General features: G+C 45.1%; 104 protein-coding genes and 1 pseudogene (2 of these 105 running past the window's edge). 76 read left to right on the top strand and 29 right to left on the bottom strand.

The genetic code is table 11. The features are described from left to right. From E5331_RS02625 to E5331_RS02605, 5 genes are all read left to right on the top strand, one after another. Positions 1-634, top strand: partial view of an acyl-CoA carboxylase subunit beta gene (locus tag E5331_RS02625; protein WP_123482842.1) — the 3' portion only. 920 nt of this gene lie to the left of the window's left edge; only the last 634 of its 1,554 coding nucleotides appear in the window; its start codon lies beyond the left edge, outside the window; its stop codon occupies positions 632-634. A gap of 21 nt (positions 635-655) precedes the next feature. Then, complete coding sequence (locus E5331_RS02620; protein WP_123482844.1) at positions 656-1,249, top strand: OadG family protein; 594 nt, start codon at positions 656-658, stop codon at positions 1,247-1,249. A gap of 55 nt (positions 1,250-1,304) precedes the next feature. Beyond that, on the top strand, positions 1,305-1,754 hold the full coding sequence (locus E5331_RS02615; RefSeq protein ID WP_123482846.1) for a biotin/lipoyl-containing protein: 450 nt from the start codon (positions 1,305-1,307) through the stop codon (positions 1,752-1,754). A gap of 32 nt (positions 1,755-1,786) precedes the next feature. Continuing rightward, a complete protein-coding gene (locus tag E5331_RS02610) occupies positions 1,787-2,959 on the top strand; it encodes a sodium ion-translocating decarboxylase subunit beta (protein ID WP_123482848.1) in 1,173 nt (390 codons plus the stop codon). Positions 2,960-3,165: 206 nt separating this feature from the next. Then, positions 3,166-3,507, top strand: a complete 342-nt coding sequence (locus E5331_RS02605; RefSeq protein ID WP_123482850.1) for a hypothetical protein — start codon at positions 3,166-3,168, stop codon at positions 3,505-3,507. 178 nt (positions 3,508-3,685) lie between these two features. Here the strand turns inward: E5331_RS02605 and E5331_RS02600 are convergent, their stop codons facing one another. Next, the gene (locus E5331_RS02600; RefSeq protein ID WP_123482851.1) at positions 3,686-4,234 is read right to left on the bottom strand and encodes an IS1096 element passenger TnpR family protein; all 549 of its coding nucleotides are present in this window, start codon (positions 4,232-4,234) and stop codon (positions 3,686-3,688) included. 221 nt (positions 4,235-4,455) lie between these two features. Next, a complete protein-coding gene (gene spt / locus E5331_RS02595; RefSeq protein ID WP_123482853.1) occupies positions 4,456-5,643 on the bottom strand; it encodes a serine palmitoyltransferase in 1,188 nt (395 codons plus the stop codon). 419 nt (positions 5,644-6,062) lie between these two features. Here spt and dnaK point away from each other — a divergent pair, with 419 nt between their 5' ends. The 4 genes from dnaK to E5331_RS02575 all read left to right on the top strand — a co-directional run bounded on the left by dnaK (position 6,063) and on the right by E5331_RS02575 (position 9,898). Then, on the top strand, positions 6,063-7,958 hold the full coding sequence (dnaK, locus tag E5331_RS02590; protein WP_135985388.1) for a molecular chaperone DnaK: 1,896 nt from the start codon (positions 6,063-6,065) through the stop codon (positions 7,956-7,958). A 102-nt stretch (positions 7,959-8,060) separates the two neighbouring features. Further along, on the top strand, positions 8,061-8,303 hold the full coding sequence (locus E5331_RS02585) for a hypothetical protein (protein ID WP_123482857.1): 243 nt from the start codon (positions 8,061-8,063) through the stop codon (positions 8,301-8,303). Positions 8,304-8,390: 87 nt separating this feature from the next. After that, positions 8,391-8,669, top strand: a complete 279-nt coding sequence (locus tag E5331_RS02580; RefSeq protein WP_123482859.1) for a putative quinol monooxygenase — start codon at positions 8,391-8,393, stop codon at positions 8,667-8,669. A gap of 356 nt (positions 8,670-9,025) precedes the next feature. Next, positions 9,026-9,898 carry an aldose 1-epimerase family protein gene (locus tag E5331_RS02575; RefSeq protein ID WP_123482861.1) on the top strand — a complete coding sequence of 291 codons (873 nt, stop codon included), beginning with the start codon at positions 9,026-9,028 and terminating at the stop codon, positions 9,896-9,898. Positions 9,899-10,335: 437 nt separating this feature from the next. Here E5331_RS02575 and E5331_RS20590 read toward each other — a convergent pair whose 3' ends face one another. From E5331_RS20590 to E5331_RS02555, 4 genes and pseudogenes are all read right to left on the bottom strand, one after another. Continuing rightward, positions 10,336-11,844, bottom strand: a complete 1,509-nt coding sequence (locus E5331_RS20590) for a DNA cytosine methyltransferase (RefSeq protein WP_123482863.1) — start codon at positions 11,842-11,844, stop codon at positions 10,336-10,338. A 55-nt stretch (positions 11,845-11,899) separates the two neighbouring features. Beyond that, complete coding sequence (locus E5331_RS02565) at positions 11,900-12,913, bottom strand: DNA cytosine methyltransferase (protein WP_123482865.1); 1,014 nt, start codon at positions 12,911-12,913, stop codon at positions 11,900-11,902. A 15-nt stretch (positions 12,914-12,928) separates the two neighbouring features. Next, positions 12,929-13,882 (bottom strand): HaeIII family restriction endonuclease, encoded by a 954-nt coding sequence (locus E5331_RS02560; protein WP_135985390.1) that lies wholly within the window; start codon positions 13,880-13,882, stop codon positions 12,929-12,931. Positions 13,883-13,902: 20 nt separating this feature from the next. Then, positions 13,903-14,122, bottom strand: a pseudogene (locus tag E5331_RS02555) (helix-turn-helix transcriptional regulator). 183 nt (positions 14,123-14,305) lie between these two features. Between E5331_RS02555 and E5331_RS20925 the strand changes: the two are divergent. Beyond that, positions 14,306-14,542 (top strand): winged helix-turn-helix transcriptional regulator, encoded by a 237-nt coding sequence (locus E5331_RS20925; protein ID WP_135985400.1) that lies wholly within the window; start codon positions 14,306-14,308, stop codon positions 14,540-14,542. Between the two features lie 79 nt (positions 14,543-14,621). On the opposite strand, the gene E5331_RS02545 is transcribed toward E5331_RS20925, so the two are convergent. After that, a complete protein-coding gene (locus E5331_RS02545; RefSeq protein ID WP_135985392.1) occupies positions 14,622-15,134 on the bottom strand; it encodes a leucine-rich repeat protein in 513 nt (170 codons plus the stop codon). Between the two features lie 12 nt (positions 15,135-15,146). Beyond that, entirely contained in the window at positions 15,147-16,910 is a 1,764-nt protein-coding gene (locus E5331_RS02540) for a leucine-rich repeat protein (RefSeq protein ID WP_168355110.1), read from the bottom strand. 777 nt (positions 16,911-17,687) lie between these two features. Here E5331_RS02540 and E5331_RS02535 point away from each other — a divergent pair. From E5331_RS02535 to E5331_RS02475, 13 genes are all read left to right on the top strand, one after another. Next, positions 17,688-18,005, top strand: a complete 318-nt coding sequence (locus E5331_RS02535) for a DUF3861 family protein (RefSeq protein ID WP_123482873.1) — start codon at positions 17,688-17,690, stop codon at positions 18,003-18,005. A gap of 238 nt (positions 18,006-18,243) precedes the next feature. Then, complete coding sequence (locus E5331_RS02530; protein ID WP_123482875.1) at positions 18,244-18,546, top strand: urease subunit gamma; 303 nt, start codon at positions 18,244-18,246, stop codon at positions 18,544-18,546. A gap of 32 nt (positions 18,547-18,578) precedes the next feature. Then, entirely contained in the window at positions 18,579-19,118 is a 540-nt protein-coding gene (locus E5331_RS21045; RefSeq protein WP_135985396.1) for an urease subunit beta, read from the top strand. Positions 19,119-19,123: 5 nt separating this feature from the next. Beyond that, positions 19,124-20,842, top strand: a complete 1,719-nt coding sequence (locus tag E5331_RS02520; protein WP_123482879.1) for an urease subunit alpha — start codon at positions 19,124-19,126, stop codon at positions 20,840-20,842. Positions 20,843-20,961: 119 nt separating this feature from the next. Continuing rightward, positions 20,962-21,549: an urease accessory protein UreE gene (locus E5331_RS02515; RefSeq protein WP_123482881.1), complete on the top strand. Its 588-nt coding sequence runs from the start codon at positions 20,962-20,964 to the stop codon at positions 21,547-21,549. Then, positions 21,509-22,267 (top strand): urease accessory protein UreF, encoded by a 759-nt coding sequence (locus E5331_RS02510; protein WP_275441035.1) that lies wholly within the window; start codon positions 21,509-21,511, stop codon positions 22,265-22,267. Before E5331_RS02515 ends, E5331_RS02510 begins: the two co-directional genes overlap by 41 nt. Positions 22,268-22,304: 37 nt before the next feature. Further along, on the top strand, positions 22,305-22,925 hold the full coding sequence (gene ureG, locus E5331_RS02505; protein ID WP_123482885.1) for an urease accessory protein UreG: 621 nt from the start codon (positions 22,305-22,307) through the stop codon (positions 22,923-22,925). 42 nt (positions 22,926-22,967) lie between these two features. After that, positions 22,968-23,921, top strand: coding sequence for an urease accessory protein UreD (locus E5331_RS02500; protein WP_123482887.1), 954 nt, complete (start codon positions 22,968-22,970; stop codon positions 23,919-23,921). 57 nt (positions 23,922-23,978) lie between these two features. Further along, positions 23,979-25,064 carry an urea transporter gene (locus E5331_RS02495; protein ID WP_123482889.1) on the top strand — a complete coding sequence of 362 codons (1,086 nt, stop codon included), beginning with the start codon at positions 23,979-23,981 and terminating at the stop codon, positions 25,062-25,064. Positions 25,065-25,073: 9 nt separating this feature from the next. Then, entirely contained in the window at positions 25,074-26,441 is a 1,368-nt protein-coding gene (locus E5331_RS02490) for an MFS transporter (protein WP_123482891.1), read from the top strand. Between the two features lie 20 nt (positions 26,442-26,461). After that, a complete protein-coding gene (locus E5331_RS02485; RefSeq protein ID WP_275441034.1) occupies positions 26,462-27,406 on the top strand; it encodes an energy-coupling factor ABC transporter permease in 945 nt (314 codons plus the stop codon). Next, the gene (gene cbiQ / locus E5331_RS02480) at positions 27,403-28,200 is read left to right on the top strand and encodes a cobalt ECF transporter T component CbiQ (RefSeq protein ID WP_123482895.1); all 798 of its coding nucleotides are present in this window, start codon (positions 27,403-27,405) and stop codon (positions 28,198-28,200) included. Before E5331_RS02485 ends, cbiQ begins: the two co-directional genes overlap by 4 nt. Before the next feature lie 4 nt (positions 28,201-28,204). Further along, positions 28,205-28,960: an energy-coupling factor ABC transporter ATP-binding protein gene (locus tag E5331_RS02475; protein ID WP_123482896.1), complete on the top strand. Its 756-nt coding sequence runs from the start codon at positions 28,205-28,207 to the stop codon at positions 28,958-28,960. Between the two features lie 35 nt (positions 28,961-28,995). Here E5331_RS02475 and E5331_RS02470 read toward each other — a convergent pair whose 3' ends face one another. After that, the gene (locus tag E5331_RS02470) at positions 28,996-29,808 is read right to left on the bottom strand and encodes an ion transporter (protein ID WP_123482898.1); all 813 of its coding nucleotides are present in this window, start codon (positions 29,806-29,808) and stop codon (positions 28,996-28,998) included. A gap of 551 nt (positions 29,809-30,359) precedes the next feature. On the opposite strand from E5331_RS02470, the gene E5331_RS02465 reads away from it, so the two are divergent. Then, positions 30,360-31,388, top strand: a complete 1,029-nt coding sequence (locus E5331_RS02465) for a PDDEXK nuclease domain-containing protein (RefSeq protein WP_123482984.1) — start codon at positions 30,360-30,362, stop codon at positions 31,386-31,388. Between the two features lie 233 nt (positions 31,389-31,621). On the opposite strand, the gene E5331_RS02460 is transcribed toward E5331_RS02465, so the two are convergent. The 6 genes from E5331_RS02460 to E5331_RS20585 form a co-directional block, all read right to left on the bottom strand. Next, positions 31,622-32,227: a hypothetical protein gene (locus E5331_RS02460; protein WP_123482900.1), complete on the bottom strand. Its 606-nt coding sequence runs from the start codon at positions 32,225-32,227 to the stop codon at positions 31,622-31,624. A 21-nt stretch (positions 32,228-32,248) separates the two neighbouring features. Beyond that, positions 32,249-32,557, bottom strand: coding sequence for a hypothetical protein (locus E5331_RS02455; RefSeq protein ID WP_135985398.1), 309 nt, complete (start codon positions 32,555-32,557; stop codon positions 32,249-32,251). A 128-nt stretch (positions 32,558-32,685) separates the two neighbouring features. Then, positions 32,686-33,093 (bottom strand): hypothetical protein, encoded by a 408-nt coding sequence (locus tag E5331_RS02450; protein ID WP_123482903.1) that lies wholly within the window; start codon positions 33,091-33,093, stop codon positions 32,686-32,688. Beyond that, a complete protein-coding gene (locus E5331_RS02445) occupies positions 33,090-37,220 on the bottom strand; it encodes a DEAD/DEAH box helicase (RefSeq protein WP_123482905.1) in 4,131 nt (1,376 codons plus the stop codon). The genes E5331_RS02450 and E5331_RS02445 overlap by 4 nt, the downstream gene beginning before the upstream one ends. Before the next feature lies 1 nt (position 37,221). Further along, positions 37,222-38,298, bottom strand: coding sequence for a DUF1848 domain-containing protein (locus tag E5331_RS02440; RefSeq protein ID WP_123482907.1), 1,077 nt, complete (start codon positions 38,296-38,298; stop codon positions 37,222-37,224). Between the two features lie 68 nt (positions 38,299-38,366). After that, positions 38,367-40,328: an RNA-directed DNA polymerase gene (locus tag E5331_RS20585; RefSeq protein WP_275441033.1), complete on the bottom strand. Its 1,962-nt coding sequence runs from the start codon at positions 40,326-40,328 to the stop codon at positions 38,367-38,369. Positions 40,329-40,914: 586 nt separating this feature from the next. Between E5331_RS20585 and E5331_RS02430 the strand changes: the two genes are divergently transcribed. The 16 genes from E5331_RS02430 to E5331_RS02355 all read left to right on the top strand — a co-directional run bounded on the left by E5331_RS02430 (position 40,915) and on the right by E5331_RS02355 (position 54,029). Further along, positions 40,915-41,586, top strand: coding sequence for a TonB family protein (locus E5331_RS02430; protein WP_168355109.1), 672 nt, complete (start codon positions 40,915-40,917; stop codon positions 41,584-41,586). Between the two features lie 374 nt (positions 41,587-41,960). Further along, on the top strand, positions 41,961-42,227 hold the full coding sequence (locus E5331_RS02425; protein WP_123482911.1) for a helix-turn-helix domain-containing protein: 267 nt from the start codon (positions 41,961-41,963) through the stop codon (positions 42,225-42,227). 228 nt (positions 42,228-42,455) lie between these two features. After that, positions 42,456-42,932: a DUF3237 domain-containing protein gene (locus E5331_RS02420; protein WP_275441032.1), complete on the top strand. Its 477-nt coding sequence runs from the start codon at positions 42,456-42,458 to the stop codon at positions 42,930-42,932. A gap of 202 nt (positions 42,933-43,134) precedes the next feature. Next, entirely contained in the window at positions 43,135-44,265 is a 1,131-nt protein-coding gene (locus E5331_RS02415) for a site-specific integrase (RefSeq protein WP_123406177.1), read from the top strand. A gap of 33 nt (positions 44,266-44,298) precedes the next feature. Further along, complete coding sequence (locus tag E5331_RS02410) at positions 44,299-45,417, top strand: site-specific integrase (protein WP_275441031.1); 1,119 nt, start codon at positions 44,299-44,301, stop codon at positions 45,415-45,417. Between the two features lie 374 nt (positions 45,418-45,791). Further along, positions 45,792-46,073 (top strand): zinc ribbon domain-containing protein, encoded by a 282-nt coding sequence (locus E5331_RS02405; protein ID WP_123407916.1) that lies wholly within the window; start codon positions 45,792-45,794, stop codon positions 46,071-46,073. 86 nt (positions 46,074-46,159) lie between these two features. Next, positions 46,160-47,086: an AraC family transcriptional regulator gene (locus E5331_RS02400; RefSeq protein WP_123407914.1), complete on the top strand. Its 927-nt coding sequence runs from the start codon at positions 46,160-46,162 to the stop codon at positions 47,084-47,086. 9 nt (positions 47,087-47,095) lie between these two features. Next, positions 47,096-47,440, top strand: coding sequence for a DUF3795 domain-containing protein (locus E5331_RS02395; protein WP_123407912.1), 345 nt, complete (start codon positions 47,096-47,098; stop codon positions 47,438-47,440). A 2-nt stretch (positions 47,441-47,442) separates the two neighbouring features. Next, positions 47,443-47,922: an META domain-containing protein gene (locus E5331_RS02390; RefSeq protein WP_123407910.1), complete on the top strand. Its 480-nt coding sequence runs from the start codon at positions 47,443-47,445 to the stop codon at positions 47,920-47,922. Positions 47,923-48,259: 337 nt separating this feature from the next. Further along, on the top strand, positions 48,260-49,564 hold the full coding sequence (locus E5331_RS02385) for an MATE family efflux transporter (protein ID WP_123407906.1): 1,305 nt from the start codon (positions 48,260-48,262) through the stop codon (positions 49,562-49,564). Then, positions 49,561-50,178: a CatB-related O-acetyltransferase gene (locus tag E5331_RS02380; protein WP_123407904.1), complete on the top strand. Its 618-nt coding sequence runs from the start codon at positions 49,561-49,563 to the stop codon at positions 50,176-50,178. Before E5331_RS02385 ends, E5331_RS02380 begins: the two co-directional genes overlap by 4 nt. 164 nt (positions 50,179-50,342) lie before the next feature. Then, positions 50,343-51,071, top strand: coding sequence for a hypothetical protein (locus tag E5331_RS02375; RefSeq protein WP_135938645.1), 729 nt, complete (start codon positions 50,343-50,345; stop codon positions 51,069-51,071). A 161-nt stretch (positions 51,072-51,232) separates the two neighbouring features. Beyond that, the gene (locus E5331_RS02370) at positions 51,233-51,571 is read left to right on the top strand and encodes a helix-turn-helix domain-containing protein (RefSeq protein WP_123407900.1); all 339 of its coding nucleotides are present in this window, start codon (positions 51,233-51,235) and stop codon (positions 51,569-51,571) included. A gap of 15 nt (positions 51,572-51,586) precedes the next feature. Next, a complete protein-coding gene (locus tag E5331_RS02365) occupies positions 51,587-52,039 on the top strand; it encodes a helix-turn-helix domain-containing protein (RefSeq protein WP_160247610.1) in 453 nt (150 codons plus the stop codon). Then, entirely contained in the window at positions 52,036-53,139 is a 1,104-nt protein-coding gene (locus E5331_RS02360; RefSeq protein ID WP_123407895.1) for an AAA family ATPase, read from the top strand. The genes E5331_RS02365 and E5331_RS02360 overlap by 4 nt, the downstream gene beginning before the upstream one ends. 2 nt (positions 53,140-53,141) lie before the next feature. Next, on the top strand, positions 53,142-54,029 hold the full coding sequence (locus tag E5331_RS02355) for a toprim domain-containing protein (RefSeq protein WP_123407893.1): 888 nt from the start codon (positions 53,142-53,144) through the stop codon (positions 54,027-54,029). A 73-nt stretch (positions 54,030-54,102) separates the two neighbouring features. On the opposite strand, the gene E5331_RS02350 is transcribed toward E5331_RS02355, so the two are convergent. From E5331_RS02350 to E5331_RS02340, 3 genes are all read right to left on the bottom strand, one after another. After that, complete coding sequence (locus E5331_RS02350; protein WP_123482802.1) at positions 54,103-55,122, bottom strand: bacteriophage abortive infection AbiH family protein; 1,020 nt, start codon at positions 55,120-55,122, stop codon at positions 54,103-54,105. A gap of 155 nt (positions 55,123-55,277) precedes the next feature. Beyond that, a complete protein-coding gene (locus tag E5331_RS02345; protein ID WP_123407889.1) occupies positions 55,278-56,732 on the bottom strand; it encodes an ATP-binding protein in 1,455 nt (484 codons plus the stop codon). A gap of 14 nt (positions 56,733-56,746) precedes the next feature. Continuing rightward, entirely contained in the window at positions 56,747-57,502 is a 756-nt protein-coding gene (locus E5331_RS02340) for a type IV toxin-antitoxin system AbiEi family antitoxin (RefSeq protein WP_123407887.1), read from the bottom strand. Between the two features lie 420 nt (positions 57,503-57,922). On the opposite strand from E5331_RS02340, the gene E5331_RS02335 reads away from it, so the two are divergent. The 24 genes from E5331_RS02335 to E5331_RS02220 all read left to right on the top strand — a co-directional run bounded on the left by E5331_RS02335 (position 57,923) and on the right by E5331_RS02220 (position 80,449). After that, on the top strand, positions 57,923-58,345 hold the full coding sequence (locus tag E5331_RS02335) for a hypothetical protein (RefSeq protein ID WP_123407885.1): 423 nt from the start codon (positions 57,923-57,925) through the stop codon (positions 58,343-58,345). Further along, entirely contained in the window at positions 58,281-58,667 is a 387-nt protein-coding gene (locus E5331_RS02330) for a DUF4134 domain-containing protein (protein WP_123407883.1), read from the top strand. Before E5331_RS02335 ends, E5331_RS02330 begins: the two co-directional genes overlap by 65 nt. 62 nt (positions 58,668-58,729) lie before the next feature. Then, complete coding sequence (locus E5331_RS02325) at positions 58,730-59,098, top strand: DUF4134 domain-containing protein (RefSeq protein ID WP_094399120.1); 369 nt, start codon at positions 58,730-58,732, stop codon at positions 59,096-59,098. Between the two features lie 4 nt (positions 59,099-59,102). Beyond that, complete coding sequence (locus E5331_RS02320) at positions 59,103-59,402, top strand: DUF4133 domain-containing protein (protein WP_123482801.1); 300 nt, start codon at positions 59,103-59,105, stop codon at positions 59,400-59,402. 3 nt (positions 59,403-59,405) lie between these two features. Beyond that, the gene (locus tag E5331_RS02315; RefSeq protein ID WP_135984592.1) at positions 59,406-60,872 is read left to right on the top strand and encodes a hypothetical protein; all 1,467 of its coding nucleotides are present in this window, start codon (positions 59,406-59,408) and stop codon (positions 60,870-60,872) included. A gap of 5 nt (positions 60,873-60,877) precedes the next feature. Further along, positions 60,878-63,445 carry a TraG family conjugative transposon ATPase gene (locus tag E5331_RS02310; RefSeq protein ID WP_123482799.1) on the top strand — a complete coding sequence of 856 codons (2,568 nt, stop codon included), beginning with the start codon at positions 60,878-60,880 and terminating at the stop codon, positions 63,443-63,445. Positions 63,446-63,457: 12 nt separating this feature from the next. Continuing rightward, positions 63,458-63,760, top strand: coding sequence for a hypothetical protein (locus E5331_RS02305; protein WP_094399110.1), 303 nt, complete (start codon positions 63,458-63,460; stop codon positions 63,758-63,760). Positions 63,761-63,780: 20 nt separating this feature from the next. Then, positions 63,781-66,315 carry a hypothetical protein gene (locus E5331_RS02300; protein WP_123482798.1) on the top strand — a complete coding sequence of 845 codons (2,535 nt, stop codon included), beginning with the start codon at positions 63,781-63,783 and terminating at the stop codon, positions 66,313-66,315. Further along, positions 66,312-67,052, top strand: a complete 741-nt coding sequence (locus E5331_RS02295; RefSeq protein WP_123482797.1) for a hypothetical protein — start codon at positions 66,312-66,314, stop codon at positions 67,050-67,052. Before E5331_RS02300 ends, E5331_RS02295 begins: the two co-directional genes overlap by 4 nt. Continuing rightward, on the top strand, positions 67,049-67,780 hold the full coding sequence (locus E5331_RS02290) for a DUF5045 domain-containing protein (protein WP_123482796.1): 732 nt from the start codon (positions 67,049-67,051) through the stop codon (positions 67,778-67,780). The genes E5331_RS02295 and E5331_RS02290 overlap by 4 nt, the downstream gene beginning before the upstream one ends. 43 nt (positions 67,781-67,823) lie before the next feature. After that, positions 67,824-68,954, top strand: a complete 1,131-nt coding sequence (locus tag E5331_RS02285) for a hypothetical protein (protein WP_094399102.1) — start codon at positions 67,824-67,826, stop codon at positions 68,952-68,954. A gap of 41 nt (positions 68,955-68,995) precedes the next feature. After that, a complete protein-coding gene (gene traK / locus E5331_RS02280; RefSeq protein WP_094399101.1) occupies positions 68,996-69,610 on the top strand; it encodes a conjugative transposon protein TraK in 615 nt (204 codons plus the stop codon). A gap of 2 nt (positions 69,611-69,612) precedes the next feature. Next, positions 69,613-69,984: a hypothetical protein gene (locus E5331_RS02275; protein ID WP_094399100.1), complete on the top strand. Its 372-nt coding sequence runs from the start codon at positions 69,613-69,615 to the stop codon at positions 69,982-69,984. Next, complete coding sequence (gene traM, locus E5331_RS02270; protein WP_123482795.1) at positions 69,953-71,176, top strand: conjugative transposon protein TraM; 1,224 nt, start codon at positions 69,953-69,955, stop codon at positions 71,174-71,176. Before E5331_RS02275 ends, traM begins: the two co-directional genes overlap by 32 nt. A gap of 4 nt (positions 71,177-71,180) precedes the next feature. After that, positions 71,181-71,975 carry a DNA-methyltransferase gene (locus E5331_RS02265; RefSeq protein WP_123482817.1) on the top strand — a complete coding sequence of 265 codons (795 nt, stop codon included), beginning with the start codon at positions 71,181-71,183 and terminating at the stop codon, positions 71,973-71,975. 5 nt (positions 71,976-71,980) lie between these two features. Further along, a complete protein-coding gene (gene traN, locus E5331_RS02260; RefSeq protein ID WP_123482816.1) occupies positions 71,981-72,820 on the top strand; it encodes a conjugative transposon protein TraN in 840 nt (279 codons plus the stop codon). A gap of 18 nt (positions 72,821-72,838) precedes the next feature. After that, positions 72,839-73,330: a hypothetical protein gene (locus E5331_RS02255; RefSeq protein WP_260403742.1), complete on the top strand. Its 492-nt coding sequence runs from the start codon at positions 72,839-72,841 to the stop codon at positions 73,328-73,330. Positions 73,331-73,465: 135 nt separating this feature from the next. Next, on the top strand, positions 73,466-74,125 hold the full coding sequence (locus tag E5331_RS02250; RefSeq protein WP_123482815.1) for an Lcl C-terminal domain-containing protein: 660 nt from the start codon (positions 73,466-73,468) through the stop codon (positions 74,123-74,125). A 13-nt stretch (positions 74,126-74,138) separates the two neighbouring features. Beyond that, positions 74,139-74,912: a hypothetical protein gene (locus E5331_RS02245; RefSeq protein ID WP_135938659.1), complete on the top strand. Its 774-nt coding sequence runs from the start codon at positions 74,139-74,141 to the stop codon at positions 74,910-74,912. A gap of 3 nt (positions 74,913-74,915) precedes the next feature. Beyond that, a complete protein-coding gene (locus E5331_RS02240; RefSeq protein WP_123482792.1) occupies positions 74,916-77,102 on the top strand; it encodes a type IV secretory system conjugative DNA transfer family protein in 2,187 nt (728 codons plus the stop codon). Further along, positions 77,092-77,613 carry a glycoside hydrolase family protein gene (locus E5331_RS02235; protein ID WP_123482791.1) on the top strand — a complete coding sequence of 174 codons (522 nt, stop codon included), beginning with the start codon at positions 77,092-77,094 and terminating at the stop codon, positions 77,611-77,613. The genes E5331_RS02240 and E5331_RS02235 overlap by 11 nt, the downstream gene beginning before the upstream one ends. Positions 77,614-77,835: 222 nt before the next feature. Continuing rightward, positions 77,836-78,441, top strand: coding sequence for a TetR/AcrR family transcriptional regulator (locus tag E5331_RS02230; protein ID WP_123482790.1), 606 nt, complete (start codon positions 77,836-77,838; stop codon positions 78,439-78,441). Between the two features lie 79 nt (positions 78,442-78,520). After that, positions 78,521-79,657 carry a beta-ketoacyl-ACP synthase III gene (locus tag E5331_RS02225; RefSeq protein WP_123482789.1) on the top strand — a complete coding sequence of 379 codons (1,137 nt, stop codon included), beginning with the start codon at positions 78,521-78,523 and terminating at the stop codon, positions 79,655-79,657. Between the two features lie 219 nt (positions 79,658-79,876). After that, complete coding sequence (locus tag E5331_RS02220; RefSeq protein ID WP_135984591.1) at positions 79,877-80,449, top strand: TetR/AcrR family transcriptional regulator; 573 nt, start codon at positions 79,877-79,879, stop codon at positions 80,447-80,449. Between the two features lie 661 nt (positions 80,450-81,110). Here the strand turns inward: E5331_RS02220 and E5331_RS02210 are convergent. The 9 genes from E5331_RS02210 to E5331_RS02180 all read right to left on the bottom strand — a co-directional run bounded on the left by E5331_RS02210 (position 81,111) and on the right by E5331_RS02180 (position 92,409). Continuing rightward, positions 81,111-83,300: a peptidase domain-containing ABC transporter gene (locus tag E5331_RS02210; protein WP_123482786.1), complete on the bottom strand. Its 2,190-nt coding sequence runs from the start codon at positions 83,298-83,300 to the stop codon at positions 81,111-81,113. Further along, positions 83,297-85,612, bottom strand: a complete 2,316-nt coding sequence (locus tag E5331_RS02205; RefSeq protein WP_123482785.1) for a TonB-dependent receptor — start codon at positions 85,610-85,612, stop codon at positions 83,297-83,299. Before E5331_RS02205 ends, E5331_RS02210 begins: the two co-directional genes overlap by 4 nt. Positions 85,613-85,620: 8 nt before the next feature. Then, positions 85,621-86,928 (bottom strand): radical SAM/SPASM domain-containing protein, encoded by a 1,308-nt coding sequence (locus tag E5331_RS02200; RefSeq protein ID WP_123482784.1) that lies wholly within the window; start codon positions 86,926-86,928, stop codon positions 85,621-85,623. A gap of 67 nt (positions 86,929-86,995) precedes the next feature. After that, the gene (locus E5331_RS20220) at positions 86,996-87,157 is read right to left on the bottom strand and encodes a hypothetical protein (RefSeq protein ID WP_160246868.1); all 162 of its coding nucleotides are present in this window, start codon (positions 87,155-87,157) and stop codon (positions 86,996-86,998) included. Between the two features lie 17 nt (positions 87,158-87,174). Further along, the gene (locus tag E5331_RS20215; RefSeq protein WP_160246869.1) at positions 87,175-87,336 is read right to left on the bottom strand and encodes a hypothetical protein; all 162 of its coding nucleotides are present in this window, start codon (positions 87,334-87,336) and stop codon (positions 87,175-87,177) included. A gap of 463 nt (positions 87,337-87,799) precedes the next feature. Next, on the bottom strand, positions 87,800-89,113 hold the full coding sequence (locus tag E5331_RS02195) for a BSAP5b family pore-forming toxin (RefSeq protein ID WP_160246870.1): 1,314 nt from the start codon (positions 89,111-89,113) through the stop codon (positions 87,800-87,802). An 82-nt stretch (positions 89,114-89,195) separates the two neighbouring features. After that, positions 89,196-89,561, bottom strand: coding sequence for a hypothetical protein (locus E5331_RS02190; protein WP_123482781.1), 366 nt, complete (start codon positions 89,559-89,561; stop codon positions 89,196-89,198). Positions 89,562-90,289: 728 nt separating this feature from the next. After that, positions 90,290-91,033 (bottom strand): hypothetical protein, encoded by a 744-nt coding sequence (locus tag E5331_RS02185; protein WP_123482780.1) that lies wholly within the window; start codon positions 91,031-91,033, stop codon positions 90,290-90,292. A gap of 20 nt (positions 91,034-91,053) precedes the next feature. Continuing rightward, positions 91,054-92,409, bottom strand: coding sequence for a hypothetical protein (locus E5331_RS02180; protein ID WP_123482779.1), 1,356 nt, complete (start codon positions 92,407-92,409; stop codon positions 91,054-91,056). Between the two features lie 396 nt (positions 92,410-92,805). Between E5331_RS02180 and E5331_RS02175 the strand changes: the two genes are divergently transcribed. Genes E5331_RS02175 through E5331_RS02165 form a run of 3 tightly spaced genes read left to right on the top strand, consistent with a single transcriptional unit; the run spans position 92,806 to position 105,620 of the window. Beyond that, positions 92,806-95,781 (top strand): T9SS type A sorting domain-containing protein, encoded by a 2,976-nt coding sequence (locus tag E5331_RS02175; RefSeq protein ID WP_123482778.1) that lies wholly within the window; start codon positions 92,806-92,808, stop codon positions 95,779-95,781. Between the two features lie 34 nt (positions 95,782-95,815). Next, a complete protein-coding gene (locus E5331_RS02170) occupies positions 95,816-105,151 on the top strand; it encodes a SpvB/TcaC N-terminal domain-containing protein (protein ID WP_275441030.1) in 9,336 nt (3,111 codons plus the stop codon). 58 nt (positions 105,152-105,209) lie between these two features. Then, positions 105,210-105,620 carry a hypothetical protein gene (locus E5331_RS02165; protein WP_135947545.1) on the top strand — a complete coding sequence of 137 codons (411 nt, stop codon included), beginning with the start codon at positions 105,210-105,212 and terminating at the stop codon, positions 105,618-105,620. A gap of 465 nt (positions 105,621-106,085) precedes the next feature. Here E5331_RS02165 and E5331_RS02160 read toward each other — a convergent pair whose 3' ends face one another. Next, positions 106,086-106,979: an Abi family protein gene (locus tag E5331_RS02160; protein WP_123482776.1), complete on the bottom strand. Its 894-nt coding sequence runs from the start codon at positions 106,977-106,979 to the stop codon at positions 106,086-106,088. Positions 106,980-107,208: 229 nt separating this feature from the next. Between E5331_RS02160 and E5331_RS02155 the strand changes: the two genes are divergently transcribed. Continuing rightward, positions 107,209-108,360 carry an IS4 family transposase gene (locus tag E5331_RS02155; RefSeq protein ID WP_123407908.1) on the top strand — a complete coding sequence of 384 codons (1,152 nt, stop codon included), beginning with the start codon at positions 107,209-107,211 and terminating at the stop codon, positions 108,358-108,360. Positions 108,361-108,509: 149 nt separating this feature from the next. Here E5331_RS02155 and E5331_RS02150 read toward each other — a convergent pair whose 3' ends face one another. Further along, the gene (locus E5331_RS02150; RefSeq protein WP_123482774.1) at positions 108,510-109,157 is read right to left on the bottom strand and encodes a M23 family metallopeptidase; all 648 of its coding nucleotides are present in this window, start codon (positions 109,155-109,157) and stop codon (positions 108,510-108,512) included. 245 nt (positions 109,158-109,402) lie between these two features. On the opposite strand from E5331_RS02150, the gene E5331_RS02145 reads away from it, so the two are divergent. The 8 genes in view from E5331_RS02145 to E5331_RS02110 are tightly spaced (at most 26 nt apart) and all read left to right on the top strand, a layout consistent with a single transcriptional unit that may run on beyond the window. After that, on the top strand, positions 109,403-110,149 hold the full coding sequence (locus E5331_RS02145; protein WP_123482773.1) for a DUF4099 domain-containing protein: 747 nt from the start codon (positions 109,403-109,405) through the stop codon (positions 110,147-110,149). A gap of 12 nt (positions 110,150-110,161) precedes the next feature. Continuing rightward, a complete protein-coding gene (locus E5331_RS02140; RefSeq protein ID WP_123482772.1) occupies positions 110,162-110,380 on the top strand; it encodes a hypothetical protein in 219 nt (72 codons plus the stop codon). Between the two features lie 12 nt (positions 110,381-110,392). Beyond that, positions 110,393-112,015 (top strand): hypothetical protein, encoded by a 1,623-nt coding sequence (locus E5331_RS02135; RefSeq protein WP_123482771.1) that lies wholly within the window; start codon positions 110,393-110,395, stop codon positions 112,013-112,015. A 21-nt stretch (positions 112,016-112,036) separates the two neighbouring features. Next, positions 112,037-113,275: a toprim domain-containing protein gene (locus E5331_RS02130; RefSeq protein WP_123482770.1), complete on the top strand. Its 1,239-nt coding sequence runs from the start codon at positions 112,037-112,039 to the stop codon at positions 113,273-113,275. Beyond that, a complete protein-coding gene (locus E5331_RS02125; protein WP_123482769.1) occupies positions 113,272-113,772 on the top strand; it encodes a PH domain-containing protein in 501 nt (166 codons plus the stop codon). The genes E5331_RS02130 and E5331_RS02125 overlap by 4 nt, the downstream gene beginning before the upstream one ends. Next, entirely contained in the window at positions 113,753-114,445 is a 693-nt protein-coding gene (locus tag E5331_RS02120) for a hypothetical protein (RefSeq protein ID WP_123482814.1), read from the top strand. Before E5331_RS02125 ends, E5331_RS02120 begins: the two co-directional genes overlap by 20 nt. A 10-nt stretch (positions 114,446-114,455) precedes the next feature. After that, complete coding sequence (locus E5331_RS02115) at positions 114,456-115,142, top strand: hypothetical protein (RefSeq protein ID WP_123482768.1); 687 nt, start codon at positions 114,456-114,458, stop codon at positions 115,140-115,142. A gap of 26 nt (positions 115,143-115,168) precedes the next feature. After that, positions 115,169-115,343 carry the 5' end (the start) of a radical SAM protein gene (locus E5331_RS02110; protein ID WP_123482767.1) on the top strand. 752 nt of this gene lie beyond the right edge of the window, so 175 of the gene's 927 nt are visible here — the first part of the coding sequence; the start codon lies at positions 115,169-115,171; its stop codon lies beyond the right edge, outside the window.

Below are 115,343 nucleotides of genomic sequence, written 5' to 3'. Positions count from 1 at the left end.
GAAGAACATCATCATCGGATTCGCCCGCTTCAACGGACAGTCTGTCGGAATCGTGGCAAACCAGCCCAAGGTGCTTGCCGGCGTGCTCGACTCCAACGCTTCCCGCAAGGCTGCTCGCTTCGTGCGCTTCTGCGATGCGTTCAACATCCCTCTCGTCACTCTCGTCGACGTGCCCGGATTCCTTCCCGGCACAGGTCAGGAATACAATGGCGTCATCCTTCACGGTGCGAAACTTCTCTACGCTTACGGCGAGGCAACCGTGCCTAAAGTGACTGTAACCCTGCGCAAGAGCTACGGCGGCTCTCACATCGTGATGAGCTGCAAGCAGCTTCGTGGCGACGTCAACTATGCTTGGCCCACTTCCGAAATCGCTGTCATGGGTGCTGAGGGTGCCGTGGGCGTACTTTATGCTAAAGAGGCTAAGACTGCGGAGAACCCCGCCGAATTCATCAAGGAGAAGGAGGAGGAATACCGCAAACTCTTCGGCAACCCATATCAGGCAGCCAAATTCGGATATATCGACGATGTGATTGAACCGCGTAACACACGCTTCCGCATCATTCGTGCGCTTCAGATGCTCGCTACAAAGAAGCTGACGAACCCCGCGAAGAAACACGGAAACATTCCTCTTTAATCACATTGACATTTCCGCTATATGAAAAGATTCTTTTTATCTGCGGCAATCTTCCTAACCTTGTCAGGCGGCGCATTTGCGGCGCCTGACAAAGGGCAGGCGGAGGGGATGGAGACAGTAGTAGCCGTCGAGACCACTTCCGTATCAATGGAAGATAATGCCCTGACAGCTGTCGATGAGTATGACGAAATCGCCATGGCTCCGACCGCTAAGAAAATGACCCAGGCAGAAAAAGCCAGGAATGCAGCCATCAACGACCCCTGGGGTGGCGCTATCACGATAATCGCAATGGTAATCGTAATCTCTGCCCTTGTCGTCCTGTCTCTCCTTTTCCTCGGCTTCGGCAAAATTTCTGAGGCTATCATCCAGAAGAACAAACGCCAGACAGCAAAAGCCACTCCCGCAGGAATGACCGAGGAGGAGCATCATGCAGTAGACTCCGGTGAGGCTATCGCTGCTATCGTTGCCGCGCTTTCCGAGCACTTCGGAGAGGGTCATGACATTGAAGACACTATCCTGACGATCCGACGCATGAAGAGAGCTTACTCCCCATGGAACTCAAAGATCTACAATCTGCGTGTCATGCCGGAACTTCACCGCAATCCGCGACCTTAAATAATATAAGAGACATTGATTACTCTTATACTCATTTTGAACAGACAATACAGACATGAAACTTAAAGAATACAAATATAAAATCAACGGCACAAAATTTTCCGTAAAAATCGGGGAAGTTGTTGATAATGAAGTGCACGTTGAAGTGAATGGTGTGCCTTACACCGTTGAGCTTGACAAGGTTCCTAACAAGAAGACCTCAGTATCTCAACCCGTGAAAAGCCCCATGAAAGCTCCGAGAACTGAATCCGGCGAGAGAATCATCGCCACTCCCGCCAAGGCTCCCACATCCGGCTACGTAATCAAGGCTCCTCTCCCCGGAACAATCATGAGCTTCAACGTGAAAGAGGGCGACGTCATTGCCGATTCCGCTACTGTTTGCATCATTGAGGCAATGAAGATGGAGAACGACATTCATGCCGGAAAAGGTGGCACTGTCAAGAAGATTCTCGTGAATGTGGGCGATGCTGTGCCACAAGACGGCGACATCATGATTATAGAATAATTACAGCTGATTTCACAATAATTCCTGATATTATGATTTTAGCTGACACGACTTACTCCTTCGGCGAGTTCCTGAGCCAGACAATATCCACTTTTTGGCAGTTTACCGGATTCTACAACTGCGAGTGGGAAAATATCGTCATGCTCGCTGTCGGATGTTTCTTTGTATGGCTCGCGATAAAGAAGAATTTCGAACCGCTCCTGCTGGTGCCTATCGGCTTCGGTATGCTCATCGGCAATATCCCCTTCCAGTCGGGAATGGAGATAGGCATCTATGAGCCGGGATCGGTGTTGAACATACTCTACAACGGTGTGGAACGCGGATGGTATCCTCCCCTCATCTTCCTCGGCATCGGCGCAATGACCGACTTCTCCGCCCTTCTTGCCAACCCTAAGCTGATGATAATCGGTGCGTGTGCGCAGTTCGGTATATTCGGTGCATACATGCTCGCCCTGCTTTGCGGATTTGACCCGCTCTCCGCAGGATGTGTGGCTATCATCGGCGGTGCCGACGGTCCGACCGCAATCTTCACCACATCGAAGCTGAATCCCAATCTATTGGGTGCGGTGGCAGTATCCGCCTACTCCTACATGGCGTTGATTCCGCTCATCCAACCCCCGCTGATGCGACTATTCACCAACAAGGAGGAGCGTCTCATCAAGATGAAGCCTTCGCGCGTGGTAAGCCAGAACGAGAAGATAATATTCCCGATCGTAGGTCTGATGCTGACCTGCTTCGTGGTGCCCTCCGGCATCCCGTTGCTCGGTATGCTCTTCTTCGGAAATCTACTGCGTGAAAGCGGCGTGACCTCCCGCCTTGCCAAGACTGCAAGCAACGCCATGACCGACATCGTGACCATCCTTCTCGGTCTGACGGTGGGTGCATCCACTCAGGCCGACAAGTTCCTCACGTTCGACACGCTTAAGATCTTCGGTCTCGGCTTCCTTGCATTCATCATCGCATCTTCTGCCGGTGTCCTCTCCGTGAAGATTTTCAACTTATTCCTGAAGAAAGACAAGAAAATCAATCCGCTTATCGGAAATGCAGGTGTGTCGGCAGTGCCTATGGCTGCCCGCATCTCCAATAATCTCGGTCTTGAGTATGACCCGTCAAACTATCTGCTGATGCACGCCATGGGTCCCAACGTGGCCGGCGTTATCGGTTCGGCTGTGGCTGCAGGTGTCCTCCTGAGCTTCCTGGGATAACCCCGACAGCATTATAGAGAGAATGCACTACGGGCGGGAGGATATTTCCCATATCCTCCCGCTCTTTTTCTCAAATAGACTCATGTTCTTTAACATTTGGCGAACTTATTCATGCGTAAATTTGTTTACCAAATACACGGGCAGATTCTAACATCATGATCAATCGGGATCAGTGATGCTTAAGGCTGTCTATAAATATATGGACTATGATAACCGACAGCGTCATAAAGGAGATTTACAAGAAATTCAGCAAGCCTCACAAACGTCGTGAGGACTTGCAATTGGAGTATTTTATTCCAATGCTTCAACAACATCATTCCATATCTATTGATCAGACGGAAATAATCCTTGAAGATCTTGAAGAATTCAACCCATTCAGACGATTCCTTATAAGAAGTCTGAACGCCATTCTTGAGTTTGACAAGATGATTGCATTCGTGTTTCGCACTCATATTCTTTTCCTCGGAAAGGAAGACAACCAGATGAGGGTGCACATGCGTCCGGAGCCGAAAAAATCCCTGTTTGATAAGATCTTTGGAAGAGGCTAAGAAAAAATATAATTTTGGTATAACGATTGCATTCCAAATGCAATAAGAAGCGTCTTCGGATTGAATCCGAAGACGCTTCTTATTACAGGCAATCCAGCCACCTAATTCGGCAGATCATCCTCCTTTTATCGTTCCCTCTGCAGATGCTGTCGCATCCTATTCCCACTCATGCCTGATCTCAATTGAAATTCAGGTCGTCAAACCCGCTTCCCAATTCATCGTCATTAAACTGGGTGTCGCCATAGAGATCCTCTATATCGAGATCGTCTGACACCATCTTCTGGAGATTCTGGTCAATCTGCTTCTCAAACTCATCCATATCCACATTCTGCACCGGCGCCTTGCCTCGCTTCACTGTGCAGATCGGGTCGGCAAGCGTGCGTCCCGGAATAGACTCTTTCATCTCCATGAAGAATGAACGCTCCGTCAGATAGTCAAACACGAAGACGAGCTTCTGTCCATCCTCCTCTATAAGCTCATTGAGCGGGGTGTCTTCCATAAGCCACACGTCCTGGTCGCTCGATGTGCCCATATCCTCAAGAGTAATCTCCTCCTGACGCTGCCACTCCTCGTCACACAAGAAAAATGAATCAATGTCATCCTTTGAATAATCCACGCTGTCGAGTATGGCATTTCTCAACTGCAGGAAAGAAGCGCTCGCGTCAATCTCTATCTCACGTGAGAAATTGCTCACCTCATCGCTTACAAGTTTAAATTTATATACCATCTTATATAGTTTTTTATATTGCGATTTTTATATTGCGAAATTAATCTATTTCACAATTGATGCAAAATAATTTTTCAATTATTTTATGCAGTTTTGCCAACTTATGCAAAAAAAAGCAGGCGAAGACCTCTGTCTGTCGCCTGCTTTGCGATTTTTATCCATTATTCCGGCTAAAAAAAGCCGTCAGCCTGATGATGCAGGACCGATGCGGCGGAAACCGATCAGTGGATTATATCATACTTCTTAAATACCTTCTCTATTGCCTCGATCGAACGCGTCACCTGCTCCTTCGTGTGGGTAGCCATGAGTGAATAGCGGATCAGCGTGTCTTGCGGAGCCACTGCCGGAGTTACCACCGGATTGACAAACACTCCCTCCTCTAGAAGATCATGAGTGACGTGGAAGGTCTTGTAGTCGTCTCTTATGAACAAGGGGATGATAGGGGTCGAAGTGTTGCCTATCTCGCAGCCCATCGCGCGGAATTGCTCAAGGGCATAATTAGTGATGTCCCAAAGATGCGTCTGGCGTTCCGGCTCGGCTATCATGATGTCGAGCGCGGCATTCACTGCAGCTGTGGAGGCAGGCGTGATGCTTGCCGTGAAGATATAGGCGCGTGAATTGTGACGCAGATAGTTGGTCACCTCCTTGTCTGTGGCGATAAAGCCGCCCAGCGATGCAAACGACTTGCTGAACGTGCCCATGATCAGGTCTACATCATCAGTGACGCCGAAATGGTTGCACGTGCCACGTCCACCCTCTCCAAACACACCGATACCGTGTGCCTCATCTACCATGACCGAAGCATTATACTGCTTGGCAAGACGCACAATCTCCGGAAGATTCGCCACATCGCCCTCCATCGAGAAGACACCGTCTGTCACTATCAGTTTCACTTTGTCGGGATCGCATTTCTTAAGCTGAGTCTCAAGACTCGCCATATCGTTGTGGCGGTATTTCAGATAATTTGAGAAGGAAAGCCGACGGCCCTCTATTATAGAGGCATGATCCTGCTCGTCAAGTATAACGTAATCCTCTCTGCCTGTAAGCGTGGAGACAACGCCGAGGTTGACGCCGAAGCCTGTGCTGTAGAGCATACAGTCCTCCTTGCCGACATATTCCGCAAGGCGAGCCTCAAGCTGCTTGTGGATGTCAAGCGTGCCATTGAGGAATGGCGAACCGGCCATGCCTGTGCCATATTTTTTCGTTGCTGCTACAGCTGCCTCTATTACCTTCGGATGATTCGTGAGGCCCATATAACTGTTGGAACCGAACATGAGCACTTTTCTTCCGTTCATCAGCACTTCCGTGTTCTGCTCACTTGAAATTGGTCTGAAATAAGGGTAGATGCCCGCTGCCTTTGCACGTTGGGGCGCATCGTAGCGCGACAGTTTCTCTTGTAAAAGCTTCATATTTATTCAAGGTGTTTACTTGCTGACCTCCCCCGTGGACGTCTCATTCGTCGCCCCAATTCATGAGGTGGGGTATATTCAGGCTGCAAAGTTAACCATTTTTTGTGATATTCTATCATATTTTACTCATTTTATTGACTTTTTAGACCTCTATTATTAAACTCCCTGACAAAACTTTGATCGGCGAAATATGTATTTTGTCATTTTTGTCACATATTTGTCACGCCTCCACCATCCCAATCGTTATTTCTCAATTGCTGCAATATCATTATTTTACATAATTTAAATAAAAATTTTATCCCTGACCGAAACTTTTAGCACGAGATTTGTTTATATGTTGAGTGAGCGGATAAAAAAAGATTTTTTTAATCCGCGAGTTTTAATATCTGAATTTATAAACTAAAAATATAGAAATTATTATGGCTAAAATTATTGGTATTGACTTGGGCACCACCAACAGCTGCGTTGCTGTTCTTGAAGGTAAAGACCCTGTGGTAATTCCTAACAACGAAGGTCGCAACACCACTCCTTCCGTAGTGGCTTTTGTCGATGGTGGCGAACGTAAGGTCGGTGATCCCGCAAAACGTCAGGCAATAACCAACCCTACTCGCACCATCTACTCTATCAAGAGATTCATGGGCGAGACTTGCGATAAGGTTGAGGATGAGATCAAGCGCGTACCCTACAAGGTAGTATGCCAGAACAATATGCCGAAGGTTGACATCGACGGTCGCGACTACACCCCCCAGGAGATTTCCGCCATGATCCTTCAGAAAATGAAGAAGACTGCCGAGGATTATCTCGGTCAGGAGGTGACTGAGGCTGTCATCACAGTGCCGGCTTACTTCGACGATTCTCAGCGTCAGGCCACCAAGGAAGCCGGTGAGATTGCCGGTCTTAAAGTGCGCCGTATCGTCAACGAGCCTACTGCCGCTGCGCTTGCATACGGTCTTGACAAATCTGACAAGGAACAGAAAATCGCAGTATTCGACCTCGGTGGCGGTACTTTCGATATCTCTATCCTTGAGCTCGGCGACGGTGTGTTTGAAGTGAAATCCACAAATGGTGATACCCACCTCGGTGGTGATGACTTCGACCACGTGATCATCGACTGGCTTGCTGACGAGTTCAAGGCTGATGAGGGTGTTGACCTCCGTCAGGATCCTATGGCTATGCAGCGTCTTAAAGAGGCTGCCGAGAAAGCTAAGATCGAGCTTTCAAGCTCTACTTCTACTGAAATCAACCTCCCCTACATTACGGCTACTGCTTCCGGTCCGAAGCACCTCGTGAAGACTCTCACACGTGCTAAATTCGAACAGCTTGCTTCAAGCCTTATCGATGCTGTGGCAGAACCTTGCCGCAATGCTCTCAAGGATGCCGGATATTCCGCTTCTCAGATTGATGAGGTGATCCTCGTAGGTGGTTCTACTCGTATCCCTGCTATCCAGGCTAAGGTAAAAGAGATTTTCGGTAAGGAACCCAACAAGGGTGTTAACCCTGACGAAGTGGTTGCAATCGGTGCAGCTATCCAGGGTGGTGTGCTCAGCGGCGACGTGAAAGACGTGCTTCTTCTTGACGTTGTGCCCCTTTCAATCGGTATCGAGACTCTTGGTGGCGTGATGACCAAGCTTATTGAGGCTAACACCACTATCCCGACCCGTAAGAGCGAGACATTCTCCACTGCAGCCGACAACCAGCCGGAAGTGACCATCCGCGTGCTTCAGGGCGAACGTCCTATGGCAGCTGACGACAAACTTCTCGGTGAGTTCAACCTTTCAGGCATTAATCCCGCACCGCGTGGCGTGCCGCAGATTGAGGTGACTTTCGAAGTTGACGCCAACGGTATCCTCAACGTTTCAGCTAAGGATAAGGCTACAGGCAAAGAGCAGTCAATCCGTATCGAGGCATCAAGCGGTCTTAGCGACGCAGAGATCCAGCGTATGCGCGACGAGGCTAAAGCCAACGAGGAGGCTGATAAGAAGGCTAAGGAGAGAATCGACAAGCTCAACCGTGCTGACTCTGTGGTATTCCAGAGTGAGAAACAGCTCAACGAGCTCGGCGACAAGATCCCTGCCGACAAGAAGGCCAACATCCAGGCAGCCATCGACCGCCTGAAAGAGATCCACAAGGCTCAGCGCATTGATGAGATCGATTCCGCAGAGAAAGCCATCCAGGATGCATTCCAGGCAGCTGCACAGGATATCGCCAACGCTCAGCAGGCAGCAGCCGGACAGCAGGCAGGTCCTCAGCCCGGTGCTAATGACCAGCAGCAGAACGGTGGCGCAGAAGACGTAGAATTTGAGGAAGTGAAATAAGCCACTTCTAAAAAGATAATCAGATGCGGGATGCTACCCGACGGGGCATGCATCCCGCATCTTTTCTTATAGAATCATTTATAATCTTTAATTTTATCTACTATGGAAATCAATGAAATCATCAGTCAGCTGAAAGACAAGTTCGGCAACTCTATCAATGTGGAGCAGATCACAGAGAAACTGAAAGGATTCGACCATTCAAAAATGTCGTTTACTGAAATCATAGCAAAGCTAAAGGATGGCAACATCCTCGGCGACCTTGACGGCGACGGAAAAGTGGAATCCACAATCGACGAACTCAAAGGCAAGGCATCAAAGATGTTCGGCGGTATCTTCGGCAAATAACCTGAAAAGCTGTCTATCCAGCTTGCAGATGTAATAAACCAAGTTATCCGAACCTTATTACAACAAAAAAACTAAAGCAATAAAGATATGCTTAGATTAAATTGTTTCCTTGAAATTTCCGACAGCTCTCTCCGTCAGAAAGCCATTGATGCTGCTGTAGAACTCGTGGAGCTCTCCCTTCACGATGAAGGCTGCATCTCTTACGAGGCATTCTCAAGCCTCACATCCGACAATCATATAGAAATCATCGAGACATGGAAAGACGAGTCCTCACTCAAAGCTCACATGGACTCTGACCACTTCAGCCGACTCGTCCCCATCCTTGAATCATGCGGCACCCTCACCCTCGAAAAATTCAACTTCTAATCCCCTCCCCTCTCAATAGAATAAGCATGATTGCGAATTGAAATTCGCAATCATGCTTTTCCATTTTGTCTCCGACAGTTTTCCATCTCATACTGCAAGTTATTCAAATTTATTGTCTAATTGTGCAACCAAATGATTCTGATCTATGAAAAAACGCAAACTATTCTGCCAATTGATGTATGACACCTCTCACCTACCACTCTCTCCACCTTAAATCCCATCTCTCATAGAAATGGAATCTTAGACAACTTCAATAATCTATCCATAAAAAACACCATTTTTTATGATAGATATGAGGATTTTTTAATGGGATTATCTATCTTTGTAGACTAACCAACTGCATTAGAAAAAAGACTATGAGATATACTATCGAAAATGATGTGCTTCGAGTGGTGATTGACTCACTTGGAGCAGAGATTGTGTCAGTAACCGATCTGAGACACAACAGAGAATGTGTCTGGACCGGCAACGCTGAATGGTGGAAACGCCACACCCCAATTCTGTTCCCGATCGTCGGTGCCCTCTGGCATGGCACCATGCGCCATGAAGGGAAAGAATACAGGATGTCGCAACATGGGTTTGCCCGTGATATGGAATTCGAAGCCGTGGAAGTCAACGACAATTCAGCAGAATTCATTCTCCGGAGCAACCCTGACACAAAAGAGAAATATCCCTTTGACTTCGAATTAAGAATAAAGCACTCCCTTGACAAGGAAAGTCTGACAACCAAATGGACCGTAAGCAACATTGGAGCAGAAGAGATGCATTTCCAGATTGGGGGACATCCAGCCTATATGCTTCCAAATATTGACGATAACGAAGAAGTAGCCGGATATATCGACCTTATCGGAACAGACAGATACAACCTCACTCAGATTGAATCAGAAGGTTGTGTAGCTCCGGGCAACATCCCTTTCCAAGGAGACAGATTGATAATCACTCACGACACTTTCCGGAATGATGCCATAATATTCGAGCAGGTATGCCCCAAGGAAGTAGTGATGTGCGACCGCAACAATACACCGGTACTCACCTTCACCAGCGGATGCCCAGCACTCGGAATATGGGCACCCCACAAAGAGATTCACGCACCATTCGTATGCATCGAGCCATGGTGGGGACGCACCGACAGAACCGGCTATTCCGGTGAGTTCAAAGATAAGGAATACATGAATACTCTTCTCCCCGCCACATCCCAAAGCGGCGAATGGACAGTGACATTCCATTAATTCAGCATCATAAAAAAGGTTGCAATTCTTGTGATTGCAACCTTTTTTTAAACATTCAGCCAACACCAAAATTCCGCAAGATCCACACTAAAAATCACCATCCTTCAAAGCTTCAATCGGAAACATCAGATCCCAATTCTTCCCCCACACGATTGTACTCTCTGGAAAGCACTTCGACTCTCCGGACAATTTCCATGAAGCTCTACGGCATTTTTTGAGGATGATTTCTGTAATCATAAATCCGGTGTCAGTTCCTTACTGACGCTCAATTTTCAATCATTAAAAAATGCACATTTACTTTGTGCGTGAACTATAAGTTTTTCTTCTAATGTCCTTTTCATAAATAAACTGCCCTCAAAAAGTTTTTTGTCTAACTTTTTGAGGACAGTTCAAACTTACTCTTATCATCTATCATATTATTTCCGAGAATAGAGAATTTATATTTCGTCATCCATCTCATTCATCTTTACCAGTTTGTCAAGTGTTGTATCAGTAAATGTGTGCCAGATGTTCAAATGTATTGGTCGGTATTCGCTGAACAATTCCTTGATGTACTCAATCTCAAAGACCAAGCGGAAATCATTCTCATCACACTCAGGATGCACCTCATGCTTTGAACCAACACGCGCTATCTTTATCAGATACAAGTCCTTTACACCTTTGCCCTTAATGTGGGGCATGAAGTAGTACAAATTGTTGAGTGCAACGGTTGATGGGAAGTGCTTGCCAGTATAGTAGATGCGTGCTTCTTGACGAATGTAGTGCTCAATGTTGTCGAGCTTCACAAGGCTGATGAGTACGTTCTTTGTGAGATCAAGGTCGCTGACATCTGCAATTTGCACTTTGTTCATGACGATGTTCTGCGGATATTCCTCTTTAATCTTAGTTGCCACAACGCGCTTTGGGACAGATGCGGTATTGGCTTTCTGCATATCTTTGCGCTCTTTATCGCTCATGTTAAACTCTTCTGCAAAGGCGAGTTTCATCTGGACAGCCAAGAACCATGACAGACGAGGAGGCACAGCATTACCAACCATCTTATAGCCGTCTGTTACATGGTCGTAGATGAAATGGAAATTGTCCGGAAACGTCTGAATACGTGCGCACTCTCTTACGCTCAGTCGGCGGTATAGATGCTCATAGCCTTTTGCGAATTGACGCAGGTTTGAGTTTACAAAGGTCATCTTTGGTGCTTGCGGATGTAAAGGGGCATTCCGTGCCTGTGCTTGCATCGTAAACGAAACATCATCCCAACCGCGCACACGGTTGCGAGCCATGTACTTTGCATCAAACGCACCAATATAAACATCGTGATTCTTGCGCAACTGGTTGCCTTGTTGCATCTTTTCATCGCCAAAGAAACAAGGCTGCTCGACTATGTCACCAATAGCTTGTTTCAACGTAATAGGTATAACGGTGGCTGCATCTGGGAAGATGTACTCATTATTCAAATCTTTGCGGATACCAATGAAGAATACGCGGAATCTGTCTTGCGGAATCTTGTAGTCTGCCGCATTCAGCAACTCATAAGTAATGTTGTAGCCAGCCTCTTCAAGACTACTCATAAACATTGCAAGTGAATCCTTGTGCTTATCTTGCAAGATACCTTGGACATTCTCAATCAAGAAGAATTTAGGTTTCTTTTTCTTGACTATGCGAATGTAGTCAAGAAAAAGTTGACCGCGTGGATCTTCTATTCCTCGTTGTTTGCCACCTTCACTCCATGCCTGGCAAGGTGGACCGCCAATGATACCATCACAATCAGGCACATCCGCACCTGTTAGGGTACGAATATCCTGAATATTAAGTGTTGTCTTTGGATGATTGAGCCGATACGTTTCGTGAATGGTAGGGTCATTCTCATTTGCCCACACCACATCAAATCCAGCGTGCTCAAAGCCCCAATCCAAACCACCACATCCTGCAAAAAGTGATACTATTCTCATTTTGTACTTACAAGAATTTCTTGTGAGTTGCTACTTAGATGTAAACTTTTCCATATTAGTAATTTCTTATGTCAATGCCGTGACGGTCAAATGTTTCTATTATACTCATTGCCACATGGTATGCAAGATTTACAGGTACGGCATTACCAATCATCTTATAACCCATGTTGATGTCATCGTAAAGGAAGATGTAATCATCAGGAAAACTTTGCACACGAGCCACCTCACGTACAGTCATACGGCGATAAAGATGCTCCTGACCAGGCACAAAGCGCTGAAGGTTCTTCTCTATTTTCTCCATCTTTGGTGCTTGTGGGTGGAGCTGACATTGACGACCACTTGCCTGTACGGTAAAGCCAGGCTCGTCCCATCCGCGCACTCTGTTACGAGACATAAAGATTGGAGAATATGCACCAATGAAATATTCATTATTCGCCACTTGACAAGCATCGCCATTTGTATGATTCTTCTCACGAGCTGGTATCGCAGTTTCCTGCAAATCCCATATTGCTTCACGAAGAGTAGGCTTGTGCGCCTGTGGTGTCGGATATTCGTAATCATGGATATTCAAGTCCTTGCGGAAACCAATGTAAAACACACGGTCACGGTCTTCCGGCACATCAAAGTTGTTTGCGTTGAGCATCTTCAAATTTACGTCATAGCCAGCTTCATCAAAGAGAAGCATAAAGCCTTGAACTGCTTCTGCGTGACGCCGTGCAAGCATACCAGACACATTTTCTGCTACGAAGAACAATGGTTGCTTATCTCGAAGGATGCGAATGTATTCATAGAACAATTGTCCGCGAGCATCCTCAATACCCTTCAAAGAACCAGCCTCGCTCCATGATTGGCATGGTGGACCACCGATGATACCAGCAGGTCGATTCTCAAATCTCTCCGAAGGAATATCACGAATGTCTCCCTCGATCAAATCCACATCAGGAAAGTTTGCCCTAAACGTAGGGCAGATTTTTTTGTCGAACTCATTCGCGGTTACCGTGCGGAAACCTGCATTATGGAAGCCACGGTCAAGACCGCCAGCTCCAGAAAAAAGACTGATTAGTCGCATCTTAATATTGAATGATTACCATTTACAATTATACTTAATATTCACATCAGCAGGCATACCAACAATCTGAATATCAAACTTCAAAGAGGTGTTTACCTTATCCTCTGCATTATGAATACGGAAAGAGAATTGCCAGCCATTGTCAAAACTGAGGAGTACTGTTGTCTTGCTTGATTTCTTGAAACCAATAAACAGCAATTCTGTTGGCAAATTGATCACAGGAACAACAATTTCAGGCTGCTTGACCTTACTCGCCTGATTAAGCGTTCCATACATATTGAATGATTGTATACTAGTGATACGCTTACTATCTATGCTGATTACTTTGTAGAAGTCATACTTACTAAGCAGATATTCTACAAGTTTACGAGGAACTGAAGTATCTTTTTCAATGCTTGCTTTTACCTCTTTTACGAAAGCATTCAAAAGTGGAACATATACTTGATCCTCTTTTGAATCCATGTCACGAAAGTATGATCCCTTTGCTTTTTCTTTTGCCAGTAAGGAGAATACACCATTCACATCATTCCAGTATTGCTGTGAACAACTGACACCATACCACTTATCCCCAAAGTCAATATCTTTCGATAAACGGCTATGCTTAACTGCCATGTGGTTGTGTTTGATACTCAAGCCAATCTCCCACATAATATCCTTGCGTTCAATGATGATGTCACGCACATCGGCCTCTTCGCCATGTTTGTCTGTCTGAATGTAAAGCTTCAGTATGTCATCGCTTTGCTCCACAATATTTGGCTCCATCGCAAAGATAGTATCTATGGTTGACCTAGCACTTAGTGTATAAAGTGCCTGCTCGTTGGCATCCAATGTCTGCCAAGCATTTTCGGCAGCATCATAACTGCTGTTGTGTACGATTTCTGCAGGTCTGATAGTTTTTATTGCAGAATGAAGTGAATGCAAGCATATAAATTCGTATGCTCTTCCTTGATTGTTACTGTTTGCGCTCATTTGCAAAGATTTATTTTTTGTTATTTCTGTAAAGTAGTCTCAATCAAATCTTTTGCATCGACTTGAAGAACGTTTTTTGCAATTTCCACTAATTGTGATAATGATGGTTGCGCTTTGTTAGTGCTCCATCTTGATACAGTCATATCAGTTTTCCCCAAGCCTTTCAGCAAGCCAATGATTACTTAGTTGCTTTTCGGCAAGGATAACTCTAATTCTGTTTAGAATAGCTGGTTTATCCATAAAGTCATATATTTATTTGTACAAAAATAAACAAAATATGTATTATATCAAAATAGATTCTATTATCTTGACCTTCCCTGAAAAGTATGGTTCTTACTCACTTTAGTTGAATGTTCCATCTATAGTAATCATATTCTAATGTTTTTCAGATTGTTAGAACAAAAGAAATGAAATTTCTCGCCCATTCTGTGTTTACATACCGGTTTAGAGTGCAATTTAGAGTGCACCTTAGAGTGCATCAATAATAATCCCAATGCATCCTATACGGAATTGGCAGAAAAATTGGGAATTAAAAGGAGGACCTTAGCAAATCGGATTAAGCAGCTAAAGGAATTAGGGTTAATTCGTCGAGAAGGGTATGATAAGACCGGTTATTGGGTAGTTTCTTATAACATATCCCCGAAGGATTCATCACTCTGAAATCCTTCGGGTATATATATCAAACTTTCACAATTTATTTTTCATTATCTCTTAATGAATCCATACAGCGGATAAATTATTATTTCACCAACACCTTACTTACCCCATCTTCTGACACTTTTATGTTTATTCCTGAAACGGGAGTGGATGTTTTACGCCCGGATAGGTCGTAATACCCCATCGCTTCCGAACTATATGCCGAAGGTAAGAAATTTGATGCGTGATCATTACCTGCCACTATAAATGATTGGATCTCTGCATTCTCAAAGGCATTATCTCCTATATATACCACTGAGGTTGGAATAATGAGTGTCTTGAGACCTTTACATCCTTGGAATGCACTACGAGAAATACGAGTCACAGATTCAGGTATAGTATATTCTTCACGAGTGGCGCATGACGGATATTTCACAAGCACTAATGGCTGAGAGCCACTATATATGAACAAAACTCCATCCGATGAACCGAGATAATATGGCTGGTCCGACTTAATATATCCGGTAGGATAATTGGAAGTTATCTCAATATTTGCTTGCGCATAGACTGCACAAGCAAATATTGAGATAATGAATAGCAATATTGACCTTTTCATTACGAATGAAATTTATTTCACGTAGACTTTCTTTCCGTTTACGATATTAATGCCTCGTTGCAGACGGTTAAGCCTACGTCCATAAAGATCATAGATTACAGTCTCAGTCGGGCGGTCTATCATGACGTCGCCTATACCTGCCTCATCAGTAACAATCACCTTAACGGATGCCGACACATTGCTGCCGTCTGTTGCCGTAGCTGTAAGGAAAGCCTCGCCCTCCTCAAGTCCAATTATATCGCCTGAATACATGTCAACATAAAGCACTGACTCATCGCTTGAAATCCATTGTAGCTCTTTGTTGGAAGCATTAAGCGGATAAATAGCCACATTTGGCTTCTTCTGTTCCCCTATCTTGCAATAAATCGGATCCTCCGCAAAAACAATACTCTCGACACTGGCATTCTCAATATCAGCCACAATCTCTATACCGCATAAATAATCTGTACCTATGTCGTACCATCCTATTGTAGTTGTGTATAAATCATAAAGATCCTCATATACATGAACCACGACATGCCCGTCAATACCAGATTGATAGAAAACCTCCCGATTATAGATATTTTGTGGAGTCCGAGCTAAATTATACACACCCATGATATTGGGACAAAAAGCAAATGCCCTGTCAGATATATCATAGACTGAAGACGGAATAGTAACAAACTGAAGATTCTCACATTTGGCAAACACAAGACTACCTATAGTTTTAAGCGATTCAGGCAAATCTATATTTGTAATTGAAACACAGCCAAGGAATGCACTATCATATATAGCTTCCAATCCTAAACCAAAATTCACCTCTTGCAAATCAACACATTCTATGAATGAATACGCTCCTATTGTTGTAACGGAATTAGGAATATCTATTTTCCTTATGGCTGTCTGCTCAAATGTCCATCCTTCAATCTCCTTCAATGACTCTCCCAACTTGACATCTGAAAGAGATACGCAATATCTAAATGCGCCATATCCCATTTTAGTCACAGAATCAGGTATTTCAATACTGGGCAGATTCCAGCAGCCGCGAAATGCCTCATAGCCTATCTCCTTTAATGATTCAGGAAGCGACACATCTTCCAATGCAGTACACTGCAGAAACGCATCCGCTCCGATTATTTCTACTGATGAACCGATTGCAGCCCTCTTTATGTTGACACAATTCATAAAACATAATTCACCAATTGATTTGACTGAGTTCGGGATAATCAAATCCGATTCAAGATTTCCGCATCCTTTGAATGCAGCTTTTCCAATCGTTTCAAGAGAATTGCCCCACTTGATAGTCTTTAATGCCTCGCAATCCTCAAATGCGTACTCCCCTATCGTCTTCAATGAATTTGGAAGGTTGATATTGGAAAGATATCTACAACTCTTGAAAGCCTGAGCACCGATTTCCGTCAGGACTCCTGAACTGCTAAACGCAACTGTCTTTAGATTTGATGCACCAAGAAATGCCTTATATCCGATAAACTCCAGCGTCTTGGGAAATACAACCGACGTAAGTTCTACCTGCCCCCTAAACGCTTCATTGTCAATACCGACTACGGTATATGTCTTACCATCATATTCCACACTGGCAGGGATATTTACAAGTCCGGAATATTTGGAACCTGCATTTCTATGCTTCGTAACACTGACTGTCTGGTTGGCAATATCCTCTTCCACATAAGATATTCCATTTGATTCAAACGTTTTAGCTATCAAACCTGAATTTGCACTGAACACGCCCAATACACATAGCATTAACAATACCGACAAATGTCTAAGTCTCACCATACTTTTGAGTTTTTGTAGATTCTTTCCGATTGAATCCCGACTCGGATGATTGTTAGTGGTTAGTTCATGGCATATAAAACAGAAAACGTGGGATCCACTTTCCTTGCTCGTCCCACTCGTTGAGGCCTTGGCGTTGCCCGGTATAGGAGAACGAGCAACGCAGAAGCCCACGTATTGGAATATAGGTGTACCATGCACCCATAAGGGTACATGGCAGGCTATTACCATCCGTGAGCGACCTTGTTGCCTTTGTCTTGCCTATACATAAAACCGCCAAGTTTCAACGAGTCAAGAACAAAGCGCACAAAGACGCTCTATTTTAATATGTCTGCAAACCCTCCCACAGACCCTTCGGCCGCTTGGTTTTATACCTGTAGCGACTTTATCGGGCTTCTGCTTATAGGTTTGCGTGGTAAAATTACAAAGTTTTTTTTATATTTTCAATGTAATTGTAATTTTTTTTGTAAAATTCTTCAATTTTTATAACCTTCTTTATCATAGATGGTATCAATTTTATATCGTTATTCTCATCAATGGGGTCCCTCTATTATATTATTGATTCATCTGAATCACTTGAATCATCTGAATCACTGAATCACCTGAATCGCATGAATCACTTGAATCACTATTGCCCTTTCTGAACGCGAATGTTGCAGCATCTTTGGTATTCTCAAATTAGAAATCATTAACATTACGTAATCTAACTTTTATCAGCACCCATTGTTTTATAATTACTACAAGAGAAATTTCACTCTTGTCTTATAAATAAACACAGTTATGGATAAAGAAAAGAAATCTTACTATTTCAATGTGATTGAAGCCAAAGATGGGAAAATGAACGAAGTGATGAACTTCAATTTCGGCGGTCATCATGACCTTGCCGCAATGGTGGAAAATGCAAAGGCATCAGGCATCTTTGCAAAAGACAAGCACGCCAAGGAATTTGTGATTGGTATGCGCCTCCTCCACCATGCTCTCAAGAAAAACGCCGACTCACCTCTCTTTGCTGAGTTCATACCTCAGTTCAAAGCTTTCAAACAGAAAGTGCGTGAGCAACTCGGATGCAAGTGCAATGATTGCAACTGCGGGAAATAACATTTCCATCTTCAGATAAGGGATTGATGACGCCACCGTCATCAATCCCTTTATCCTTTTAACAACCCCTACGGACAAAATCAGAAAATAAGATTGCAAAAACTTATTTTTGTATGACGTTAAAAACTATTTAGCATCTCTTAACGTTATAACTCTGAACGTGCCATACATCCATAGGTGGACCGAGGACGCACGGCACCTCATGTCCGTATTGTTTCACTCTACTAAATAAAAGGTTATGCATCTTACCCCAAAAGAAGAAGACAAACTTAAGCTGCTGACTCTCGGCATGATTGCCGAACGCCGTCTGCAAAAAGGACTAAAGCTGAATTATCCTGAATCAGTCGCCTACATCACCTCCTGCGCACTTGAGGGTGCCCGCGAGGGGAAGACTGTGGAGGAAGTCATGCACGACGCCGCAAATGTGCTGACAAAGGATCAGGTGATGGAAGGTGTCGCCGATATGATCGGGCTCCTGCAGGTAGAAGCCGTATTCACCGATGGGTCCAGGCTCGTGTCAATCCACAAGCCTATCAAGTAACAGGTATAACAACGTAAAAAGATTTTATCATCATGGCTAATGACACTTACACGACTCCTAACGGAGTTTTCCAGGGTCAACCTGATATAGCATATCCCAAGACCCCGGGATTTGAACCGTCGACACCTGTACCCGTAGGCGGAGTCATCCTTGCCGAAGGCAACATCGAGTATAACACCGACCGCCGAACCGTCTCCCTGAAAGTGCGCAACACCGGCGACCGACCCATCCAGATCGGCAGCCACTTCCATTTCTTCGAGGTGAACCGATTCATGGAGTTTGACCGTGAGGCAGCATTCGGAATGCATCTCAACATACCGGCTACCACGGCTATACGCTTCGAGCCGGGTGAGGAGAAAGAGGTGGAGCTCGTAGAATTTGCCGGGAAGCACCGCATCATCGGCTTCAACGACCTCACCAATGGATATGCCGGATACGAAGACTCTCCTTCATACTATCCTTGTAAGATGGAGGCTTTCCGCAAGATGCAGGAATATGGCTTCAAGAATATCTCCGAGGAGGAGGCTGAAGCCGAGTTCACCACACCAACCCCATCCAACACTAAGAAATAAGCGCCATGGCTCAAATATCAAGACAAGAATATAACAATCTTTTCGGTCCTACCGTAGGCGATAAGATCAGGCTTGGCAACACCAACCTTTACGTTGAAATTGAAAAAGATCTCCGCGTCTACGGAGATGAGGTAGTTTACGGCGGCGGCAAAACAATACGCGACGGCATGGGCACCGCCAACACCGTCACTTCTGACAGCGGATCACTTGACCTCGTGATCACCAACGTCACTATCCTTGACCCGGTGCTCGGCGTGATAAAGGCCGACGTGGGCGTAAAGGATGGCAAGATCGCCGGCATCGGTAAGGCAGGCAACCCCAACATTATGAAGGGTGTCAGCCCTAACCTATGCACAGGTCCTTCGACTGATGCCATTTCCGGCGAGCATCTTATCCTTACTGCCGCCGGTATTGACGGACACGTACACTTCATCGCTCCGCAGCAAGCCTATAACTGCCTCAGCAACGGTATCACAACCCTTATCGGAGGCGGCATCGGTCCTACCGACGGCACTAATGGCACAACAATCACTTCCGGAATCTGGAATGTCCGCAAGATGTTTGAAGCTACCGAAGGACTCCCCATCAACATGGGTTTCCTCGGCAAGGGCAACTCTTCAGTGGCGGAGACTCTCTCCGAGCAGATCGTGGCGGGCGCCATGGGTTTCAAGGTGCATGAGGACTGGGGATCCACCCCGGCTGCAATACGCGCAGCCCTGACCGTGGCTGATCAATATGACGTGCAGGTGGCAATCCACACCGACACCCTCAACGAGGGGGGCTACGTGGAGGATTCAATTGCCGCTATGGACGGAAGGACAATCCACACATACCACACCGAGGGTGCAGGCGGCGGTCATGCCCCCGACCTCCTGAAGGTGGCGTCAATGGCAAACGTGCTACCCTCCTCCACCAACCCCACACTCCCATTCGGAATCAATTCAGAGGCTGAGCTTTTCGACATGATCATGGTCTGCCACAACCTCAACCCGAATATCCCCTCCGATGTGGCATTTGCCGAAAGCCGTGTGCGTCCCGAGACCCAGAGCGCGGAGAATATTCTCCACGATCTCGGCGTGCTCTCGATGGTTTCATCCGACTCCCAGGCTATGGGTCGCGTCGGCGAATCGTTCATGCGTACATTCCAGATGGCCTCCTACATGAAGGATGCCCGTGGTAAACTTCCCGAGGATTCCGACAAGAACGACAACTTCCGAGTGCTCCGTTATCTTGCGAAGATCACCCTCAACCCGGCTATCTGCTATGGCATAAACGATATCTTAGGCTCAATTGAAGTGGGCAAGATGGCGGATCTCGTGCTTTGGGAGCCGGCATTCTTCGCCACCAAGCCAAAGATGGTGATCAAAGGCGGACTAATCAACTGGGCACAGATGGGCGATCCCAACGCCTCACTCCCGACGCCGCAGCCGGTGATGATGCGTCCGATGTTCGGGGCCTTCGGCAAGGCTATGCCCCGCACTTGCGTCCGCTTCACGTCGAAGGCTGCCATAGAGAACGGTCTGAAGGATATAATCCGCACAGACAATATCCTTTACCCGGTGCACGGCGTGCGTCAGCTCGGAAAAGCCGACATGCTTCTCAACACTGCCACTCCACAGATCGAGGTCAATCCCGAAACCTTTGACGTATACGTAGACGGTAAGCTCGCCTACGTGCCGCCGGCCAAGGAACTGTCGCTCGGACAGCTTTACTGGTTCAGCTGATAAGTATTATTCCAATAGTGTGTCTTGGGAAACAGACCATCCGTGTGCCTGTTTCTCAAGACACATTTGAAAATACCCCTTATATTCCACACCCATAATCAATACTCAAGTCCTGAATTATGCAAATCTTCACTGAGATATTAGGCAATATCCACTCTCCCGAATGGGAGAAGAAAATAGATGGATTCCATGTGGAATCAATCATTCTTGACCAATGGACTGCGCAGAAGAGCCGTTTCCTCGCCAAGAGCGACCATGGCAACGAATATCCCGTGGCACTCAAGCGCCAGTCGCAGATTGTAGACGGCGACGTGGTCTACTATAATCCTGACGAGAAAAAGGTGATTGTGTTGCGTCTGAGTCTGAATCCCGTGCTTGAGATCGACCTCTCGAAGCTCGAGGGTAAGACTCCCGAAGAGATCATACGCATCTCGGTAGAACTCGGTCATGCTATCGGCAACCAGCATTGGCCCGCCGTGGTGAAAGGCACTAAGGTATACGTGCCGCTGACGGTCGACAGGAAGGTGATGCTGAGCGTTATGGAGACCCACAACATCGACGATATCGAATACACTTTCCATGAGGGCACAGAGGTGATCCCATATATGGCACCTCACGAGATTCGCCGCCTCTTCGGAGGGGCATCCCACGGCAACCACCATATTCATGGCGACGGCGAACATGCCCACGCCCACATCGCATACTAAGCACTATATTACGCAACCAAAATTCAATCAGAAGATGAACTCCCTGATGCACCTCCTGCAATTCACCGACTCGGCATTCCCCGTAGGCACATTCTCATTCTCCAACGGGCTCGAGACCGCTGCCCACATGGGCATTGTGCATGATGCCGACACTCTCGAGCAGTATGCCCGGTCTGTATCCCTACAGGCGGCATACAGCGACGGCGTGGCTTCACTCATGGCTCATCGCGCAGCTTCCACAAAAGATTATGACTCGATCGTGAAGATCGACCATGAGATAATGCTATTCAAGATGAACGATGAGGCAAGGCTGATGCTGAAACGCATGGGTAAGAAACTTGCGGAACTTGGGACGAAACTCTTCCCCGACGACGATTTGTTCCGGCGCTGGCTTGAAGATATCGACGCCGGGAAAACTCCGGGATCGTATCCCGTGGCACAAGGGATCGCCTTCGCCCTGGCGGGGCTTGATGAGAAATCGCTCTACGCAAGCCATCAGTATGGAGTAATCAACATGGTGCTCTCCGCGGCTCTACGTTGCGTCAGAGTATCGCATTACGACACTCAGAAGATACTCTTCAAACTCTCGGAAGAGACCATGACCCATTTCAAGCGGGCATCTGAGATGACCTTTGACGACATGAACTCGTTCGTGCCTGAAATGGATATCTTCGCATCGCTCCACGAACGCGGCATGATGCGTATGTTCATGAATTAATCCAAGTAAAAAAACGAATAAAAATCCATCATAAATTATGTCAACCTGCAGAATAGGCGTCGGAGGTCCGGTAGGCTCCGGCAAGACCGCACTTATCGAGGCCATCACTCCCCGACTCATGGAGAAAGGGATGAGCGTGCTTATCATCACCAACGACATTGTCACCACCGAAGATGCCAAACACGTGCGTAAGACACTGAAAGGCATCCTCATGGAAGACCGTATAATCGGCGTCGAGACAGGCGCCTGCCCCCACACCGCCGTGCGCGAGGACCCCTCTATGAATATCGCAGCCGTGGAGGAGATGGAGGCTAAGTTTCCGGATGCCGACGTGGTGCTTATAGAATCGGGAGGCGACAACCTCACCCTCACGTTCAGCCCCGCGCTGGTGGATTTCTTCATCTACGTGATTGACGTCGCCGCCGGCGACAAGATCCCGCGTAAGGATGGTCCCGGAATCTCGCAGAGCGATATTCTCGTCATCAACAAGATCGACCTTGCCCCCTACGTCAACGCCTCGCTTGAAGTGATGGATCATGATTCCAGGCTTATGCGTCCCGGCAAACCTTTTGTATTTACAAATTCAATGACCGGCGAAGGCATCGACGAGCTTGTCGACCTTATTTTCAAGATGGCTCTGTTTGACAAGGCGGAGTGACGCCATTAACTACAGGTCTTACCCATAACCAACCCCTTTGCTATGAAAGCTGTCAACCGACAATATTCTGACTCTCCCGAGGTAAACTTCGACTCAATGCCGGAAATGGCTCCCTATCTCCAGCAGCCCGACGCTATGTATGTGGGCTGCCCCGGCAAGCACGGCTATCTCAACCTGGGCTTCGTGCTCGACAAGAGCGGTAAGTCGATTCTCCGCGAACTCGACCGCCGTGCCCCTCTCATCGTGCAGCAGGAGCTTTATTTCGACGAGGAGTTGCCGGAGATGCCGTGCGTCTATATCCTTTCATCGGGTGGTCCGAACGTCGACGGCGACCGCTATGCCCAGAATTTCCGGGTTGGTGCCGGAGCAATGGCTTTCATCAGCACTGGTGCGGCTACGAAACTCGCGGAAATGAAGCGTAACTACTCCGGCATGATGCAGAATATCGTGCTGGAGGAGAACGCTTACCTCGAATATCTCCCCGAGCCGATAATTCCATGCCGACATACGCGGTTTATCTGCAACACTACCATGACAGTACACCCCTCCGCCACCGTCTTCTATTCCGAAATATACATGGGAGGAAGGAAATATTATGGCAACGGTGAATTGTTTGAATATGACATACTCTCCGTGTGTACACGCGGCAAACGTCCTGACGGCTCCGATCTCTTCCGCGAGAAGTTTATCATAGACCCTCACCGCAGCCATATACGCGATATCGGCATAATACATGGCTACGATGTCTTTGCCAACGTAATAGTGATGACGCCCGAGGAGTCTGCCAAGCAGATATATGAAGCCACTGAGCCGTTTATCGATCGCGAACGCAGGCTGGCGGCAGGCATCACCCACCTTCCGGGTGGCGCAGGACTACTCTTCAAGGTGCTCGGCATGGAGCCGGGACCGGTAAAGGCACTCGTGAGGGAATTCTGCTCGCGGGTGCGTATGGCGGTCAAAGGGAAACCGGTGCCTCCGGAATTCCCTTGGCGATAGCGGAAAGAGTCAATACGTGAGTTATCATAAAGTGTTAAACCATCAAAATCATTCGATATGGCAACAGCAGCATCCAATAAAGAGCCTTCACAAATGATGTTGTGTGTAAGGACAATGCTTAGGGGAGCAGGACAGGTGATGTTTCAATGTTCATCATGGACAGGCTTATTATTCCTCGCCGGAATCTTCTGGGGCGCGTATTCTGCAGCCACTCAGCAGGTGGCATGGGGCGCAGTCACCGGTCTTTGCGCATCCACATTGGCAGGCTACCTCCTGAAAGAGAAAAATTCCGATGGAGATGAGGGTCTATGGGGTTTCAACGGCATCCTCGTGGGATGCGCTTTCCCCACATTCTGTGCAAATACATGGCTTATGTGGGCATCCCTTATCTTCTTCTCAATGCTATCCACTTGGCTTCGGAAAGGGTTTAACAATATAATGGCTCCGTGGAAGATCAATTCCCTTACGTTCCCCTTCGTTTTCCTGACTTGGATGTTTCTCTTCGCCTCAAGGATATTCGACGGCATACAGCCTATCGGACTGTCGCACGCGGAATTGCCGGAAAGCTTCAGTTTTTCGCTCGACACATCGTTCCTCTCTCTGGTAGAATATTGGCTTAAAGGCATCTCTCAAGTCTTCCTGATAAATTCATGGGTGACGGGCATCCTATTCCTCGTCGGGCTCGCTATCTGCAATTGTTGGGCGGCACTCTGGGCTGCCGTAGGATCGGCACTCTCCCTCGCACTTGCCATACTCTTCAAGGCTAACCCTTCCGACATTGCCAACGGACTCTTCGGATTCAGCCCCGTGCTTACCGGCATTGCAATAGGAATGACATTCTATGAGGTGAATTGGAAGACGGCTCTATGGGCAATAGCCGGAATCATTGCCACATTCTTCATCCAGGCGGGTATGGACGTGATGATGGAGCCTTGGGGATTACCAACATTGACCGGTCCTTTCTGCGTGGCCACCTGGATTTTCCTTCTCCCCCTATATAAATTCGGGAAGGGTGAACAAGACTTCAGCCGTTGGCGTTCAAGAATAAAGGAGGTCCAGCAGCGAGTGGACACTGATCTCACCGATGCGATTGACAACATCACAGAAAAGGATAAAGGCATTACAGACAACCAAAAGAAATAGCATACCATAATGGCTGGCAATAAAACAAAAAGTATCTCAATAGCATCCATGCCGCTCACGCGACGTGGATGCTACATTGTCGCCGTAAGCTCCATGGAGCAGATTATTGGCGCAGGACTGTCGACCGTCATAGGGATAATGTTGCCTATGATACAATTGGTGACTCAGCCTCAAATGCCATCCGCTCTTCAGGGATTTATAGGAGCCACCGGACTGATAGGCATAGCTGTAGGCTCCATGATCATCGGTAAACTGAGCGACCGGCAGGGCTATCTGAAATGGTTCAGGATATGCCCCATTCTGATTATGGTTGGCGCTTTGATAAGCTATTTCCTCACCGACACCCCATGCCTCATAGCCGGATTGCTGATTGCCGGCATCGGAGTAGGCGGAGGATATTCACTTGATTCAGCATATATCTCGGAACTCTTGCCGGAAAAATGGCGGCAGATAATGGTAGGCGTTGCAAAGGCATCATGCTCTCTCGGATTTATTGTCGTGGCTCTCTTATGCTGGCTTATACTCAGTAAAGATCCCAACCCGAAAATTTGGAACAGGCTGATGCTGATAATTGCTGCCTCCGGACTGCTGACATTGCTGCTGAGGATAAACTGGGCGGAAAGTCCGCGTTGGCTGCTATCGAAAGGGAAGACTGCTATGGCTCAAGCCGCCTTGGAAAAATTCTATGGACCCGGTGTCGCGATAGCCCCTCAGCCTCTACTGCCTCAGGCTAAATCTAATGTGGGCATAGCTCAGATGTTTCATGGAGAGAATTTCAAACGCGTAATCTTCAGTGGTATACCATGGGCGTGCGAAGGTCTCGGTGTATATGGGTTCGGAGTGTTTCTTCCGGTGCTCGTAATGGCATTGGGCATAGAGAGTTCATCAGTCGAAGGGATGCCCAAAATAATCGATTCGGTGAAAGTCACAACACTCGTGAATTTCTTCATCCTTCCCGGATTCATCATCGGTCTTCTATTAATGAATCGCCTGAATCATGTCAGACTCCTTTCATTAGGGTTCATCGGAAGTGCTGTTGGACTCGGTATCCTGTATGCAGGCTACGTCTTCCACATGCCGGACCTGGTCATGATCATAGGATTCATAATTTTTGAAATCACACTTAATGCGGGACCCCACCTCATCACCTACATTATACCCTCCAGGATATATCCCGTGGAAGACCGTGGTACAGGCACAGGCATCGCCGCCATGATCGGCAAGGTCGGTGCAGTGACCGGGGTGATTATCATGCCTATCTTGCTTGAGGCAGGAGGCGCAAAGCTCGTGCTTATTGTCTCCTTCTTTGTGATGATAGCAGGGGCGGCTATCTCCTTGATATATGGGAAAGCCCTTAATCTGATTAATAATAATTAAAAAAGAATACCACGATGCACATGTCAGACGCATTGCTCTCTCCCCCCGTCGCCTTGTCAGCCGGAATCGTATCGGCACTCCTGATTGGAGTGTCGGCTTCACGCATAAAGCATGAGGATCGGGATGGGGACGCCCCTTTGATGGGAGTGCTGGGAGCATTTGTTTTCGCAGCTCAGATGATCAACTTCACCATACCGGGCACAGGCTCAAGCGGACACATAATCGGAGGGCTACTGCTGGCAGCTCTCCTTGGACCCTGGCGTGGTTTCATCACGCTATGCTCGGTGCTTATCGTGCAATGCCTCGTATTTGCCGACGGCGGACTCCTGGCATTAGGCTGCAATATCATCAATATGGCAGCCATGAGTTGCCTTGTGGCCTATCCTCTCGTGTTTAAGCCGCTGTTGGGACAGAATCTGAACAAGAGCAGGATAATGCTTGCATCTGTAGTTGCAAGTGTAGTCGGTCTTGAATTGGGAGCATTCATGGTGAGTGTGGAGACCGTATTGTCAGGAATCTCCGCTCTTCCGATGAACCGGTTCATTCTTTTCATGCTGCCGATACATCTCGCCATAGGTATATGCGAAGGGATAGCAACAGGATTGGTACTCGTGTTTGTATCCCAGCGTGCGCCGGCTATGATGATGTGGAATGTGCCGGAAAACTCAGCCGCCACGCGAAAGAGCCGACGCAGCATGGTAGTCATCTTCGCGGTGGCAGCACTGATTCTTGCTGTCGCTTTTGCATGGATTGCTTCCGAAAATCCTGATGGTCTTGAATGGGCGATCATGAAACTCACCGGCTCGACCGAACTGGCACCGTCGGCCACCCCTTCCACCGCCTTTATGCCGGACTATGAATCTCATCTGTCGGGCATCGTCGGAGGCATTATCGTGATGATGATATTATGGGCGGTGTCGATGATGATATTCAGGCGTAAACCACAGCAAAAGCCACGACAGTGAACGGTCTTGAAAAAGCTCTTCAGACATTACACGGCTACGGCTCAAGGCATTCAGCAATCGACACGGGCATTCAGCTCTTCGTCACGCTAGGATTTATCGTGGCGGTGGTAAGCGTCCCTACGGTTGATCCCGCCCGTCTTATATGGTTCTTTGCATTTCCTGTGATAATGGCGGAAGCTCTCAGAATCGGATACGCCCACGTGTTCTGCCGATCCCTATGGTTGTTGCCTTTTATAATCCTTATCGGAATCTTCAATCCAATCATTGATCGCCAACCAGCTTGGGAAATAGGCAATATCGTGATAAGCAAAGGATGGATAAGCTTTATATCCGTAGTTCTCCGAGGTTTACTGTCGGTGCAGGCTCTTCTGATACTTGTGGATTCATGCGGATTCAACAATATCTGCCGCGTTCTTCATGGAGTGGGTGTTCCCTCTGTGCTCGTGACACAGCTTCAGATGCTCTACCGTTTTATGGGTGTGCTCATGGAGGAAGCATTGATCATGCATCGCGCCCGGCAATCACGGGGATTCGGACGCAAAAGCTACCCACTGAAGATGTGGGCTACGTTTGCCGGGCAACTTCTTATGAGGTCGCTTGACCGCGCGTCACGCATAAATCGCGCAATGCTTGCAAGAGTATATGACAGCAAACGTATTCATAAAGCGAAACGACCCAAGCTTACGAGAAATGACTGGATCTATCTCGCGGCATGGACGACAATAATATTATTCATACGTTTCATCGATATCTCAGCCATTATCGACAAGTGGCTATCAACTCATCTTACATAAAGATATGAGCCATCATTATTTGCAATTCACCGATGTGCATTATCGCTACCCCGGCAGTAATGCAGATGCCCTTAAAGGGGTCTCCTTCCGCATAGTCCACGGCGAGCGCGTGGCACTCCTCGGACTTAACGGTTCGGGCAAATCCACATTATTGCTCCATACCAATGGCTTGTGTATACCGGATTCGGGAAGCGTCAATGTGGGAGGTATACCTGTAACTAAGAAAACAGCCCCTTTGGTACGCCAGACAGTTGGGATGGTGTTTCAGAATGCCGATGACCAGCTATTCATGCCGACCGTTGAGGATGATGTCGCATTTGGTCCGCGAAATATGATGCTTCCTGAAGAGGAGGTGGAACGTAGAGTGTCTTCCGCGCTTGAGGCTGTCGGATGCATGGAATTGCGTAAGCATAGTTCGCAAGAACTGTCAGGGGGGCAACGTCGTGCTGTGGCAATAGCTACTGTATTATCTATGGAACCATCTATTCTTATCCTTGATGAACCGACAGCCAATCTTGACAGGGCGACAAGAAGAAAACTCATTGAAATACTCAATACTCTGACCCATACTGTAGTGATAGCGACTCACGACCTTGAACTGGCACTTGAGTTCTGCAACCGTGCCATTTTTATGGATAGCGGACACATAGCAGCGGATGGACAGGTATACGACATACTTACCGACCATCCTCTGATGGAACGCACAGGAATGGACATACCCTCTTGGGTAGGGATATACAAACCGACTCTCATTTCATAATTAAACAGGAGTCGGATTTTCAACTTGATTTTGCGCTAATCCTCGTTTTTTCCTATAGACTTATTTTCTACGGCTTTCTCTTCTACAACTTTCTCATGTGCGTCTTTCTTGCCTTTGATGAAAAAGAAATCGTTGAAAAGACGACTGTCGTCTAATGCCTTCACTTTATTAGTGACGAAGACCGTGAACAACGGCAACATCAGCATACCACCTGTAGGAAGAATCACGGATATTATCTTACCGATAGGCGTAACTGCACTGAAATAGCAACCGACTGTAGTGGTGTTCATTGCCGACCAATAAAGGGCATCCCAGAATGTCTTCACATTGGTGTTGACCCCATACTCTTCATAGAAGAATATAAGCGACATGATATATACCATTGAGAGAAGTATTGCCACGTATTGCGTCATCAGAGATGTCGCTCGGTTCTGGGATATATACCCTGTGACCATTGCAAGCGAATACGCGCCACGCATCAACGGAACAAATCTAACATAAAAGAGCAACTCCGGACTAAGATGTATGTTTGTGAGATTTACTATATTCAGATATGGAATTGATATGAGGAAGAAGAACCATCGTGACTTGAGATATTTCTTCTTATCATACGACATTATAAGCTCTATGAAGAAATCTGCAAGAAACACCACACAGACCCAAAACTGGAAGGTCATATAGGTATGATTACTCAAGAATGGGATATCCTCAAACGTATCGTATGAGATGTAGACTATCAGCAACAATGATAGAATCAATACTATACCATGCGATATGTCGGCTGTATATCTGCGTGCCTTGCTTTCGGGTGCCACAGTGGTGGGAACTTTTGTAGTCGAATCGCTCATCAGTCATATAATTTTATTGGGAATCTACGGCTATATCGCCGCACGTATATATAACGCCCCCATTCTTGCATTTGTTCTACCCCACCCGACCCGACCACTCACAACATCCACTCAACCTACGTCCCAAAAAACATCATTCAATTTTTTGCGTATTAAATAATAATGGGTAATTTTGCACTATATGTCAAACATTTGCAATCATCACGCAAATAAAGGGATATGGAATCTCAAAATAAAGGATTACAGACTTTTTAATGTAGATTCCCATCTGCTCATCAATTGCGGTAATACTGATTGAATATGGCAAAAGAAGCGACTAATATAAAAGGATAATCTTCTGATGGAAGGATGCTATGGAAAGCGTATGATGCTTTGCTTGTCACAATAAATCCAAGCAAGCATAAACCTTTCCGACATACTGCGTCAAGAAGTATAGATCGGTAAAACAGTCCTTAATGTATTCAAAAAACTTGGTTATGAAATCAATATTTAATGGTAGAACAGAAGTCTCTATAAAGACTAACGATTCTTTTGTTTTTGACTTTGATAAAATGTACACACAAGCTTCTGACATAATTACAGAGGCTCGTGATACAGCATATCGACAGATTAACGAAGCCCTTGTTCGTCGCAATTGGATGCTCGGGAAACTTATTGCGGAACAAGAATTAAAATTAAAAGACAGAGCTTCCAATTATGGAATGGACATCATAACCGGTCTTGCTAAGCGGCTTACCGATGCTTATGGTAAAGGCTTTAATAAGACAAGCCTTTATGCATACGCGAAGTTTTACGAAATGTTTCCAGAGATTTTCCACACAGTGTGTGGAAAATCTTCAATATTGCTTTCGTGGTCACATTATCGCACACTAATTCAAGAATTTAACAAAGATGCACGCTCATGGTATGAGCAAGAAGCTATTACACAAGGTTGGAGCGTGCGTACACTTCAACGAAACATAAGTTCGCAATATTACTTTCGTTTGCTTGCTTCTCAAAGGAAAAATCTTGTAGAGCAGGAAATGCTGCAACTTACAGCACCGCTACAAAGCACTGACCCCACAGAGTTTATAAAGAATCCTGTTATCGGCGAGTTTCTTGGATTCACAGCCGACAATTCTTTCCAAGAATCTGAATTGGAGCAGTCAATAATCAACAACCTTGAAAAGTTCTTGTTGGAAATGGGTAAAGGTTTTGCTTTTGTTGCCCGTCAGCAGCATATTCATACAGAGAAGAAAGATTATTATATAGACCTTGTCTTTTACAATTATTTCCTTAAATCATTTATATTGATAGACCTTAAAACATCAATAATTACGCATCAAGATGTGGGGCAGATGGATATGTATGTACGTATGTATGATGAGCTAAAGCGCACCGAAGGTGATAATCCGACGATTGGTATCGTATTATGCTCAGAAACAGATGAGGACATTGCACGTTTTTCGGTATTGCATGATAATGACCGTTTATTTGCGTCAAAATATATGTTATATATGCCGACAACTGAACAATTGCGAGCTGAAATAGAACGTCAAAAAGAAATCTTTTATTTAAAGCACAGAAACGTTGAAGAATAATATATTTTATATAAGCAACTCAAAGAAAAATAGAACCAACGGCATAGATTTTCACCATAATTAATCTTTATGTTACCACAAAATTTATCCACCACCATATCAGAAACAGAAGATCAAATTCTGTCGGGCATAGCACGTTCCATAAAAGAAGCCAAAGATGGCAAAACATATTCCTTAGATACACTATGGAATCAGCTATAACTTTAACCTATATCCTAAGTTAATAGATTAGCCTAATATCTTGAGCAATAATCAATAAAAGCACATTCGTATGGAATAGAACAATGGTCTCCTCGTTTAATTTTTGGCTCCCCAACCTTTTGTATATTCTTAAATCTAACTATATCTGATTTCACTTTGTACTGTATAGGCAGTATTTTATCAAGGACTGATTCCTTAACAAATAGTTTAGTTATGTCACAATTATCAATAGTAAGTTGATCTAAAGGAATATTTAATTCTGCGATATAATCCTTATTAAGATATATCAACACAAAATCAGAGAGTTTCAGATTATTACTGATAACATAATATTGCAGAGCATTGTCTAAAATAAATGTGTCTGTTATATCTGTAGAACTTTTTACTTCGTATGCAACAAAACCGTTATCTGTATATGTCAATATATCAACAGCTGCAAAAACATCCTCAAACACAAAAGCTGCCTCATATATAGGAAGATTGTTCTTTATGGCAACCTTAGTGTTTTCAATCCAACTATGTTGTTTCAGATTGAATGGTAGCGACATCTTAAATTTATCAACAAAACATTCTCCTCGCAAAATATGTGAAGCATCAACACCTCCTGGAAAAAGATGTTGAGCCAGTTCGCCAATCAAATGCCCTCTATCAAATTTCTTTTAAGTATCAACTGACAATTTACGCTCCTTGTACTTATTTCGATAAAGCCACAGTGACTTTTCACATTGCGAACCCATAATAAACATTGACTTCGAAAGTTGGAATGAACCGAGTTTCTTAATCGAGTCAAAATAAATTTTAGACGCAATCTTTTCATACGCTGTTATATCACCAATACCATAAGGTTCACCATACTTACAATACATCCTACACCAATGTGCCTCAATCGCAGCATTAAGATAATCCTTTTGAGCAAAATATTCTTTTGCTGCCTCAAAGCAACAATATAAACCGCTTGTATCTCCCATTTTCATCTATTGTTTTATCAAAAAAAGATTGAGTCTGTGTAATCTTGCTTAACACAAAATTACCAGACATCAACCTATTAAAGATGTGTTTATTTCTGAATGAAGTACATCTGAATGACTCTTTTCTCCTACTTCGATAAGAAATAAAGTATAATCATTGTGACAAATAGTATGAAATTACATATCAAAAGATACGTAAACTTTCTATGTATTTTATCAATGTTTGAAGATACTTTATTTGTTATATCTTCCACTGATTTATTGATAGCGGAAATTGTTGCTTGACATGACTCTGAAATATTTTTCCGATCTTTGTCAAATGATTCAGCTTTACTACGATAATCTTTATCAATCGCAGTTACAAGTTCCTGCAAATTATCATTTATGGAAGAAAGGCTCCTTACATAGTCGGATGTTGCTACTTTAAGACCACTATATGAATTGACCGTATTTTCCACCTGCTGGCGAGCCGAATCAATGTTTCTAAGACTATTCTCCAGCTCTGATAATGTTTGGTTTATCTTTTCATCAATCATCTTCTTGTATATTTAGAAATTATATTATTCAAGCTATTCAAATGTTTTCTCAACTGTATATATGTATGTAATTTCTGAAGATAATCCTTTTTTGACTCATCAATAGCTGCATGAGCTACAAGCAAATCCGCATATTCATCAAGTAATTTCAAATTTCCATTATTTGAATAATATGCTAAGACCTCTTCATAGTCATTACATATTTCCTCCTCCAACATCTCATTCTCTTGCTGCCCAAGGAACAGTATGCAGAAAATATTAAGCAAATTAAGAACCGGATTCTTAGGAGCAGCCCTACGAATTAATCGCACTGCACCCTGAAGATGCTTCACATTGTCCTTTTGAGAATCATTGTTCACAATGTCTGCATCAACTACTCTCATATATTTTCTAACCAAGTCAAAACTTGATATTTCCGCTTCTAAATGTTTATTGACATCTGTATCATCCTTGAGAGAATAAGGCACTTCCATGTTTACACTTGCATCATAAGTGACGAATCCTTCTCTGGCATATTTTGAATTAAAGTAGTAATATATGAAGTCTTTTAAATCCTCATTTGTTTCTTTCCAATCTTTTTTTGATGTAATTGCAGTATTACAGAATTGTTCCATATCCAAAATACCTCTGGCTCTCTTATCTGCAATACTTCTGTATATAAATGAAGTCAGATGTTTCAGGCAGGCCATAATGACACCATCGGTCTGCGCCATCTCTTTGACTTCTTCAATCATCGTTTCTACTTTATCTTTAGAATAGTATTTACTATAATAATAACTTAGATATTCATTATAGCGCGACTCTTCCTGACAAATTGTTGTGATACGGAATTCTTTTTTAGCATAATCCTCCGTAAAATCATCTATCAGTCCAATAATACACATCCGATATATTGCCTTTTGAATGGCATTTTTGTAATCTGCATACCCGTATCCATATTTTCTTCTATATCTATTATCTTCTTTTTTTTGTTTCTCCGTTAAAAATATTGGTAAATTATTTTGTTTTAGTTGATTATTATAATATTCCAATAAGGCTGAATCTTCTTTATACGATATATAATATGTCAGAATCTTTCCATTTGGATATTTGTCAATAAATTTAGTAATTCCATTTTCATTCTTAATAATAGGCACTTCAATATTTCCAAACTCTTCGTTACTTATCAATATCGGATGATACGTTATTAATTTTTCCATAATAAATAATTCAAAGTTTTCTCCAAGGAAATTACTATCATAGAAAAATTTATTTGCAATATAGTCTGCAGAAAAATTTTGTATTTGACGAGTCTTTATATTTTGATAGGGAAACTTTTTTGAAGAATACAGTATTGTCGCCAAAGCCATTTTCCTATCACGTCCCGCTCGTCCAGCCTCTTGAACAAATGACTCCAAAGACCCGGAATAATTCATGTGGAATGTCATTCTAACATTAGACTTGTCTATGCCCATTCCAAAAGCCTTCGTCGCCACCATAAGATTGGCTTCTCCATTAAGAAAAACATCTTGATTTTTTACATTATCACCACCTTTATATTGTGTTATAAATCGCATACCTTTTCTTGAAAGGTTTTCTGCAACATGAGGAACTCCCCCACTACAATTTTCAGCACGTGGACAAAAAACAATACCTGCCATTTCTGTATTTGAAGAATCCACCCAATTCTTCTCCACATCTATTTTTATATCAGATGTCCGTATTGCATCGCTTATTTCTTTATCTGTGATATTTTCTCGCACCAAAAAACTTTCTTTTATGAAGTTGATGGAACTTTCATCCTGTATTTTCTCTAAAAGATTCGTTGCTTCATTTATTACCTGAGGAAGTATTTCCTCCTTAATGTCTGAAACTCCCCACTCATCTCCTGCATTAGTCGCATCTACATGATAAACATTATATTGCAATTCCAATCTGTTGGTATTTTCATATCTGACCGTAGCATCATCTTCTAATGAATAAGAATTGGCACCGGAAAGTTCTCGTTCTACATCCGCCAAAACGTCAAATGAAGCTGTCGCCGTCAAACCAAATAAAGATATATGGTTATCTGCACCCTCAACTTCTTTAGGCAAAACATAGTTATACAGATTACGGCCTAAATGAAGATATGCCAACCGGAAGTCATGACCCCATTCTGAAACACAATGCACCTCATCAATTACTCCATAAGAGAAATAAACTCCGGATTCTCTCATAGAACGCAATACTTTTCGAAAACGATAAATACTTAGACGTTCTGGAGAGAGAAACATGATTTGTATTTGAGATCCGGTAAGAGCTTGCTCTCGTTTGTGTGCCTCTTCTTTATTAATTGTGATATCGCCATTAATATAAGAAATGCAATCAATACCTATTTTAAGCAATCCATCGTATTGGTCTTTCATCAAACCCTTTAATGGATCAACCACCAATGTCACTCCAGGCTGAAGCATTGCAGCCAACTGATAAGTCAAGGATTTACCACCGCCAGTTGGCAAAAGACCAATCACACTTTTCAATCCTAATGCTCTATTTAGAATTGGTAATTGTCCGGGACGGAAATCCTCTTTTTGAAAAATAAGTTTGAGAAAATATCTGAGATGTGATGTTATTTCTTCGTTTACAATGTATTTACCACTTGAATTTTTCGCTACAAACGGTTTATATTTAATACGCTCTGTTGTATAAAGCATACGTGATTCGTAAACCGATTTAGAAGAACGGACAATAAAATAGCAATCATTCTTAACCTTATATTTTGAAAAAGCCACATGTTCATAATCGGCATATTTATCTGCCGATATATCAATGACCATATCAAATATGTCATTTGTATTGAGAGAAGGGGCTGCGCTAAGATTTATTTGAGGCAATAACATATCACTATAGCCATCTGTCATTGCAATGAGATTATTATATATCTCCACAAAATCATTGATTGCCAAATTAGCTACATCCGTTACATCTTCTATAATCAAAATATTCCATGCTGAGGATTGTATGCTAAGCCGTCCAGTTATCATAGCTTCTATGATAGTCTTTTGGATTTGAGCTATCACCTTTAATGATATTTCCCTTTTTGCCGTTTCTTGATGTAACAGAGCAGAACTAACATATTCACTTGCATACGTTGGTATGCCTCTTGATATGAGGTTACTGATAAGTGCAAAAATTGGATTCAATTCTTTTCGTACAGTCATATCAAATGGAGCCATTATCTCAAAAGCACCATTTTTTATATCCCTAAACTTTGAGTCTGGCATTGTTTCGGCATAACAAGCAAACATCTGTATAGGGGCAAAAAATTTGTATTTATGTAATACGCTTTCAGCCGACTTTAATGAGAACGTAAAACCCTTAATTAAACAACCATAATCACGTCCATTGGGATGTTTTCCAAAATTTGTTTCCCTAAAATCGGCAAATACTTGTATATCTTTATCCTTGAAATAATTTTTAAAAGCATTTATTCTACTTTCATTAAGATTTGCCGGACCAATACAAAGCACAATATGTCTATCTCCTGACGAAGTGATCAATTTTGATACACCTTTAAGACTGACAGATTCTATATCAAGGATATTAGAGAATATATGAATAGCACACGGCTGTTCCACCTTAATACTTTGTATCGTATTATCAGAGGAACTATCTGAAGGTAAATATTCAGAATGCTCTTCTATCAATATGTGAGAATTGATGCCAAGTGCTTGCTTAACATGCAAGACAGCTCTTCTACGGGCTATATCTGATGGCTCTTCTAACGTTATTTTTTTCAGACAAGACAACAATCCCTCTCTTTTTAAATTTTCAATAACAGCTAATGAGCCGATTCCCTGTCCGCACCCCCAATCAAATATTTCCACTCCATTAATCACCTCATTATAAGGAAATTTACCTTTATCATGAGATTTATCTAATGCGTAATTGAGTTTATGTCTATGCATTCTACCATAGGCAGCCATATATGCAGAACATAATTCTTCGGTTTCAAGTATAGCGGTTCCATGTTTCAAATTCCGACCAAAATCATCACAATATGCCCACGGCTTAAAACGGAAACGTTCAGGAATATCTTCTTCTGCCGTATGAATTATGTTCTCTATTGTGAGTGGCATATATCTTCCAATCTCGTCTCTATACATTTTATTTCCCGGTTATTGTGTCATTATTAGTATTTAATTGATGTCTCCGCCAATTGGCTATAGCCAATTCCTTACTTGCATTTGCATAACAATACTCACACAAATGTGGGCACGTGTTATATTCTCCGATATCTTTGCTTTTCATACAACCACATGCAGCACGCTGTCCTTTATCCTTATTATTTTTATTAATGACTGCGAACTGATTATTCCCCAAACAAATAGCATCTTGTGGGATCTCATCCATATCAGATTCTGCAAATAAATTATACGTAGGATTTATAATTTCCACTCCAAGGAAATTCATCAGTTCATTAGATTTATAACCAAAGCGTACCATAAGACGATCATCCACACAATGATTATGTTCCACACCATCTAAATCAGCGACTTCTCCACATGTAGCAAGAATATAATTCCAACCTTTTGCTTTATTCATAGAAACAAGTCTTTGTGAAAAATCCATCATCTGCTCTTTTGACCAGTCAATATAGTTAATATGATTACGCTCAAGATTTGCCTTAACCTTGCGGTATGATAATATATCTGCAAAACTAAAAACAAGTTTCTCAGTATAACCTTGAAGTTGGTCTCCTATTCTTTCTATTTTTTGCAAAAGTTTATCTATGTCTATTTTATCTGTCAGAATAAGAGGATCAAAACGCCATACTACTGCACCTTTGCCAAGTTTATTAGCAAGAAGTTTGAATGTCTCAATACGTTCTTTAAGTGAAGGTACCCCTTGTTCCAATCTCTCTTCCTCATAATCATTAAGAGTGTACTGGATATAACAACCGATACCTCTTTCCCTCAAATAATCTATATGATTAAGAAGAGAGCGTGGATTTTTCGACCAAAAAACTATAAAACGAGTATCCTCATAAGCTACATAACTTTTCTTCCCATTGAATGGATTAGTCCATGCAGAATAACCTTTCTTTAGACGTTCAAAAAACCAATCTGAATAAAATGCCGGAATGTCAGTGCTTCGGCTTGCAGATACAACAATAGGGAATGTAGCTTTAACAACCTCTCCATTATCAAGTATGATAGTTCTTTCTTCTTGTTTCTTTGCCATAATACAATTTGAATCTATTCTTTCAATTTAATCTCTAAGTTATAATCTCCTATCAAAAAATAGGAGATTTACATATTGTAGTATGCTCTGGTTTCACGGAAAGTGATTACCGGAGTTATTTTGACAAGAAGATCCTTGTCACATATAGATTTCATAGGAAGTTTTTCTGTATACAAAGGTTTTAGCCAAGAGTTGTCCCATAGCTTAACATCTGATCCACTTGCAAGTTGACATAAACGTACATCATACGGGCATTTACCATCGGCTTTGTCTCGCTGATATGTTATATTTTGTAGCCATATTTTATCATAGTCTGAGTTTGGTCTTGACACAAGTTTTGCACATGCCTTATCAAAGATTGACCATTTCTCTTCGGAGTCCTCAATTGAGTTGACCATACGGCTCATCACCCTTAGTGCATAATGAACACAACTTACGTTCTCAATAGCTATTTGAACACAAATAGCTGACATCGCTGTGATATTCTCAACAATCTTTCTATTATGCTTTCGCAATAATGATTCACCTAAAACTCTCCTTTTAATAGTGCCTTTTTTAATAGTGCCTTCTACTCCTTCTAAGTCTGTATCTGACAACTCTAAATCTTTTGTTTCGGAATTAATGGTTGCTTCTATTGCTTCAAAATCAGAATCCGATAAACCAAAATCTTCTGTTTCGTTTTTTGGGATTAAAGCCTCCACTTTATCAAAATCGACATTCGTCAATCCTTCAGATTCAAATGAACTATCAACTGCTTCGGTCTCAATATCTACATCTTCCCAGTCGCTGTCATTGAATAAATCATCCATTGCTTCAATATCAGAATCTGTCAATTCTTTTTTGATTGAACCTTTTTCATTCTTAGAATTGGCATCTGTCAATCCGAAACAAACTTTGGTTTCTTTAGTTTCTTTTGAAGTATTTTCTTTATTTTTCGGTCTTAACAGCCGTTCTATGCGCTTATCAATATCAGACAGCATTGTACGCAATTGTCCTCCGTTAGGGAATTTACGTCCAAACAGCAGTATATATAACAGATGTTTTTGCAATCCATCAAAATCGCATCCCTTCTTGTTAAAGATTGGGGTATTCTCTATATAGTATAATTTATCTGATTTTATGGAATCTGTAATGATTGAATTTGAAATATGAGTCTTGCTACTGTTAAGACGAAGATTTAACTTTTCAAGCACATGTTGCAATGTATATGAAATTCTCTCCAGCCTGTCATTGTCATTGCAAAATACACGATAATCATCTCGATAGCGGATAATTTCATAGCCATCAGTGATTCCTTCCTTTTCAAGAGCCTCGGAAAGAAGCAAATCAGCATATCCAAGTATAATCTCTGCCACGAAATCAAAAATATAGCTTCCTTGAGGAATACCTATATTCCTGCCATTTTGAAGAGCACCAAGATACATGCGTATATTTTTAGCCACTGGCAAATAGTCTTCGTTCTCATATTTGGTTCCTTTGAATGTAAGTGCCCAATCAATAGACTGTGGATTTATTGAACCATAGCAATTTGTTATATCCGTCACAAACATATAACGATATTCAAGCGAAAGTTCCAGTGACCTTTGCTCCACAGTATTCCACCAATTCAAAATGGTATTCGAATTATGAAATGCTTCTTTTTTATCCGGCTCCTTAAATTGTGGCAATGCACAAGAGGATATATGAGATACCTTATATTTTTTAAAACAATCCTTGGTTAATTTCCATCCATCCTCTGAACATAATTCCCTAACCAAGAAATAATACAAGTATGGATTTGCCAAAGTTAATGGGCGCACTGCATAACGACCATCCTTATTTAACAATAAATCCATATTCACATTAGGCAAATCTTCCGGACACACTTCGGAAAGACAATCAAGATATGGAGTCCTACCTATTTGCTCACGTATATATTTCAGAATATTATCAAAGCAATAATACTCCGGCAACTCAAAATTATTATAATGTTCCGATTCCATGAAGTAGTCAAACGCTGCTTCATGATCTAAAGAAAGAATACTTGCCATTATCTCTATAATAAACTGGTGTTAAGTCAATTATTTCAACTTTTAATTATCTATTGGGATTTTGAGGTCTATGACTTCTACTCCTTTAATACTGCAATTTCTATCAAAATCGCCAATGATGGTTGAGTATTTAATATGTCTGCAATCCCGCCCACAGACCCTTCAGCCGCATGGTTTTATACCCGTAGCGACTTTATCGGGCTTCTGCTTATAGGATTGCGTCGTAAAGTTACAAAGTATTTTTCAATTTTCAATGGTATTGATTGTTTTTTATGAACTACACGGCTGATTCAGGATGTATCGGTGCGTTTCAGTTGTATCGGTTGTATCGGTGTGATACAACTGAAACAAGTGAAACAGGTGAAACAGGTGAAACAGGCGAAACAGGCGAAACAGGCAACCAAATTAAAAAAGTATTACTAAAATTTACAATTCAGAGATAACTACTGACTATATTTATGCGTTCTAACGAAAAATAGTTATGGTTATGCTACGATTACGGAATATATTGTTTGCAATACTTGCACTTTCGATATGTGCCTGTTCAAAGACTTATAGGGTCGCAGTGGGATCGCAAAGAGAGGATATGACACAGAACATATCTGTAAGCGAGATTGCCTCAGAAGCTGCCTCTGATGAAAATAGCGATGCTTTTGTAGAACATGAGTCCACACCTGAATTTCCGGGCGGACCATCAGCAATGTTGCGATATATCCATGACAACTTGAAATATCCCAAAGAGGCGTATGACAATAAAATTCAAGGGCGTGTGGTAGTCAGCTTTTTGGTCAGTAAAACGGGGGAAGTTGACTCCATAAGAATTGTCCGGGGGAAGGATCCGACTCTTGATGCTGAGGCATTAAGGTTGGTATCGGGCTTTCCACGGTTTTTACCGGGTAAATATGATGATACACCTGTTGATACTCGTCTGGTATTACCCGTAGTGTTTAGAATTTCTGACTATGATGAGAGACAGCGCAAAACTTATCCTGCATATCAGTTTGATAATGGTGATGATTATGTGGAGGATGGGATGCAACGTATCATTGATGAGAACGGCAGAATAGGTTACGCAGATGAAAGTGGCAGAACCGTGATAACACCCCGTTTCAAATGCGCTTTCCCATTTGAGAATGGAAAGGCAAAGGTTGCGGATTACGGAGAGATCAAGGAGGTACCTGGATCAGGAGGGGAATATCATTATTGGGAAAGCGATGGATGGTATTACATCGACAAAACAGGACGGAAAATCGAATAACGATGGAGGGGTGACGAGTCCAGTTGACAGTATGGTATTTGTATGATTACTAAATCATGATAAGACAATTGAGGGATATTTCGAAAAAATCAATTCTTATAAGTTCAAAATTAATCATTTGAGCCACACAACAATTCGTATCGTAACTACGTTTAAACGACAAAGAGTTTAACTTAAAAATTAACCCAACCCACAAGTTATACTCGGTACGTTATTCGTACTTTTGTATAAGAGTTATATATACGTAATTTTATGGAAGCCAAAGTCAATCTTTTTGATGAATCAGATGTCTGTGCAATCTATTCTATCCAATTCACTTCAAAGAGCATTCCAGAGTTCCAAATATTTTTGGAACGATTTGAAGCAAATTTAGAATGATACATAATCCGGTTTTACAAAGAAGTATTTCACGGCTGTCGCCTGAAAGCATAGAGCATTCTCGGTTGGCATTTGATGTGTCAGACCGTATAGCTGCCATTCTAAAAAAGAAAGGCATGACCCAACATGATCTTGCAAATGGTCTTGGGAAAAGTGATGCTGAAGTTTCCAAATGGCTGGGAGGCACACAAAACTTCACATTAAAGACAATTGCTATGATTCAATCTTTCCTTGGAGAAAACTTAATTGTTGTTCCTCGCTAATATTTAATGACTAATAAGTATATGCACACAAATAATCATCAAATAGTTGATTATGACATTCTGCTACCAGTTGAATTTGAAACTGTACTAAAAGCATTTCGTCAGGTTAAGAAAATTCAAGAAGGGACCATTAAAACTCGCAATGTAAATGAATTATTGAGTGAATATGAATGTTGAGATTCTTACCACAGAAGACTTTGACCTAACCTCTTATTAACCATTTATCAAATGAGACTGATCATTTCTACAATCCTTTTGCTTGCATGTATCGCTGCAAGAGCCTCGGAGATCGACGATACTCCGAAAATGCAATTCATCATGGAGCTCTCTGTCAATATCGGAAGTCCGCTCCAAGTTGGCGATACCGGAAAAGGGAACCGCACAATCATCCCTATTACCGGAGGCACATTCTCAGGTCCGCAAATCAAGGGTACCGTAATACCGGGCGGTGCCGACTATCAGCTTTACGACAATACCCATAAGCGCAATAATCTGGAAGCCATATACTGCATACAGACGGATGACGGAGAATACATTCTTGTCAGAAACATCGGCATAGCCACCGACAGATACTTCTTCACATCGCCCGTATTCGAGGCATCATCCGACGGACAATATTCATGGCTCAACGAAGGGATATACATCTGCCGTCCTTCCGGATTCTCCGATAACACCATCCGTCTCAAAGTATGGGAAGTAAAGTGAAAAGGTGAATTTGTGAGCGAGGATTTATAAGCAAGTATGAATAAAAGCCTTTATTTACAATGGTTTGCGGATGTCTGATTTTGCTTTATTTCTAAAGACGGGATGGTTATTTTTTGTTATTTCGGTCAATTATGTTACTTTTTTGTTAGTCATTTTGGGCTATTTTTTATACCTTTGCACACGAATAAAGCATTGACAATTAATGGCAAGAACAAAAAAGTCCGAATCGGTACCTGTCCGCATCCGCTTCAAGCAGCTTAAGGACGGTAACCAGTCTATCTATTTGGATATTTATACCGACCGTAAACGGAGGTATGAATTTCTCAAGCTCTTCCTCGTCCCTGAAATATCGCAGGAGGCAAAGGAGAGAAATGCCAATACGCTCAAAGCCGCCAATGCCATCAAAGCACAGCGTATTCTTGACATCACCAACAAGAAGCCAATGGCGGTTCTCTCGGACAAAGCCAAAATGCCGCTTATCGACTGGCTCAATGAATATGCTGAATTTGGAAGAAAAAAAGGACGCAATTCCCTTGTTGACCATGTACACGCCGTGTCGGTTTGCCTGAAGGCTCACAATCCTCGTATAAAGCTCTACGAGGTTGACAAGGATTTCTTGCAGGGATTCATAGAATATTTGGAAACACGCAAGGCAAGAACAACGAAAAAGCCATTGGCGAAAAAAACAATAGCCGGTTACTGTGGATACATACGTGCCGCTCTTAATTATGCCGTGGACTTGGAAATCCTTGGTGACAATCCGCTGCTTTCATTTGACTGGGCATCTATACAAGGAGAATGTAGAAAGCGTGAGTATCTCACCATCGAAGAAGTACAGACGCTCATCAATACTCCATGTAGAAGCCCAAGAGTAAAGACCGCGTTTTTGTTTTCGTGTTTTTGTGGACTGCGTTACAGTGATGTCAAAGGATTACGCTGGAAAGACGTAATCGAAGAAAATGGTAAAGTCCATCTGGAACTGCGCCAGCAAAAGACCGGGAAGGTCATCTACCTACCCTTGAGTCAACAGGCACAGAAATTCATGCCGGAAGAAAAAGGAAATACAGACGATTCCGTCTTCGACGTCCCCACATTGAGTGATTGTGACCATGTGCTGAAGACATGGACATCAAAGGCCGGCATTACCAAACGGGTGTCCTACCACGTGAGCCGCCACGCTTTTGCGACGATGACACTTACAATGGGTGCGGATCTTTATACCACAAGCCAGTTGTTGGGACACTCGGATGTAGAAACGACCCAAGTATATGCTAAAATTATCGACAAGAAGAAAGTGGATGCGGTTTACATGATTGACAAACTATTCGATTAAAAGACAATGGGCAGACCGAAGAAACAAGTAGTAATGAAGGAACCAATAAGGCTCCGCGAGCAGGTGTTGAAAAACGGCAACCGCTCATTATATTTGGATATATACCATAATGGGAAGCGAACGTACAACTTTCTCAAGCTGTATCTTGTGCCTGAGACAGACATGTCGTCAAAGATCATGAACGCCAACACCCTTGCGCAGGCCAATGCCATCAAGGAAGAAATGATACTTGACCTTACCAACCGTATTGCAGGCATAAAAGATAAGTCTCATAAAGCCAGAATGCCGTTCTGTTCATGGATGGGAATCTATGCCGAGAACGCAAAGAAAAGCTGTGCAGAATCATCGAAGAGATGGCTTGACCGTTCTGTAGAAGAAGTTGCCAGTTATGATTCCGAAATCACACTTGGTGATGTGGATAAGGAATTCATTACGGGCTTTATGGAACACCTTGCCAGCCGTTCCGCTCTTAATACAGACCGAAAAAAAATAACGAAAAGCACAGTGTTCTTATACCTGTGCTATGTCAGGGCTGCTTTGAATTACGCAGTACGTGAAAGTGTGATACCCAAAAGCCCGTTCAAAGGTATAACCAGATCTTCGCTGTCCATCAAGGAGCACAAGCGTGAGTATCTGACGGTCGAGGAAATCAAACGGCTTATCGCTACCCCATGCCACAGAGAGGACATCAAGGGCGCGTTTTTGTTCTCCTGCTTCAGCGGACTCCGCATCTATGACATCATGAGCCTACATTGGAAAGACATAGTGAAGACCGCTACCCATTGGCAGGTTGAGATTATCCAATACAAGACCGGTGTCGAACTGTTTCTGCCGCTGAACATGAATGCCCGGAAATGGCTGCCCGAACGACCGGAGAATGCCACGGCGGAAGACAAGGTGTTCCCCCGGCTTACAAGAAGTTACGGTCAGACCCTCGGCACATGGATGAAGAACGCCGGAATCACAAAGGACATCACTTTTCACGCGGGGAGGCACAGCTTTGCAACACTCTGTCTTACTGCGGGTATAGATATTTACACGACCAGCCAGCTGCTCGGGCACACCACCATCCGCCACACCCAGCGTTATGCCCGGATTATCAACACAAAGAAAGACGAGGCGGTTTCTTTGTTCGATGGCGTATTTGAATAGCAAAACAGGTCAGTCGGTCAAAGGGTGTATATATTTAGAGCGACTAACCGAAAAATTGCGGGCGGGCCATTGAGGTCAGTCAGTCAAGGGGCATATATATTTATACCGACTGAGGTGTCTGACGGTTCATTGTAGATATGTGGCTTGGTGCTTGGTATAATCCTCCACCATTCGCATAAATACGGTTGCCATAATAACTACATCCGAAGTTAATGCCCGTTGTGCCATATAGAATAGCGACCAAAACGCATTGAAGCAAAAAACGGCAATAAGATAGCAAGAAACGTACATTGAAGCACAATATGTGTCCACAGGAAAAAGTATATTCTCACTAATTTTGCCGGCTAAATCATTTAATAGAAATAATATAGGATATGGAACAGAAATTTTGTCAAAGCTGTGGAATGCCAATGCCACCGACTGGCGAGTACAAAGGAACAAACGCTGACGGTAGTCCCAATGAGGATTACTGTCTCGATTGCTACAAAGATGGCAAGTTCACTCAAGAGATGACTATGGAGCAGATGGTCGAGCACAGTGCCCAGTTCACTGATGAGATAAACGAGTGGTCAGGAACAAACATGACCGTGAAAGAGATGAAGGATTGGCTTCGACAGTTTTATCCAACCCTCAAACGCTGGAGAAAATGTCCATGAGATAATAACGACAACACTTTGGGAATATCTCTGTTTCGGAAATGAGTACGGACATCTATTCCCATTGTGATAAATGACGATACGCAATGAGTGATTATGCCAAATATACAAAGCAAGTGAATATGGTCCTTGATTATATCAATGCCCATATAAACGAAGACCTTGATATTAAATCATTGGCGCAGAACACCTATCTGTCAACGTACCATTTTCACCGTATATTTACGGCGGCAATGGGCAAATCGTTGGCTAAATATGTCATGCGCCGGCGTTTGGAACTTGCGACGATACAGCTGCGGAACGATGTGGAAAAGCCCATCATGAACATTGCTTTTGAATGTGGCTTTAACTCCGTCAATGTTTTCTGCCGCAATTTCAAGAAGCATTTTGGCATGACCGCAGAGGCCTACAGGAGCAAGTGGCTACAGGAGAATAGCAAGAAACGTACATTAGAACACATAATGAGTCCACAAAGCCGTTCCTATTCCCACTATTTTTGCACACAAAAAACATTCAAGATAGGAGGCATAAACATGAACTGCAGTTTCGAGATCAAGCGTTTGGATGCTATCCATGTGGTGTATTGCCGCCATTATGGTGCATACTCAAACATGCAACAGGCATTTGAGAAGCTGATGCGTTGGGCGTACTCCAAGGGATTGGTCACGATGCACGATTCCCGTTTAATATCCATCTATCATAACAATCCGAGTGTGACAGAAGAAGGGAAGCTCATTTCAGATGCTTGTCTGGTAGTCAAGGAACCTATGAAGACCGACGGAGAAATTAGCTCATACACCATTCCTGCCGGACAATACGCTGTGGGGAAGTTTGAAATCACATGGGATGAGATTCATCACGCATGGGAATGTATGTTCCACTTGATAGATGAATACGGCAGTAAGTGTTGCGGGCTGGCCTTTGAGATTTATATGAATAATCCCGAAGAACATCCGGATAAGAAGCTGACGGTGGATATATGTGTTCCTGTAATATCAAAATGTAATATATAAATTAGACTTATGAAAAATGTAACAACCGATACGCGACATGTCGCCGCTTGCGGTCTATACTGCGGAGCTTGCCGCAAGTTCCTAAACGGGAAATGTCCCGGATGTAAACAAAACGACAAAGCGACCTGGTGCAAAATCCGCTCGTGCTGTATGGCAAACAAGTTCAACACCTGTGCCGAGTGTTCCCGTAATGTTCAAGAGTGCAAAGTGTTTTCAAATTGGATAGCAAAGGTTTTCGCCTTTCTGTTTAAGTCGGATAGGCCCGCCTGCATCCGCTATATCAAAGAACATGGAGAACAGGCTTATGCCGATGAAATGTCCATGCGTAAAAGTCAAACCATCAAAAAGAAATAAGCATGAAAAAGAGCAAGGGTTTATTTATGATGTTGGCATTGACACTGCTCATCGTATCATGCGGACAGCGCACTGTGAAAGATAGCGATGGCAGTAGCATGGAATCTGATTTGACGCAGATTGTCTCTGGAAGCATCTATGGGTGTTGGCAGCTTGAAAAATATAATCCGGTTGAATATTCATCCATGTTTTTGGCTAAAGTAAAAAGTGACAAAAGTTGCCAGCTCCAGTTTCTTGATACCGGTACATTCTCCTGCAAGACGGATTGTAATTCCATTTCAGGGGACTTTGCTGTTGATGATTCTCTCCTGTCATTCCAAAATATGGCATGGACGGAAATGGCATGTGACGATATGACCATAGAGATTGATATGAAAATCATCTTGCCGAGAATAAAAAAGTACACAGTGACTCCAGGTTTCCTGTTCCTTCAGAATGGTGATGGAAGGACTTTGGCTGTGTTTAGCAAAATAGGAAATTAAGCCTCATAGGTTGATATTTTGATTAAAATGTGTAAAATATGACTAAATAATATGTGTAAAACATGAGGCGTAGGCAGTCTTAGGATAGATTCTAAGGGAAAAGGGCTACCTTTGTAGAACTAACATAGAAAAGAAAAGTTGTTCAACAATATGAAATGGCAGTTGTGCATATAGCTACGCTCAACGAATAGCACATCTGATTGCTATTCAGCAATAGACAGGTTTATATTCTTAAACTTGTCAATTATTGTTTTGTCATTATCCCTTATCAAATAATTATAGGATTGTCGCGCTGCGTAAAGCGGCATGGCATATTGTGTCATATTGATTTGAACAAATGAATTATACATATAAGAAAATTTGGCTCATCGCTTTTCCTGTAATGATGAGCATCCTTATCGAACAACTGATAAACATTACCGATGCCCTGTTTCTCGGGCATGTAGGTGATGTGGAACTTGGTGCATCCGCCCTTGCCGGAATTTGGTTTTGGGCAATCTATATGCTTGGTCTCGGATTCAGCATGGGGTTGCAAGTGGTAATAGGCCGTCGTAACGGAGAACAGAGGTATGAGGAAACCGGGAAAGCGTTCATTCAAGGACTGTTCTTCCTGTCGATGTTTGCAGTGACCGTCTGTCTGGTGTCCAAGACTCTTTCTCCAATTTTGCTGAAGCACCTGATAATTTCTGAAGACATCTATCATGCGGTTATCCGTTATTTGGATTGGCGTATGTGGGGATTGCTGTTCTCTTTCCCCTTCCTCGCCTTACGTTCCTTCTTGGTGGGTATCACAAAGACAAAAGCGTTGAATGTGGCAGCCTTCATGGCTGTATTGGTAAACATCCCGACGAACTGGCTTCTGATATTCGGCTTTGACATGGGAATATCCGGAGCTGCCATCGCATCCTCATTTGCAGAATTGTGTTCACTGGCTATATTGTCCGTATATATGTATCGGCATATTGACAAAAAGGCGTATGGCTTGTACTGGCGTATTGATGTAAAGATACTGAAAGAGGTATTTTCTGTTTCGATATGGAGCATGTTGCAGTTCTTTACAAGTGTGGCCGCCTGGTTTGTTTTCTTTCTGGCTATCGAGCGTCTTGGTGAGACAGAATTGGCCATTTCCAATATTGTAAGGAGTGTTTCCACCCTATTTGCAGTTATTGTCAATGCGTTATCGGCGGTTACCGGCTCTTTGGTGAGCAATTTGATTGGAGCTGGTGAAAGGGATGCTGTTTTTCCTCTTTGCCGCAGAATCACCCGTCTGGGATATGCAATAGGTATTCCCCTCATTATACTCGCATTGCTTTTCCACAGGTTTGTCATTGGAGCCTATACGGATAGCCCTGTCATTGTGCAGGCCGCATGCCTGCCGTTTGCCGTCATGCTGTTCGACTATTTCCTTGCACTGCCCAGCTATGTCTATCTGAACGCAGTGGTAGGAACCGGGGCGACACGGGCGGTGTTTGTCTTTCATGTGAGCACTATTATTGTTTATCTGTTGGGGTTATGGGGATTAAGCCATTGCAATGTAACGCTGGCAACTTATTGGCTGATGGAATACCTGTTTGTGACATTGCTTGGCATTCAGTCCATCTTTTATCTAAAGAACGACAGAACTAAAAATACGAACTTATGATGACTAAGATATATCCCCGTACCGGCGACAATCAAACCGTCTATCTTAATGCCGTAATCAACGATCCGTCCATTGAGGTTGGCGATTACACCATATACAATGATTTTGTATCAGATCCTCGCCTGTTTGAGCATAACAACGTGTTGTATCATTACCCCATTAACCATGAACGGCTGATAATAGGCAAGTTTTGCTCTATTGCGTGTGGAGCAAAGTTCCTGTTCAACTGTGCCAATCATAGACTGAAATCGTTGTCCACTTATACATTCCCGCTGTTCTATGAAGACTGGGAATTGAACAAGGCAGATGTGGCCTCCGCTTGGGACAACAAAGGCGACATCGTGATTGGCAATGACGTGTGGATAGGCTATGAAGCCGTAATTATGGCTGGTGTCCATATCGGTGACGGAGCTATAATTGGCACAAGAGCGGTTGTGACGAAAGACGTGCCGCCCTATACTATTGTGGGTGGTGTTCCGGCCAAGGAGATACGAAAACGGTTCAGTCCTAAAATAATAAAGCGGATGCAGGCTTTGAAATGGTGGGACTGGCCGATGGAAGAAATCAAGAACAAGTTACCATACATAATGGATGGCAACTGGAATCAATTATAAACAGAATGGAAACGGCGTGATTGTTCCCTTTTACGGGGAAACAGTCGCGCCGTTCTATCGGTAAAGCATCCTAAGTATGGAAGTAAATACACTCATCCGGAAGCTCTTTATTTTTTTTTACAGGAAAAGAGTTTTCCAGACAGTCCGTTAATCGTAATGCAGGATTGGACTACCTGCGCCAACTGTTGCTGGAAGCGCACAGGGAGTATCAGAACTATGTGGTCACAGGTGTAATGACACCGAGAGTGTTCGCTATGCAGTTCCTCGACGGTCATCATTATACCGATGAAAAAGATGCAGCCGGCAACAACATTCACCGCAAGGCAATGGGAGCCATTGGTATCCTCTTGCAGGAAAGGGCCGATCTTGTAAAACGGTTCTTTTCCGAACCTTCCCTGGATGTCTCGGACATAGATAAGATGATAGTCCTTGTCTATACCGAAAGTCATGATGACGAAAATCCCGATCATGTAACATTCAAAACGACATATATCGGACAAGTGCCGGAACTGAAGCTGTCCTGTGTAATCAGAGCCGAAGATATGCCATTGCTTGCCGATTGTGCCAATGGTGCCGGTTTCTTCCAGAGGAAAGTCACGGTACAGGAGATGAACGACCTTATGAGCGGTACGCTGGACATGCCGTTGGTTGCGGGAAATCTCATGTGCATTTCCTATTTCTTCGACTGTCTCAGTGCCATGAACCTGATTAACCACCGTTGGCAGACAGTCCTCGGACGCAGCGGCTCCATCCTGCTGCAAGGAAAGAACAAGCCACAGTCTCGTTCAAATTACTCTTCCGCACTAAGCCGTGCAAGGAGTAACGGCATATTCACCCATAAGGATGACATAGACATCCTTATGAAGCATATTCGTGAGAAATATGTCCAATAAACGGTCAAATCTTTAAGTGATAGTGATATTTTGAGTGAGACTTTGCAAGTGTCATTCAAAATATTGCTTTCAATACCCGTTTGTATTGTTCCTTTGCAGTCGAAAGCTTTCAACATGTGGGGCGACGGCTCTGAATGTAGAATCAAAAAAGCAAAGAAACAATGAATGAACAACAGCAAACTGTCACTGACTTCCAATGGGGAGAACGGTGTTCCGTCAAGCTCGACAAATTGTTGTCGCGTGTTGACCAGCTCATAGGGATGCTTTTCCATCTGAAGGGCACGTTTACGGTAGAGGATGCAGCCTTGTATCTTGGCATCACCCCGAGCCACCTGTATAAACTGGTGCGCAAATATGACATTCCTCACAGCCGTCCGACCAACGGACGCATTTTCTTCAACAAGGAAGATCTTGACAGATGGGTGAAGTCCCGCATGGACATCGAGACTGAAACAGCCCTCATCAATGAGACAGAACCACAACATGAGTGCTATTATTAAAGGGAGGAAATGGTTATGACATCAGAATTTATATCCACTCTCCAACGGGTGGAAAACGTGAGCCATCTGCTCTCCAAAATGGGAGAAAGCACTGTTGACGAGGCGGTACAGCGTATCGAGTCCATCTGTGCGTTCATGGAGCGTTATGGCGACCTCGGTGAGATATTCGAGCATTTCAAGGAACTGGAGTCAAAGCTCTTCATGTGCCGTGAGATGCTTACCGTCGAAGAAGCGGCGGAATATATCGGGGTATCAAAAAGCCAGATATATCTTATGACTTCCAACAGGGAGATAACCCATTTCAAGCCCCGTGGCAAGTTCATCTATATCGAGCGCAAGGAACTTGATGACGTGCTTCGTCGCAATGTCATCTACTCCAAACATGAGATGAACCGCAGGGCGGCAGCCGAAACCATGGCGGATTTATCCAAAGGAAACCGTAAAGCCAAGAAAGGGACCGGGAAATGAAGATAGAAGAAATCCCATTCGACAGGATATTTCCGGCAAAGAAGGAGCTGACGCCACAGGAAAAAGCCAACCGGGATAAGTTCAAGAAATTCCTTGAATACGTCCGCATCCGTGCCACAGACCGCTATGTCTTTCCTCCGGAGATACTGACGGTCGATGAGATCACGGTGGCAACAGTAGGCAATTTCAGCGCGTCCGTAGGCAAGCCGAAATCAAGAAAGACATTCAATGTGAGTGCGATAGTCGCTGCATTGATTTCAGGGAAAGAAGTGCTGCATTATCGTGCTAAACTGCCCGAAGGCAAGACAAAGGTGCTGTATATAGATACAGAGCAAAGTCGCGTGCATTGTTTCAAGGTGCTTCACCGCATACTCAGAATGTCCGGACTGCCCTCTGATTGTGAAGTGTCGTCATTGGATTTCCTTATGCTCAGGGAGTTCACGCCACAGCAACGCCGTAATATCATAGACTCCGCTCTGGAAGTTGATGACAAGATCGGTTTCGTTGTTATCGACGGCATCCGTGACCTTATCAATGACATCAATTCTCCCGGAGAGTCCGTTGAGATAATCAACGACCTCATGCGGTGGACCAACATGTACAATATCCACATTCATACTGTCTTGCACCTTAACAAGAGCGATGACAACACGAGAGGTCATATCGGAACGGAACTCAACAACAAGGCGGAGACCGTGATGAAAATTATTAAAAGCGAGATAAATCCTGATGTGAGCGAAGTCCGTCCGATGATAACCAGGGAAAAGGAGTTCTCAAACTTTGCCTTCCGTATCAATGAAGACGGTTTGCCGGAGGATATACCGGGATTCAGCAGCGATGAAGAGGAACGGGTGACATTCGAGAATATCACCGTATCGCAGCACAAGGAGATTCTTGACAAGGTATTTGCCGAAGGTCCGGTAAAAGGCTACAATGCGTTGGTCGGCAAATTGCGGGAAATGTATGCGGAAACCGGCTACAGGCGCGGACGCACCTCGTTTGTGATGTGGTTGAAGCATCTTATGTCAAAGGGCATCATCGTCAAGGATAGCCGTGAATACAGATATGAGCAGAACAAACTAACGGAATTAAGAAATTGAACATGGCAGTGAATTTCGGAGAAATCAAGCGAATCGACATCATCGGTTATCTTGAAAAGATAGGCATACGCCCTGTACGCAATTACCAGACATACGCGCTTTACCATGCTCCGTACAGGGAGGACCGACATCCGTCGTTCAAGGTCAGCCGTAAGAAGAACCGCTGGTACGACCTCGCCACAATGCAGAGCGGTGACATCATAGACCTTGGCAAGATGATGTATAATACCAACGACATCATGGAGGTAATCCGGCATATCCAGAACTACACCACGGCGGAGCTTGTCATCAGGGAACGTATTCCGTCTGAATTGCAGGATGAACGAGCTGGCACATTCCGGGATGTGACGGTAAAGCCGCTTACCAATGACAAACTTCTGTCCTATCTTGGTTCCAGAGGCATAGACAGCTCTGTTGCCGTGGAGTTTTGTAGAGAAATTCATTTCTCGCTTGGCCATAGACACTATTATGGTATAGGTTTCGGAAATGTGCTGGGCGGCTATGAAGTGAGAAATCCGTTCTTCAAGGGGACGGTCGGACAAAAAGATGTGTCGCTCATACAAATGGGTAGTGGCAATGAACTGTGTACCGTATTTGAGGGGTTCATGGACTTTCTGTCCTACATGACCTTATGCCGCCGTTCGGATTTCACGCCCTTTGCTGAGACAATGGATTTTGTGGTGTTGAACTCCGTTTCCAATCTCCGCAAGGCGATGAAATGGCTTACCCCTTATCCGACAGTCACCTGCTGCCTTGACAATGACGATGCCGGGCGCAGGGCTGTGGATACTCTCAACGAAACTCGTGATGGAATACATGACGCATCAGGAGTTTACAAAGGTTTCAAAGACCTGAACGACTTTCTTCGTGGCAAGCGTTTTTGTCCCTGACTTTTATTCTCAATACAGATACAACAATTCCCTGTTTTACTTTTCCACCAGAAAAATAAGACAGGGAATTGTATTATAAATCATCAAATAACGATAGTTGTTTGTATTTCTGCACATCGCATAATGCAACCAATGGTGCCCACAAATTTTCTTTAATCCCTGCATCAATCATAAATGTCTGTGCTTTTTCTCTGTCTCGATTTGAGAAAGCACTGATTTCCCATTTGACCTTATCCGTATTTATGTGTCTGATGATTGTACTCAGGTAAGGTGTATCAATGCCGGAAAATGAAAATCCAAATACATGGATTGTCTCAACTTCTCCAAGACTATTCCAAATAGAGTGATTTTCCGATATAATCTGTTCTACATCCTTTTGCAAAAAAGCTATTTGTGAGATCGCAACTTCTTGTGTCTGTTGTGTCATAAAATCGCTATGAGACGAATACCAATCTTGCAGTTCGTATTCATCTAAGTCTGCAGGAGGTTGTGGTTGTGCTATCTCCAGTTCCTCTTTCAACTCTGCATAATTCTTGCCATGTCCTAAAATAAGTTCGTCCTCTCCAACCATACCGTGTATATGCACAATCTGCTCATCTGGTATCCGATACAAATCCTCTAATGTCCGGGTATAATTGAAAGTTATGAATAAGGAGTTTTCTCTTTCAAGGTGGATCCGTTTTGTGCTGTCAGCTTTGTCAAGAGAAGCAATCCAGGCATTGAAAGTACGTTTTATGTGATATATTAAAGCCCCCAGTTCATTCTCAGCGGCAAATTCTGCAGCGTGGTAGTCTCTGTCTCGAAAATCATCGCTTGAGAAGTCTGGATAATTTTCAACCACAACATTTTCAACATAATCATAGAGGTCTATCTCTGAAAGCATGTTCTCAAAATCACTCCACCATTCGTGGGCTTCATCCTCATCTGTTGAAACGCCATATAAGTCACATAACTGTGAATATATGTCCGGCTCGTTCTCTTCAAGCCAGTTACGATAATTTGAATAGCTGCTGTTAATACTATGGTGAATGTCAAAACCATTCCCAATGATGTATAAATGCTTGAAATGCGTAGATATTGTTGTTGATGTCATTATCTATAGATTTGAGTTTGGGGCAAATTAGGGCAATTTGGGGCAAAGTTTGGGGCAATCGAGATTGGGGAACTATGGGGAACCGCATTAGTTCCCCATACTCAGCCGCACTCAAAATAATCGCACGCCAATACTAATCACATCAATACAATCTATTATTGTTGCAACAGTCCTTTACCTTTGTCGGTAAGACGGTATTTTTGCCGTGGATGATTCGGTTTATCAGGATACAGGGGAACAACCAATTCTTGCCTGATTGCAGGATAAAGGTAAAGCTCCAATAAATTGCCCTTGTCTTTTAAGCCGATTAAATCCATGATTTCTTTTGTAGAAAGTGTCCTGTCGGCAATTATTCCCACGATTTTTTCTACTTGTTCGCTAACTGTTGGGTAACTGTTGGGTAACTGTTGGGTAACTGTTGGGTCTTGCCCCACAGTTGTTCGAGTATAACGGAATATGACCCATATAAATCCGCTGTCGGCATGAAATTCTGGGTCGGGAATTCCTACTCGTCTGCATTCGTCAATCATCAATTTTATGCCTCGTCCCCAGCTTTCCAGAATCGTACTCTTATACAAAACATTAGCGATAATGGGATTATGAGGCCGGGAGTCATGCAAACTTAACAGGCGTTCCATTGACATGTCAGGAGGGAATGTTCCACTATTCGTAATCTCAATACGGTCATCATATATAGCAATGCTGACGGAACTTCCCGGATGGTGGTAAGAACGGTGTGCATAAGCATTGATGCAACATTCCCTCAATGCTTTATACGGGACGCTTAATTCTTCTTCACGGTGCAATCCTTCGATCTTTCCCGAGAGAGACAGGTGTTTGAAGAAGAATGCCATCGCTGCATCCAGCAGTTTAAAGATATTTCCTTGGATGCGTTGGTTATCCCAAAACTCTTCCTTGGTTGTCCCTTTGAAACGCGCCATCCGTAACAGACATTGTGGATAGCCGTAGCATTTATGTCCGAATAACACAGCCGCCGCATTGTTCAGTTTTCCGTTGTGTAACAGATCCATTTTCTCAAGAATGGTGGGAATATCCTCTGATATAGTGGTCTCAGGCAGACGTCCTCCCCTGATTCCTCCGCGGACAGCTCCCATGATGGCGTTCTCATCGAGATTTTCAATCAGAAGTTCCGGATTTACCACTGCTTCCCATCCATAATTGCCCCCACGTTGCATCAGAAGCTGATTATAGACTTCCTGCGGCATTATGGATGTCACGCTCTCGGTACGCTGGTAAGCCCGTCCTTTATAACAAAACGGACGGTCAAGGCTTGATTCATCCACATGGAATACAATGACTTTCTTTTCGCTGTCCGGTATTGGGACATAAGAGATCTGCACAGCCGTTATCGGCTCCAGACGATTGATTGCTTCCGCAATCTCCCGTTTCGTCTTGTCACTCACATCCTGACCGATAATCTTTCCCTTGTCCGTTACACCAAACATGACTGTTCCGCCTTTCCCGTTCAGAAAGGCGCAAAGAGTTTCCATTCCGCGTTCCAACTGACCGGTGGTCTCTTTGAACTCCACCTGCCCATTTTCCTTTTCGGATATCAGCTCTTTTACTATGTCGAGATTTTCAATATTCATATGAATTGGTAATATTATTTCTTATCAGCAAGTTCTTTGGGTATCACAATATCGTATGCGTTCACTTTCACTCCGCCTTTCGCAAAGCTCCGTGTGCCGGAGCCGAGGGATATGCGGGATAGGTCAAGTCTGGCAAACCAGCGGTGACGTGCCTTTTCAGCCATATACAGGAACATCCGTTTTACTTTCACTGAAGAGCTGCCTTCCAGTAGCTGTTGAACAAGAGAGGCTCTGAGGGAAGTAAGCATTTCCATAAGATAATACACATCCGTTAAATCATAACGGGAGGGTGAAAGCAGGATACATTCCATTATCGCTCTTTCCGGCGATGAGACTGTCAATGTCTGCCCCAGGTAATCCATTTGCTCTATCCCGGTGTCCCCGATTACTTTTGATGACACTTCTGCAAGGTTCATGTCAAGTTCTGCATCATTTAACCATTTGGGCAGCGGCGGTCGTATCGGAGAAAAGACAACGGCAGTCGGCTTCCCCATCGCAATGTAATGAGAAAAGCCTTTCAGCTCCAACGCAGATGCGGCACCTATGTGATATTTCAAATCGGCCTGTTTCTGATATGAAGCCAATATGCCGTAAAGCGATGGTGTATCTCCGGTGAATTGATATACACCTGTGGATATACGCTGTAACCACTCCGATTTCATATATTGGGAAATCTCACTTCTGCTGAAGCCTGATTTTTCCAGCCATGAAGTGAGCAATATCCCATTGGGAGGGGTTTGCTGACGCAATTTATTTATTTTAGTTCCCATTTGGAAATTATTTCGGTTACAAAATTAACATTAAAATAAATTTTAGCCAAAGATTTCTTCTGAAACTTCCACCTGAGGACGCATTTTTTTCGGATTATCGGACAAAATTGGACTTGCAAGTAGCGTATTTCCGCTCATTTCACTTTAGCGCATTCGATATGCGCCCGGAATAAAGTAAAACGATGAGAGGTTGTTCTTGGTGCTTCAGTGGTTAAAATGCTATATAATCATACTGTGATACAATCATACTCTATTTGCGATTGAATTTCGTTTAGAGTATGAAAGTAAGTTTGAAATCAGCGTCTTATACTAATTACGGTTAAGAAAATGAGATTTGTCTGGATATAATTTTCCTGCACATAATCTTCAATGTTACTTTGCATAAAAATTAAACTCAAACCCAATTAAACGCAAACGACAATGACACCGTATGTAATATTTGTCATCGTGCTGACGATAGCCTATATCATCTATTACGGCTACCATATCAGCAAGGACCTTTACGGCAAGAAAAACGAGAAAGAAACCTCGGTAGAGGAATTTGATGTCAGCGGGATGCAGGATGAAGTTGTGGCCACTCCGGTCAGGGAAAGTGGTGACGGATTCTCTCTCGGAGAAGAGACAGCCCAAGACAATGACCATTCAAGGATTGCCGCCACGGAAGTGGAAACCCCGTCAGGCGGCACAGGCCGTTTTGACAACCTTACAGACAATATGGACGAGACCGACGTGACGAGCGAGGGTGGTGTCTCGTTTGAAGAACTTGAACAGATGCTGTATGACAAGAAATCAGACATTGCTTTCCGTAAATCCACAGTCACTCATACCCGTGAGACATATTGACCTTACACGAGTGGTACTGACGGCAATCCTGTCCGTTTGCTGCCTGTCCGCTTCCGCCAAATGCGGCGGAGTGGATTACAGTTGGGGTGCGGACGGACTGGCGAAAGCCCATGACTTCGTGATTACCATGCTGCTGTATGTGGTGTATATCTGCTATGCGGTGGCCGGAATCGTGTCCGTCATCGCCAGTCTGCAGATTTACTTCAAGATAAATGCCGGAGAAGAGGGCTGGAAGAAAGAGATAATGATGGTGGTGGGAGCCATCCTGTTCATTATCGGAGCGACCATCGTGTTCCCCGCCTTCTTCGGCTACCGTGTATAATAGAGACTCAAATGCGCAAATGAGAAATAAGAGAACCGTAAAACAATTTTGAAACAAAACAGATGAACAAATTACAGAAAATCAAGAATTCCATCAAGAAATTCGTCACATCACCTCGATTCAACTCACTGGCAGTCATGTTGCTTGTCGGCACCGTTGCCTGTCTCGCCCAGAACACCGCAGGCAACTACGAAGCCGGTACTACGGCCCTGACCACGGTCAGTGAGGAAATCGCCAAGTATGTGCCCATCGTTGTCAAGCTCTGCTACGCCATCGCCGGCGTCGTGGCCGTCGTAGGTGCGATCAGCGTCTATATCGCCATGAACAACGAGGAGCAGGACGTGAAGAAGAAGATCATGATGGTGGTCGGAGCCTGCATCTTCCTGATTGCAGCAGCCCAGGCACTGCCTCTGTTCTTCGGTATCTCCTGACCTTATGGCAGAGAACGCAGACAACGGCTATACTGCTTACCCGGTTTTCAAGGGGCTTCAGAAGCCTCTTGAATTCCTGGGTATCCAGGGCCGCTACATTTACTGGGCTGCCGGAGCAGCGGGCGGTGCGATAGTCGGATTCATCATCGGTTACTGTGTGCTGGGCTTTCTCGCCGGACTTGTCGTACTGGTTGTGGCAGTCGGCACGGGAGCCGGCTTAATCATGGTAAAACAGCGCAAAGGGCTTCACACCAAGAAAACAGACAAAGGGATATTCGTTTACACCTGTTCAAAAAAGATTTGAAAAATGAGACACTGCGGATTGATATTGTTTCTTGCCTTGTTCCTTGCCGGATGTTCGGGGAACACCCGTAACGGGGACGCACTGTCCGCCCACCAAACGGCGGAAAAGGTAAAAGACAGTTGGTCGAAGATGTCCAAGCCCATTGAGATAGAGGTCACGGGGCGGACAAAAGACGAACTGGAAGCTATAGGCTCGCTTGCCGTATGGCTTGACGGCATGGAGGGCGGCAAAGCCGTGGAGTTCCGTTTCGACGGCAAGGTGTTCAAGCCCACTGTCCCTGTTCTGGCTGACAGCACGGTATTACCCCTTGTCTGTTATCCGTTCCTTCCGTCACTGCATCCGGCCGACACTGTTGCGGTCAGCCATCCGCTCGGCGAAAGACTCGCCGGACAGATCCAATCCGTGACACAGACAAATGACAAAACAAAGATTACAATGAAATTAGAAGAACTTACCGCACTGCTGCGCCTGATACTGAAAAGCGACAATATCAGTGACGTGATGCAGATTCTGGAGATACAGGGGGACTGCGTTTCAACAGCAGCCTTCCTGATTCCGCTTAAGGGGAAACTGGCCGGGACACGTGCCGATGCCGGCAATGTATGTTCTCCCAACAAGGATTGCCTGTTGAACAACGGCATCCCGCATGACTTCAACCTCATTCCTACGGAGGATTCTGGAGAAATACAGATATTCCTCAAAGTTAATGGGCAAAAGTTGTCCATATCCACCACGCTACCGCCTCTGAGACGAGGAAGCATCACCGAACTGCGCCTTCATGTCAGCGATGGCAAACTTTCCGTAGGCAGCAGCTGGGTAGATACCAAACATCCGTTTGAGAAACCGTCCGTTTCCGGCACGGACTCTGTCCGCATCGGGCATTTCCTGCAAAGGGATGGGACTCTGACCTCCAAATTCGATGAGAACACCCTTGCCTGGGTTATCCTGACAGATGGGCGACACGGCAAGGCCGTCGCCATGGATGATAACAGTACGAGCAACTGGTTCAGGAAAAAGTCTTTCCGAACCGGCCATATCTTCGATACGGCTGACGGCAAGTTGCGTGAGGGCTATTTCGGACAGCCGCAAGAGGATGAGGAACATATCGTGTTCAGTCCCCGAATCCGATATCCGGGCAGTTGTGCATTGGGATTCGACGACGGAGCCGCACTCACGCAGGGCATACTCCGCCATGCGGACAGCCATGCCCTTAAGAACTTCCAGGACAAGCGTGTGCTGCCGTCGGCCTACATACCGTCGCTTGCGGAGATGGCCCGGCTTGCCTACCATCTTGAAAAGCATAAGGACAGCATGCCTGCCTTTTTCAAGATGCCGGAAGGCATCTATGCCACCTCCAGCGAATCCGGCGAGGACACCTTTTATTCGATAGACATGACCGAATGGTTTGTCACCGCCTACAATTCCAAGGAGCACAGCGATATGAAAACGAGATTGTTTTACCTATTCTGAGCATCATGACCTGGTATGTGATACTGTTTTTCGCGGCTATCCTGATAGGGATGGCAATCTCGGTGGCCGCTTTCGGTACGGGAGGCAAACGCAAGCGCGTCTTCCGTGACATCTATTTCTCGGTGGAGGATAATGATGGCATCGGGGTCATCTACACCAAGACCGGCGAGTATTCCGCCATACTTGAAATAGAGAACCCCGTGCAAAAGTATTCTGCCGATGCAGACCGCTATTACGATTTCTGCCATCTGTTCTCGGCGGTGGTACAGACCCTTGGCGAGGGCTATGCCATACACAAGCAGGATGTGTTCTCCCGTCGTGGATTCGTGCAGGCGGACGCGAAAGAAAAGGAGTTCCTGTCAAGATCCTATTTTTCCTATTTTGAAGGCCGTCCCTATACCGATACACGCACCTGTCTCGTCATTACGCAGGAATCGAAGAAAGGGAAGCTGTATTCCTTCGACATGAAGAAATGGAAGGACTTCCTTGTGAAGATACGCAAGGTGAAGGACCAGTTGCGTGACGGAGGCATGAAGGTGAGGTTCTTGACGGCCGACGAATGTGACAGCTATGTTGACCGGTATTTCACGCTGGATTTCAACAGTCCGATTGTCACCATGAGCAATTTCAAGGTAGATGACGAGGGCATTGGCATGGGCGACCGCAAATGCCGCGTGTTCTCCCTTGTCGATGTGGATTGTGCCGGGCTTCCGTCCCTTGTCCGTCCTTTCACGAATGTGGAGGTGAACAACACAGGGATGCCACTTGACCTCATGTCCGCCATCGACAGCATCCCGGAAGCCGAGACTGTCATCTACAACCAGATGATTTTCATTCCCAACCAGAAGCGGGAACTTTCCGCCCTTGAAAAGAAGAAGAACCGTCACGCCTCCATCCCCAATCCGAGCAACCAGATTGCCGTGGAGGATATCAAGCAGGTGCAGGAAGTGGTGGCACGCGAGGGCAAGCAACTTGTATATACGCACTTCAACCTCGTTGTATGCTGTCCACGTAATGCGGATATGCAGAAGCCCGTGAACCATCTTGAAAACATGTTCGGGCGCATGGGCATCCATATCTCCAAGCGTGCCTACAACCAGCTTGAGCTGTTCGTGAACTCGTTTCCCGGCAACTGCTACAACATGGATCCCGAGTACGACCGCTTTCTTACCTTGTCGGACGCCGCCACCTGCCTTATGTATAAGGAGCATGTGCAGCGTAGCGAGGACACTCCGCTGAAGATATACTATACTGACCGGAAAGGGATGCCCGTAGCCATAGACATCACCGGCAAGGAGGGCAAGGTCAAGATGACCGACAACTCCAATTTCTTCTGTTTGGGGCCTTCGGGCAGCGGCAAGAGCTTCCACATGAACAGTGTTGTAAGACAGCTTCACGAGCAAGGAACGGATGTCGTGATGGTCGATACGGGAAACTCCTACGAGGGACTATGCGAGTATCTCGGCGGCAAGTACATCTCCTATACCGAGGAAAAGCCCATCACCATGAACCCGTTTAAGATTACCAAGGAAGAGATAAACATCGAGAAAATCAACTTCCTCAAGAATCTTATCCTGCAGATATGGAAAGGCTCGGAAGGTATTGTGACAAAGACGGAGGACAGGCTTATCGGACAGGCTATCGAGGAATACTACCGCAGTTACTTTACGGGTAAAATTGATGCGCCGCTTTCGTTCAACTCGTTTTTCGACTTCGCCGTCGTCCGCATCCCGGAAATTATCACCGAGAACGAACTGAAAGGCATTGATACGGCAGATCTCAATTACCAGCTTCGGGATTTCTATAAGGGCGGAAGCCACGAGACCACGCTGAACGAGAACATGGACAGCACCCTGTTTGATGAGACCTTTATCGTGTTCGAGATTGACGCAATCAAGGATGATGCCACGCTGTTCCCGATAGTCACGCTGATTATCATGGATGTTTTCCTGCAGAAGATGCGTCTGAAGAAGAACCGTAAGGTCCTTGTGATCGAAGAGGCGTGGAAAGCCATCGCCACCCCGCTCATGGCCGAATACATCAAGTACCTCTACAAGACGGCCCGTAAGTTCTGGGCTTCGGTCGGTGTCGTGACACAGGAGATACAGGACATCATCGGCAGTGAAATTGTGAAAGAGGCCATCATCAACAATTCCGATGTGGTGATGCTGCTCGACCAGAGCAAATTCCGTGAACGCTTCGACAATATCAAAGCCATCCTCGGACTCACCGATGTGGACTGCAAGAAGATTTTTACCATCAACAGGCTTGACAACAAGGAAGGACGCTCCTTCTTCCGCGAGGTGTTCATCCGCAGAGGTTCGACCAGCGGAGTGTATGGCGTGGAGGAATCGCACGAGTGCTACATGACCTATACCACCGAGCGTGCCGAGAAAGATGCCCTCAAACTCTACAAGTCGGAATTAGGGTGCAGTCATCAGGAGGCTATCGAAAGATATTGCCGTGACTGGGACAACTCCGGCATCGCCGCCCCGTTGGAATTTGCCAGACGGGTATATAAGGCCGGTCATGTGCTCAACTTGCCCGCAAGGAACGATAAAAATAACCCATAAAAAACATTCATTATGAACGAGAACAAACTTATCGAGGAATTTTGGCGCGATTGCGACAACAACAATTTCAGCAAGGAAGCCACCGTGCTGTTCTTCTACCTGCTTTACCGTCACAAGCGTGACCGCCAGGAAACGATCAGCATCAATCCGGCCGCATTGCTCAGTCTTGTCAGCGGTTACAGCGTTACGGCGATGAAATCCGCCAGTGAGGAATTGCAGTCACGCGGATATGTCGAGTACACACCCGCCAACGAGAGCTGTACTTCCGGAAAATACCGTTTCCTCAAGACGGGGACGGTGAAGAAAGGGAAATAAGAAACGACCAGTCAACAAGTATGCACCGCCTCCTGCTCATATTGACCGTACTGCTGGCTGTAGCGTCCGACGCTGCGGCCTCGGTGTGGTATTCCGTCAACTACGATAAGAAAACGGTGGCCGCCATGACCGCCGCTTTCGGCACGGAGACCGCGACGGAAATGTATTACAGCGAACAAGTCAGGAAGATACTTGACCGTTACAGTGCCGCCGAAGTCGCCACAGCCGGTATCTTCATGTCCAAGTACCTTGACCGCAAGGCACTGACCGACCTCGGTATCTGGAGCAGTGCAACGGAAAACTATTATTACCGCCGCATCTATTCACTGGTAAGCGCGAAAATCATGCCGAAGATATGGACTGTCGCCGGCATGATGCTTCGTTCACCACAGACTGCACTCTACTGGGGAAGCTACCTGTTCAAGGTCTGTCATGAGGTGGAAACGCTCTGCATGCAGTTCGAGTCCATCGTCACCAACAGCTCGCTGTCGTTCCGTGATGTGGTATTCCTGCAGATAGCCCCGCAGTTCCAACCGCTGTTTGACCTTGCCGGCAGTGGCAATGTGGACTGGAAGAGTTTTTTTGATGACCTCGGCAATATTCCCAACCATTTCAACAAGGAGAATCTTGAATCCGACATTGGCACCCTGTATGACATGGGAGTCAGCATCGCCGGAGCGGGAACCGAGAACATGATGGAGACCCTGCTCGGCGGCAGTTCGTTCAATGACATCGCCAAAGGAAATGTGGCGGCGATTGTGAACGCCGCGGAGAGCAGTTACGGATTCTACAAGTCCCTTGAGCAAAATCTTGGAGGCACCTTGCTCTCGATGGTCGGCGGACCGGAGAATGTCTCCCGACTTTTCAATATAGACAGTTACAACATGACTTCATGGATGACCGACTATCTCCGTGAGACTATGGGACAGTATTACACCCAGCGGTGGTACATCTACCGCCGGGACAGCGGCAGCGAGATACTCTGTGACTATATGCCTCCCACCGATGACAACAGCATCCTCTACGGCGGTGCCTGGACACGTTATAACACGACCGACGCGAATTTCTATCCCTCGTCGGCACAGACGGAGCAGATACTCTCCAATTCGGAGAGTTATGCCGGATGGTCGAGGGCGAAGGTGAAGCAGTTGAACGCATCTGGAGACGGGTACCTTTATAACCTGTCCTATTCCCGATACGCCTATATCCTGTCAAAGAAGAACAAACAGTACGCCAAAGCCTATGCCTATTCCATCCGCGCCACCAAAAGCTGGAACCGGACAGAAGAGGTCTATGAGGATGTCTTTGATTCCTATTCCATGGATCTGGGTATCTTCCAAAGACAGATGCAGGCACGGCTGTCGGAGTACAATGACAATGAAGAGGGATTCGTCTATTACATCGGTTCGGATGCCCGTAACTATTACCAGGCGACCGATGAAGCCAAGATGAAAGGCACGGAGAGCGTGATTATCTCCGTGACCTGCCATGACGGATTTACCATATCACAGGGAAGTACCCAGTATAAATGCCGCAGTTGCGGCGGTTCACTAAACGCCCATTCCAAGGAGTGCGCCATGCAGACCACGCTGACTGACAACAATCTTGACATGTCGGAGTTTGACCGCCTTGAGACAGAATACAACAACCGCATAGCGGAGCTTCAGACCCAGATAGATGTGCTCAACAGCGAGAACAGGACGCTGATAAAGCAGATTTCCACAGCTACAGTGGAGGAAGCGGCCGTGCTCCGCCAGCGGTACAATGCCAACAAGACCCGGATAGATGAGCTGACAAGGGAACAGGAAAGTGTCAGGAAACAGCTTGCTGACCTGCGGGCAGCGCGTGAGGATGCTGCCGGCGGCGAGGAAGTGCCTACTGATGACTATTACCGCATCCCAGCCATCATGAATGACTGCAAGACCGCTTTCGACCTCACCTGGCAGGGAGAGGAACACTGGGAGGGCTACAGCTACGTGCGTACCGCCACTTCCGGGAGCATGGATGCCGTCATCACGTTCAAGGCGACGCTGAGCATCGCCCGCAAACCGAAATATTTCCTCGGCATCAAGATACACAGGGCCATCATGCAGATAGAATGGACACTGACGGCGGATTACAGCAACACCCAGGTCGTGGATGTGATGCAACTCGACCCGAACAAGAGCGACCGGGAGAATGCCGCCGCCGTGAACAACCGCATCTCAGAGATTGCAAGGGATTATCCGTCCTGCACAATCAGCACCGAATACATCAAGAACGATCCGATGGAACAGGACAACAGCACGGACACCTACCACCTGCTGTGGTCGTCGGACCGGTTGGAGATTGCGCGTGATGTGGATAGCCGCCTGACACGCATCTATGCCGACCTCGTATGTCTGGAGAAGATGATGCACTATAAACTGTCTATCATTGATGTGTTGAAAAAGGCCGCTCCTTATGTCAATGACGAGCAAGGACGCAGACGCACGCTGCTTGACGAGAGTTTTGCCCGATGGATGAACAGGGCCGGAAGTAGAAATTACAAACCTATGGAAGAAACGACAGAATGAGAACACCTATCCACATATTGATGACGCTGCTGATGCTGGCCATGCCGGTCATTGCCAAGGCGCAGTTCGGTTTTGATGTAGGCTCGGTGGAAGCTTATATCTCAGACCACAAGAACCAGCGCAGCCTGCTTCTTGCCCGTGCCACACTGGAGCAGAGCAACAACCTCCTGCATGAGTACAGCGCGAAGGCCGCAGAAGACTACAAGGTGCTGAACTTCGACCTTGACAAATATACCAGGGCTTTCGATGTGATAGACGTGCTGTACCAGTCGTTGCGAACCTCCATGAACGTGTATTCCACCTACCAGACGGTCAGCGACCGCATCGGTGACTACAAGAAATTGCTGAGTGATTACAACTCCAAGGTGCTGAAGCGTAACAAACTCGCCCTTCAGGACACCATCATTATCCGGATAAGTCTCAGGTGCATCGACCGCATCTCGGCCGAAGGAAAGAGCCTGTACCGCTCGGTCAGCGACCTGGTGCTGTATGCTACCGGAGCCGCCGCCTGTTCGACATCCGATCTCATGCTTGTGTTGGAGAACATCAACACCAGTCTTGATAACATCAAGAAACTGCTCAATGCCGCCTATTTCGACACATGGAGGTATATCCAGGTGCGGATAGGCTATTGGAAAGAAAGTATTTACACACCCCGTTCACGGTCGCTTATCATCGAGGATGCTTTCGGACGATGGCGGCAGAGCGGGCTTAACCCATATAGAAACAAGAAATGAAACGGCTGATACTCTATCTGATGACAGGACTGTGCATGGTTTCGGCCACCGCACAGAACGTGACCTACAACCATGATGCCGCCAAACAGAACCAGTTTACCGTGGCGGAGATCGGTTCCGGCTCCCTTACTCCGGACTTGTACTACACCTTGCTGCACAGCAACTACAGGAAAACCGCTGCTGCGAAAAACAAGCTGTCGTTCCGCACGACGGTGGGGATTGCAGGTTACTGGCAGGTGGATGATGCGGAGAAACTAGACTCCGCTATGACTAAACGTGCCGAGATAGAGGCGTTGAACGTGGCTGACCGTACAGGCGGCGCACTGGATGTCGCATGGCTGGCGGAGGGTGACAAGCTCAACTCCAAGATGGCGGATTTCAAAAAGAATATCGACCGCATCCTGCAACTGGGTGGCACTCCCGGACAGCAGACGGTGTGGAAGGAATACTATAACGTGTTCAAATCGGCCATCAAAGCGACGCAGGAAGCCTATATGCCCAACTCGCAGCGCAAGAAACAGTATCTGAGCATCTATGCCGACGTGTCGCGCAAGAACGAGGAACTGGTACGCTATCTCGTCTATCTGTCTAACAGCAAGACGACCGCCTCGCTGCTGGCATCAGGCTATGAAAGGGAAAACAAGAATGCCGTGTATGCGGCGGAAGCACTGGCCCGGTGGCGCGATGCGTGCTGGAGTGCGATGGGAAACTGTGTCAATCAACCATAGAAACAGACAGATTCTGAAATAAATAACTAATAAACAACATTCAATGGCAGACAATATTCTTAGCGACTTTGGCATCAACCTGCTTGAGGAAGAGGTGGATGATGTGATTTTCCAGACCAACGAGTTCCTGTGCGATGCCACGTTCACAGGGTCACAAGGTCCTTTTTGGTGGATTCTTCAGATGTGCATGGCACTGGCTGCACTCTTTGCCATCGTGATGGCGGCTGGCATGGCTTATAAGATGATGGTAAAAAACGAACCGCTCGATGTGATGAAACTGTTCCGTCCCTTGGCGGTGGCCATCGTGATGACATGGTGGTATCCTCCTGCGGACACCGGGATGCACAACAGCGGCAGCAGCTGGTGTGTGCTTGACTTCCTCTCGTACATCCCCAATGCCATAGGCTCCTACACCCATGACCTGTATCAGGCGGAAGCCGCCCAGATCGGGGATAAGTTCGAGGAAGTGCAGCAGCTCATTTTCGTCCGTGACACACTCTATACAAGCTTGCAGGCACAGGCGGATGTGGCCCGTGCCGGTACGATGGATCCCGCACTGATAGAATCGACCATGGAACAGACCGGTGTCGATGAAGTTACCAACATGGAGAAGGATGCCAGCAAGTTATGGTTTACTTCACTGACCTCCGGTGCGGTGGTCTGCATAGACAAAATCGTGATGGTTATTGCGTTGATTGTCTTTAGAATAGGCTGGTGGGCAACCATCTATTGCCAGCAAATCCTGCTCGGTATGCTCACAATTTTCGGTCCGATACAGTGGGCGTTTTCACTCTTGCCCAAATGGGAAGGAGCCTGGGCGAAATGGATGATACGTTATCTGACGGTGCATTTCTATGGAGCCATGTTGTACTTCGTTGGGTTTTATGTGCTGTTGCTATTTGATATTGTGCTTTGCATACAGGTGGAGAACCTGACCGCCATTACCCAGAACGAGGCGACGATGGCAGCCTACCTGCAAAACTCCTTCTTCTCGGCAGGCTATCTGATGGCTGCAAGCATCGTTGCTTTGAAATGCCTGAATCTTGTGCCTGACTTGGCGGCATGGATGATTCCCGAAGGAGACACGGCTTTCAGTACGAGAAACTTCGGCGAGGGTGTGGCACAGCAGGCGAAGATGTCAACGACCGGCGCGATTTCATCCATGATGCGATAATATATAATAAGGTATAGGAAACCAATCAAATAAGCAAAACAATGGTCATTAAAAATTTAGAGAACAAGATCAAGCTCGTGATGATAATCTGCGCCCTGTTTCTGGCAGGTTGCGTTGTTATCAGCCTGTCGAGCATCTGGACAGCCCGCTCAATGGTAGTGGATGCCCAGCAGAAAATCTATGTGTTGGACGGCAATGTGCCCATCCTCGTGCAACGCACCACGATGGACGAGACCCTCGATGTGGAAGCCAAGAGCCATGTGGAGATGTATCATCATTACTTCTTCACCCTGGCCCCGGACGACAAATACATCAAATACACGCTTGACAAGGCGATGTACCTTGTGGATGAAACGGGACTTGCCCAGTATAACACCCTCAAGGAAAAAGGATTTTACAACAACATCATGGGCACCTCGGCGGTATGCTCGATATTCTGTGACAGCATCAACTTCAACAAGGAGAAGATGGAGTTCACCTACTATGGCAGACAGCGCATAGAACGCCGTACCTCCATCCTTACCCGAGAACTGGTGACCTCCGGGCAACTGAAACGAGTGCCGCGCACCGACAACAACCCCCATGGGCTGCTTATCGTGAACTGGCGCACCCTGCTGAACAAAGATATTGAACAGAAAACCAAAAACAGCTATTGATTATGGGATGGAAGAAACTGATACTCGGAGAGAAGATGCCGGACAAGAACGACCCCAAGTATGCCGAAAGATACGAGAAGGAGGTCAGTGCCGGTCGGAAATGGGCCAAGTTTCTGAAAATTGACAAGGCCGCCGGATATGCGCAATGCTTCGCTTGCAAATACCCCAAAGTGTTCCTCACGCTGGTATTCGGCATCGTCATCGGATGCCTGACGCTGAATATCTGCCGCATGGTACAGATATACAACCGTCCGAAAACCGAGCAGACGGTCACGGCGACACAACATCAGGAGGAGCTGTTGAGACAGAAACGTAACAAACAAATCATAAATATAGAGAGCAATGACGCTGAAAGAACTTACAAGCAGGATTGACTGGCGTGCGCCTAAATACAGGCTGCCGGCTATCCTTTATCCCTTACTGCTGATTGCCGGGTACCTCATTTTTGACGTATTCGATGTGGAACTGGCGGAAAAACCGTCCCACATGCAGACCACGGAGTACCTTAATCCGGAACTGCCGCAGGCGCAACTCCGCACCGACGAGATTGGCGGCAAGTATGAGAACATGGCCAAGTCATACGGCAAGATCCAGGACTATTCGGCCGTGGAGAACATCGACCGTGAACGCGGTGGCGATACGGAAGCATACGATTCCAAGTACACGGAACAAGACCTTGCCATGCTCGATGAAGAGGCAGAACGCCGTCTGCAGGAGATGCAGTCCCGGCTGGACAAGAGCCGTGAGCGCGGCATGGAGATGGCAAACGACTCCCTTGCCGAGCCGATGAGCGAGGATGAACGTCTCCGACGTGGCGCACAACGCCAGCAGGAAGCCCTCGACGAACTGAACAAGGCTTTGGCGGAAGCACGCCTGAACGGACAGAAAGGGCTTGAGGATGTAAAGGAACCCCAGGTACCTGCCGAGGAAACACCCAAGACAACAGGCAATGTGACGGAAAACGAGGATGCCGTCACGCAACCACCCGAAGATGCCGCCACACAATCCGTGGTAAAGGCCAAGAAGCCTAACTCCGCCTATTTCAATACCCTTGCGGAGAATGAGCCTGAGCCGAACCTTATCAAAGCGATTATCGACGAGGATGTGAAAGCCGTTGACGGTTCGCGTGTAAGGCTGCGTCTGCTCGACGAGGTGGAGATAAACGGTGTTGTCCTTGCCAAGGGATCGTACATGTACGCCACTATGAGTGGATTTGGGCAGCAGCGTGTGAAAGGCACGGTCAAAAGCCTTATGGTGGATGACGAACTCCTGAAGGTGAGCCTGACACTCTACGACACCGACGGCATGGAGGGGCTTTATGTGCCCAATTCCTCTTTCCGTGAGACCACCAAGGACATAGCATCCGGAGCAATGAGCAGCAATATGAGCATTAACAACGGCAGTTACGGCAATAACTTCACACAGTGGGGCATGCAGGCCATACAGAACGCCTACCAGCAGACCACTGGGGCTATCTCGAAAGCCATCCGCAAGAACAAAGTGAAACTCAAATATGGCACCTTTGTCTATCTGGTCAATAGCAGGGAAAACAACAAAAACAAGTAGGATGATGATACAGATTGACAACATCTATAACGAGGACTGCCTAAAGGGGATGGCACGGATAGCAGACAAAAGTGTCGATGCCGTCGTGTGCGACCTGCCTTATGGCATCCTGAACCGTCGCAATAAAAATGCCGGTTGGGACAGGCAGATACCGCTGGAACCTCTATGGGAACAATATCGGCGCATTATCAAGCCGGACAGTCCCGTCATCCTGTTCGGGCAAGGGATGTTCACTGCAAGACTGCTGATGTCGCAGTCTGAATTGTGGAGATACAACCTTGTCTGGTATAAGGACAGGGCCAGCGGTCATCTGAACGCCAACCGTATGCCGTTAAGGAAGCATGAAGACATCCTTGTGTTCTACGAGCATCTGCCCGTGTATCACCCGCAGATGGTTCCTTGCGATAAATCGCAGCGCAACCACGGACGGTGTACCAGTCAGGCATTTACCAACCGATGTTACGGCAACATGCGTATGACCGATGTCCGCATCGCCGATGACAAATACCCGACCTCTGTCATTCAGATTCCTAAAGAACATAAAACCGGGACTTTCTTCCACCCGACGCAGAAGCCCGTTGCCCTCGTGGAGTATCTTATAAGGACATACACTGACGAGGGAGATGTGGTGCTTGACAACTGCATCGGTTCGGGAACCACGGCGATAGCCGCCATCCGAAGCGGACGTCACTATATCGGCTTCGAGACCGATGTCGGTTATTGCCGGATAGCCGAGGAAAGGATAAAGGCCGAGAGACTCACGGAAACAACAAACGAAAAACAAGAATATCAACAATGAGAACAATGCTTTCAAAAATTCTTGCGGCATTCTTAATCACCGCCGCATTTCAGCCCATCAAAGCGCAGACCACCTATCAGGAAATGGAGCAGCTGACCGTCAATGAACAGGTGACGACCGTCATCACCGCCTCCGAACCGATACGTTTTGTGGACATATCCACAGATTTGGTTGCCGGCGACCAGCCCATCAACAACACCGTCCGTCTGAAACCCAAGGAAGCTGGGCATGAAGACGGCGAGGTACTTGCCATTGTCACCATCGTGACCGAACGCTACCGCACCCAGTACGCCCTGCTATATACCACACGACTGACGGAGGCCGTCACCAGCAAGGAGATAGAACTGTCGGAGCGAAACGCCTACCACAATCCCGCCGTGTCGATGTCCACAGAGGATATGTACCGCTATGCGCGTCAGATATGGACATCGCCTGCAAGGTTCCGTAACGTGGGCAGCAAGAAGCATCGCATGACCATGCGATTGAACAACATCTATTCGGCCGGCGATTACTTCTTCCTTGATTTTTCGGTGGAGAACCGCACCAACATCCGGTTTGACATTGACGAGGTAAGGCTCAAACTCTCCGACAAAAAAGTGTCGAAAGCCACGAACTCGCAGGTTGTGGAACTGAAGCCGGAGCTGATACTGGAACAGTCCCGGTCGTTCCTCCACGGTTACCGCAATGTGATTGTGGTGAAGAAACTTACTTTCCCAAACGACAAGGTGCTGACGGTGGAGCTGACGGAGAAACAGATTTCCGGACGCACCATATCCTTGAACATCGACTATGAGGATGTGCTGTCGGCCGACGGATTCAGCAACGCATTATTGAGGGAGGAATAAACCATGAAGAAGATACTGATGATTCTTGTCGCTGTGCTTGCCATATCATCCTCAGCTTTTGCCGGTGATCGTGACGGACGGGTGTCTTTGGGTATCGGTCTCTTGTATGAGAACGGTCTGGATGCTACTCTCAGCTATGAGCGTGAGAACGCCTATCACAATGCCTGGGAGTTTTTCGCCAACGGTTATCTCAAGTGGGATAAATGTGCCTCATGTGGCCATGTCTGCCCGGATTCTTTCTGGAAGAACTACCGTTCATGGAGCGTCGGTGTTGCCTACAAGCCATGCGTGGTCAGAGGTCGCAACCATTACGGCAGTTTTCGCTTCGGCGGTTCGCTCGGCTCGGACACCCACAAGGTGCTGGGCGGCATACATGCTGGGTATGAGCACAACTACCGGCTGCGTGGCGGTTGGCAGGTGTACTGGCAGGTGAAGTCAGACCTGATGATAAAAGGCAAAGACCTGTTCCGCACAGGCATCGTGTTAGGAGTCAAACTACCTGTAAAATAAGAAGTCATGAAAACCAATTATGTGAAAATACTGAACCGTATGAACAAGATAATCAATCGAGTCAATGCCCGTAAGCAGACGGAACTCCGTTCCAAAAGCAAGGGGCTGAAAGTGAAATGGAACCGGGCGTGGAAGATGTTACGATGTAACTACTTCTGTCTGTTTTCGCTTGTGCTGTCTGTGGCACTCGCATCCTGTGACGGGCATCACGAGATTATCGACACCTCGATGCAGGTAGGCCATGTGCTCTGTACCGACGGTCGTGTCATGCCTTTTGAGGAATGTGAGCGTCTGGATAAGGAGCCTATTGCCGTGGTGTTCCATCTCGGCTATGATGAAAAGACGGAAGGGAAAGGATATGCCGTGTATCTCCGCGATTTGTCGAACGAAGCCTTTGCCGACAGCGTGGGCGTGGCACAGGGAACATCCGCAGACCTGTACGCACATGACGGCAATGCCAACACCTACGAAATGTATGCCTGTAACGGCTGCGGTTCACCTGCTGCCAATGCCGTATTTGCGATGTGGCGTTACGGACAGAGTGCCTATATTCCCTCAGTGGCCCAGATGCGTCTGCTGTATGTAGCCAAGCCGTACATCAACCATATCATTGAGAGATGTGGCGGAGAGCCGTTGCCAGACGAGGCGGACGAAGTATGGTACTGGACATCCACAGAGGTGTCAGGACAGGAAACCTCGAAAGCCTGGCTCTATTCGCTCGGCAGCGGTGCTGTGCAGGAGACGCCCAAGCTTCAATCCCATAAAGTAAGACCCGTGGTAACATTGAACGACTAAAATGAAGAACAATATGAACATCATACATATCCTTTTCGGCATCGTACTGATATTGCTGGTGCTGATACAGACTTACAACTCCGTGAAGGCGGAATCCCATCGTCAGGAGTTACAACAGATTTGTGATTTCCTGCAATCACGGAAAGACACCATGGATTCCCTGCTCAGCCGCTTTGACGGCATCCTCGGTGACATGGCATCCGACAATGAGAGAAACACTGTCCTGAAAAACCATGCGACAGAGCTGGATAAACTTGTCAAAGAGCTCAGATATGAACAGTCTTGCCTTGAATCCGGGAACCGGTCAATGAAATCGAAACAGAAAAGGCTGCTGACCATCAAGGGAAAACTCATAAACGAGACCAACGAAATCAAGGAAAAGATACGGCAGAGGAAAAACACGATAGCGCAGCTTGAAATCAGGATTGACTCGTTGAAGAGAATTAAGGCGGGACTTGATATAGAAATAGACAATAGCCTTGGGAACGAGATGGACTGTCTCTCAGAACCAGTATCTGGTCTGAATATTCCGCCGTCTATTAAATCAATTCTGGACTCCCAAGGGATTACATGCATCGGCGAGTTGTCCAGTCTTGACAGGGATTACTTACAAGGCATCAGTGGTATCGGTACGATAAGTATCGACCGTATAGATGCAGCCCTTCAGGAAAAAGGTACGTACCTCGGTATGGATGCGGTCAAGGTCAACGGTCGCTGGTACAGGATTGAGGAAGAGCAGACTTCAGAACAGTCACAGGAATCAACACAGGAACAGACAACAGAGTAAACTATGGAAGAAACAAAAGAGATACAAGGACTTTACAAGATATTCCGTGCAGCGGTCTATATCTCGCTGCTGCTGGAATTTTTCGAGTATGCCGTCGATCCGGAGACCCTTGACCATTGGAACGGGGTACTCGTGGACATCCATGACCGTATCAAGACATGGTTCATCTACCATGACGGAAACCTGATATATGCCAAGGTGACGACCTTCCTTCTTATCTGCATCACCTGTGTGGGAACGCGCAACAAGAAACACCTTGAGATGGATGCCCGGAAGCAAGTGCTTTATCCGTTGCTCGGCGGTGTCGGTCTGGTCGTACTGTCCGTGTGGCTCTTCGGTTTCTCGATAATGCCGCGCATCTACACGCTGAAGGTAAACATCTGGCTTTACATGATACTGTCCGTTGTCGGTGCGGTGCTCATCCATATTGCTCTTGACAATATCTCAAAGTTTCTGAAGGAAGGACTGTTGAAAGACCGCTTCAACTTTGAGAATGAAAGTTTTGAGCAGGCAACCGAAGCGGTGGAGAACAAGTATTCGGTGAACATCCCCATGCGTTTCTATTACAAAGGGAAATTCCGCCGGGGCTGCGTGTCCGTTTCCAACCCTTTCAGAGGCACATGGGTCGTTGGCACTCCCGGCTCGGGCAAAACATTCAGTATCATCGAGCCGTTCATTCGTCAGCACTCCGCCAAAGGCTTCGCTATGGTGGTGTATGATTACAAGTTCCCTACCTTAGCCACCAAACTATACTATCACTATCTGAAAAACAAGCGACAGGGAAAGACACCGGCAAACTGCCAGTTCAATGTCATCAATTTCGTTGATGTGGAGTATTCCCGGCGTGTAAACCCGATACAGGCGAAATACATTCCGAACCTTGCAGCAGCCAGCGAGACCGCCGAGACCTTGCTTGAATCTTTGCAGAAGGGAAAGAAAGAAGGCGGTGGCGGTTCTGACCAGTTCTTCCAGACCTCGGCCGTGAACTTCCTTGCCGCTTGTATCTATTTCTTCGTGAACTATGAGAAAGAACCGTATGATTCCTCCGGCAGACAACTTTACGCTGACAAGGTGCAAGACCCGGTGACAAGGATATGGAAACCGACAGGCATCGTGCGTGAATACAAGGACGGTCCGGTGACAGAACCGGCCTATTGGCTTGGTAAATACAGCGATATGCCGCATATCCTCTCGTTTCTTAACCAAAGCTATCAGACCATCTTCGATGTGCTGCAGACCGACAACGAGGTGGCACCGTTGCTCGGTCCGTTCCAGACCGCTTTGCAGAATAAGGCGATGGAGCAGCTGGAGGGTATGATCGGTACGCTCCGTGTCTATACCTCACGTCTCGCTACCAAGGAATCGTATTGGATATTCCATCGTGATGGTGATGATTTCGATCTGAAGGTTAGCGACCCTAAGAACCCGTCGTATCTGCTGATAGCGAACGACCCCGAAATGGAGAGCATAATCGGAGCGTTGAACGCCCTTATCCTTAACCGCCTTGTCACGCGAGTGAATACCGGCCAGGGGAAGAATATCCCGGTGAGTATCATCGTCGATGAGTTGCCGACCCTGTACTTCCACAAAATAGATCGCCTTATCGGTACTGCCCGAAGCAATAAGGTAAGCGTAACGCTTGGTTTTCAGGAATTGCCGCAGTTGGAGGCCGACTATGGCAAAGTGGGCATGCAAAAGATCATCACGACTGTGGGAAATGTGGTGAGTGGTTCGGCAAGAAGCAAAGAAACGCTGGAATGGTTGTCGAATGACATCTTCGGAAAGGTGGTGCAGCTCAAGAGAGGCGTCACCATAGACCGTGACAAGACGAGTATCAACCTGAACGAAAACCTTGACAGCCTTGTGCCTGCAAGCAAAATATCGGATATGCCGACCGGCTGGATATGCGGACAGACGGCAAGGGATTTCGTCAAGACCAAGACTGGGCGCGGCGACAGCATGAATATACAGGAATCGGAAGAGTTCCAGACCACCAAATTCTTTTGCAAGACGGATTTCGACATGGCGGAGATAGCCAGGGAGGAAGCCGAATATGTGGAGCTGCCCAAGTTCTATACTTTCCCGTCGAAAGAAGAAAGGGAACGAGTGTTGTATAAGAACTTTCTTCGTGTGGGAATCGAAGTGAAGACGATGATAGCGGAAATACAACGGAGAGCCCATGCGAAATAAATTCAGAATACTTGTCATCGTCCTGTTTGTCTGTATCTGTATAGAGTCAGGTTCAGCCCAGCCTACGGTGCGGCGGCTCATGGAGCTGCCTCCGTTTGAGCGGGCTGTACTGATTATCAAACATTACGAGACACTTCATCGCCCGGAACACTGGCCGACCATTGGCTATGGTCATGTTGTCCAGCCGGGCGAATCATACCGTAAAGGCGTGCAACTCACTGAACGTCAGGCTGACGCCTTACTTAGAAAGGATTTACGGAAATTCTGCGCCCTGTATCGGTCATACGGGGCGGACAGCCTGTTGCTTGCCTGTCTGAGCTATAACTGTGGTCCGGCTCCAGTTCTTGGAGGAAAGGGATATAAGAAAAGTCGTCTGTTGCGTAGGATAGAAGCCGGTGACAGGAATATTCTGGCTGATTATCTTTCTTTTTGTCATTACAAAGGCAAGCATCATTCCGGGATTTGGCGTCGGCGATGGATAGAATATCAGTTGCTTTGTGCAGATTTGTAATGGATATAAATGATAACAACTGTATTGAAAAAGGCAGTCCAAGGCACATTCCACAATCAAAATTTCCACATTTTCACTGTTATGCCCCGGGCTGCCATAAATTAGTTTACATTCGTAATGTAATACAAAGGTACATAAATATAACGAATTATTTGCCCTCTCCTAATTAATTTATTAATTTTGTGCAGTAATTACATGTCGAATCATCTGAATCAGAGCTAAATGAATAAAAACAACCGTAAAGAACAGCTCTATCATGAAGCGTTTAAGCTGTTCCTATCCAAACCATTTGAAGCCGTAAGCATAGCTGATATAGAAAATGCTTCCGGCATGACGCGCGGTGCCATAACATATTATGCCAAAGACAAATTGGGCTTATTCTATTCCGTAGTAAAATACTATTTGGTTGATACGCAGAATTTGAAACAGAAAATCACTCAAACGGAATTTGATTCACTGAAAGATTTTATAGAGGCTTATGTGAATGGCTGTCAAGAGACTATGAATCGTTTTAACGATGTAGGCAAAAACGTGCAAAATGCAAGTAGAGCATATATGTCATTGATTTTGCAAATATGCAAATATTTCCCAGATTTACACTCTCAGTACCTTGAAAACAGGAATCAGGAGGTTATAATTTGGATTGGAGTGTTGCAAAAAGCCATTGAACATAAGGAAATAAAGAGCGATATTGATATAATGAATACTGCTCGTAATTTTATGAACCTCTTTTATGGACAATCATATATAGACTCATTGTCTGTCGGATTGAACACAGTTGAACTGAGAATGCAGTTGATGAATCTCTATAAGTTACTCAGGATTTAGATTTTAATTACGGAAATATTTCTCTAATTCATAAAAATGCCATACCTTTGCCAAAAAGATAACAAGTATTATGTAATTTATGAGTTTAGAAGTATTTATTACCAAAACCTCTTCATACTTCCCGAACAATCCGGTAGGGAATGATGAAATGGAAGAGTATCTTGGGCTGATTGATGGCCACCCGTCACGTGTGAAATCCATTATCCTGCGTCAGAACGGCATAAAAACCAGGTATTATGCCTTGGATAAAAAGCATCGGATTACACATACGAATGTTGAGCTTGCCAGTTCAGCCATTAACAAATTGTTTATAAGCGAAGACGAAAAACACAAAGTACAGTTTCTGTCATGCGCGACATCAATGCCGGATCAGTTAATTCCTTCCCATGCGTCAATGGTTCATGGAGCAACATTTGACCACTCCTTAGAAACAGCATCATTGTCTGGTGTTTGCATGACAAGCCTTATGGCACTTAAGACGGCATGGATGTCCGTCCTCTCAGGGAATAGTGACAATGCCGTCTGTGCTGCGTCAGAGCTGATTTCCCCGACCATGCTATCACGCTTCTTTAAGGAAGAGATGGAGAGCAAACATTTAATAGAAGAACATCCACATCTCGCTTTTGAGAAAGATTTTCTTCGCTTCATGCTTTCAGATGGTTCCGCTGCACTTCTTCTAAAAAATGTTCCTGACGGAGAAATCAATCTGTCAATAGACTGGATTCATACATTTTCGTATGCGAACCGTCAACCGGCCTGTATGTATATGTGGGCTGATAAAAACGATGATGGCAGTCTGACCGGATGGAAATCATTTGATGGTCGTGAGCTTGGGAACAAATCTATATGGAGTCTCAAACAGGACGTTCGCCAACTCAATGAATATGGAATACCGTATTTTGTAGATGCCGTTGAAGCGGCCTTTGCAAAAGGTGGAATTGATCCAGGCGAAATAACCTATGTTATTCCACATATCTCATCCATGTATTTCTACAAGCGACTTGACGAGGAACTACAAAAGCGAGATATTCAACTGCCGACCGACAAATGGTTTACGAATCTTACTTGGGTGGGGAATGTCGGCTCGGTATCACCTTTTGCCGCACTTGATGAACTAATCAGGACAAAACCGCTAAAAAAAGGAGACAAAATCGTGCTTTTAGTCCCAGAAAGCGGTAGATTTTCGTATGGAGTGGCCTTATTAAGCTGTATTTGATATATTATTTAAAAAATATTTGTTACCTTTGCAGCTGTAAAATAAGAATTTAAGGGTTCATATTTGTCTTTCTCTGTGAAAATGTGGAAGTTTTTAACTATGGAAGCAGATAGGTATGATGACTCTTCGTACATAAAAGTACGGGGGCGTTATGTCTTTTCCATAGGGTATCCACAACCTTCACAGTAAGACGTAATAGTTCCCGTACCCTTTTTATGTATGAACAAGCCACGGCCACAGACCCAACAGAACCGAATAGACATTCTAAAGCAATGTTATCGCCTAATGGCTCAGGGCACATGGGATGCCATATCAGTCACTGAGCTGGAGAAGAATATCTCTCAAACGAGAGGTGCGATATTCTATTTCAATAAGAACAAGAAAGATTTGTTCTTGAATATGATTGATGAATTGTTCTTTCCGGTGTTTGTGTTATCTGATGAAGAAAAAACGAGATTGTCTGCGTGTTCCGTGTCTCAGTTTCATGCAACCTATAAAACTCCATTTGACAGACTTAAAGAAGATTTATCCTACAACTATTGCTTGCCTAATGCAGCACAAGCTGTATTCAATATAATTGTCCAGGCACAGAAACATTATGCAGGCTTCAGTATCATGCTAAAGAAGGCTATGGATAATGAATTAACTTTTATAGATGAACTGACTGGTGCTTCCAATCACGAGTTGTTGAGTTATAACAACTTCATGACACAAAACATTGGGAATCTATTTGTGGATTCATTAGAGGTATTTCAAGAGGATAAGACCTTTCAGGTGCAGAATGCCTTATAGTCGGAAATAATTGCACTAATTCCAACCAAATTTCAATGACAGAAATATTATAGTTGTTGAAGTAGCATTTCAATGTTGATGTTTCAGTGAAGTTTTTTCTGCAAACTGGGAAAACGAGTTGCTTTAGAGATAAAGATAGTAAACATGTCAGATTCTTCTCCAATTCTCTGGAAAGGAAATTGTTGGAAAGGGATAAAACCAATGCCTTTGCAATCTATGAATCCGCTACACTCCCCGTAGGACAGCGAACCAAAACGGATTTTTTATTTTATATACTTGAGATTTGCAAATGCAAGTTCTAAAAGGTAGAAATAACAACCTACAAATATAGACAACTTAATAATCCCGGATTCATCACCTACAACTTGGTTAGGCGATAAATCCGGATTATGATGCATAAGGTGCGAAATTACATCAATAAAATATGTTGTAAGATGCTTTCTCCTTGTGAATGAGGATAAGGTATGAAACATACCACTAATAATAATATCAGTAATATGGCAATGATTATTACTGTACCCCATCTAACAAGCGATGAAGGAATCTCGCCTAAAAGATTGCGGACCTTTTCTGAACGCAGTTCTATATCACTATTCAGATTCTTGCGAATTGTATCATTCTCTTTCATGTCATAATTTTTATATTGTTGATATTAAGCTTTTCAATTTCCAAGTTCAAGCTGATTCTTGACCAAATTATAATATGGACCTCTCTTTTCAATGAGCGAAGTATGATTTCCAATTTCAACGATTTTTCCACCGTCAATAACAATAATTTGGTCAGCGTTTCTAACTGTAGATAGCCTATGCGCAACCACCACAACAGTGCGGCCTCTGTAAAATTCATTGAGGTTCTCAACAATAGCTCTCTCGTTTTTAGCATCAAGAGCATTTGTGGCTTCATCTAAGAATATATATGAAGGATTCTTATAGACAGCACGGGCTATGAGGATGCGCTGCTTTTGTCCTTGACTTAACCCGATACCATCCCTACCGATTTGTGTATTATACTTCATTGGAAGCATCATTATATAGTCATGGATATTTGCTATTCGAGCGGACTGTTCCAAACGTTTTACATCCACTTCTCCATCATCCACCGCGATATTTCTTGCTATTGTTTCTGAAAAAATCACGCCATCTTGCATGACTACGCCACACTGCCTACGCCACCATTTGAGATTGTAATCACACAAATCTGTTTTACCAATGTATATGGCACCATTCATAACAGGATAATAACCTAATAGCAACTTTATCAAAGTAGTTTTTCCACTGCCTGATGCGCCTACTATTGCAGTTACTTTTGATTCTGGTATAGTAATGCTTATATTGTCAAGAGTTAAACGGGAGCTATGTTTATTATACTTAAAGTTTACATGATCAAAATTCAATGAATTGGATGTATTTCGGCAGATAGTTAATTGTTTTCCAACATCCTCTTCATTCTCCATGTCATGTATTTCATTAATTCGCGACAAACTAATCTTTACATCTTGTAAGGAGTATAAGAAATTCATTAGTTGCTCTACTGGACTATTTAATTGTCCTATTATGTATTCTATGGCAAGCATCATTCCTAAAGTCAGACTCCCTTGAATTACCGAAGTTGCAGCCACCACCGTTATGACAATGTTTTTAATTTCATTTATAAAAATGCTTCCTGCCTCTTGGCTTTGCTGAAGCTTTAGACTTTTCATTTGAATTTTAAACAAGTCTGCTTGAATATCCTCCCACTCCCAACGACGACGCTGTTCGCAATCCTGCAATTTGATTTCCTGAATGGCCGTTATAAATTGATATGTTTTATTATTGTTTTCCGATTGCTTTTCAAATAATTCATAATCAAGACTTCTTCGTTTTTTCAAAAATGTGATTATCCAAATTGCATAAATAATACTTGACAAAACGAAAATTGAAAATATTAGCACATTATAATAGAACAATACACAGCTAAATACGGCAAAGCTGAACACAGAGAATGTAACACTTAACATTTGAGTAGTGAGAAACTTTTCTACTCTACTATGGTCATTCATCCGTTGCATCAAATCTCCTATTAACTTAGTGTCAAAAAAAGACATAGGAAGCTTTAATAGTTTTATAAAAAAGTCGGAAAGCAAAGAAATGTTTATTCTCATACTAATATGCAGTAAAAGCCAACGACGTATAAAATCAATTGCGGTTCGACTGATAGTTAGCATAAGCTGCCCTAATAAAACAAGATAAATAAAGCCAAGATCTTTATTTGTAATACCTAAATCCACAATGGATTGTGTCAAAAACGGAAAAATCAGTTGCAATAAACAACCTATCATGGTCCCTATAACAATCTGTCCCCAATACCGGTTATAGCGACGTACATAACTAAACAAAAGTCCAAAAGAGTGCTTTTGTTTTACTGTATCATCTTTTTGTTGATAGAAAGCATTTGTGGGTTGCAAAAACATGACAATTCCTTTCTCTATACCCTGTGAACAGGTACTAAGCCAATGGTCCTCAAATTCTTCTCGTGAATATTTCATCAACCCCTTTCCTGGATCTGCAATATAAAAACGATTCTTCTTTACCTTATTCAGAACTACATAGTGATTCTGATTCCAATGAAGAATACATGGCAAAGGAGCATTTTCTAATTGTTCAACCGAAATTCGTCCGCATGTGTTTTGTAATCCCAACTGGGTTGCAGCTTCACTAATGCCTAACAATGATACCCCTTCATTCGTGACATAGCAATATTTGGAAAGGGTTTCGATTGAAAACTCCTTTCCATAATATTTGCATATTATCCGCAAGCATGTGATTCCGCATTGCATCGTGTCATGCTGATGGTAAAAAGGGAATTTGATCATAATCTGTCAATTTCTTGTTTTATTGAAGTCTTTCCACGATATTTCGTCTTAATTTGGTTCAGGCGATAAATAATACTGATGGAATAGTTCCACAAACAATAATCCTCTGTTTGCCGAAAATGAATATTCTTCATTTTCTCAGTCTCTTTAAACTTCATCGTATGGAATATATCCTGCGCCTGAAGACTCACACTTAACTTGCCATCAAAAAAGCTTTTCTGCACACCCATATTTAGCATTTGGTATGGCTTAAATGTGACTGCTCCCTGATTGCCGCCGCTATTAAAATAATAATAAACAGAAATCAAATAGGATTTTGGTAATTGAAAATACTGATTAGCAACAACATAAATCTGCGGTTTATTATATGACATCTTTTCTCCAAGGTATTCGCTATAGAAAAAAGGCTGTGTTATTCCCAATGATAACGATGGTTTCCACCATGCTATATTCTTTTGTAAAGTAAAGTAGGCCTTAAAATACTGAATCTTGTCATAATTGGCATAAGAACTGATAATCTGATTTTGTTTGTCGTCAGAAACATAAAAGTCAGTTGAGATAAAGTCTTTCACATAAGTATAACTTGCAGAGAGACTGAAAATCTTATATCCTGTGCTCAATTGAATGATGTACGAATTCGACGGTTTCAATAACGGATTTCCGCATTGATACATGAATTCATTTGAATAGTAGCTGGAATTGCTCAATTGCCTGAATGTGGGACGAGTTGTTCGTGATGAAAACGACAAACTGTTTGCCCATCCGCTTTTATTATAAGACACAGACAAAGATGGATAAATATTTCTATAATGACGATGTACATCCCCATTTCTATCAATATAATTGAGATAATCAGAAGCAAGATCTTCGTAGCGAACACCTCCGTTAATCATTACGGCACCAAGGTTTGCCATAATCTCCGCATAAGCGGCATACTTGTCTTCTTTGTTTTTATAGTCTGAAGGTGGAGTGTTCTCTGAATCACAAGTCAGAATGCCGTTCCCACTTATGTGATTATATTCAAAACCCCATGACAAACCTATCTTATCATTAAATTTATAATCAAAGGCCAATTTCCCTGCATATATATCAAGGGCATTATTTCCATTACTAATTGTCATATCTGAAATATCGGCAGTCGTTTCGTCCGTTTCTTGATGGTATTTATTTTTGTTATTGGCATAATCCAAGTTAAGCTCTGTTGAGAACCGTTCACCCCATTTCCCGTTATGAAAAAGGTTTAGATGGTTATAATGCGTCCTATTCGAATAATTATTGAAGATGTCTGTATTTTGCATAGCCTCTTCGTTCAAGAAATAATCAAGTATGGAGTTACGTCGTTCTTTGTCTGTGTTATCCGACGCATTCCATTCAATACCGATATTATGCTTGTCATTGATTTCATAATCTATCCCCAATTGCCAGTCGTGGCTTGTGAGATGTCCTTTAGCAGTTTGATCTTGAGCATAACGATGAATGTTTTCTCCCAAAAATAATTCTTTGGTTTGTGGCAGCAGGGATTGGTTTCTGGTATTGTCATAGCTATAATTGGCAGAAATACTAAGCCCTTTGTACTTGTAGCCCAATTTCATGTCTCCACCAAAACTTGACTGGTCATTTTGTTTGAATTTTCCTCCAACCTGTAGATTCAATCCGTCCTCTCTTTTTAGTGTGATGATTTTCAACACAGCTTTTCCTTCTGCATCATATTTTGCTCCCGGATTGCTGATTAGTTCAACACTTTTGATGTCTTTAGGTGCAAGCTGTTCCAGCTCCGCCTGACTTTGTATTTTTCTATTATTTACATAAATAACAGGAGCACCCAAACCAAAAACTTGAAATCCGCCATTAGCAGTCTTTACAATACCTGGAAGTTGGGCTATAAGTTCTGACATTGCATGTGTTTGACTCAATACAGAACCGGCAACATCAGTTATCATTGATCCATTTTTTTGTTTGAATAACGGTTTGCTTGCGGTTACAGTAACATCCGACAACATGGTAGCCTTTGTCTTCATTGTGAGAATTCCAACATTATCTGTTGCCTCTGTTATTGTTAAACACAAATCCTCATAGCCAATGCATGACAGTTTCAAAAGATTCCCTTTCTGTTCTGTATTCTCAAGTTTAAACTCACCTTTTTCACTTGTTATGCAGCCTGCAACAAAAGAAGAGTCAGTTGAATTTATCAATACAACATTTGCATATCCAACAGGATTTTGCCCTTCATCCATTACTTGTCCTGTAATAGTCTGTGCGTATGCAATATAAATATTGCAGAATACGGTTAATATGATAAATAATAGTCGCATTTTAAATCTTATTTAGTTACTTTTTCCTTCATATAATTAATCTCCATCAATGACAGAAAGTCATCTTCATTGATTGGACATGGATCATATGGTACATTATAATGTTTCTGATTATATCTCCTTACAATACAACCACCATCGCATATAGGCATAAAGACACAGTCCTTACATTTTGCGTCTGAAAACATATCCGCACCCACGGTATATGAAGGCAATATGTAATTGGATAGTTTCCCATCGAAAACATTACTTACAATCCTTTCTTTTTTGCCAACATCTACCCAACACTTATATATTTCCCCTGAAGGACCTATCACATAAGAGTTCGTACAAGAAGCTGTACATCCTCCTATTTGTGGTTGGGTAGAGATATCAATGTCTTTAATACCATAAGTTTCATATAGTGAACGTGCGAATGATATTTTTCCCTTATCCGCCAAACATGCAACCTTACATGAATTATTTACATCATTGACAAAAGCTACATTAATTGAATAGTTTTTATTTCCCCATCTCTCTTTTAATTCCTTATATAAAGCAGGGAAAGTGTCTTTATTCTGCGAATGAAGATTTACCCGGAGTATCACTTGACAATTTGGCATATATTGAAAAACATTTTCGATATTCTGCATGATTGTATCATAAGTAGGTTTCCCGGACTTGTGAATTCTACTTTTATTATGGTATTCCTTATTTCCATCTACGGTAATTTGGATTTTTTGTAAATTACAATCGTTTAGAAACTTACATTTATACTCATCCAATAAAAAAGCATTAGTAACCATTGAATGAGAACGCAATGATAAGGATTTATCATTATGTATTCTATTCAAAAATGATGCAATTTTGTCAAAAGCAATTAAAGGCTCGCCTCCATGCCAACACAAATCAATACAGTTTTGTCCTTTCTTTTTAATAAAGGAATATACTGCATCAAGCACTTCTTCTGTAATTGTTGTTTTAGGCAGATTGTCTTCATAACAATAAGGACATCTAAAATTACAAGAGAAAGTGGGTACCAATACGATGCCAAGATGATTTTGGGCAAATGCTTGTTTATATCTTAGAAACTTTTTTAATTCATAATAATCGTCGTCTTCATTTTGACCAACAAAAACTTTCCCATTAATTAGTTGAACTAAGATTTCAGGACTTAAATCTAATGTATCTACTTCAAAGTCTTTCAATATCGATAGTTCCGTTATCTTTGAGAAAAGCTCTGATGACAAGGATATGAAAAATTTAGTCCGCGTATTAAATAACAACGCACCATACTTTTCAGAGTTTCTTAAATAATTATATCTGGAATATCTCATATTTGTTTTTTTTAAGGGTGCGACAGTGATTAAACCGTCGCACCCCAATAATTAGTCCTTGTTATCGTTAAAACACAGTAAGCATCATGGTGGCTTTTTCTGGGTTTGTTGGAACCTCAACGATACCGTCACCTTTGCACTCAACCTTTATAGGTTCATTGCCTCCAAAGATTGACTCCAACTCTGAGTTCAATACATCTTCAAAAGATGTCAATGTTCTAATATCCATAATACATTATTTTTTTGTTAAAACACAGTCAGCATTGTGCTGGCTTTTTCCGGGTTTGTTGGAAGTTTTACAACTCCGTCACCTTTACACACTACTTCTACAGGTTCGTTACCGCCGTAGATACTTTCCAGTTCAGACGTCAATACATCCTCTGCTGCAATCAATGATTTAATATCCATTGTTGTTCTTTTTTTATTGTACTTACTCTATAAGCTTTTCAGTTTCCGCTCCTTTGAACAGTTTGGTCTGTGGGATTATTGTCGACTTTAATCTTTCGTGTTATAAATTCTATCTTTAAAAAGAACTTTTGTTGAATCGCAGTATATCACACTCTCGGGCACGAAGAAGTCACTTTGAGAGATGGATTTTAATTTATTATTAACGAATAGTAGTTTCGTTGATACTATAAATTCACAATTAGCTACCGGCTTGGGTGATTTGTATGACAAAACCACTATAGTATCATTGTCTGAAATCTGAGCATCGAACGAAAACGGTTGCCCGTATTTGGTTAGAACAGATTCTTTATCCATTCCAATATTCAGTTCTCCAATAGAGATAGATGCAGATGCACTATTCCTATATACACTACATGATGCCAACCCAATTACAGCAATAATAACCAAGCTCAATATTCGCATATTAATCGACTTTGACATAGCCATTAGAATTTGAAATCATCTCATCGGTAATTTGTATCTTTCTACTTGCTGATTTCGTTCCATTGATTGGAGTCAATGTTAAAAATGCATCTGATTCTTGAACATCAACACCTTTCCAAATACCCCTAATATTAATCTTTCTACCAGAAACCGTTCCTACGCATACAGCACAATATTCTACGTCCATTGTATATTTTGATAGAGTCAATGTCATTTGTGCTATGTAATTTGAAGGCACTGTGATTGGATAGGTTCTGTTGATAGAAACACTATGCTCTTCTGTTTCGCCATAAGTAAAATCCTGTCCCTCTGAAACTGAGGTGCTTATTTCTCCATTAGCAATAAACGGAACTCTAACTTTGAACTTAGTGGTTACATTAACATTATAGGATGTCCTTTTATTAAAAGATGACGTTTCTCTATAGCTGTCAGAAATCGTAAAAGTATGATTCTGATCTATTGGACCATTATTGGTAAATTTATCCGAAAAAATCACATCCGGTATGTTGGATAATGTTGATGCATTAGTATCAAATGTGACACTTTCAATTTTAAAATCTTCTACGGGTATAATCGAAAACTCCTGTCGTGGTAATTTTGCATATTTTTCTAAAGACACCTTTGAATCCTTTGCCGTAATCACACTATAATAAACATCATACAAAGATCCACTATTGCCCTGCCGTGGGTAATCTTGATTTTCAATGATGAATGATTCATTTGAATATTCACCATAACGAATATCCCAAGATGCACCAAAAGTAGATGTGTTACTAGATGGTTTAGCATACACAACTTTTACATCAGGGTTACTGGAATAAGCTCCAAGACTGATAGGTGTATTGGTCTTTTTTGAATATATCAAATATGGTATTCCTGTGTAAGCCGGTAAAGTTTTAATGTAAAATTGTTGAGATACATCATTGTTTTTATAATTCTCAAAAGTCAGTTCCTTGCCTTCTCCGCTAACATCAAGAAAATGTTTTGTAGAAGTATTACCTTTAATCTGTAAATAAATAGGAATCTGATCTAATTGGTGAAGTTCTTCATACAAATCTGAGTTTGAAGATGTAGAACGTGTTTTGACCTGCAACTTTCGCATCGTTACACTATCTCCTTCCAATGGGATGATGGAATCAAGTTCACAAGATTTGATCAAACTTGCACCGTACTTAGTTGACAATAAGTCTTGTGAATTTACTTCAGATTCTGAGATTGGTAAATCTTCATCAGAACATGCAGAGATAAAGCAGCATATAGCCACAAAACCGAGTAGTGAAAGAATTTTCTTCATATACATATAATTTTAATGTTATTTGAACGCCAGTTTATTAAACCGATAGATTTGTTTATGTAAAGTCTTATGATGACTTGCTCTATATTGTTATGCAACCAATAGCAACCCAATTATCACATTCTATACTGATGGAAAGTCGTCCATTATAACCTTCCGGAATATCCAATGTGGTATTAGTAATTGAAGAATAGGCAATAATATTTCCATTCTCATCACATAGGTATATTTGTACATCAATATCCGTTGAACCGGAAATCTCTATTTGACGTAATTCGTCGTCATAATATACATCAATAGGGATTCTCATAGGAGAACGATGAACTGTTGTGTTTTTGCCTTCGTGACCATACTTGTAAAAGTCCATATAGACTCCAGATTTTTCGGCATTGGCTTGAAGACATCCAATAATAATTAAAACTCCGAGGAGTGAGAGTAACTTTTTCATTGTTATTGCTTTAATTGATTAAACTGATGCAAAATTACTGTAGAAAAAGTTTTCAACCAAGGGTAAAAGTTTGATAGTCAAACTTTTTTATTATGCTGATAATCAATATATTATAAACGGGGGGCGATTGATTTCTGCACAGGAGTGTCAAAAGTTTGACGGTTGGAGACAATCGGTCTATAAACGCTAATTAATTACAGTACCCAAGAATTATATCTTATTGTTCTCAAATCCTCCAAAAGAATAAATTACGAACTATACTTTTCTCATGAGAACAAAATACCGGACTTACTCTATCGTTAAACGAAAATAGTATGAACAGCGAAAAAGCTCATGATTTTCAGATTCCGTTCAAGCGGATAAAGGGTCAGGATGCTCGTCATAGAAAAGACAATAGTATGCAACATACAAAACAATATCGTATCATTTATTTGGGTTTAATTATGAGGTTCGAGAACTTATGCTCCTTAGTCCTTTATTGATGGTTTCAACTATATAATGGCGTAAAGATACTATAATCTTTATTTTCAAGCAATAATAAAAGTTTGACGCAGCAATTTTATATTATACTGAATGATAGTATATTACCAATAACAAATAGACCACTTTCTACACACTTGCCAGTTTGACACTTTGAATTATATATAGGGACAAACTACAAAAACAGTCCATTTACCAGATTGGGTAGATAGACTGTTCGGAATATGTGAAGTGATTATCTGATAGAACTACAGTTGTTTCATAAGTTTTCTAATGTAAATACCAATGTTGGTCTGATGTTCATCAATATCAAGTTTCTTACGTACATCACTGCTAATATGGTAATGCCTTTTTAGCTGCATATATTCACCAACTTCCTTTCCACGGAGTCCAATCGCATAAAGACATACATAATTTATCTCTGATTCACTAAGACCATGTTGTTCAAGGTATTCAATAAATTTAGGATGGGAAGCTTTAAAAGCAAGACGAGTGGTATTCATGAACTCGTCCTTATCTTGAATAATTTGATCTTTCCAAGTGCCATACGGTTCTGCGTATGAGTCATTATCTGTGATACGTGAAGCCAATAACCCATTCAACATTTCTATCCTTATTTTGATAGCATCTTCAATAGGTTTGGCTAAATCTTTTTGTTTTTCCAATACTTCTTTAAGACTTTCACTTTCATTCTCAAGTTGTACAATTTTGAGTCGAAGGTTTTCTGCGGCCAAAGATTGACGTTCACACTCTAATTGAGCAGCTTGTTTCTCAAGAACAGCATTATGCCTCTCCAATTCGAGCTTTTCATTTGCTTGTTGAAGATTATGCCTTTCCAGTTCAACTTGACGACTTCTCAATTCAAGGTTTTCATTTTCTCTTTTAAGATTCTCCTGTTCCAGTTGTAATCTTTGTTTTTCTTGGGTGTCTAACAAGCTTTTAGCCTTTCCTAGCCTATAGCGATAGTAAACATATCCGATGATAATCAGCAATACAAAAACAATACATAGACTTAACCAAATAATTTTATCAACTCTTTGTTTTCCATCAAATTAACTTTCTCCATTTCATGGCGTTCTTGGGCAAACAGCAGATCACGAGAAAAGATATTCATATGAATAGAGTCAATGGTGGTCGAAAACTGCCGATATGCCGTTAATGCTCCAGCAATATCACCTTGTAATTCCAAAATGTCAGATTGAATTGCTAGATATTTCAAAGAAGTTCTCACTTTTGAAGTAGAGTCTATTGAATCCATAAAACGGTTGGCATTAGAAGAATCACCTATTTTGCAATATGCCTCTACAATATCTAATTTAGTCTCGTCACTCAGATTCTGCATGTGTTCATAGTAATGGAGAATATCTACAATATCTTCCTTATTACCAAATTTCAAAGCGTAAGAAAGGGCGTATGGGGCAATAACCATGCCTAATTCTGAATTTTGCTTTACTCGTTCTTGTGCGATTGACATAATACTGTCCGCCAGAGTTCTATCGTTGTTAAGAATACTTCCGTCCAAGATATTGGCAAGACAAGATATTTCATAATCCGGACGATTAATGGCTTTATATAATTTTGCCGCATCAAGATTGTTCTTGATATAATCATCTATCTTATATGTCGAATACAGAATAGTCGCCTGGGCGACCATGAGGTTTGCCATAGCCAAGGTATCGGATGCTTCTTGGCAAAATTCTTTTCCTCGCATGAAACTTTGCATAGCCAAGTCATTATCGCCTTGATTCTGATAAACTCTCCCTTGATAATAATATGTCCGTAGTTGCTCATCAGGAGAACCATACTCGATATAATAATCAATAGCAGGTTGAAGGATATCAAATGTTGTGGTATCAATACAATTCTTGTCCAACGCCATAGATTTAAGTAGTGCATACCTGGCCAATGTTTCTTTTCCTTTGACATCAGAGGCTGGGATGCCATCTAATACCGCGAGAGCTGAATCCGGCTTGATGTTCATAAGACTCTCTGCGATATCCATCTGTTTCCATGCCGGAGTGTGTCTTTCACAGGCAGTCAACATAATGGCAGAAACCAGCACAATAACAAGAGTCCTCGCATGAAGCAAACGGGCACAAGGAAGAATCTTGCTGTCAATATCAGAAGACTTACCTTCCAACGGCAGCAAAGAGTTGATATGTTGTATTCTATTTGTAATCATTGTCATTATCAAAATTAACATTTCTGTGTTCACCTTCTCTGTAATTGTATTACCAACGACGGTGATACTGAGGTGCAAAGGTACTGCAAAATCTTCACCCCGACAAATTTTTAGCCCATTAAAATAACAATCGTTATCTATTTTATTCAAATTTGCTATATAATAAATGTATAAATGTTGTTTCATTCATCATTGGAATCGTATAATACTCGCAATGTCGCTTTGGCACTACATAAGCCTTAAACACAACAGACCAGACATTATATCTCAAATGCTTTGAGTTCAACGACATTTTGATATGTTTTATATCCATAAAACATCATAATTGTCACCTATACAGGTCATATTCAAGGGATTTTATGTTAATTGATATTAAATTCAAGAATTAATTTCCATTTAGATAACGATTGTTGTGTAAATTTTATACCTTTGCCGTAAAGTTACAGTTTGGAGGGGTCAATATGAGACATCTACTCCCCAAAAGGACTCCACGTCCTGCCATACCTCCAACGGACTTCACGCTGATAACCGACATTCAACAAAAACATCACATAATGTACAACCATTTAACACATTGCGCTTATGAAAAGGACTCTTCTCTTTTCTGGCCTGTTCGGGTTATCGGCACTCATGCTTCCCGCTCGTTCCCCTGGTGGATTCGACGATGGCGTGGATGTCTGGTTCAGGACCGCACCGGTCAGTAGCAATTTGCAAGGTCGCTACCATTGGTTCGACTTTGCGGGTGATTCATTGTCGCTTTATGCGTACAACCGCACCGCCGGGAATTACGTTTTCACGCAGGACAGGAGCCTGCTCAAGTTCCTTAACTTCAATCCAGCGATTGATTTCTCCAAAGGCGACTCCCCGAAGTGGAGCGACCTTTTCCGCTCAAACCTTACGCAAGCCACCATCATCGGTGTGTTTGCACCTTATTCCTTCACAAATGAATCTGTCATCTATAGTGTCGCCAGCGGCGACGGTGGCGGCAGTCTTGTCACCAACGACAAGATTGTACGGCCAGGCTCGGTTGCACCGCTCGATTACGGTGATACAGACGGTGAGGATCTCCGGCATACGGCCAAGGATTCCGTGACGCTGGACATCTTCAAGGAACATGCCACCAAGGTGCTGACCTATTACCGTGCGGCTGCGCCCAACACCTCGGTATGGGGTGGCCCGAACGGAACACTGACTATTGGCGGAACATACAGTACCTCCAACGAACATTTCAACGGGCCTTTCGACACGTCCACTTTTGGCAACAATGTGTTCGAGGGCTACACACCGGAGCTGCTTGTCTATAACCGCCTTCTAACTCCCGGAGAAAGACGCCGGGCGGAAAGCTACCTCGCCATGAAGTACGGCATCACGCTCAATGACTCCTATCTTGACGGAGACGGAAACCTTGCATGGGACAGGGATGAAGCCGGTGTCTATCACCACAGGGTGACCTCCGTGGCGCGAAACAGTACATGGGATTTTAGTCAACCGATGTCTGCGACGTCCTATGAAGAAGGACCGTTATACGCATCCCTCCCGGAAAATGACAGCTATCATAAGTCAAACGCATACGGACTTCCGTCAGAATCGCATTTGCTGGTAATGGGACGCGAGTACGGGAACATCATGCCGGACAAAGGCTTCCTGTTCTGGGGTGATGACGGCGGTTCTTTGGAGACATACACCTCTCCCAATGATACGCTGTGGCATATCATGAACCGTACATGGCTCGTGAAGACCAATATGCCGGTTACGGGCGACAGTGCCACGGTGCGCTGGACGGGTAATGGCATGACGGTCACTTCCAAGGGGTTCATCGACATGATAAGTCAGGACGAGGGAACGGCTGGTACAGCTGTAACGCCCAACATGATTGACAACAACGGGTTCATAGAGTTCTCCTGTCCGTATGCACATCCGACTTTCGATGTCGGCTTCAGCGGTGCAGGGAATGACGGATGCTCATACGGTTTCCGTTTCGTTAGTGACGGCAGCGTCTGGACCATCACCGACGGACAAATATCTGCAGCTTCCGTGGGCACAGATGCCAGCGGCAGCGACATTTCCGTCATGCTTTCCGACGGGGCGGTCTATTTGCGTATTGACGGCGAGGGTAATGCGGCATATTCCGTCATGCTCCCCGACAATGTAAAGTCTTCCGCACTGCACGGCATCATCAAGGCTGAATCGTCCGGTACTCCGCTGGTTCTGGCTTCCGTCCGTACTAACGGTGTTTCTGAGACCGGCTATTTTGCAGAGCTGGCTCACAACCTAACTCCCGAAAAGGAGTTCTACCATTACAGCCGCCAGCGTACTGTCATGCTCATCGACCCGTCGGGCGAAGGACACTTTGATACAGGCACCGCCACAATGGTGAAATGCTCCAGTCCCGACATCAGTAGAGGCAAAACGATGTTCCACAACATCCTGTGGGATGCTGACGGCAACGGTTCGGATGTGTTCACATTTGCCTACTTCGACGGCATATCCGCCGATGTAGAGGCGCATCCCACGACCTGCCTTGACGGTGTTCCGCAAAAAGACGGCTATCTCGACATCGGTATAAACATCGGTACACCTATATATAAATATGTGCTCACGGTAGATACCGTTGCGGGAATGAAGAAAGACGACATCGTTGCCAGCGGCAGTTTTATGGGTGACACCCATCGGATTGACAACCTGGCAACCGGTACATACACCCTGACAATCACACAGGGCGGAGGCAACGACATCCACGGAAAGGGAAATCTCCTGTATTCCACGTATTCGCATACCGACCGCAGGTTTACAGGCGGAGAGATTGAATGGACTGTTACCGAGACCGGATCATGGTACCGCATCGGAGCGGAGCCGTCAGTGGCAGAGGACATCACGCAGTGGGGCTACGATGTACGCGGCGACAAGGCTTATTTCATCATCGACGGATACACGAGCCTGACACAAGGAGTGAACATCAAGCCGGGCGACACACTCGGACTGAAGATAAGCGGCATATATGTACGCTGGTATCACAACGGTGTGGAAGTCCTCAAGAAGAGCGCATGGACACTTCGTTTGTGGAGAGTCTGCATCAAATACGGCCGTGGCGAGACCCATATCACCGACCTTACCATCAACGGACAGCCGGTGGATGACTTTGAGATAAACGGAAACGTGCAGATTGAGACTCCGAAGAGCAGCACAGTAGCCTACACGGTACACATCGGCAACGAATGTGACCCGTCAGCACCCAACGGCATCGAGCCGAAACAAGATGTAGTCATTGGAGAGGCGGATCATGGGACTCAAGATTCCGGACAGGCGGAGAGGAACAGCCAGCTCTCAGTATATAACGAGGACGGAACCACACACATCTTTGATGCTGTGCTCGACCGAGGAAAGAACGGACCGGCAACGCTTATGGTCTTTGATACTTCCGGTAAACTTGTCTATGAGGGACAGATGGAGGGTGATGTCATAAAGACATCGCGTTTCAGAGTGCCTATGTCAGGCGTATATGTTGTAAAGGCTATCACCGACGACGGCGAACATACCCGAAAGATTCTGGCCAAATAATACAAACCACATTATCAAATACAACTGTAACATTATGAAACGGTCATATATCATAGCCGTTGCTTCCGTCATATTGTCGGCGGCAGGTTTGGCAGGGATTTTCATGTATCCCGGCTCAACAGCAGACGCCATGCCCCGGCAGGAAGACATCGGCACCAGCATAGTGGCTGACGCCACCGACGCATCACCCGGATTGGCGGCCACAGAAAGCGGCAATCCTTCTCCGCAACAGAAGGAAGAGTTTACATCCGGCAATACAACGGCAAAAGGAACTGTTGCCGAAGCTGTTCCCAGCAATAAAACGGAACAGACCAATGCAAATGAGGACAAGGTCTCTGCCGACGGATCCGTCCGTAAATATTTCACCACGGCACATTCAGACAGCATTTCCGTGGCCGGCGGCACTCTTGCCGTGGCAAAGGGACGGCTGTTGCGCCCGGTAAGCCTTTCCATCTGCGCGGTGGACAGTACGGCATTGCCGGAACTGGACTTTGCTATGTGCAATGTCACGGGCGAGAGCGACGGCTACCGCTTCCTCCCTCACGGCACGCACTTCACCGAAGAGGGTGCTACAGTACGCCTGAAGTATGACCGCACGAGGATACCGAGCGGTTATACGGAAGACGATATACGAACATTCTACTACGACACCAAAGAGGGGCACTGGGTGGCTCTCGAAAGGGTGAGGGTCAACAAGGAACTGGCCTACGTGGAATCCAAGACCACTCACTTCACCGACATGATCAACGGTGTCATACAGGCACCCGAATCCCCTGAGACCGACGGTTTCGCCCCGACCATGATGAACGACATCAAGGCGGCAGACCCAACGGCGAAGCTCAACATCATAGCACCGCCATCGGCAAACAACCGTGGCTCGGCCAACTTGCAGTACGCCTTTGAGATGCCTCCGGCACGTAACGGCATGGCTCCCTCTCTCGCCATCAGCTACAACAGTGACGGTGGCAACGGATGGCTCGGACAGGGCTGGGACCTCTCCGTACCGTCCATCACGCTTGATACCCGTTGGGGTGTGCCGCGTTATGACCTTGCAGACGAGACCGAGACCTATTCGCTCTCCGGCTCCATGCTCTCTACAATGGATGACAACGGTGCGATGAGCGTGGCCCACCGTGGCGACAAGATTGCACGCAAGACTGACCGTCAGTTCTATACCCGTCAGGGCGGTGACTTCTCACGAATCATCCGTAAGGGCGACAGTCCGGCCAACTATTATTGGGAAGTGACCGACAAGCAGGGCGTGGTTTATACCTATGGTGGCGAGGGCGCAGTGATCAAGGGCACGATTACCGACATCGCTGGCAACACACGCGAGGTGATTTCCGAATGGAAGCTCAAGAAGGTTGTAGAAACACACGGCGACTGGATAGAGTACGAGTACACGACAGCCAACGAGCCGGTTCGTGGCGGACTGGTGGCAAAGGCCATCTATCTCTCCAAGGTCAGTGCGGGCAATGTTGAGAGCAGCGAGCCTCACACCGTGGTGACGCTGACAGGCGACAAGACCAAGCGGCAGAAAGCCAACAACGCACGTTATGGTTATCTGACCTCTTCCAACAGGCTGCTTGAGAAAGTTTCTATCAACTTCATGGGCGAGGAATTGCGCAGCTACACGTTCTCATACGTTGATGGCGCGTTCCACAAGGATTTGTTGGAGGGTGTTCGTCAGTTTGACGACCAGGGACAGGAGTTCGCCTTCCAGAAATTCGACTATTACGATGACGTGCAGTCGGCAAGCGGATATGTGCCGTTCAAGTCACAATCCGAGACATGGAACACACATAATGACGGACTGGATGCAGGGTTCATCAATCCGTTGCAGGGAATGGACATGTTCAGTGACAAGCCTACGGCTCTCGGTGGAACGACAAGTTCTTCCGTGGGTGGTTCGTTCTATGCCGGTGTCGGAATATACGATGGAAGTTCGTCAACATCAGGTACAATCGGTGGAAGCTTCAACTATTCCAACGACAAATCCAAAGGTCTTTCAACATTTGTAGATCTGAACGGTGACGGATTGCCAGACAAGGTATATCGTGATGGAAACTCTGTCTATTATCGTCCTCAGTTAAGGAATAGTGATACAGGTGAGGTCTCTTACGGAGAGCCGATTAGGGTAAACGGAATAAGCGGATTCTCATCTTCAAGCAGTAACACTTACTCTGGCGGTGCAGATGTCAAGGCTGGATGGGGTGCTGCAGTGGCTACCATTGGTACAGATGCGTCCAAAACCACGACCAAGACGACCGTTTATTTCTCTGATATAAACGGAGATGGTCTGATTGACCTCGTTTCAAACGGCAAGGTCTATTTCAATCACATCGACTTTGATGCCCAAGGCAATGCTGTTCCGACATTCACTCTCAGCAGTGCAGACACTCCAAGTCCGATTATATATGACCCGACAAAGATTGACGTGTCCGTAGGTGCGGTTGATCCGGAAGAACAGGCAGAAGCATTGCGTATCTCCCCAATGGAGGATGCCGTCCGCGTATGGGTGGCACCGAGAGCCGGTGTCATCAGCATTTCTGGCTCTGTATCTCTTGTAACTCCTACGGGCGATTATGATACGGAGGCGTATGAAAAAGCAGATGGAGTCCGTGTCGCCATACAGAAAGGCGGTTCGGAATTGTGGAGTCAGTCCATCGCAAAGGGTGACGTGACTTCTTATCAGGCAAATGCTTCATCAATATCCGTAAACAAGGGCGATCGTATATATTTCCGTGTCCAGTCAGGGGCGGAGGAAATGAGTAACGGCGCATTTGATGAAGTGGTTTGGCATCCGGTCATAACCTATGCCGGTACAGAGGAAACCATGCCAAACGGCTACTCAACGACTAAATACGAGCCGGAAGAAGGTGCATTGTATTTTGCTTCAACTTATTTAAGCATTGAGAAAGGGAATCAGACTGTCGGTATATCTGGTAATTTCATTAAACCTGCGACAACGGATGATGTGACCCTCATCATTATCGGGTCAACCGACAAAAAGGATGGTAATGGCAACGACAACCCGTCGTATGTCGAGAAGCAGGTATATACCCGCACATTCCCATGGAATGAGAGCTACAACGATGATGTCACCATATCACTGCAGAATACAGACGGACTGACAAACTTCCGTTTTGTCGTTAGCTCGGAATCCAATGTTCGTTGGAATGCAGTCAAATGGAGTCCTGTCGTTTCTTATACAGATTCTACCGGGACACAGCAGAACCGTCAAGTCTGTCCGGATTATACGCTGTATTCAAACCATGTCGTAAATGCGCCTTCGTATTTGCCGACAACGGCAGATACTGTGCTTTATGTCAAGCCGGTCATTACATTCTCCAATCCGTCATATAATGGCAGCCTCACTTTGACCGTAAAGACCACAGACAGACTGTTGGGTAAGAAATCATTTGCTGTTACCGGCGGTATTGTGGCGAATGATTCTATCTCCATACTGAAATCCGACATCGGCAGCGATAAGGTCTGGTTTGAATTATTCTCTGATGATTGTAAGATTGGCGATGCTATTACTGGCGTTTCAGTTCAGATAAAATCTCCGTCAGTATTGTTGCCACAGACAGCGGAGGCTAATCTGTATGCAGCCAACGACCCGGCAGGCTTCGGAAATCTGTATCGTGGCTGGGGAGGTTTCGTCTATAACGCCTCCGACAACCGTTATTCCCGTCCGATTGATGAATCTCTTCTGACTTTGCCGCAGGATGAGAATGCAACGGTTGATCCGTTAACAATGGCATTTACTCCATTAAGCACGGATTTGAATAAGCTCGACCGATGGAGCGGACAGCGTGAGGAAATTTTCATCACTGCGACCAATATGGGTGCGGCGCGTCTTACAGAACAGGATGTCGTACTGAGCAATCCGTTTGAGAATATCGGAAACGTATCAGGACTTGCCGGCGAGCATCTGCAAGGAACAGGTGCAGCAGCAATTTCGCAGGAAATGGTAAGCCATAACAATGTTGTACAAGGCGGTGCAATATTCACGTACAATGACGCAAACGGTGACAGCAAGACAAAATCCATGATGATAGACCTGAACGGTGACGGCTATCCGGATATTGTCGCCGGTGGAAAAATCCAATATACCAACACGCTTGGTGGTATCAGTGGAGAGGTACTGGAAGGTATGGGAACAATCACCAGTGGCAGTAAGGCACAAGGCTTTGCGCTCGGTAGCGATCCTATCCTCTCAGCAGTAGCGACCATTAAACAGATTGCTAACGGAAAGAATACCTCTGCCAACCAAGAATCAAGCAACAAGGCAAAGGGTTCTATTTCCGCTTCTCTCAGCATTCCGCCATCGAACGAAGACTGGAATATTGAGAATTTTGTTGATGTGAACGGCGATGGTCTTGCTGATAAAATTATATCAGGGAATAAAGTAAGATTGAATTTAGGCTATTCTTTCACTGAGCCTATCGACTGGGATATTGACCGCATACAGGGCGGCAAGAGCCAGTCTTATACAGCAAATGTCGGTGGCGGATATAACCAAGGTTCCGGCAGTTTCGCAGGTGGATACAATATAGTAACTTCCGCGAATGAGGAACAATACAATCTTACGGATGTCAATTCAGACGGATTACCCGACAAGGTTTGGAAATCCGGCAATGGCATCATGGTTGCATTGAATACCGGAATAGGATTCGATACTCCGTTTGTATGGCAAGGTGTGGAAGCATTAAGCAAGTCAGCATCTACATCCGAAGGCGGAAATGTAGCTTTTACGGTTTCTATTCCTATACCTCTTCCTATTGGACCGTCATTAAAAATATCTACAAATCCCGGCGTGACATTGAGTCACAGTATCAATCGTACCAATTATTCTTTGCAGGATGTTGACGGCGACGGCTATCTTGACATCGTGACCTCCAACAGTGAGAGTGAGCTTACTGTTACACGCTCTGCTATCGGCCGTACCAATATGCTCAAGACTGTCACCAACTCTATCGGCGGACGCTTCGAGCTGGATTACGCACACTCGACCCCGACCTACGGACACCCCGGTGGCAAGTGGGTTATGTCGGCATTGACCGTTGATGACGGTATCCATGACGACGGTCCGCTGATGAAAGCGGCATTTGAATACGCTGACGGCTTCCGTGACCGCCATGAGCGTGACTTCCTCGGCTTCGGCAAGGTCATCACCAAGAGCCTTGACACCGAGAAGGGCGACGGCGTATATCGCCAGTCTGTTCAGGAATTTGCCGTTGACAACTACTACACGTCCGGCAACCTTGTGGCTTCATACGTTTCTGACGCAGCAGGCAACAAGTTCACTGAGACTGTCAACGAGTATGACGCTTACAGCATGACCGCCAATGCGGACAACTACTCCTTCACAAAGCAGGATGTAATCTATAGTGACCGTGCATCGGCTTTCGTTCCTCTACGCTATACTGCCAACAAGCAGTACGAGGGTACTTCGCAGGGGATGGTAATCTCAGAGGCATGGAACGAGTATTATCTCAACGGCTATCATGGAGAACTGAAATCCTACCGCTACAGCGACAAGGGCAGCCTTGGCAACAGCGGCACGGGCAGCTATGACTATGCGACAAACATCCAGTACACCTCCAATGCCGACAAGCACATTTTCGGACTTCCTACGAATGTGACCGTTGTCGGTGGCGATGGCTCGACGTATCACAACGTGTCGGCGACTTACGACACCAAGTACCCGAACCATCTGACACAGGTGACACAGCAGCTCGGCAGCGGAACGGCAGTCACCGACTACAAGTACGACCGTTATGGCAATATCACCCAGAAGACTCTTCCTGCCAACGGCACGGGACAGCGTATGTGGTACAAGTACCGCTATGAGCCAGAGATGAACATGTATGTCGAGCGTATCGACGACGCTTGGGGCTACCGCAGCGAGGCGGGCAACTTCGATTACCGCTACGGTATGGCACTGGAGCGCCGTGACCTTAACAACTTCTACTACGAGACTGAGCTTGACAACATCGGTCGTGTAACCAAGGTTCGCGGCCCTAACGAGCTGGCAACCGGTGTTCCTTATATCATCGCATTTGAGTATCAGCAAAAAGCAGGCTTTAGTGAATCGGGCATCACCGCCCCTGCATACGCAGTGACCAAGCACTACGACATTCAGCATCCTAATGACGATCTTGAAACCGTGACTTTCGTTGACGGTTTCGGACGGCCTGTTCAGGTGAAGAAGGACGGTGTTGTCACTACGGCTGCGAAGGGTTCCGGTGCATCCGACCAGAATGTGATGATTGTCAGCGGACGCAACGTCTATGACGCTTTCGGACGTGTGGCAAAGGCATACTATCCCACTACCGAGAGTCTGGGCAGCAAGACCTCGTTCAGCACCACGTTTGACAATGTTACCCCGACTGTGACGGTCTATGATGTTCTTGACCGTGCGTTGAGTGTGACACTCCCGGACGAGTCCGAGACAAAGACAGAATACACCCTTGACAGCGGGTCTAATGCACTCGTAACAACGGTGACGGACGCACTCGGCAATAGTCAATCGACTGTTACCAACGGTAGTGGCAAGACTGTCAAGTCTATCCAGCACAGCGGTCCAGACGGTGATATTACCACCACATTCGAGTACGACGGCATCCAGCGACTTGTAAAGGTTTCTGATGTCGAAGGTAACGTGACGACATCCGTTTATGACATGGGTGACCGCCGCACGGAGGTCAACCACCCGGCAAGCGGTATCACCTCGTTCACCTACGACCCACTCGGCAACGTGCTCACCAAGCAGACGGCTAATATGGCGGAGGAAGGCAAGATGATTACCTATACCTACGACTACCACCGTCTGACGGGTATCAACTATCCTGACCATCCCGAAAACAATGTGAAGTATTACTATGGCGGCCGCAACGCATCCCACAACCGTATCGGCCGTCTGATGATGCGTGAGGATGGAACCGGTGCCATCGAATACTTCTACGGCAAGATGGGTGAGGTGACGAAGACACGCCGCACGCTTATCGTGCCTAACCAGGCGATTGCCACATACGTTACCCAGTGGACTTACGACAGCCACAACCGCCTCCTTGAGATGATCTATCCTGACGAGGAAAAGGTGACTTACTCGTACAACCTCGGCGGTCTGCTTGAGAAAGTCCGTGGCGAGAAGTCATACGGCTATGACTACATCACCAAGTTGGGCTATGACAAGTTCGAGCAGCGCAGTTATCTGAAGTATTGCAACGGCGCAGAGACGTTCTACACCTACGACAACCGCCGTCGCCTGAGTAACCTCGCGGTGAACAGCGGCAATACGACCATCATGGACAACGACTACACCTTTGATGCTGTCAGCAATGTCCTTTCGGTGGCTAACAACGCTTCACTTCCTGCCAGCGGCAATGCCGGCGACCAGATGTCGCATGCCTATACATACGACGGACTATACCGCCTCGTTTCCGCAACAGGTACATACACAGGTGCCGACAATAAGTCAGCATCCTACACCCTTGCCATGGGCTACGACAACATGCACCGCATCAAGTCCAAGAGCCAGCATCTGACTCAGGACAACGTGCAGTTCAATGGTACGCTCAATGTGGGCTATGACCTGTCATACACATACGGTACTGAAGCCGGTAAGAAATTCCAGCTTGCAAGTGTTAAAGATGTGAATTATCGCACGGAAGAGACTCCTGGAGACAATAATATCGAAAATAATCACGTATATTTGTATGATAAGAACGGAAATCTTGTATATGTGAACACCGGACGTATGATGAACGATGGACATAATGAGGTCGGCACAAGAGAGCGCAAGCTCATCTGGGACGAGGAAAACCGTCTGCTTGCAGTGGACGATAACGGCTTCGTGTCCAACTACTGGTATGATGCTGACGGCGAGCGCACAGTCAAGACTTCCGGCGAAAGCGATCAGGTTTATGTCAACGGAGTATTCTCCGGCGGCTCTACCAACACCGCGAAGTTCTCGCTCTATGTAAGTCCGTACCTCGTTGCTAACCAGGGAGGTCGTTACACCAAGCATATCTATGCAGGCAGCCAGCGCATTGTGTCTAAGGTCGGCGATTTCGCCTCCTATGGCTCTGACCCGCGCCGTATCGAATATGCCGGTGCCAACACTGACGGTCTTTCGGTAAACTACAAAGCTAAGTATGCGGCTCAACAGCAGGTAATCAAGGACAACTACAAGACCTTTGATGTGCCTTACAACGGAACCGACAACGACAACTATGCAGATGGCGAAGGATTCTGCTGCAATGACGGAACACAGGGTGCTCTATTAGAGGCTAACAAAGCTCGGTCTCGTACAGTTGTAAAGTCATTCAAAGATCCAGACAACTATGAGAACCTGCAGTTCTACTATCATCCCGACCATCTTGGTAGTTCCAGCTACATCACCAATCTTGACGGCGAAGTTGTGCAGCACATTGAATATGTGCCATTCGGAGAAGTTTTCATAGAGGAACGCAACAATGTATGGAACACGCCTTATCTCTTCAATGCAAAAGAATTTGACGAAGAAAATGGTATGTACTATTATGGAGCGAGGTACTATGAACCGAGACTAAGTTTATGGATGTCAACAGATCCGATGCAAGAAAAGTATTTGGATTATTCTTCATATTGTTATACAGGAAATAATCCAATAAGATTTAGTGACCCTAATGGTCAAGATTGGTGGGATAAAGTAAAAGGATTTGGTGCTGCTCTTGTAGATAATGCTACTGGTGGATTAACCAATATCCGAACATATGCAGGGAGAAATGTTTCAGATCCCAAGGACTTCAATGCAGGATTAACAGCTGGTGATATTGCCAGTCTAACCGTGGGAACTATTGAAAGTGGTACAGGTTCTGCTATGGTTGCAAGTGGAACATCTATTACTACGGTAGGACTCGTTGCAGAAGGTCCTTCGCTTGGAACTTCTACTGTTGTTGTAGTTATAGTAGGTGCTGATGCTGCTGTTGGAGCAGGTCTTACAGCGCACGGAGCTGTAATGATGGCTACTGCAGGTAAAAATCTCTCTGAAAAGAAAGGACATCTTGATACTGGAAATTCGACAGCATCCAATAATCGAGGAACTAAAGTCAATAGTAAAACTTTGTGGAAAGATTCAAAAGGAAATCGAATTGATGTTGAAAATCCAAATCCGGGACAACGGCCAGGACAAATACATTTTCAAGATAATAAAAACAACAAATATTTATATAATAATAAAGATGGTCGTTTTTATTCTCGTGACCCTAAAACAAATAAATGGGATGTACCAGCACCAAATAGAGTAAACGAACAATTATCAAATCCAAATGTACAAAGAGCTATACAAACAGGAAATAAATATCTTGGGAATGAGTAATTCTATATATCTCGTTTCTATGAATGAGAATATGAAAACTATTCTAAACAGATATAAGATGGAATACCAGCCTCTCTTAACTACAACCATTCCTCGAAGGCTTTATAACTATATAGAGACCGGAGTAGAGTTTAGAAAGGATGTGAATAGCTACACTTATAAATCTGTAAAAAAATTTGAACTTTATTATGAGGATAAAACTGGAAATGAATATTCGAATAATAAAATATATGTTGATAAATATCCGAATACAGCATATACTCTTAGAATAAGTTTGAATTTTGCATTCGCTTTAGCTAAATTGCTGGAGGAATTTCCTGATAAGTTTAACATCGTTTTGAGCGTTAATCAGGAAGATATTGTAATTTCGTTCTATTGTGTTCGAGAAACCGAGCAATGGTTAACTGAAGATTTAGAGTCATATCATGATGAAGCGATTTTTGTTTTAACAACAAAATCACATGAATGACAAAAGACTGATGTAAAACCACAATTACTCTCAAAATATTTTTGATTGTAATTACAAGATTGAGAAAAGTCGTATCAAGCCAAGTATCCAGACTATGATACGATTTTTCTTATTTATATTCTAACGTTAAAAACGTATTTCAGCCATTGATACACACCCCCCCCGTGGCTCGTTTTCACAGTCAACAAGGAAGCCTATTGATGCTATATCGACATTAGAATGAGACTTCAGTAATGATTTTAAATAAATTTTTGGTCGGAATTATTGCAAATTCTCCGACCAAAATCAATTTCGCAGAAGGCAAATAATCAGGGATGTAAAAACAAAAGTTCCGCCCTGGTACGCTGTTCTATGGGAAGCGTGGCGGAAACTGTCGGTCAAAAGTAATGATTTTATTTCAATTAGGCAACTTCTTTCAGAAGAATAGGCTTGGAATCAGCAATAAATCTTGGTTGAGTAATTGCCTTACTTCCAAAGCGGCTCGTTTTCCCATCCGACCGGGAAACCCATCGCAGTAACATCGACATTAGGATGAGCCTTCAGTAATGATTTCAACTGCTGTTTGAAGTCGTTGCCGGGATGGGTTGCATTCTGCAAGTATGCCAGACAGCAAAGCTGGGCATAGAGTTTGGTCGGCAGTGTTATGGAGGCATTAATCCAATCACCTTTCAGTTTACCGGGAAGCTGTGGTTTCAGAGGGTATCTTCTGTTCCATGTGCGAGAATGATGTGCAAGACAGTTGCGCAATGCCACGGCACATTTACACCAACTTTCAAGATATTCGTGCTGTGGCAAATTAAATTCCCTCGCAATTTTCTTCTTGAGTTTAGTGTCTTTTAGGTTGCAGAAAATCTTTGACAACGTGCCGAAAGAGACCACTTCCAAAGTTTTCCATACGGGCGGTATGATAGGATTTGAGTATTTGTCAAAGTGTTCCTGAATGAAATCTTCCTTTGAACGGAATACTTCCTGTTGGACACGGATAGAGCAATCGGTGAAAATTTTATTGTCTGTAAATAGATTTCTGTCCATTATCCAAAAAGAACCGTAAGCCATCGAAAAATGGTGTATCAGTTTTGAGCGAAGAGCAATTTCAAAACTTTGGATAGCAGTAAAAATCAATGCCCTTAATTTCTTGTCAAAGTAATACAGATTGATGGCATTGTCGAAATGGCTGTTTGGTTTGAACACATGAGTTGTCTTATCTTGTTCCATAGGACGAAGGTAGTTCGCCAGACGGAAATAACTCATGATTTTTAACTGTGCTACAGCATCATTGTCATTTCTGATGATTAGGCCCCGGTCTTTCAGCATCTGAAGAATCTGGGGATAATTCAGCGGTTGTTTGGTATAATCCATAAATGTATAAAAAGCAAAAGTTCCGCCCTGGTACGCATTGAAAAGAGGCGTGGCGGAAATTGTCGATGCAAAGGTAGTGCTTTTATTCCAATCCTGCAAACTTTTCAAGAAAAAACAGCAGATAATCCAATATTGTCCTAAACGTTTTGGGCAAAAATAAAAATAGGAAGTAGTTACTAAGGCAAAAAATGACTACCTTAGTAGTGAGCGACCAACTCAACTACTTCCTATGGCAAATATAACACTTTTCGCACAAACAATCGCCCAGTTACCCCGTCAAACAATCAGAAAAATAATCCGCGAGGCCCAAACAGACAAGCACAACAAGGGTTATGACACGTGGAGTCAGCTAATCAGCATGGTCTTCTGTCAGTTTTCCAACTGCGACTCCGTGCGGGACATATCCAACGGGCTGAAATCCGCCACAGGCAACCTCAACCATCTCGGTATAAGCCGTGCGCCATCAAAATCGACAGTGGCATATCAGAACGCCCATCGCGACTGTTCGGTATTCCGAGACATCTTCTACCGCCTCTATCAGCATTTCGGACAGCAGGCGGGGTGGATTCATGGCAAATTTCGTTTCAAGATGCCGTTGCGGCTGTTGGATTCGACGCTCATATCGCTTACGCTGTCTGTCTACGACTGGGCGCATTATACCACGACAAAAGGCGCTGTGAAGATGCACACGCTTCTTGATTATGACTGTCTGTTGCCTGAATTCGTGAACATTACAGACGGGAAAGGCTCTGACAACAAGGCGGCCTACGACATTCCTGTAAATCCGTATTCAATTGTAGTTGCCGACCGTGGCTACTGTGATTACAGCCTGCTCAGCCATTGGGACAGCAACAATGTGTTCTTTGTGGTCCGGCACAAGGACAACATCAGGTATAAGACCGTCCGTGAGCGTCTATTGCCTGAAAAGCGGGCGCAGGACGTGCTTATTGATGAGGAAATTGAACTGGAACTTCCAGTCGCGAAAAAGAAATATCCAAAGAAACTCCGCAGAATTGCCGTATGGAACGAAGAACATGGTTTCGTGGTGGAACTTTTGACAAACAACTTCACTCTTGCCGCCTCCACGATAGCCGCAATCTACAAGGCAAGATGGAATATTGAGATTTTCTTCCGCAATCTAAAGCAGCTTCTGCGCATAAAGAGCTTCATCGGCACCACACGCAACGCCGTGGAAATCCAGATCTGGACTGCACTGATAACCATGCTCATCCTGACATGGCTGAAACACATCGCCAAGTACAAGTGGGCAATGGCTAATCTTGTTGTCTCTCTGCGACTTAACACCTTTACCAAAATCGACCTCAACAAATGGCTTGACGAACCCTTCACACCGCCTCCCGAAGAGCCGTTTTTGCCTTAGGGGGATTACTCTGATGTCATTTTTGCAAAGGCTGATGCCTCTGCACGTTGAGTAGCACTCAAAAATTATTTAGGACAATATTGCAGATAATCACCAAAAAAACTTGTTACGAGACGGTTCGAGACGGTTTTAATCCCCAAAACGGCGTGTCAACGGTTGTAATCGGATAGTTTTTCCAATGCCTGCTGCCTTGTCTCGTCGATGAACTGCAGTAGCACACCCGGGTCTATGTGTCGCCGCCCCATTCTGACGGTCAGGTGCAGATGCGGCCCGGTTGAACGTCCTGTGTTGCCGCTTATACCTACCACCTCCCCCGGTCTCACACAGTCACCTTTCTTCACTCGCCATTCGGACAGATGGCAGTAGCTGACAGAGAAGTCCCCGTGCCGCACAGTGACATATTTCCCGGACACCTTGTCCTGTCCGACCTTCACCACGATGCCGTGCATCATGGCGTATGTCTCGCACCGGTCAGCCTTCAAGTCCAGTCCGTTGTGTTTCCTGCGTTTTTTCGTGAACGGGTCTGTACGCACGCCAAAAGGCGAAGTCACAAAAATCTCCTTCAGCGGATATGACACGCTAAGATAGCTGTCAATCCACTGCTTCCGCATTGAAGCGGTGTCGGCTGACGACTCCGCCGATGCCGCTTCTTCCGTAATCTCTTTTGTTTTCCCTACCGTCCCCTGTGTGACACGTTCAATCCTGTAACGTGCCGCATGGGGCGTTATTGTATGGAACTGTGCCGATGCAGCCATGCAACAGCCCAACCCCGTCATGAGCAATAAATTCCTTAACATGGCGCAAAGGTAACAATACCATATCAAACCACATTCTATTTTTACATATATCAGTTTAAGCAAAATATCATACTCTAAGCAACTGTAATACTTGTTTATATCGCATCAGAGTATAAAAGTAAGTATGATTATTATGTCTTATATTAAATAAGCATAAACCAAAGTAAAATCATACTTACAAACACCTCTGAATCGGAACAACACATATAATTTTGCGGAAAACGACAACCCATAAAATTATAAAAATGAAAATTCAAAGATTTCAGAGCGAGGAACTGCCTTACGGCATACTCGACAGATTCGGGCTGACACAGGATATGCTCGAAGACCTGCCCCAGAAGGCGATAGAGGACATTCTTGACGGTCGCCGTTCCCCGGTGCTGCCCATCAGCGTCACCGACGAAAGCGGCGAGGAAATCCATGCCCGCACCCGCTTCGCGTTCATCCGCATGGACGACGACAGCGTCGATGTGGTGTTCTATCCACAACTCAAAGCCGGCCGCCTCGACCGCTTCACCGAGGAAGAGCGCAAGGCTTTGCTTGAGCACCGTCCCGTCATCGCCCCAGTCACCACTCCCGAAGGAAGGGAGATACAGGCATTTCATCAGATAGACCAGGGCACCAACCAGATCATCTACGTGCCTACACCCGTCATTGGCCGCAATCTCGAATACGCAGCCAACGAAATGAAGCTCACCAATGCGGAGCTTACCTGTCTGCAGAAAGGATTGCCCATTAGCGTCATGGACGGCGATGACCTCTACACCATCGGCATTGACCTCAATGAAAAGACCGGTGTGCGTCTCACGCATGGTGACGAGAAGAAATGGCGCGAGGAACAGCGACAGGGCTTCGGCAGATACAACTTCGGACTGAACGGTTGCTGGGTCTCCGACGAAGAAGGCAACCTCGACTATGTTCCCGAAGCATCCTATACCGAGGAACTGTGGGAAGAGATGCGCAAACGCAACAACATGACCCTCAAACACTAAACCGCAAGCAAGATGAAATACGAACCTGAAGAGAAACTTATCGAGAACGTACAGTCCGGCGAATACGGTTGGAAAGAATACATCACCCGCCACTCGCGCGAGCTGGCACAGGAATACGAATGGTACTGCCACCGCCAAGGGCTTGACCCCAATTTGGAAGAATCGGCTGTCAACTTCATGGAAATGAAGAACGCCCTGCTTGACGAGGCACTGGAAAACGGAAACGCATAAACAATAAGTATCATGCCTATAAGGACAAACACCAATCCGCGCCCGCTTGAACTCACTCCCGAACTGCAGGACATCCTGCTCCGAAACGGGATGCAGGCTCATGTGGCCGCAAGCAGCAACGGTTTCGCCTTGCTCGTGCAGGGGCATGATTCCCCGTTGCTGAACTATCCGATTACCGAGAAACAGCTGAAAGCCCTGACCGACTGGGGAACAAACACCGCCAACCGCAAGGCTTACAACACATTCGCCAGCATTGTCGCCGCCGACTTCGATATGCCGAAAGACTTTGTGCATGCCCGCAATGCCAACGGTCGTGTGGCGATGGGCTTACACGGCTACCGTATCGGCGTGGGCGAATACGGCAGAGTAGCTCCGCACCGTCGTCCACCCATGCCGCCGCATCACATGATGGGGTGGTCATTCTTGGGGTGGACACCGAGGATGCAAGAAGGATTCCACCTGCGCCGTATCGGAGGACAACTCTATTACCCCGGTGCCCCAATGGTTCCGAACCGACCCGATGGACGCATGAAGCCCGGAGAACTGCAATCCGGCGGCTATGGCTTCTATTACAAAGGCTATAACACCGCTCCCGTGGCAGGAAAGGATGTGCTGTCCGAATTGCAGACGGTAATAACCCCTGTCAGACAGCCGCAAAGACCGACCACTCCGGCAATTTCGTATAAGGAAGCCATCACTTCCGATGTCTATTTCTCCAATGAGAAATGGCAGGAGGTGCTGGCGAGCCACGGCATACTGGTGGATGCGGAGAAGAAGACCGTCACCATACAGTCCTCGGCACTGGAAGCAGACCTGCAGTACAACCTCACCGACGAGGAACTGGCTGTATTGACTTCCAACTCCATCAAAGACCAGCCTATAGCCAAACGCCTTGAGACGCTTAACGGTGTCATCAAAGAGGATTTCGCCGATGCCGTCACCATGGACATGCTCAACAGCGACAAACAGATTGACATAAAGCTCCATCCCGAAGTTCAGGCAGATCTCGACCAACAGATTACCCGACAGGACGAATATTACCGACAGCAGGATAATCAGCAGGACTTACAGGTGGAGCGTGAGCCATCACTCCGTGACAATCGGCCCAAAGGCGGCGTGGTCATGGACGGCAACGATCTGGGCCTTATAGACGAGAACAAAGGATGGTTCCGTGAAGGGCGGCACGGGCGTGAAGTCACCGTCGATGACATCCGTGTGGAACCCGTGCAAGGCGAGGGTGAGGCGAAATACCGTATGACTGCCGTCATTGACGGCGAGGTGGTCAGTCACGAGATTTCGCAGAAGCAGTATGAGAAATTCATGGCATTGGACGACCTGCACCGCATGAAGCTCTTTTCAAAAGTGTTCAAGGAGGTGGATATGAAAGACCGCTATCCCGTGGGGCTTGGCACGAAAATCACCGCCGCCCTGTTTGCGGGAGCCGTGGTTACACATGACCTCCTGCGCGGTCCCCGTCCCATGCCGGACATCTATATGGAAGGACACCGAGGCCCGATGCCGCATGTCTATTTCAAACCCGGTGTCGATTCACCGGCAGATGTCGCCGCACGGCAGTTCGACGCCATGAGGAATCTGCCAGACGACCGTGTCCCCGGCATGGGACACGGCCTTTAACTGTAACATAAACCAGCGGCCATGTCAGAACTTACATACGACGATTTCAAAAGCAGGGTGAACATCCAGGACTTGTTGGTGGACGCCGGCTACCGGCTCAACCGCAGGGACGGCATGCGCTATCCCTCGTATGTCCGTATCGGCAGCGACGGTAAGCGCGTGCATGGCGACAAGTTCATTGTGACCGCCAACGGCCTGTGCTGTTTCCAGCCCCCTGAGAGAAAGAACTACAATGTCATCAGCTTCATCAAGGAGCATCCGAACCTCTTCGCCGAGTACAGACCCGGCATGTCGGGTGACAGGCTTGTCAACCTTGTCTGCAACCGCCTCCTGAACAATCCCGTGAACGACCGTGTGCCACGAGATTTCGGGCGGCAGCGCGAGACACGGTCTTTTGACATCTACGAATACGAGACACAGGGCTTTATCAATGGCGACTGGGAATCGCAGAAACGTTTCTATCCCTATTTCCAGAACAGAGGTATCAGCCTCCAGACCCAGCGGGCCTTCTCCGACCATTTCTTCCTTGCCACAAGGGAACGTGGCGGCAAGACATACACCAACCTGTCATTCCCGCTGTCGCTTGCCGCATGGCCGGGCAAGGACATCGTGGGACTGGAAGAGCGCAGCCGCCCCAATGCCGATGGCAAGACCGCCTATAAAGGTATGGCCGCAGGCAGCAATGCCGCAGAAGGTCTCTGGATAGCCCGTCTGGAAAACAACCGCAGCGACATGGGCTTCACCCGACCCATTGACAAAGCGAAGGATGTCTATTGGTTCGAGAGTGCGTTTGATGCGATGGCCTTTTACCAACTGAAGATGAACGAGCCGGGGAACGTGGGCTTTCATGACCTTTCCAACGCCGTGTATGTGTCCACCGGCGGCTCTCCGACAAAAAAGCAGTTCTCGTCGATGATCGAGCATACGCCCGAGGCCATCCACCACCTCTGTTTCGACCGGGACCGTGCCGGACGTATGTTCGCAGTCAACTTCGCCCTGCAAAAAGAAGGAAGGGTGTTCACCTCCCACCTGTCGCCGGACAAGGAGCGTCTTGTTGTTACCGACATGACCAAAGGCGTCAAACGTCACGAGCTGTCGATGGAACCGTTTGACTTCAAAGACATTTGTGAAAGGCTGGGAATCGACAGGCGCGGAATCGGATATGAGCCTTGCGACGAAAGGTATAAGGACTGGAACGACCAGCTGCTTGACAAGCCCATGAACAATGAGGAAACGCAAACAAAAGGGATGAGACGATGAAAACACAGACACAACCATCATACAGTTTCGGGACATTGGTGTTCCGTCCCCGAATCAGGCAATATTTCGCCAATGACCTGATTATTACCATCGTCTGCATAGCCGGGCTTGCCGTGGCCGGAATTGACGGCATGTTCATGGGTAACATCCTGTTGTGGGCATCGCTGGCAATCGCCCTCTGCCTCATATACCGCTTCCTTTATCTGCGGAGCATGAGGTTTGTCATCACAGACGAACAATTCATCTATGAGCATGGCGTGTTCCAGCGCACTCGTGACTTCATGGAACTCTACCGTGTGGTCGATTTCCGGGAAGAGAGCAGCTTCTTACAGCAGTTGTTCGGACTGAAAACCATACATATCTATTCCGGCGACCGTTCCACACCCCGCCTTGACATGGTGGGCATGGACAAGAGCAGCAATCTTGTCCCCTTTATACGTGAACGTGTAAGTGCAAACCGCAAACGAAATGGAATATATGAGATTACGAACCGCTAAAATACTGACAGTTGTACTTGCCGTCTTCGCCGCTGTGTCAGCGAGGGCGCAGGTTGTCGTGTCCAATCCGTTGGAATGGCTTGCCCTCGCCGAGGGTAACGAGGCCATCAACGGACAGGTGAAAGACCAGACCGATGCACAGACCCGGACAGCGGTTCTGCAGAACACCATAGCCGCCGAGTTCACCAAGATGCACGAATGGGAAAAGAAATACTCCGGCTACCTGCAGACCGTTTCCGGTTTTGCCTCTTCACTGAAAGCGTCCGCCACACTGTATGAAGACGGTGTGCGTATCTTCATCACCCTGGGCAAGCTCAAGAAAGCCATCGGTTCCAATCCGCAGGGCATTGTCGCTACCATGTCAATGAACAACCTCTATCTGGAAACGGCGACAGAGCTTATCTCTGTCTATACACTCTTGAAGGAGGCCATCGCCACGGGAGGAAAGACAAATATGCTCACCGGTGCGGAACGCTCGCAGACGTTGTGGGCATTGTCCGACAAACTCGGCACATTTTATAAAAAGCTCAACAGGCTGTACCTGAGCATACGGTACTATACGCTTACCGATGTGTGGAACAACGTCAGTGCAGGAATGATGGACAGAGACATCGGCAGTATTGCCGGTGATGCCTTCGGCCGGTGGAAACGGGCAGCAAGAACATTAAAATAAAGGAGACGGCATGATAAGGACGGTACTGATCATATTGATATTGGTTTTCGGCATCTGCAAGGGTCACGCACAGACAGACCCTGTATTGTCCGGAATGATTGTCCTATATACCGACAAGGCAGAGAAGCAGCTCAAGTCACAGGAGAAAGTAATGTTGCTGCAGACTACCGGGCATATATGGACGAAGGAGGAAGTGGAAGCCACGACCGACTTCCAGCGGCAGTTTAACGACTATCTCGACTCGTTTCGCTCGGTAATCAGCTATGCGGCACAGATATACGGTTTCTACCACGAAATCGGGAAACTAACAGAGAACATGGGCGCATTGAGCCGCCAGTTGGAGAAATCTCCTGAAAACGCGCTTGCCGTGGCACTCACACCTCGCCGGAGCGGTATATACCGGGAACTGATACTCGGCAGCGTGGACATCGTGAACGACATCCGGCAGGTATGCCTCTCTAACGTGAAAATGACGGAGAAGGAGCGCATTGAGATTGTATTCGGCATACGCCCGAAACTCCATCTGATGAACCGCAACCTGCGCCGGCTCACGCTTGCCGTCAAATACACCTCCCTGTCTGATGTGTGGCGGGAGATAGACTGCAGGGCAAAGAGTTACGATGTGGACAAATGGAAAATTACGGACGAAGCCTTCTCGCGCTGGCGGAGTAACAGTAAGATAAGACCCGGAAAATAAAACATGAACAACTTGTAACAAGGCTTATGAAGATTGGACTGATAGACGTTGACGGACACCACTTCCCGAATTTCGCACTGATGAAACTATCGGCATGGCACAAATCAAAAGGTGACATTGTCGAATGGGCAGACGCGATGTTCGGAAACGGCTATGACCGTATTTACAAATCAAAGATATTCACATTCTCGCCGGACGAGA

The sequence above is a fragment of the Lepagella muris genome (genome assembly GCF_004793975.1).
Taxonomy (GTDB): domain Bacteria; phylum Bacteroidota; class Bacteroidia; order Bacteroidales; family Muribaculaceae; genus Lepagella; species Lepagella muris.
The sequence above is the reverse complement of the archived record's forward strand: the minus strand, read 5'-3'. Positions and strand labels throughout refer to the sequence as shown.

Coding starts and splice junctions, on each gene's coding strand:
- E5331_RS02620 (WP_123482844.1), top strand. CDS start 656: ATGAAAAGATTCTTTTTATCTGCGGCAATCTTCCTAACCTTGTCAGGC.
- E5331_RS02615 (WP_123482846.1), top strand. CDS start 1,305: ATGAAACTTAAAGAATACAAATATAAAATCAACGGCACAAAATTTTCC.
- E5331_RS02610 (WP_123482848.1), top strand. CDS start 1,787: ATGATTTTAGCTGACACGACTTACTCCTTCGGCGAGTTCCTGAGCCAG.
- E5331_RS02605 (WP_123482850.1), top strand. CDS start 3,166: ATGATAACCGACAGCGTCATAAAGGAGATTTACAAGAAATTCAGCAAG.
- E5331_RS02600 (WP_123482851.1), bottom strand. CDS start 4,234: ATGGTATATAAATTTAAACTTGTAAGCGATGAGGTGAGCAATTTCTCA.
- spt (WP_123482853.1), bottom strand. CDS start 5,643: ATGAAGCTTTTACAAGAGAAACTGTCGCGCTACGATGCGCCCCAACGT.
- dnaK (WP_135985388.1), top strand. CDS start 6,063: ATGGCTAAAATTATTGGTATTGACTTGGGCACCACCAACAGCTGCGTT.
- E5331_RS02585 (WP_123482857.1), top strand. CDS start 8,061: ATGGAAATCAATGAAATCATCAGTCAGCTGAAAGACAAGTTCGGCAAC.
- E5331_RS02580 (WP_123482859.1), top strand. CDS start 8,391: ATGCTTAGATTAAATTGTTTCCTTGAAATTTCCGACAGCTCTCTCCGT.
- E5331_RS02575 (WP_123482861.1), top strand. CDS start 9,026: ATGAGATATACTATCGAAAATGATGTGCTTCGAGTGGTGATTGACTCA.
- E5331_RS20590 (WP_123482863.1), bottom strand. CDS start 11,844: ATGAGAATAGTATCACTTTTTGCAGGATGTGGTGGTTTGGATTGGGGC.
- E5331_RS02565 (WP_123482865.1), bottom strand. CDS start 12,913: ATGCGACTAATCAGTCTTTTTTCTGGAGCTGGCGGTCTTGACCGTGGC.
- E5331_RS02560 (WP_135985390.1), bottom strand. CDS start 13,882: ATGAGCGCAAACAGTAACAATCAAGGAAGAGCATACGAATTTATATGC.
- E5331_RS02545 (WP_135985392.1), bottom strand. CDS start 15,134: ATGAAAAGGTCAATATTGCTATTCATTATCTCAATATTTGCTTGTGCA.
- E5331_RS02540 (WP_168355110.1), bottom strand. CDS start 16,910: ATGGTGAGACTTAGACATTTGTCGGTATTGTTAATGCTATGTGTATTG.
- E5331_RS02535 (WP_123482873.1), top strand. CDS start 17,688: ATGGATAAAGAAAAGAAATCTTACTATTTCAATGTGATTGAAGCCAAA.
- E5331_RS02530 (WP_123482875.1), top strand. CDS start 18,244: ATGCATCTTACCCCAAAAGAAGAAGACAAACTTAAGCTGCTGACTCTC.
- E5331_RS21045 (WP_135985396.1), top strand. CDS start 18,579: ATGGCTAATGACACTTACACGACTCCTAACGGAGTTTTCCAGGGTCAA.
- E5331_RS02520 (WP_123482879.1), top strand. CDS start 19,124: ATGGCTCAAATATCAAGACAAGAATATAACAATCTTTTCGGTCCTACC.
- E5331_RS02515 (WP_123482881.1), top strand. CDS start 20,962: ATGCAAATCTTCACTGAGATATTAGGCAATATCCACTCTCCCGAATGG.
- E5331_RS02510 (WP_275441035.1), top strand. CDS start 21,509: ATGGCGACGGCGAACATGCCCACGCCCACATCGCATACTAAGCACTAT.
- ureG (WP_123482885.1), top strand. CDS start 22,305: ATGTCAACCTGCAGAATAGGCGTCGGAGGTCCGGTAGGCTCCGGCAAG.
- E5331_RS02500 (WP_123482887.1), top strand. CDS start 22,968: ATGAAAGCTGTCAACCGACAATATTCTGACTCTCCCGAGGTAAACTTC.
- E5331_RS02495 (WP_123482889.1), top strand. CDS start 23,979: ATGGCAACAGCAGCATCCAATAAAGAGCCTTCACAAATGATGTTGTGT.
- E5331_RS02490 (WP_123482891.1), top strand. CDS start 25,074: ATGGCTGGCAATAAAACAAAAAGTATCTCAATAGCATCCATGCCGCTC.
- E5331_RS02485 (WP_275441034.1), top strand. CDS start 26,462: ATGTCAGACGCATTGCTCTCTCCCCCCGTCGCCTTGTCAGCCGGAATC.
- E5331_RS02475 (WP_123482896.1), top strand. CDS start 28,205: ATGAGCCATCATTATTTGCAATTCACCGATGTGCATTATCGCTACCCC.
- E5331_RS02470 (WP_123482898.1), bottom strand. CDS start 29,808: ATGAGCGATTCGACTACAAAAGTTCCCACCACTGTGGCACCCGAAAGC.
- E5331_RS02465 (WP_123482984.1), top strand. CDS start 30,360: ATGTACACACAAGCTTCTGACATAATTACAGAGGCTCGTGATACAGCA.
- E5331_RS02455 (WP_135985398.1), bottom strand. CDS start 32,557: ATGGGAGATACAAGCGGTTTATATTGTTGCTTTGAGGCAGCAAAAGAA.
- E5331_RS02450 (WP_123482903.1), bottom strand. CDS start 33,093: ATGATTGATGAAAAGATAAACCAAACATTATCAGAGCTGGAGAATAGT.
- E5331_RS02445 (WP_123482905.1), bottom strand. CDS start 37,220: ATGTATAGAGACGAGATTGGAAGATATATGCCACTCACAATAGAGAAC.
- E5331_RS02440 (WP_123482907.1), bottom strand. CDS start 38,298: ATGGCAAAGAAACAAGAAGAAAGAACTATCATACTTGATAATGGAGAG.
- E5331_RS20585 (WP_275441033.1), bottom strand. CDS start 40,328: ATGGCAAGTATTCTTTCTTTAGATCATGAAGCAGCGTTTGACTACTTC.
- E5331_RS02430 (WP_168355109.1), top strand. CDS start 40,915: ATGACACAGAACATATCTGTAAGCGAGATTGCCTCAGAAGCTGCCTCT.
- E5331_RS02425 (WP_123482911.1), top strand. CDS start 41,961: ATGATACATAATCCGGTTTTACAAAGAAGTATTTCACGGCTGTCGCCT.
- E5331_RS02420 (WP_275441032.1), top strand. CDS start 42,456: ATGAGACTGATCATTTCTACAATCCTTTTGCTTGCATGTATCGCTGCA.
- E5331_RS02415 (WP_123406177.1), top strand. CDS start 43,135: ATGGCAAGAACAAAAAAGTCCGAATCGGTACCTGTCCGCATCCGCTTC.
- E5331_RS02410 (WP_275441031.1), top strand. CDS start 44,299: ATGAAGGAACCAATAAGGCTCCGCGAGCAGGTGTTGAAAAACGGCAAC.
- E5331_RS02405 (WP_123407916.1), top strand. CDS start 45,792: ATGGAACAGAAATTTTGTCAAAGCTGTGGAATGCCAATGCCACCGACT.
- E5331_RS02400 (WP_123407914.1), top strand. CDS start 46,160: ATGAGTGATTATGCCAAATATACAAAGCAAGTGAATATGGTCCTTGAT.
- E5331_RS02395 (WP_123407912.1), top strand. CDS start 47,096: ATGAAAAATGTAACAACCGATACGCGACATGTCGCCGCTTGCGGTCTA.
- E5331_RS02390 (WP_123407910.1), top strand. CDS start 47,443: ATGAAAAAGAGCAAGGGTTTATTTATGATGTTGGCATTGACACTGCTC.
- E5331_RS02385 (WP_123407906.1), top strand. CDS start 48,260: ATGAATTATACATATAAGAAAATTTGGCTCATCGCTTTTCCTGTAATG.
- E5331_RS02380 (WP_123407904.1), top strand. CDS start 49,561: ATGATGACTAAGATATATCCCCGTACCGGCGACAATCAAACCGTCTAT.
- E5331_RS02370 (WP_123407900.1), top strand. CDS start 51,233: ATGAATGAACAACAGCAAACTGTCACTGACTTCCAATGGGGAGAACGG.
- E5331_RS02365 (WP_160247610.1), top strand. CDS start 51,587: ATGACATCAGAATTTATATCCACTCTCCAACGGGTGGAAAACGTGAGC.
- E5331_RS02360 (WP_123407895.1), top strand. CDS start 52,036: ATGAAGATAGAAGAAATCCCATTCGACAGGATATTTCCGGCAAAGAAG.
- E5331_RS02355 (WP_123407893.1), top strand. CDS start 53,142: ATGGCAGTGAATTTCGGAGAAATCAAGCGAATCGACATCATCGGTTAT.
- E5331_RS02350 (WP_123482802.1), bottom strand. CDS start 55,122: ATGACATCAACAACAATATCTACGCATTTCAAGCATTTATACATCATT.
- E5331_RS02345 (WP_123407889.1), bottom strand. CDS start 56,732: ATGAATATTGAAAATCTCGACATAGTAAAAGAGCTGATATCCGAAAAG.
- E5331_RS02340 (WP_123407887.1), bottom strand. CDS start 57,502: ATGGGAACTAAAATAAATAAATTGCGTCAGCAAACCCCTCCCAATGGG.
- E5331_RS02335 (WP_123407885.1), top strand. CDS start 57,923: ATGACACCGTATGTAATATTTGTCATCGTGCTGACGATAGCCTATATC.
- E5331_RS02330 (WP_123407883.1), top strand. CDS start 58,281: ATGACAAGAAATCAGACATTGCTTTCCGTAAATCCACAGTCACTCATA.
- E5331_RS02325 (WP_094399120.1), top strand. CDS start 58,730: ATGAACAAATTACAGAAAATCAAGAATTCCATCAAGAAATTCGTCACA.
- E5331_RS02320 (WP_123482801.1), top strand. CDS start 59,103: ATGGCAGAGAACGCAGACAACGGCTATACTGCTTACCCGGTTTTCAAG.
- E5331_RS02315 (WP_135984592.1), top strand. CDS start 59,406: ATGAGACACTGCGGATTGATATTGTTTCTTGCCTTGTTCCTTGCCGGA.
- E5331_RS02310 (WP_123482799.1), top strand. CDS start 60,878: ATGACCTGGTATGTGATACTGTTTTTCGCGGCTATCCTGATAGGGATG.
- E5331_RS02305 (WP_094399110.1), top strand. CDS start 63,458: ATGAACGAGAACAAACTTATCGAGGAATTTTGGCGCGATTGCGACAAC.
- E5331_RS02300 (WP_123482798.1), top strand. CDS start 63,781: ATGCACCGCCTCCTGCTCATATTGACCGTACTGCTGGCTGTAGCGTCC.
- E5331_RS02295 (WP_123482797.1), top strand. CDS start 66,312: ATGAGAACACCTATCCACATATTGATGACGCTGCTGATGCTGGCCATG.
- E5331_RS02290 (WP_123482796.1), top strand. CDS start 67,049: ATGAAACGGCTGATACTCTATCTGATGACAGGACTGTGCATGGTTTCG.
- E5331_RS02285 (WP_094399102.1), top strand. CDS start 67,824: ATGGCAGACAATATTCTTAGCGACTTTGGCATCAACCTGCTTGAGGAA.
- traK (WP_094399101.1), top strand. CDS start 68,996: ATGGTCATTAAAAATTTAGAGAACAAGATCAAGCTCGTGATGATAATC.
- E5331_RS02275 (WP_094399100.1), top strand. CDS start 69,613: ATGGGATGGAAGAAACTGATACTCGGAGAGAAGATGCCGGACAAGAAC.
- traM (WP_123482795.1), top strand. CDS start 69,953: ATGACGCTGAAAGAACTTACAAGCAGGATTGACTGGCGTGCGCCTAAA.
- E5331_RS02265 (WP_123482817.1), top strand. CDS start 71,181: ATGATACAGATTGACAACATCTATAACGAGGACTGCCTAAAGGGGATG.
- traN (WP_123482816.1), top strand. CDS start 71,981: ATGCTTTCAAAAATTCTTGCGGCATTCTTAATCACCGCCGCATTTCAG.
- E5331_RS02255 (WP_260403742.1), top strand. CDS start 72,839: ATGATTCTTGTCGCTGTGCTTGCCATATCATCCTCAGCTTTTGCCGGT.
- E5331_RS02250 (WP_123482815.1), top strand. CDS start 73,466: ATGTTACGATGTAACTACTTCTGTCTGTTTTCGCTTGTGCTGTCTGTG.
- E5331_RS02245 (WP_135938659.1), top strand. CDS start 74,139: ATGAACATCATACATATCCTTTTCGGCATCGTACTGATATTGCTGGTG.
- E5331_RS02240 (WP_123482792.1), top strand. CDS start 74,916: ATGGAAGAAACAAAAGAGATACAAGGACTTTACAAGATATTCCGTGCA.
- E5331_RS02235 (WP_123482791.1), top strand. CDS start 77,092: ATGCGAAATAAATTCAGAATACTTGTCATCGTCCTGTTTGTCTGTATC.
- E5331_RS02230 (WP_123482790.1), top strand. CDS start 77,836: ATGAATAAAAACAACCGTAAAGAACAGCTCTATCATGAAGCGTTTAAG.
- E5331_RS02225 (WP_123482789.1), top strand. CDS start 78,521: ATGAGTTTAGAAGTATTTATTACCAAAACCTCTTCATACTTCCCGAAC.
- E5331_RS02220 (WP_135984591.1), top strand. CDS start 79,877: ATGAACAAGCCACGGCCACAGACCCAACAGAACCGAATAGACATTCTA.
- E5331_RS02210 (WP_123482786.1), bottom strand. CDS start 83,300: ATGATCAAATTCCCTTTTTACCATCAGCATGACACGATGCAATGCGGA.
- E5331_RS02205 (WP_123482785.1), bottom strand. CDS start 85,612: ATGCGACTATTATTTATCATATTAACCGTATTCTGCAATATTTATATT.
- E5331_RS02200 (WP_123482784.1), bottom strand. CDS start 86,928: ATGAGATATTCCAGATATAATTATTTAAGAAACTCTGAAAAGTATGGT.
- E5331_RS20220 (WP_160246868.1), bottom strand. CDS start 87,157: ATGGATATTAGAACATTGACATCTTTTGAAGATGTATTGAACTCAGAG.
- E5331_RS20215 (WP_160246869.1), bottom strand. CDS start 87,336: ATGGATATTAAATCATTGATTGCAGCAGAGGATGTATTGACGTCTGAA.
- E5331_RS02195 (WP_160246870.1), bottom strand. CDS start 89,113: ATGAAGAAAATTCTTTCACTACTCGGTTTTGTGGCTATATGCTGCTTT.
- E5331_RS02190 (WP_123482781.1), bottom strand. CDS start 89,561: ATGAAAAAGTTACTCTCACTCCTCGGAGTTTTAATTATTATTGGATGT.
- E5331_RS02180 (WP_123482779.1), bottom strand. CDS start 92,409: ATGAAACAACATTTATACATTTATTATATAGCAAATTTGAATAAAATA.
- E5331_RS02175 (WP_123482778.1), top strand. CDS start 92,806: ATGAAAAGGACTCTTCTCTTTTCTGGCCTGTTCGGGTTATCGGCACTC.
- E5331_RS02170 (WP_275441030.1), top strand. CDS start 95,816: ATGAAACGGTCATATATCATAGCCGTTGCTTCCGTCATATTGTCGGCG.
- E5331_RS02165 (WP_135947545.1), top strand. CDS start 105,210: ATGGAATACCAGCCTCTCTTAACTACAACCATTCCTCGAAGGCTTTAT.
- E5331_RS02160 (WP_123482776.1), bottom strand. CDS start 106,979: ATGGATTATACCAAACAACCGCTGAATTATCCCCAGATTCTTCAGATG.
- E5331_RS02155 (WP_123407908.1), top strand. CDS start 107,209: ATGGCAAATATAACACTTTTCGCACAAACAATCGCCCAGTTACCCCGT.
- E5331_RS02150 (WP_123482774.1), bottom strand. CDS start 109,157: ATGTTAAGGAATTTATTGCTCATGACGGGGTTGGGCTGTTGCATGGCT.
- E5331_RS02145 (WP_123482773.1), top strand. CDS start 109,403: ATGAAAATTCAAAGATTTCAGAGCGAGGAACTGCCTTACGGCATACTC.
- E5331_RS02140 (WP_123482772.1), top strand. CDS start 110,162: ATGAAATACGAACCTGAAGAGAAACTTATCGAGAACGTACAGTCCGGC.
- E5331_RS02135 (WP_123482771.1), top strand. CDS start 110,393: ATGCCTATAAGGACAAACACCAATCCGCGCCCGCTTGAACTCACTCCC.
- E5331_RS02130 (WP_123482770.1), top strand. CDS start 112,037: ATGTCAGAACTTACATACGACGATTTCAAAAGCAGGGTGAACATCCAG.
- E5331_RS02125 (WP_123482769.1), top strand. CDS start 113,272: ATGAAAACACAGACACAACCATCATACAGTTTCGGGACATTGGTGTTC.
- E5331_RS02120 (WP_123482814.1), top strand. CDS start 113,753: ATGAGATTACGAACCGCTAAAATACTGACAGTTGTACTTGCCGTCTTC.
- E5331_RS02115 (WP_123482768.1), top strand. CDS start 114,456: ATGATAAGGACGGTACTGATCATATTGATATTGGTTTTCGGCATCTGC.